This is a genomic window from Novosphingobium piscinae (genome assembly GCF_014230355.1).
In the GTDB taxonomy this organism is placed as follows: domain Bacteria; phylum Pseudomonadota; class Alphaproteobacteria; order Sphingomonadales; family Sphingomonadaceae; genus Novosphingobium; species Novosphingobium piscinae.
This window is the reverse complement of the sequence record NZ_JACLAX010000002.1, coordinates 1-115,343: the sequence shown is the minus strand read 5'-3', so window position 1 is coordinate 115,343 and position 115,343 is coordinate 1. Positions and strand designations below refer to the sequence as shown.

Sequence of the window (115,343 nt, the reverse complement as noted above, 5' to 3'; positions counted from 1 at the left end):
GAAAAGATCTGGGACGCCCACGTCGTCGAACGCCGCGATGACGGCACCTGCCTGATCTATATTGACCGCCATCTCGTCCACGAGGTGACCAGCCCGCAGGCCTTCGAGGCGCTTCGTGCCGCCGGTCGACCCGTGCGCCGTCCGGACCTGACCCTGGCCGTCCCCGACCACAACCTGCCGACCACACCGCGCCGCGATGCCGCCGGCAATCGCCTGCCGATCGCCGATCCGGAAAGCGCCCAGCAGCTCGCCATGCTCGAGCGCAATGCCCCCGCCTTCGGCATCCGCTACATCGACGCCACTGCCCCCGAACAGGGCATCGTCCATGTCGTCGGGCCCGAGCAGGGCTTTTCGCTGCCCGGTGCGACGATCGTCTGCGGCGACAGCCACACCGCCTGCCACGGCGGCCTGGGCGCGCTGGCCTTCGGGATCGGCACCAGCGAGGTCGAGCACGTCCTCGCCACCCAGACGCTGCTGCTGTCGCCGAGCAAGACGATGGAAGTCCGCGTCGAAGGCGACCTGCCGCTCGGTGTCTCGCCCAAGGATCTCATTCTCCACATCATCGGCCGGATCGGTACCGCCGGCGGCACCGGCCACGTGATCGAGTATCGCGGCCGTGTGTTCGAGGAGATGAGCATCGAGGGCCGGCTGACGGTCTGCAACATGAGCATCGAGGCCGGGGCCCGCGCCGGGTTGATCGCGCCCGATGCCAAGACCTTCGCCTATCTGGCCGACCGCCCCTATGCGCCCAAGGGCGCCGACTGGGACGCCGCCGTGGCCTGGTGGACCAGCCTGGCAACTGATCCGGGTGCGCGGTTCGACAAGTCGGTGGTGATCCAGGCGGCCGAGGTGCAGCCCAGCGTCACCTGGGGCACCAGCCCTGAAGACGTCGTGCCCATCGGCGGCGTGGTCCCCGCGCCGGAAAGCTTCGCCGATCCCTCGAAGCAGGATGCCGCGCGCAAGAGCCTTGAATACATGGGCCTGGCCCCGGGGCAGCGGCTCGACGCGGTCGAGATCCAGAACGTCTTCATCGGTTCATGCACCAACAGCCGGATCGAGGACCTGCGCGCCGCTGCGGCCGTGCTCAAAGGCCGGACCAAGGCGGCGAACGTCAAGTGGGCGATCGTCGTGCCCGGTTCGGGCCTGGTCAAGGCCCAGGCCGAGGCCGAAGGTCTGGACAAGGTGTTCATCGATGCCGGGCTGGAATGGCGCGAACCGGGCTGCTCGGCCTGCCTCGGCATGAACCCCGACAAGGTTCCGGCCGGCGAGCGCTGCGCCTCGACCAGCAACCGCAACTTCGTCGGCCGGCAAGGCCCGGGCGCGCGCACCCATCTCGTCTCGCCAGCGATGGCGGCCGCGGCCGCGGTCACCGGCAAGCTGACCGACGTGCGCGAGCTGGTCTGACCCCGCGCCGGCAGGCCTTCGCCCCGGTGGTCACGCCGGCGACCCGCCTGTTGATCCTCGGCTCTCTGCCGGGCGAAGCCAGTCTGGCGGCGGGGCGCTACTATGCCCATCCGCGCAACCAGTTCTGGCACCTCGCCGGGGCCGTGATCGGAGACCCCGCGCTGCCCGAGCGCAACTATGCGGATCGGCTGTCCGCGCTGGGCGCCGCAGGGATCGGAATGTGGGACACGATCGCCGCGGCGCGGCGCCGTGGCAGCCTCGACAGTGCCATCCGCGACGCCGAGACCGCACCGCTGCGGGCCCTGACCGACCGCCTGACCATGCTGCGCGGCGTGGCCTTCAACGGCGCCACGGCGGCCCGGATCGGCCGTGCTGCGCTGGCCGGGAGCGGGCTGGCGCTGATCGACCTGCCCTCGTCCAGCCCTGCCCATGCCGCCGTCACCCTGGCCCAGAAGCGTGAGCGCTGGATGATCTGCCAAGATTTCCTGGCGTGAGGCTTGAACCGCCGCCCCTCCCAACCTAGGAACCCGTGCATGAGCAAGAAGTACGAAAAGTCATCGTGGGCCGGTCCGGCCGCCATCGCTGGCGCCGCGATCGGGTCTGCCGCCCTCGCCGCCGCGCTTCTCTACGCCTCGCGCCGCAAGGACAGCGAGAAGCCGACCGCCGGCCCGAGCCACCCCGAAAACGCGCCGGAGACCGACTGATGGAGCCGGTTCGCACGATTGACGGCAAGGCCTATCCGTTCGGCCGCAAGAACGTCGATACCGACGTGATCATTCCGGCGCAGTGGCTGAAGACAATCAGCCGTGAAGGGCTTGGCGTAGGCTGCTTCGAAGCGCTTCGCCAGGACCCGGACAACCTGTTCGACGATCCCGCCTACAAAGGCGCGCCGATCCTGATCGCAGGGGACAACTTCGGCTGCGGATCCAGCCGCGAGCATGCCGCCTGGGCGCTGCTAGACATGGGCATCAAGGCCGTGATCGCCCCGTCCTACTCTGACATCTTTTCCGGCAACGCGTTCAAGAACGGCATATTGGCAGTGGTCCTGCCGCAGGAGGCGGTGGACCGGCTGCTCGAGGTGGCCAAGACCGACCCGATCCATATCGACCTCGAAAGCCAGACCGTCACCACCCCGTTCCAGGACCGCTTCACCTTCGAGATCGATCCGTTCCGCAAGCATTGCCTGCTCAACGGACTGGACGAAGTCGGCCTGACGCTGGCCCGTGACGCGGCGATCGCGAGCTACGAGGACCAGGCGCGCGAAAGCCTGCCGTTCCTGGCCAAGGGCATTGCCCACGCCGCCTGAGGCGGACGGCGATTCCGGGATTGAACGCGGGCCAGCCTCCCCCTATCCCGGGAGTCCAGTCGATTGACCACGCCTTACGGGGAAACGCAGCGAGATGACCACCTTCCAGGACCGCGAACGCGCCGAAGAGGCCAAGTTCGCCCACGATGAAGAGATGCTGTTCCGCATCCACGCGCGGCGTAACCGCCTGCTTGGCCAGTGGGCCGCCGAGCGCATGGGTCTGTCGAGCGTCGAGGCCGAGGCCTACGCCAAGAGCGTGGTCCAGGCCGATTTCGAGGAAGCCGGCGACGAGGACGTGATCCGCAAGCTGCTGGGTGATCTGATCGCGGCGGGCGTGGATGCGAGCGAGGGCGAGGTTCGGGCCGCGCTCGATGCCAAACAGGTCGAGGCGCGCCGCGCCCTCATGGGCGAGGCCTGAGCGCACCGCCATGGCCATGGCTGCTGATCAGATCGAGGCGATGATCCGGACCGCCCTGCCCGATGCGACGGTGACGATCACCGATCTGGCGGGCGACGGCGATCACTATGCCGCCCACGTCGTCTCCGCCGCCTTCGCCGGCAAGAGCCGCGTGGCCCAGCACCAGCTGGTCTACAAGGCGCTGGGCGGGCGCATGGGCGGCGAGCTGCACGCCTTGCAACTCACCACTGCCATTCCCACCTGAGATCGATTCCCGTCAGCTGCAACAAGGTCGCCGCACCGATGTCCGATACCAACGCCCGCATTGCCGAAATCGTCAATGGCAACGACGTTGTCCTGTTCATGAAGGGCACGCCGCTGTTTCCCCAGTGCGGCTTTTCCAGCCGCGCGATTGCGATCCTTGACCACCTTGGGGTGGACTATGCCAGCGTCGACGTGCTGCAGGACATGGAGATCCGCCAGGGCATCAAGGCCTACTCCGACTGGCCGACGATTCCCCAGCTCTACGTCAAGGGCGAGTTCGTGGGTGGCAGCGACATCATGATGGAAATGTACGAGGCCGGCGAGCTCCACCAGCTGATGGCCGATGCCCAGGTCAAGCAGGCCGGCTGAGCGCCTCTCGTCGCCGACAGCAGAAGGCCCGCGAACCTGGGTGGTTCGCGGGCCTTGTTGTGTCCGGTGGGGGGATCGGACACGATCGTCGGGTTGAGGCGGGGCCGCGGAGACCAGGAAGCAGCCCCGCCTCATCGAGACTGCTTGGGGTACTGCTTGATTAGCACATACCGTGCCAAGTCCACAAAATATATGTATTTCATATATTTGATATAACCGCCAGGAGCCGCTGAACCCCGCGATGTAAAGCCTGCCGACACCCCCCACTCCAGCGGTGGTCCCCGGCCCGATGCTGCTCTCGCAGGATTGCGCAAGGGGCTTGCCAGCGGCGCCGGGGGCCGCAATCTGGTGGCATGACGCCCCGTGCTCCCGCCTCGCTCCCCGCGGTTTCGTTCCCTGCCGCCACACTGGTCCTGTTCCGCCGCGGAGCGGCCGGCGGGCCGCCCGAACTGATGATGCTGGAACGCGGCGCACAGATGCGTTTCGCCGCCGGGGCCATCGTTTTCCCGGGCGGGCGAGTCGACCCTTCCGATCACACCCTGGCGCAGCATGTGGCACCCGACCTTGATCCGGCCGATGCCGCTGCACGAGTCGCCGCGGTGCGCGAGACACTGGAAGAAACGGGTCTCCTCGTCGGCGTGAACGAGGCCGTGACCGCGGCGATCGCGCAGGCCGCTCGCGCCGCGCTATCCGAACAGGGCGCATTGGCGCCGGTGCTGGAGCAGTTCGGGCTGACCCTTGATCTTGAGGCGCTGGTGCCCTTCGCCCGGTGGTGCCCCTTCTGGGACGGGGCGTTCGACACGCGGTTCTATTTGGCCGACCTGGGGACCGGCTCGGTCGACATCGCTGCCGACGGGACCGAATCGGCGCGGCTGTGCTGGACCAGTGCGGCCGACATGCTTGCCGCGATCGGCCGGGGCGAGGCTTCGGCGCTGTTCCCGACCGTCTGCAATCTGCAGCGCCTGGCGCAGTTCGCGAGCTTTGCCGAAGCCCGCGCCGAGGCTGCGGTGATAGCTCCGGAGCTGATCGTTCCCTGGGCCGAAAGCGTGGCGGGAACCGAGTATCTCTGCATTCCTGCCGACCGGGGCTATCCCGAAACGCGCCGCCCGCTCGCCGAGGTCCGGCGCGGCCGCGCCTGACCCGAACTGCGCTGTCTGCCGGGACCTAGAGCCTGTCCTGTTTAGGTGGATACGCCGTGACGGAGCCGATTTTGGTTCAGGGCGAGGAGCGAGGAGGGAGCTATGCCGTGGCATAGTGACCGACGAGGGACGCTGCGCTGGGCCAAAATCGCCCCGCCCCAAGGGGTTGGGCGGAGCGGGCCGGTGGCCGCGTTGCGCCGCTTGCAGGGGCAACCAGCCCCTGCGGCGCGCCGCGCCTCCCCACCGACCCGCTCCGCCCAATCCCGGCGCATCCACCTAAACAGGACAGGCTCTAAGCGCTCGCGAACAGTTTTTCGCGGATCGCCGGGAAATCGATGCCGCCCAGCGCATCGGGATTGGCCGCGGCGATGATGCGATCTTCGCCGTAACACCGCGCGAGGAGGATCTCCGTGGTCGGCACGATGCGCCGTTCGGTCAGCGAATAGAAGGTCTTGACCCGCGGCTTGGCCGGATCGGCCTCATCCTGCGAAACCACCAGCGCCAGACGGCCCGAGGCCAGTTCGACCACCGAGCCAATCGGGTAGACCCCGAGCGCGTCGATGAAGCTTGCCAGCAAGTCGCGGTCGAAAGCGCCATCGAGCAAGGTCAGCTGCTGCATCGCCGCCGAGGGATCGAGGCCCATCTGGTCCTGCGCGTCGTTGACCAGCCAGTCGTAGGTGTCACAGATCGCCGCCATCCGTCCGAACAGGCTGATGCGTTCGCCGGTGAGGCCATGGGGATAGCCGGTGCCGTCGATCCGTTCGTGGTGCTCCAGGCAGGCCAGCGCCACGGGCTCGGGCACGCCGCTGGCCAGGAGCTGGTCATGGCCCAGGCGGGCATGTTCGCGGAAAATGCGCTCGTCGATCCGGCGGAAGTCGCCACCGGTGCTCTCGAGGTCGACCGGCAGATAGCTCACGCCCATGTCCAGCATCAGTCCGGCCATGCCGGCCAGGCGCTGGTCAGCCGGGCTGAGCTTCATCTGACGGCCCAGCGAAACCATGAGGGCGCTCACCGCCAGGGCATGGCGATAGACATATTCGAGATCACGCTTGCAGCGCATCAGGCCGTTGAACGCGTGAGGGTTGCGCTGGACCGAGGCAAAGATCTCCTCGACCACCGGCTCGATCGTCTCGGCCCGGATCGTCTTGCCCAGGCGCGCTTCCAGGAACACCTTTGAGATCACCTTGCGCGACCGATCGACCACGCGGTTGGCATGGCCGAATTCACGGGCCTGCGAGAGCGGAACCGTGGAGGTCAGCGCAACGTCCTCGCTCCGCGGGGCAGCTGCGACCCGCTGGGTGCGCAGCCCGCGCCGCAGCGGCGGCTCCTGCACGGCCACCCCACCATTCGCCGCGGCCTGGGTTACCCGTTCGATCCGCGTCGGGCGCAGATCGATGCCGCGCTCCGTGTCGATGATGACCGCCGGCACCTCGCTGGCCTGCAACTCGTCAAGCGTGTCCTGATCGTCCAGCACGAACTTGCTGCGCCAGAACGGATGCTTGAACCAGCTCCCTTCCAGCTTGTGGACAAACATCCCCAGCTCAAGATCGGCTATGTCGATACGCTTCAGCATGATCCCTGTCCGTGATCCCCCATCGGCCCCAATGATGTCGGTTGCAGCGTACTGTGCCCGGTTCAGGCTGTAGGAAGCGGCAAGGCAGCCTTCCGGAAAACTACGGGTTCGTAAGGCTATGCCGCGAAAAACCGGGGACTGCGGGAACCCGGGATTGCTGCGGCGCCGCGCTCTGCATAGGCTGCTGCGCCGACCGCCCCCCGGACCGGTCGCATCAACCATTACGAGGGCCCCGGCGCACCATGACCCCGTGCGAGATCCTGTTCATCCACCAGAACATGCCGGGCCAGTTCCGCTTCCTCGCCGCGGCCTTTGCCCAATTGCCGCAGTTCTCGATCACCTTCCTCACCCGCCGCGAAGGGGTCGAGCTCAAGGGCGTGCGCACCGTGCGCTATCCCTCCCCTGACGAAACCCGCGCGACGAATGAACCGCTGCTGGCCCCGGTGGAGAAAGTGGTACGGTTCGGCCGCGCGGTGCTGGCAGCAGCGCTCGAACTGCGCCGCGACGGCTATGTGCCCGACCTCATCATCGTTCACCCCGGCTGGGGGGAAGGCCTGTTCCTGCGCGACGTCTGGCCACAGACCAAGATCATCACCTATGGCGAGTACTATTACCAGCCCGACGGGGGCGACATCGGCTTCGACCCGCTCTTTCCGGTGACGTTCGAGAACCTCGCCCGCACCCGCATGATGAACACGCATCTGCTGCTGGGCCATGCCCAGGCCGATGCGATCCTGTCGCCGACCGAATGGCAACGATCGCGCCACCCCGATTTCCTTCAGTCCCGCATCACCACGATCTTCGACGGGATCGACACCACCCGGATCGGACCGGCGCCCGAGGCGCGCTACACCCTGCCCGACGGCCGGGTCCTCACCCGCGCGGACGAGGTCATCACGTTTGTCTCGCGCAATCTCGAACCACATCGCGGTTTCCACGTCCTGATCCGCGCCTTGCCCGACCTGTTGGCGCGGCGTCCGGACGCACAGGTGGTGATCGTGGGCGGGACCGACGTCAGCTACAGTCCCAACCCCCCGCCGCCTCACAACAGCTGGAAGGATTGCCTGCTCAGCCTTCACCCGATCGGCGAAGGCGCCGATCGGGTCCATTTCGTCGGCAAGCAGGCCTACGGGGATTACCTAGCCCTGCTCCAGGTCTCGGCCGCGCACTTGTATCTCACCTTCCCCTTCGTGCTCTCATGGAGTTGCCTGGAGGCCATGGCGGCGGGATGCCTTGTGATCGCCTCCGACACGGCGCCGGTGCGCGAAGTGATCGATCATGGCCGCAACGGACTGCTATTCCCCTTCCACGACCACGGCGCGCTGGTCGAGACCGTGAGCGGTGCGCTGGATGACCCAGAGCAGGGCGCCGCGCTGCGCGCAGCGGCACGCGCGACCGTGGTTGAACGCTATGACCTGCGGCTGTGCTTGGCCCATCAGGTCCAGCTGATCCAGCGCGTGCTGTACGGCACCGGCGCTGTGACAGCCCCGGCCTAAGCGGCAGGGGACGCCTCCCAGCTTTCTGCGATCAGTGGTTGACCACGGTCATCTTCGCGATCTGGGTGCTCATGCTGGCATCGCTGTAGAACAGATAATCGCTGCCCTGCACGTCGACGAACGAACCAGCCCCGATGGCGAAGTTATCGTTGCTGTCGATATCGATCGTCAGCGCCGAGGCATTGCCGGCGCCAACCAGCGACTGGATGAAGCTGGCACTGACGGTCAGGTTGGCCGAGGTCGCTCCACTGGTGAAGTCCAGCACTTCGACGTTGGTCAGCACGCCCGTCAACTGGGATTCAACGATCGTTCCGCTGTTGGCGGCGAAGTGTACCGAGTCCGTCCCTGCGCCACCATCGACCGACCAGCCATTGCCCAGCGTCAGGGTAAAGTCGTCCGAGAACGCGGAGCCGAGCACGCGTTCGATCCCCGACAGGCTGTCGCCCGACGCATCCCCCAGCGTTCCAGAACCGCTGCCCGTTCCATCCAGCGTGAGCGCGACGGCCGAACCGGCACCCGCATAGCTGGCCGTATCGCTATCGGCCCCGCCAATCAGCGTATCGGCGCCAGAACCGCCCAGCAGCGTGTCATCACCGGCGCCGCCATTGAGCACGTTGTTGCCGGTATCGCCATGAAGCGCATCGGCAAAGCTCGAACCGGTCAGGTTTTCGATCGCGCTGTAGCTATCGCCAGCGGCGTCACCGGTGTTCAGCCCGGAATTGCCGAGGCTGGCAATCACCGCACTGCCAGCGGTCGCATAGCTCGCCGTGTCGGTGCCGATGCCGCCGATCAGCGTGTCGTTGCCGGCGCCGCCGATCAGCGTGTCGTTGCCGGTGCCGCCGTCGAGCGCGTTCGCGCCGCCATCGCCGTACAGCGTATCGCCGAAGTCCGAGCCGGTCAGGTTCTCGATTCCGCTGTAGCTGTCGCCAGCGGCATCGCCGGTGTTCAAACCGGTGTTGGCCAGGCTGGCAATCACCGCCGCTCCTGCGGTCGCATAGCTTGCCGTGTCGCTGCCCGACCCACCGGTCAGCGTATCGTTGCCGGTGCCGCCGATCAGCGTGTCGTTGCCGGTGCCGCCGTCGAGCACGTTCGCGCTGCCATCGCCATACAGTGTATCGCCGAAGTCCGAGCCGGTCAGGTTCTCGATCCCGCTGTAGCTGTCGCCCACCGCGTCGCCGGTGTTCAGCGCCGCATTGGCCAGGCTGGCAATCACCGCAGCACCTGCGGTCGCATAGCTCGCCGTGTCGGTGCCAACCCCGCCGATGAGCGTATCGGCGCCGCCGCCGCCCACCAGCGTGTCGTTGCCGGTGCCGCCATCGAGCTGGTTGTTGTTGCCGTCGCCGAACAGCGTATCGCCGCTGTTCGAGCCGATCACCGTCTCGATCCCCGAGAGCACGTCGCCCGCTGCGTCGCCGCCGCTGCCGGCAGTCCCGTTGAGGTAGACTGTCACCGCCGCGCCCGAGGCCGAATAGTCGGCCGTGTCGGTGCCGATGCCGCCGGTCAGCGTATCGTTCCCCGCGCCGCCGATCAACGTGTCGTTGCCGGTGCCGCCGTCGAGCTGGTTGGCGCTTCCGTCGCCATAGAGCGTGTCGGCGAAGTCCGAGCCGGTCAGGTTCTCGATGCTGTTGTAGCTGTCACCCACCGCATCGCCGGTGTTCAGCCCGGTGTTGGCCAGGCTCGCCGTGACCCCGGATCCCGCCGTGACATAGGATGCCGTATCGCTGCCGGCACCGCCGAACAGCCCGTCGGGACCACCGGCGCCGATCAGGGTGTCGTTGCCGTTGCCACCCTCGATGGTGTTGCCGTTGCCGTCGCCATGGAGCGTGTCGGCGAAGTCCGAGCCGGTCAGGTTCTCGATCCCGCTGTAGCTGTCGCCCACCGCGTCGCCGGTGTTCAGCGCCGCATTGGCCAGGCTGGCAATCACCGCAGCACCTGCGGTCGCATAGCTCGCCGTGTCGGTGCCAACCCCGCCGATGAGCGTATCGGCGCCGCCGCCGCCCACCAGCGTGTCATTGCCGGTGCCGCCATCGAGCTGGTTGCTGTTGCCGTCGCCGAACAGCGTATCGCCGCTGTTCGAGCCGATCACCGTCTCGATCCCCGAGAGCACGTCGCCCGCTGCGTCGCCGCCGCTGCCGGGAGTCCCGTTGAGGTAGACCGTCACCGCCGCGCCCGAGGCCGAATAGTCGGCCGTGTCGGTACCGATGCCGCCGATCAGCGTGTCGTTGCCCGCGCCGCCGACCAGCGTGTCGTTGCCGGTGCCGCCGTCGAGCTGGTTGGCGCTTCCGTCGCCATAGAGCGTGTCGGCGAAGTCCGAGCCGGTCAGGTTCTCGATGCTGTTGTAGCTGTCACCCACCGCATCGCCGGTGTTCAGCCCGGTGTTGGCCAGGCTCGCCGTGACCCCGGATCCCGCCGTGACATAGGATGCCGTATCGCTGCCGGCACCGCCGAACAGCCCGTCGGGACCACCGGCGCCGATCAGGGTGTCGTTGCCGTTGCCACCCTCGATGGTGTTGCCGTTGCCGTCGCCATAGAGCGTGTCGGCGAAGTCCGAGCCGGTCAGGTTCTCGATGCTGTTGTAGCTGTCACCCACCGCATCGCCGGTGTTCAGCCCGGTGTTGGCGAGGCTGACGGTCACGGCCGAACCCGAATTGGCGTAGCTGGCCGTATCGAACCCGGCTCCGCCGATCAGGGTATCGGCGCCGCCGCCGCCCACCAGCGTGTCATTGCCGGTGCCGCCATCGAGCTGGTTGTTGTTGCCGTCGCCGAACAGCGTATCGCCGCTGTTCGAGCCGATCACCGTCTCGATCCCCGAGAGCACGTCGCCCGCTGCGTCGCCGCCGCTGCCGGCAGTCCCGTTGAGGTAGACCGTCACCGCCGCGCCCGAGGCCGAATAGTCGGCCGTGTCGGTGCCGATGCCGCCGGTCAGCGTATCGTTCCCCGCGCCGCCGATCAACGTGTCGTTGCCGGTGCCGCCGTCGAGCTGGTTGGCGCTTCCGTCGCCATAGAGCGTGTCGGCGAAGTCCGAGCCGGTCAGGTTCTCGATGCTGTTGTAGCTGTCACCCACCGCGTCGCCGGTGTTCAGCCCGGTGTTGGCCAGGCTCGCCGTGACCCCGGATCCCGCCGTGACATAGGATGCCGTATCGCTGCCGGCACCGCCGAACAGCCCGTCGGGACCACCGGCGCCGATCAGGGTGTCGTTGCCGTTGCCACCCTCGATGGTGTTGCCGTTGCCGTCGCCATAGAGCGTGTCGGCGAAGTCCGAGCCGGTCAGGTTCTCGATGCTGTTGTAGCTGTCACCCACCGCATCGCCGGTGTTCAGCCCGGTGTTGGCGAGGCTGACGGTCACGGCCGAACCCGAATTGGCGTAGCTGGCCGTATCGAACCCGGCTCCGCCGATCAGCGTATCGGCGCCGCCGCCGCCCACCAGCGTGTCATTGCCGGTGCCGCCATCGAGCTGGTTGCTGTTGCCGTCGCCGAACAGCGTATCGCCGCTGTTCGAGCCGATCACCGTCTCGATCCCCGAGAGCACGTCGCCCGCTGCGTCGCCGCCGCTGCCGGCAGTCCCGTTGAGGTAGACCGTCACCGCCGCGCCCGAGGCCGAATAGTCGGCCGTGTCGGTACCGATGCCACCAATCAGCGTGTCGTTGCCCGCGCCGCCGACCAGCGTGTCGTTGCCGCTGCCGCCGTCAAGGACGTTCGCGGCGCCATCGCCGTACAGCATGTCGTTGTGGCCCGAACCGGTCAGGTTCTCGATGCTGCTGTAGCTGTCACCCACTGCATCGCCGGTATTGAGCGCGGTGTTGGCCAGGCTGACGGTAAGGCCCGCTGACGCAGCGACATAGGATGCCGTATCGCTGCCCGTTCCGCCGTTTAGGGTGTCCGCCCCAGCGCCACCAGACAGCGTATCGTTGCCGACCCCGCCATCGAGCTGGTTGTTGGCTCCATCGCCGAACAGGGCATCGTTGCCGTTCGAACCGATGAGGTTCTCTACACCCGAGAGCACGTCGCCCGCGGCATCGCCACCCGTGCCGGCGGTGCCATCGAGATAGACCGTCACCGCCGAGCCCGATGCGGCGTAGCTCGCCAGGTCGATGCCCGATCCGCCCACCAGAGTATCGGCTCCGGCGGCGCCGATCAGCGTGTCGTTGCCATTGCCGCCATCGAGGCGGTTGGCATTGCCATCGCCGGTCAACAGGTCGGCATCACCCGACCCGATCACGTTCTCGACCCCGGTCAGGCTGTCACCCGCCGCGTCGCCGCCAACCCCGATCGTCCCGTCGAGATAGACGGTCACCGCCGCGCCCGAGGCCGAGTAGTCGGCCGTGTCCGACCCCGATCCGCCGGTCAGACTGTCGGACCCGAGTCCACCGATCAGCGTGTCGTTGCCGTTGCCGCCATCGATCGCGTTGGCGCTGCCATCGCCATAGAGCGTATCGTTGAAGCCTGAGCCAGTCAGGTTCTCGATGCTGTTGTAGACATCGCCGGCGGCATCGTCGGTATTGAGCGCGGTGTTGGCGAGACTGGCCGTGAGCCCCGAGCCAGCATTGGCATAGCTCGCCGTATCGGCCCCGGCGCCGCCGGTCAGCGTATCGGCTCCAGCTCCGCCGAGCAGGACGTCAGCACCGTTGCCGCCATCGAGCAGATTGGCCCCGCCATCGCCATACAGCACGTCATTGAAGCCGGAACCGGTCAGGTTCTCGACACTGCTGTAGGTGTCGCCGGTCGCATCGCCGCTGTTCAGTGCGGTGTTGCCGAGGCTGGCGGTGAGGCCGCCGGTGGCCGAGGCATAAGCGGCGGTATCGGTGCCGGTCCCGCCAACCAGCGAATCCGCGCCCGATCCGCCATCGAGCGTATCGTTGCCGGCGCCGCCGTCGAGCGTATCGGCGCCCACGCCGCCATCGAGAAGGTCATTGCCGTCGTTGCCGGTCAGGAGGGTCGCCACGCCGCTGAGGTCGATCAGCTGGTCGTCGGCGTTTGAGCCGATCACCGTCTCAAAGCCAACAACGACATCATTCGCCGCATCACCGCCCGAGCTGACGATCGCACCGGTCAAGGCCGCGTTGTTCTGCACGATCACGCCGGTCGCCGATCCGGCATAGGTGAGCGTGTCGGTGCCGGTCCCGCCAACGAGGGTATCGGCACCGGCGCTACCGACGATGGTGTCGTTTCCGGCGCCGCCATCGAAGGATTCCGCCGCCGCACCGCCCGTCATCGAATCGCCCAGACCGGTGCCGATGACGCCTTCGATCAGATTGAACGTATCGCCGGTCGCATCGCCGCCGGTGATGACCAGGGAACCGCTGGCAAAGCTGGCGGTGATCGCCGTCCCCGCCGTGCTGTAGGACACCACGTCGGTTCCGGCGCCCCCATCCAGCGAATCCGCCCCGGCCCCACCAAGCAGGGTGTCGTTGCCATTGCCGCCCTGGAGCGTCTCGTTGCCGGTGTGACCGTTGATGACGTCGTCAAAGTTGGAGCCGATCACCACTTCGATCGCGGTCAGGCGATCACCCTGGGCCTCGCCGCCGACCCCGGCGGTCCCGTTCAGGTGAACCGTGACCGCCTGGGTCGAGCCGGCATAGGTCACCGTGTCGGTGCCGGTGCCACCGTCGAGCGAATCCGCCCCCACCCCGCCGTTGAGCGTATCGTTGCCGATCCCGCCCAGCAGCGTTTCGTCGCTGCCCGTGCCACGGATCGAGTCGTTGAAATCGGACCCGATGACGCCCCTGATCCCGATCAGCACGTCGCCTTCGGACGTGCCGCCCACGCCCGTACTGCCATTGAGGAAGACCGTGACCGCGGCGGCCGAATCCGAGTAGTCGGCAAAGTCGACGTCGCTGGCGCCGCCGCCACCGGTGAGGGTGTCCGCACCCAGCCCGCCGCGCAGTGTGTCATTGCCAACCGAGCCGTTCAGGGAGTTGGCTGCACCATCGCCGATCAGCAGGTCGGCCCCGCTCGAGCCGGTCACGGCCTGGATGTTCGAGTAGACATCACCCTGAGCCAATCCACCGGTGCCGGTGCCAGTCAGCAGGTTGACCGTGACCGCGGTTCCCGAAGCCGCGAAGGTGACTGTGTTGAAGCCGAGGCCGCCGTCGATCGTATCGCCCCCGACATCGCCAAGGAAGATATCGTTGCCGTTGTCGCCAAACAGGTAGTCGTTGCCGGCCCCGCCCCACAGCGTGTCGTTGAAGGTCGTGCCGAACAGCGCCTCGATGTTGGTCAGGCGGTCACCAGCGGCGGTGCCGCCTGTCCCGGCCACGCCATCGAGGCCGATCGAAATCGCGGCTGTGGCACCCCAGTAATAGTTCATGGAGTCCGTGCCGCCGGCACCGTCGATACTGTCAGCCCCCACGCTGCCGCGGAACGTCTCGTTGGCGGCAACGCCGGTGACCCGGTCGGCAAAGCCGGTCATCCAGATATCGGTGAAGTTGGCATAGGTGTCGCCTTGGGCATCGCCGCCCACACCCGTGGTCGTGCCATCCAGCACGATGGTGATGCCTGCCGCCGACGAACTGGTCCAAGGGTTGTTCCAGTCGGTGCCGAAGAACAGGGTGTTGGCGCCGGCGCCACCGTCAAGCGAGTCTGCGCCAGTCCCGCCGGCGATCACGTCGTTGCCGTCGCCGCCCAGGATGGTGTCGTTGCCTGCGCCGCCGAGCAGGATATCGTTGCTGCCCCGGCCATCGAGCAGGTTGGCCCCGCCGTCACCGACGAGCACGTCGTCGGCGTTGGTGGCGATCACGTTCTCGATGTTGACGAAGGTATCGCCCTGAGCGTTGCCGCCGGTGCCAGTGCCGCCAGCCAGGTCGACGGTGATGCCGCTGCCGCCCGCGGAATAGTCGACCGTGTCGACCCCCAGGCCGCCGTCCATCGAATCCGAGCCGGTGCCACCAAGCAACGTGTCGTTTCCGGCACCGCCGTTGATCGAATCGTTGCCGGCCGCGCCATCGATCAGGTCGTCACCATCGAGACCAAACAGTGTGTTCTGGCCACCATTGCCGGTGATCGTGTCATTGAAGTTGGAACCGGTGAGGTGGTTGATGCTGAGGAAGACGTCGCCCGCCGCGTCACCGACCGTGCCCGTGTTGGTGGTCAGGCTGGCCGCGATAGCCGCTGCCGCTGAGGCGTAGGTGACCGTGTTGATGTTGGCGCCGCCGTCGATCGTGTCGGCCCCGGCCCCGCCGTCGAGCGTGTCGTCGCCGGCATCGCCGAGCAGCGAATCGTTGCCCGCACCGCCCGAAAGCATGTCGGCACCGAAGCCGCCCGAGACAGTGTTGGCGCCGGCATCGCCGGTCAGCGTATCGTTGAAGTTCGAGCCGATCAGGTTCTCGATGCCCGTGAAGGTATCGCCGGCGGCGTCGCCCACGGTGCCCGTACCGGTTGCCAGGCTGGCTGCCACGGCCGCAAGCGCGTTGTAGTAGGAGGCTGCATCGTTGCCACCGCTGCCCACCAGCGTGTCGGCTCCGCCACCGCCCACCAGCGTGTCGTCACCCAGCCCACCCTCGATCCGGTTGCCGGTGGACGAGCCCAGGATCAGGTCGCCGAAGTCCGAGCCGATCACGTTCTCGACGCCGACGAGAAGATCGCCCGCGGCATCGCCGCCGCCGCTGCCGACAGTGTTGTCGAGCGCCAGGGTGATTGCCGCGGCACTGGTGCTGTAATCGACCGCGTCAGTGCCTGTGCCACCGACCAGGGTGTCGGCCCCGGCCCCGCCGACGAGCGTATCGTCGCCGGCTCCGCCATCGATCGAATCGCTGCCGGCACCGCCGGTGAGAAGATCGGTGCCGGCACCGCCGAACACGGTGTCATCATTGCCGGTGCCAACGAAAATGTCGTTGAAGCCGGTCAAGTTGAAGACCTCGACGTTGGTCAGCACATCGCCGGCCGCGTCGCCGGTCGAGCTGCTGGGGGTCAGGACATTCAGCGTGATACCGATGGTCGAGGACGAGTAGTCCGCCATGTCGAAGCCGGCCCCGCCGTCGACGGTGTCCGCCCCGGTGCCTGGCGCGATCGTGTCGTTGCCGCCGCCGCCGAGGATCACGTCGGCATTGGCCGAGCCATAGATCACGTCGGCCAGGTTCGAGCCGATCACGCGCTCGATGCTGACCAGGATATCGCCGTTGGCATCGCCTGCCGTACCGGCCGTGCCGTCCATGGTCACGATCACGCCGCCGGAGCCCGAATAGTCGACCGTGTCGAAGCCGACCCCGCCATCGAGCCGGTCCGCGCCGGGGCCACCGACCAGCGTGTCGTCACCGCTGCCACCGATCATCGTTTCGTTGGCACCAGTCCCGGTGATCTGGTCGTTGTAGGCCGAGCCGATCACCACCTCGATGTTGCTCAACACGTCGCCCGCCGCGTCGCCACCGCTGCTGGCCGTGCCGTCGAGCCGTACGGTGACAGCGCTGGTTGACCCGGCGTAGTCGGCCGTATCGACCCCGATCCCGCCGTCCATCGTGTCGGCCGCGCCGAACGAATAGAAGGTGTCATCGCCGCCCCAGCCGTTGAGCACGGTGGTGACGAGGTTCGACTGGCTGCCGCGCAGCGTGTCGTTGTACAGCGCCGAGCCCTCGATCTGCTCGATTCCGGAAAGCGTATCGCCCTGGGCCCAGCCGCCCGAACCGGCCGTGCCATCGTTGGCGATCGCCACCGCGGTGCCAGAGTTGCGATAGTCGACGATGTCGTAGCCAAGGCCGCCGGTCACCGCATCGGCGCCGAGCCCGGTGGTGAACTGGTCATCGCCGGCGCCGCCGTCGAGCGTATCGTTGCCGGTACCGCCCAGCAGGCTATCGTTGCCAGCGCCGGCCTGGATCGTCACGCCCGTGTTGTTGGCCGTGATGCGGTCGTCCTGGTTGGAGCCGATGACCACCTCGACGTTGTACAGCCGATCACCTGCGGCATCGCCGCCGGTGCCGAAGCTGCCATCCATGTAGATCGTCATGCCCGCGCTGGTGCTGAGCGAGTAGTCCGCGACGTCGAGCCCCTGCCCGCCATCGTAGACATCGGCCCCGCCGCTGGCGAAGAACGTATCGTTGCCGCCGCCACCCTCGAAGGTCTCGTCGCCGGCCGCGCCCTCGAAGGTGTCGCCGAAGGTCGAACCGACGATCCGCTCGACCCCCGACAGCACGTCGCCATCGGCATGACCGCCCGCGGAGACCCCGCCGGTGCGGATGGTGATCGCGGCATCGCTGGCCGAATAGTCGGCGCTGTCGAACCCGGTGCCGCCGTCGAGCGTGTCCGCTCCGGCCCCGCCCACCAGCAGATCGTCACCCACGCCGCCGCTCAGCGAATCCGCGGCGGTTCCGCCCTGCAGCGTGTCGTTGCCGTCATGGCCGTCGAAGTCGGCAACCGCCGAGCCTGCGACCAGCAGGTCGGCCCCGCTCGAACCGACGAACCGTTCGATCCCGGTGAAGGTGTCGCCCTGGGCATCGCCGCCCGCGGCCACGCCGGTCGCCAGGTTGAGCACGATCCCGATCGCCGAGTCCGAGTAGGTCGCCGTATCGGTCCCGTTGCCGCCCTCCAGCACGTCGGCGCCGGCGCCGCCACGCAGCACGTCGTTGCCTTCGCCGCCCTGGAGCGTGTCGCTGCCGGCCGCGCCGACCAGACTGTCGTTGCCGAGCCCGCCAGACAGGAGATCGTCAGTGAAGGCGCCGGTCAGCGTGTCGTTGAAGGTCGATCCGACCAGGCTGGTGATGCCGCTGAGGCGATCCCCCGCGGCGATATCGCCCTGCCCGGCCGATCCATCGAGCGCGATGCTGACCGCGGCGCCGGCGCCGGCATAGGTCACCGTGTCGCGCCCACCGCCGCCGATGACGCTGTCGGCCCCGCCGCCGGCGATGATCAGATCATCGCCAAGGCCGCCGTTGAGGGTCGCGGCGCTGGCGCCGCCCTCGAGCGTGTCGTTGTAGTCCGAGCCGATCAGCTGCTCGATGTCGATCAGCGTGTCGCCCAGGGCGTCGCCCAAGGTGCCGGTATTGGTGGTCAGGCTGGCCGCGACCGGCCCGGTCGCATTAGCGTAGGAGGCCGCGTCGATGCCGGCGCCGCCCTCGAGGACGTCTGCCCCGCCCCCGCCGATCAGCGTGTCATTGCCGGTGCCGCCCGAGAGCGTCTCGTCACCCACGGCGCCGACGAGGATATCGGCAAAGCTTGAACCGAGCACGCGCTCGACATTGGCCACCACATCGCCCGAGGCTTCGCCGCCAGCCCCTTCGGTCACGCCGTCGAGATAGACGGTCACAGCCGCGCTGCTGCCCGAATAGTCGACCGTGTCGATCCCCAGGCCGCCGTCGATGCTGTCGGCGCCAGTGCCGCCGACGATTGTGTCGGCTCCGGCTCCGCCCAACAGGGTATCGGTTCCGGCCACGCCGAGCAGCCGGTCGTCGCCGCCGCCGCCCTCGAGCAGGTCAGCCCCGCTCGAGCCGGTCAGGGTGTCGTTGTGGCCCGAGCCGATCACCCGCTCAAGGCCGGTCAGGCTGTCGCCCTCGGCATCGCCGCCGGTGCCGGTTCCGTTCGTCAGGTTGACCGCGACCGCAGCGCCGCTGGCCGCATAGTCCGCCGTGTCGAAGCCGGTTCCGCCCACCAGGGTGTCGGCTCCGGCCCCGCCGGTCAGGGTATCGTCGCCGTCCTGGCCGGAGAGAGCATCGTTGCCGGTCGTGCCGACGAGCAGGTCGTTGAAGGCCGAGCCGCGGAGATCCTCGATCCCGCCCAACACGTCGCCCAGAGCGTCGCCGCCAAGCCCGGCGCGACCGTCGAGATAGACCGTGACGCCCGCGCCGCTGGCCGAGTAGTCGGCGGTATCGCTGCCCGTGCCGCCGTCGAGGGTATCCGCCCCGCCGCCGCCGACCAGCGTATCATTGCCGGCGCCGCCGGTGAGCACGTCGGTGCCACCAAGTCCCGAAAGCTGGTCGTTGCCGGCGGCGCCCTCGATGGTGTCGGCTCCGCTGCTGCCCGAGACCGTATCGTCGAAGCCCGAACCGACCACCCGCTCGATGCCCAGCAGCGTATCGCCCGCGGCTTCGCCGGCCGTGCCGGCCAGACCGTCCATGCGCACGGCCACGGCCGCCCCGGCGGCCGAATAGTCCGCGGTATCGCTGCCGGTCCCGCCATCGATCACATCGGCGCCAGCGCCGCCCACCAGGGTGTCGTTGCCGGTACCGCCGTCGAGCGTGTCGTTGCCCGCCCCGCCCGAAAGCAGATCGTTGCCGGTGCCACCGCCGAGCGATTCGGCGGCCGCCGCGCCATAGAGCGAATCGTTGAAGTTGGTGCCGATCAGGATTTCCACGCCGGCGAGGACATCGCCGGCGGCATCGCCGCCAAGCCCGGCCGTGCCGTCAAGCCAGACCTGAACCCCGCTGGTGCTGCCGGCATAGTCGACCGTGTCGCTGCCGGCGCCGCCCATCAGCGTGTCGGCACCGTCGCTCGAGGTGAAGATATCGTCGCCAGCCCCACCTTCGACGCTGTCCGCGCCGGCGGCTCCGCGGATCGTGTCCGCCTGGCTCGAACCGATGACCCGTTCGATGCCGAACAGCACGTCACCCTCGGCGTCTCCGCCCCGGCTGACCGTGCCGTCCATGTTGACCTCGACCCCGGCCAGCGAGGTGCCATAATCAGCCGTGTCGAAGCCGGTACCGCCATCCAGCGTATCCGCGCCGGTGCCGCCCAGCAGCGTATCGGTGCCGGCCTCGCCGTAGAGCGCATCATCGCCGCCCGAACCGACCAGCGAATCGTTGCCATCGCCCGCGCGCAGCTCTTCCGAGGCGTTCGAACCGAACATGCGATCGTCGAAGGCCGAGCCGACCAGCCGCTCGATGCTGACGAGGACGTCGCCCGCCGCATCGCTGCGGCTGCCGGCAGTCCCGTCGAGGAATACGGTCACACCGCCCGCGGCGGCCGAATAGTCGGCCGTGTCCGTCCCGGCCCCACCCTCGAGCAAGTCGGCTCCGGCTCCGCCGGTCAAGGTATCGTTGCCCGCACCGCCGGTCAGGCTGTCGTTGCCCGCAGCGCCGGTGATCGCATCGTCCCCGGCCCCGCCCAGGATCACGTCATCGCCGGTGCTGCCACCCAGCGTGTCGGCATGGCCCGAGCCGATCAGGCGCTCGACCCCGGTCAGGGAGTCACCCGCGGCCTCGGCACCCACGCCGGCGGTGCCGTCGAGCGCGATGCTGACCGAACTGGTCGCCCCCGAATAATCGGCGGTATCGCTGCCCGCTCCGCCGTCGATCAGGTCGGCGCCTGCACCGGCAAAGATGGTATCGTCGCCGGCCCCACCGAACAGCGAATCCGCTGCCGTACCGGCGCGGATCACGTCGTTGAAGGCCGAACCGATGACCCGCTCAATGCTGGTCAGCAGATCGCCATCGGCATCGCCGCCCGAACTGGCCAGCCCATTGAGATTGATCTGCACCCCGACCACCGAGCCGGAGTAATCGGCGGTATCCAGGCCAAGCCCGCCGTCCAGCGCATCCGCGCCGGCGCCGCCGATCAGGGTATCGTCGCCGGTCCCGCCCAGCAGGCTATCCTGGCCGAGCCCGCCGAGCAGCGAATCCGCGCCGGCGCCGCCATCGAGCACATCGTCAGCCGTACTGCCGCTCAGCGTATCGCCGGAACCGGACCCGATCAGCCGCTCCACGCCACTGATGCGATCGCCATCGGCATCGCCGCCCTGGCCGACCGAGCCATCGAGCCCGGCGCGCACGCCGGCGAGGCTGGCGGAATAGTCCACCGTGTCGAAGCCGGTGCCGCCGACCAGCGAATCCGCCCCAGTGCTGCCGCGCAACTGATCATCGCCGGCGCCGCCGCTCAGCACCTCGGCGCCGCTGCCGCCGCGCAGGGTATCGTCGAAGCTCGAGCCGGTGAGCTGTTCGATTTCGCTCAGCGTGTCGCCCTGGGCATCCCCGCCCGTGTTGGCACCGCCGTCCAGTCCGACAGCGACCGCCCCGGCACTGGCCGAATAGTCAGCCGTGTCGACACCCGTGCCGCCCTGCAGCACGTCGGCCCCGAGCGCACCGATCAGGGTATCGTCACCGCTGCCGCCGATCAGGGTGTCAGTCCCGCCGCCACCGAGCAGCGTATCGTTGCCAGCCCCGCCGTCGAACCGTTCGTCCGCGCCAGAGCCCACGATCATGTCGCCCTGGTCCGAACCGAGCACCCGCTCGATGCTGGTCAGGGTATCGCCCGCGGCCTGGCCACCGAGCGAGATCGAGCCATCGGTATAGACCGTGACGCCGGCCGTGGAGCCGGAATAGTCGGCCGTGTCGAAGCCTGCACCACCGTCGAGCAGATCGGCACCGGCCGAGCCGGCCAGCGTATCGTCACCGCTGCCGCCCGCGAGCGTTTCGGCGCCCGCGGCGCCGACCAGCACGTCGGCGAAACCGCTGCCGAACACCCGCTCGACGTTGCCGAGCACGTCGCCCTGGGCCTCGTCGCCAAGCCCGGCACGGCCATCGAGATAGACCGTGACCCCGGCCCCGGCCCCCGAATAGGACACGCTGTCGAAGCCGCTGCCGCCGTCGATCGTGTCGGCGCCGGCCCCGCCGATGATCGAATCGTCCCCACCGCCGCCGTTCAACGTGTCCGCGCCGGCCGCGCCCTGCAGGGTGTCATCGCCGGCACCGCCGTCGAGGCGGTCGGCTCCAGCGCTGCCCTGGAGAACGTCGTCGCTGGCCGAGCCGATCACCCGCTGGATGTTGCTCAGGCTGTCGCCCTGCGCGTCGCCGCCAAGGCCCTGGCCCGCAGCCAGATCGATCGTGACCGCCGCGCCGGAGGCCGAATAGTCCGCCGTGTTCGTGCCGGCGCCACCGTCGAGCACATCGGCGCCGGCACCGCCTTGCAGGGTGTCGTCACCGAGGCCGCCCAGCAGCGTGTCCGATCCGGCCGCACCGGTGAGCACGTCGTTGCCGCTGCCGCCTTCCAGCCGCTCGGCGCCCGAGCTACCGACAAGGGTATCGTCGAAGGTCGAGCCGATCACCCGTTCGATCCCGAGCAGGACATCGCCCTGGGCGTCGCCGCCCGAGGCCGCCGATCCGTCGAGGATCACCTGGACTGCGGCGGCGCTGGCGGTGTAATCCACCGCATCGCTGCCGCTCGCCCCGTCGAGCAGGTCCGCCCCGGCTCCGCCGATCAGGGTGTCGTCACCCGATCCGCCCAGCAGGGTATCGCTGCCCGCACCGCCGCCAAGCGCATCGTTGCCGAGCCCGCCCTCGAGCCGCTCATCCGCCGCGCTGCCGCTGAGCGTATCGTCATGGTCGCTACCGGTAATCGATTCGACGCTGGTCAGGCGGTCGCCCGCGGCATCGCCGCCGGTCCCCAGACCCGTGGCAAGGTCAACCGCGATGCCGGCTGCTGAGGCGGAATAGTCCGCCCGATCGAAGCCGGCGCCGCCATCCAGGCTGTCCGCCCCGGCTCCGCCGACCAGAAGGTCATCGCCAGCTCCGCCCAGCAGGCTGTCCGCACCCGCGCCGCCGCTGAGGCTGTCCGCGCCGGCACCGCCATCGAGCCGGTCGTCGTTGGCGCTGCCACCCAGACTGTCGGCCTGGGCAGAACCGATGATCGCCTCGATGCCGACCAGCCGGTCGCCACTCGCATCGCCGCTTGATCCGGCGGTGCCGTCAAGACTGATCGTCACGCCGGCGCTGGAGGCGGAGTAGTCTGCCGTGTCGGTACCGGTGCCACCGACCAGCGAGTCCGCGCCGAAGCCGCCGACCAGGGTATCGTCCCCTGCACCACCTTCGAGCACGTCGTCGGTGCCGGCGCCGGTCAGCCGGTCGGCCATGGCCGAACCGATCGCGCGCTGAACATTGACCAGCACGTCACCGGCCGCATCACCGCCCAGACCGGCGGTGCCATCCAGATAGACGGTGACCGCTCCGGCGCTGGCCGAGTAGTCTACGGTGTTGCTGCCCGAGCCACCGTCAAGACGGTCCGCACCGGCGCTGCCCAGCAGAGTATCATCGCCATCGCCGCCGCTCAGCGTGTCGTTGCCGGTGCTGCCGCCCAGCACGTCGGCGAAGGCCGAACCGACCAGCCGCTCGGCTCCGGCGATCACATCGCCCTGGGCCTGCCCGCCGATCCCGGCGACGCCATCGAGCGCGATGCGGACCGCCGAGCCCGAGGCAGAGTAATCGACCGTATCAAGGCCGGTGCCGCCATCGACCGTATCGGCCCCGTCACTGCCGAGGATGGTGTCGTCCCCGCTGTCGCCCTGCAGCACGTCGCTGCCATCGGCGCCATCGAGGCGATCATCGCCCGCGCCGCCCACCAGCGTGTCGTTGCTGCTGCTACCGGTAAGCAGGTCGTTGAAGCCCGAGCCGATCAACCGCTCGGCGTTGAGGATCTGGTCGCCGGCGGCATCGCCGCCGATGCCGAGCCGGCCATCGAGATAGGCGGTGACCCCGCCGCCCGAGGTCGAATAGTCGATCGTGTCGGTGCCCGAGCCGCCGTCGAGCAGGTCCGCCCCGGCGCTGCCGAGCAGACTGTCGTCGCCCGCACCGCCGGAAATCGTCTCCGCAGCTGCGCCGCCGCCAAGCGTGTCGGCGAAGGTCGAACCGGTCAGGATCTCGATGTTGGCCAAACGATCGCCGAGGGCATCGCCAAAGGTCCCGGCATTGCCGCTGAGATCGACCGCCACCCCGCCGCTGGCCGTGGCGTAGGAAGCGGCATCGAAGCCGGTACCGCCATCGATCGAATCGGCCCCGGCTCCGCCGACGAGCGTGTCGTCCCCCGAACCGCCGGTCAGGGTATCGGCGCCGGCCCCGCCCAGGATGCTATCATCGCCGCCCGAGCCGTCGAGCAGGTCGCTACTGGCCGCACCGGTCAGCGTGTCGTCCAGAGCCGAGCCGATCACGCCCTCAACCGCGACCAGGATATCGCCCTGGGCATCGCCACCGGTATTGGGGGTGCCATCGAGGTTGACCGCCACCGCAGCCAGCGAACCGGCGTAGGACACGGTATCGAACCCGGCCCCGCCATCGACCTGATCGCCCCCGGCCCCGCCGATGATCAGATCATCGCCCGCACCGCCGAGCAGCGCATCGGCCCCTGCTCCGCCAAACAGACTGTCGCTGCCGGCACCGCCATCAAGCGTGTCGTTGCCGCTCGAACCCGTCAGCACGTCGTTGAAGCCCGAGCCGGTCAACCGCTCGATCGAGGTGAGCAGGTCGCCCTGGGCATCACCGCCCGCGCCGGTTGATCCGTCAAGGCCGACCACCACGGCGGCGCCGCTGGTGCTGTAGTCCGCAGTATCGAGCCCGGTGCCGCCGTCCAGCTGGTCGGCATCCGCACCGCCGAGCAGGGTGTCGTTGCCGCTGCCGCCTTCCAGCGTGTCGGTGCCCGCCGCGCCGCCGAGGCTGTCGTCGCCGACGCCCCCGCGCAGCAGATCGGCAGCCGTGCCGCCGAACAGCGTGTCATCGAAGTTCGAACCCTGGACGATCTCGATCGCGGCGAACACATCCCCCGCGGCCTCGCCGGCAAAGCCGCCGGTCGCCAGGTTGACCCCCACCGCCGCGGTCGCACCGGAGTAGTCGGCCTGATCCTCACCGGCGCCACCATCGAGCGTGTCCGCTCCGGTGCCGCCAATCAGCGTATCGTCGCCGGCGCCGCCCGACAGCGCTTCCGCCGCCGCCCAGCCAACCAGCGTATCGTTGTAGGATGAGCCGATGACCGCCTCGACACTGCTCAGCATATCGCCCTCGGCCGTGCCCCCGGACGAGGTGCCGCCGTCCAGGCGGGCCTGCACCGCGGTGTTCGAGGCCGAGTAGTCGACCGTATCGAAGCCCGCACCGCCATCGAGCAGGTCGGCACCCGCGCTGCCCACCAGCGTATCGTTGCCGGCGCCACCGCTCATCGTGTCGATCGCCGCTCCGCCGAGCAGCGAGTCGTTGCCGGCCCCGCCGTCGAGCACGGCATCGCCGGCGCCGCCGACGAGGGTATCGTCAAAGGCCGAACCGGCCAGCCGCTCGATGCTGATGAGCACGTCGCCCGCGGCATCACCGGCGGTGCCGCGACCGGTCGCGAGGCTGGCCGCCACGGCCGCCCCGGCATCGGAATAGTCGGCCGTATCGAAGCCGCTGCCGCCGTCGAGCGTGTCAGCCCCGGCACGTCCGCCGAGCACGTCATCTCCGCCGCCGCCGGTCAGGAGGTCGCCGTTGGCCGTGCCGAGCAGGGTATCGTTGTAGTTCGAGCCGATCAGCTGCTCGACATTGAGCAGACGATCGCCCTCGGCTGCGCCACCGGTGCTGACCGAGCCGTCGACCGACACCCGCACCCCGGCAGACGAGGTCGAATAGTCCACCGTGTCAAAGCCGGCGCCACCGTCGAGCAGATCCGGACCGGCCCCGCCCTCGAGCGTATCGTCGCCGCTGCCGCCCAGCAGGCTATCGCTACCGGCACCGCCGAACAGACTGTCGTTGCCGGCACCGCCGTCGAGCAGGTCATCACTGCCTCCGCCGGTCAGGCGATCGTCGTAGGCCGAGCCGATCACCCCTTCGACCGCGATCAGCTGGTCGCCCGCCGCATCGCCACCAAGGCCGAGCGAGCCGTCAAGGCCGACAGTCACACCATTGGCGCTGGCCCCGTAGTCGACCACGTCGAACCCTGCGCCGCCATCGAGCATGTCGGCCCCCGCGCTGCCGCGCAGGCGGTCATCGCCGATCCCGCCCCGCAGGGTCTCGCTGCCCACGCCGCCGCCGAGCGTGTCGGCATCGCCCGACCCGATCAGGATCTCGATGCCGCTCAGCACGTCGCCGAGCGCATCCCCGCCGGTCCCGGCCGTGCCGTCGAGCGCGACGGCCACGCCGGCCGCGGCCGAACTGTAATCGGCCGTGTCGATGCCGCTGCCGCCGGTCAGCGTATCGGCCCCGGCTCCACCGCCCAGAATGTCGTCGCCGCTGCCGCCGACCAGCAGGTCGTTACCGCTGCCACCGGCCAGGGTGTCGTCGCCCGCCCCGCCGCTCAGCCGCGTGGCGCTGGCCCCAGCGGTGATGCGGTCATCGAAGCTCGAGCCGATCACCTGCTCGAGCCCGAACAGCGTATCGCCTTCGGCGTCGCCGCCGCGCCCGACCGAACCGTCGAGCGCGACGGTGATCCCGCCGACCGAGGCCGAATAGTCGACCGTGTCGAAGCCGCTGCCGCCGTCGATCACGTCGGCCCCGGCCCCGCCCACCAGCGAATCGTCACCAGCCTCGCCGAACAGGCGATCGGCCCCGGCCCCGCCGCGCAGCGTATCGTCGCCCGAACCGCCGCGCAGGCTGGCAGCCGCGCTGCCGGCCGTGAGCACGTCGCCCAGCGTCGACCCGGTCAGGTTCTCGATCGCGATCAGGACGTCACCCTGGGCATCGCCGCCGGTGCCGGTCGAGCCATCGAGGCTGACCGAGACCGCCGAGGCCGAGGTCGTGTAGTCGACGGTGTCGATGCCCTCGCCGCCATCAAGGATGTCAGCGCCGGCCCCGCCGTCGAGCGTATCGTCGCCCGCCCCGCCGCGCAGTTCGTCGCCGCCGCCGCGCCCGACCAGCAGGTCCTGGCCAGCGCCGCCGAGCAGGGTGTCGTTGGCCGCCGTACCCGCGAGGGTATCGTTGCCGGTCGAACCGATCAGCAGCTCGATGGCGGTCAGGCGATCGCCATCGGCATCGCCGCCCGAGGCCGTACCGGCCGCGAGGTCGACATTGACCGCCGCGCCCGAGGCCGAATAATCGGCCGTGTCGATCCCGGCGCCGCCGTCGAGCGTGTCGGCCCCGGCACCGCCGATCAGGGTATCATTGCCGCCCGCGCCCTCGAGCCATTCGTCCGACGTGGCGCCGATCAGGCGATCGTCGAAGCCGGTGCCGATGACGTGCTCGATGCCGATCAGGGCATCGCCCGTGGCATCGCCGCCAAGCCCGGCCGAGCCGTTGAGATAGGCGGTGACCCCGGCGCCCGAGGCCGAGTAGTCGACTCTATCGAAGCCTGTACCGCCGTCGAGCGTGTCGGCACCCGAGCCCCCGAGCAGGAGGTCGTCGCCGTTGCCGCCCGCCAGCATGTCGTTGCCCGCCGCGCCGACCAGCGTATCGTCGCCGGCCGCGCCCTCGAGCGTATCGGCCGCCATGCTGCCGACCAGACTGTCGGCAAAGCCCGAACCGAGCAGGCGCTCGATGCCGGACAGAACATCACCCTCGGCATCACCGCCGCTTCCGAGGCTGCCGTCGAGCGCGACCGAGACCGCTCCCTGCGAGCCCGCGTAGTCGGCCGTGTCGACGCCGGAGCTGCCGACCAGCGTATCGGCACCCGCCCCGCCCACCAGGATGTCGTCGCCTTCACCACCGGTCAGGCTGTCCGCGCCGCTACCGCCATCGAGCGAATCATCGCCGGTTCCGCCGGCCAGGGTATCGTCGCCGCCGGCACCCGCCAGCAGGTCGCTGCCGGCCCCGCCCTCGAGCACCTCGCCGGCGCCCACGCCCTGGATCGTGTCGTCGTAAAGCGAGCCGATCACGCGTTCGACCGCGCTCACCCGGTCGCCTTCGGCGTCACCGCCCTGGCCTGCCGTGCCGTCCAGGCTGAGGCGGATGCCCGCGCCGGAGAGCGCGTAGGTGACCGTGTCGGTCCCGGCCCCGCCATCGAGCGTATCGGCGCCGGCCCCGCCCTGAAGCGTGTCGCCGCCCGCCCCGCCGAGCAGGGCGTCGGCAGCGCTGCTGCCGGTGAGTACGTCGTCGAACGCTGAACCGACGACCCTCTCGATGCCGTCGATCTGGTCGCCCTCGGCAAAGCCGCCCGAGCCGCTGCCGGCCTGCAGGTTGACATTCACCGCCGCGGTCGAGCCGGCATAGTCGGCCGTATCGAAGCCCATGCCGCCTTCGAGCGTATCGGCGCTTAGCGAACCGAAAAGGGTGTCGTCCCCGCCCGCGCCACGCAGAATGTCTCCGTTGGCCGAACCATAGATCGAATCAGCGAATTTAGAACCGGCCAGCCCTTCAACATTGAGGAACACGTCACCCTGGGCATCGCCGCCCTGGTTGGTGCGGCCGTCGAGACCGGCGATAATGCCAGCGTTGCTGGCGGAGTAGTCGGCGATATCCAGGCCGCTGCCGCCGTCGAGCACGTCGGCGCCGCCGAGCCCCTGGAGGGTGTCGTCGCCGGCGCCGCCGGTCAGGGTATCATCGCTGGTGCCGCCGGTCAGGCGGTCGGCAAAGCCGGAGCCGACCAGCCGCTCGATCCCGATCAGCGAATCGCCCTGGGCTTCGCCGCCCTGTCCGGGCGCGCCATTGAGCCCGACGATCACGCCGGAGGACGAAGCGGCATAGTCGGCCGTGTCGATCCCGTCGCCGCCGTCCAGCACGTCGGCACCGGCGCCGCCGGTCAGGATGTCGTCGCCGGCGCCGCCGGTCAGGGTGTTGTTGTTGGCATCGCCGGTCAGGGTGTCGGCATAGGCCGAACCGAACAGGCCCTCGATGCCGATCAGGAGGTCGCCTTCGGCATCGCCACCCTGGGCCATGCCGGATTCGAGCGAGACCCGGACCGCCGCCGCGCTGGCCGCATAGTCGGCTACGTCGTTGCCGCCGCCCCCGTCGAGCGTGTCGGCCCCGGCGGCGCCGGCCAGCGTATCGTTGCCGAACCCGCCCGCCAGCAGGTTGTCCCCAGCGTCGCCGCCCAACCGGTCGGCGAAATCCGAGCCGCGCAGGTTCTCGATGCCGGTGTAGCTGTCGTCCTGTGCCGTCCCGCCGCGGCCGGTGTTGGCCGCAAGATCGACCTGCACGCCGCCGGCAGCGTCGCCATAGTCAGCCGTATCACGGCCGTCGCCACCAACCAGACTATCGGCCCCCGCGCCGCCGCGCAGCGTATCGTCGCCGGCAGCGCCCTGCAGCACGTTGGCCGCGGAATCGCCGATCAGCAGGTCCGCGTAAGCGCCGCCAATCACCTGCTCGATGCCGCGCAGCACGTCGCCCTCGGCAACATCGCCGGTCGAGCCGTTGCCGTCGAGGCGCACGGTCACTGCCCCCTGCGCCGCCGAATAGTCGGCCGTATCGAAGCCGGCTCCGCCGGCCAGGGTATCGGCGCCATAGGCACCGACCAGGGTGTCATCGCCCTCGCCGCCGCTCAGGAGGTTGGCATTGTCATCGCCGGCCAGGCGATCGTTGAAGGCGCTGCCCGTGAGGTTCTCGACGCCGAGGATCACATCGCCCTCGGCATCGCCGTCACGGCCGGTGGTTCCGTCGAGCCCAACCGACACCCCGGCAGTGCTGCCGGCATAGGAGGCCGTGTCGGTCCCCAGCCCACCCAGCAAGGTGTCGGCACCGACGCCACCGACCAGCGAATCGTTGCCCGATCCGCCGTCAAGCATGTCGGCGCTGGTGCTGCCGATCATCGTATCGTCGAAGGCCGAGCCAATCACATGCTCGACCGTGGTGATGACGTCGCCCTGGGCGTCGCCGCCGAAGCTGGGACCGCCGTCAAGACGCACACTGATCGCCTGGAAGCTGGCGCTGTAGTCGATCGTGTCGAAGCCGGCCCCACCGTCCAGTGTGTCGGCCCCGCCACCGCCAAGCAGCAGGTCGTCGCCGGCCCCGCCACCCAGCGCGTCGTTGCCGGCCGCACCGATCAGAGTGTCGTCATAGGCCGAGCCCTCTAGCCCCTCGATGCCGATGTAGCTGTCGCCCAGCGCATCACCGGTCTGGATCCTGCCATCGACCGAAACAGTCACCCCGGCGCTGGCCGAGGCATAGGAGGCGATGTCGACGCCATCCCCGCCGTCGAGCACATCTGCCCCGGCGCCGCCTTCCAGCGTATCGTCCCCGAGCCCGCCATTGAGCGTGTCGTCGCCCGCCGCACCGACCAGGCGGTCCGCGAATCTCGAGCCGGTCAGTTGCTCGATGTTGGCATAGACATCGCCCTCGGCATCGCCGCCGCGACTGACCCGGCCGTCGAGATAGACCTCGACCGCGCTGCCCGAATAGGTGAAGTCGATCGCGTCGATCCCGGCACCGCCATCGATGCTGTCGGCCCCTGCGCCGCCCTCGAAGGTATCATCTCCAACCGAGCCGACCAGCGTGTCGGCGAAGGCCGATCCGATCACCATCTCGACGCCGCGCAGCACGTCGCCCTCGGCATCGCCGCCCGCGCCGGGAGTGCCATCCAGCGCGACCCGGATCGCGGCAGCGCTCGCCGAGTAATCGGCCGTGTCGGTACCGGCACCACCATCGAGCGTATCGGCCCCGGCGCTGCCGGTCATCGTATCGTCGCCCGCGCCGGCCTCGAGCCACTCACCCGCCGCGCCGCCGTGCAACACGTCGTTGCGGTCGGTCGCGATCACATGCTCGACGGCGGTCAGCACGTCGCCCGTGGCTTCACCCCCCGTGGACGGGGTGCCATCGAGGAACACCTCGATCCCGGCCTCGCCCTCGGGGGCATCGGCGAGCGCCTGGGAATAGTCGACCGTGTCGGAGCCGGCCCCGCCATCAATCGTATCCGCGCCCTTGCCGCCGACGAAGGTGTTGTCCCCGGCATCGCCGGTGAGCCGGTCGGCGAAGTCCGAACCGATCAGGCCCTCGACGTTCTGGTAGGTGTCGCCCTGGGCAAAGCCCTTGGCGCCCTTGCCGGTGGCGAGGTTCGCCTCGACGCCCTCGCCCGAGCGGCTGTAGTCGAGCACATCGGTGCCGGTGCCGCCGTCGACCTGGTCGGCGCCCGCGCCGGCAAAGATCTGGTCGTTGCCGTCGCCGGCATCGATCTTGGTGCCCGGCGGGTTCGAGAACAGGACGTAGATCGGCTCGCCGCTGACCGGATCGGTCACGGTCATCCCGGCCGCGTCGGTGACCTCCTTGATGCCGAAATGCGCCGCCACCGAGACGGCGAAGGTGCTGGTCGTGCCGTCGGCCGACAGGCCCAGCATGACCGGGAGGAAGAACTCGTCCTGGAAACCGCTGCTGTTCGTGGGCGTGCCGGTGGCCGGCACCGTGTAGGTCAGCAGGATCTCGAAGCTGAAGAACGACTGGCTCTCGGGCAGGGTGACCGTCTGGCCGGTGGTCGCATCGACCTTGGTGGTGAGCTTCTGGATGTTGCCCTGGTCGGCCGCCACCAGCCAGCCCTTGTCGGTCAGGGTGCCATTGGCAATGGTATAGCCCGCCGGCAGCGACGGGATCAGGAACTCCTTGAGCGTCAGGTTCTTGGCCGGGACCATGGCCTCGACCTTGAGCACGCGCATGGTCGAGCCGAGCGGCGCATGGTCCGCGCGGTCGGCATAGATCACATCGTTGCCCGAGGTGCCGGTGACCGTCTCCTGCGCCGACTGCGCGGTATAGCCCGCGTCCTTGGACGAGTTCGGTCCGCCGGTGTCACCCTTGATCACGGTCTGCCCGGCTTCCGCGGTGCGGACCTGGCTTTCCGAGTTGAACAGCGAATAGGTCAGCTTGGGGACGAGCCGACCGATCCCCGCCGGTCCGATCGCATCGTCGGGCGACGGTTCGGCGGCCCGGGCCGAGATGATGCCCGGCGGTGGCGCGCTCGAGGCCTGGGTGTCGCTGATCTTTTCAGTCAGACGGCTGGTGCTCTCGGCCGCCTTGACCTGCTGCTGCTCCTTGGCCTGCTGCTGGGCCTGCTGCTGGCCGGAATCGGCCGGCTGCACGCCCGCCCCGTCCTTGGGATCGGCCACGGTCTTGTCGTCGCCGGCGCTGCTGAGGTGCAGGTTGATCGAAGCGTCGGAGGCGCTGATCTCGCCAACCATGCCGACGGTCTGGTCGGCACTGAACTCCTTGTCGTCGAACACCAGGATCGGCTTGCGCCCGGAGAACGCCGCCAGGGCCATGCCCGGGATGATGATCCTGGTGCCGTCGTTGAAGATCAGGACAACGTCGACGTCGACGATCTCGACCTTGAAGGGCGCGAAGCGCATGCCGAGCTTGGCCTTGTCGTCGCTGTCGAGCTGGACGACCTTGGCCGCACCGTAGTCCTGGTTCTGCTGGCTGACGGCAACCTGATGCGCGGCGTCCTGCGCAGGCTGCGCATGCTTGCCGCCCATCACCTTCTTGCCAAGGCCCGGCTTGCCGCGAGACAGTTTCACCATGCTGAGCGATTACCCCAAGTGCCGTTAACGACCGGTCGCGCGCCTCTGGGCAGGTTACCGGGTGCGGTCTTCATGCTTCGTCAATCTTCCGCGCCGGGGGCCGAAACCACCAACGGCGGCAGGGCCTCGCCCCCGCTGACCAGATCGAACAGGCCGCCCAGCTTCTGCAGCACCCGGTACTCGGCGGCGCGCATGGCAATGGCGTTGTTGACCCGGTTGGCCTGGGCCGCGAACAGCAACTGCTGCGAATCCAGCAGATCGAACACGGTGCGGCGGCCTTCGCGGAACTGCTGCCGGTAAAGCTCTGCCACCCGGGTGGCGGATTCGATCTCGGCGTCGATTGTCGCGATCTTCTCGCGTGCGGCACGCAGGGCTTCGTAGTCGATCCGGATATCCTGCTCGACCTCGCGGCGGCGACGGTCGAGCTCGTAGTCCGCCTCGCGCAGGCGCGCGCCGATGCGGCGACGGACCGCCAGGTCGGCCCCGCCGTTGAACAGCTTGTAGGACAGCGTCACCATCGCCCGGGCATCGTTGCCGCGGCCGGTCAGGCCCATCACGTCCTCGCGGTAGTTGCCCTGGACCATCACGCCGATGCGCGGGAAGAACACCGACCCGGTCTGGCTGTCGTACTGCTTGTCGAGCGAACGGCGATCCTGCACGGCCTGAGCCAGCCGCGGGCTGTGCGTATCCATCAGCGAAACCGCCGCATCGGCGCTTTCCGGCAGGGTCGTCCCGGCCGGCGGCAGATCGACCACGCGGGCCGGCAGGTGGTTGGTCAGCCGCCGATAGGCATTGCGCGCCTGCTCCAGCTGGCTGCGCCGGTCGAGCAACAGCGACTGGACGTTCTCGAGCCGGGTCTGCGCACGACCGACGTCGGCCGGCGTGGTCAGGCCCAGTTCCTTCTGCACCGTGACGATGCGCAGGATCCGCTTGGTCGCGGCGATCTCCTGCTCGGTCAGGGCCATCAGCTGCTGCTGGCCAAGCACGCCGAGATAGGCGGTGGTGATGTCGTAGGAGATGCCCTCGATCCGCTCGCGCGTGGCCCACTGCGCCGAGCGATAGCTGGCGCGCGCGCGCTTGATGTCGTTGATCGTGACGCCGAAGTCCCAGACGTTCTGGCTCAGCGTGACAGTCGCCTCCGTGCGGAAGGCGCCGGTCCGGGCCTGGCTGCCGTTGCGCACCGTCTCGCGTCCCCAGCCGGCCTGCAGGTCGAGGTGCGGCAGGTAGCCCGCGCGGGCTTCATCAACGCCGTATCGCGCATCGTCCTGACGGGCGAGCGCGATCTGGATGTCCGGGTTGTCCTTCAGCGCGGCGACGATCGCGTCGCGGAGCGATTCCGTCGCCCCGACCGGGGGCTCGGGAACTGTCGGGCGATCGACCTCGGCCATCGCCGCGGCCAGCGTGGGATTGGAGACCGGGGGCGGCATCGGCGCCGCCGCCGAGGGCGGATCGGCCGCGGCCATGCCCCCCTGAGGAGCGGATGGCGGGGGAACGGAGGCAGTGGACGACGACGGGATCGACGTGGATTCGGCCGGGACCGGCGTGGGAGCCGACGCCGGCATCGTCGCGGGTGCGACGGCAGGGGCAGCTGCGGGCGAAGCCTTGTCCGCACCGGGCACGACCGGCGGGAGCTCGGCCGCAAGGGCCACGGCCTCGGCCTGGCTCACGATCGGCACGGGCACCGGCTGGGGGGCGGCTTCGACGAGATGCACGCCGCGCGGCGCCGGAGCATAGAGCGAGGCGAGCGATGAGCCATCGGGAAGCGGGCCCATGATCGCGTTCTTCAGCACGGTGGCGATGGCAGGCTCGGGCAGGGTTGCGGTCAGCGCATATTCCAGCCGCAGACTCTCGGCCAGGACCGGGAACCCGGCTGCCGCCGCGCCCATCGCGAGCAAGGCCGCGCTTGATCGCAGTGCGCTGAGGAAACGGTTCACAGTGGCCTCCCGAACGTGGTTAACAGGCGCCACACCATCTGACCCAGCCGCCTTAAATGCGGGCCAAGATCGCTTCAGGTACTTTTGCCTAGCCAGGCGCCCCGCAATGCCGCGCGGCGATCCCACCAAGGCGCAACCACCCGGTCGCCTCGAACTCTTGTTCAGGAGTAAGGGAAATTGGTTAGCAAACCGCTAACACCGCTGGCGGCCGGGTCGGGCGGGCGGTGCACCAGCACGCCCCCCCTTGCGGCAACCGCTTAGGCGGCGCGCCGGGCAGGATCAGCGTGGCGGGCCAGCAAGGCCAGCAGGCTCTGCTCGTCGATCTCATGTTCGAACCGGATGCCGAAGCCGGCCGGCACGGTGGCGACGATCTCGCCAAGCACCGAGAAGCCGTCGAGGCGCAGCTCGACCGGCTCGTTGCGGCGGTTCATCAGGTAGGCCAGGCGCGGCCGGAACATGGCTCCGCCGGTCGAGATGTCGATCAGCCGGCCATCATAGGCCGCCATGCTGTCGGTCAGGACCAGTTCGCAATCGATCTGGCAGGAATGGCGGGTCGCCGAGCGCGAGAATGCCTGCTTGCGACGGAACAGGCCGAAGGGGGAAAGGCTCATCACAGGTCTCCCATGCCGGTGGTGCCGGTGCGGCGTTCGGCCGGCGGCCGGTCGGCGGCCGTGGCGCGCGGCGCATCGCGGCCATCGAAGGCGGCGCCAAGCCGCTGGCGCAGGCTCAGCATGGCCGCGCGGGCACCGGTGTAGGGCCGCGCTCCATCGATCACCGGGACGTCTTGCGGCGCCTCGAGCGTGGCGGCCAGGCTCTCCAGCGCAGCCTGATGGTCGCTGGCCTTGGCCTCGAGCCGCGCGACGATGTCCTGTTCTTCCAGCGTGTTGGCCTCGAGCCGCTCCAGCCGCTGCTCGATCCCCTGCCCCACCTGGCGCAGCACGCGGCGGTTTGCCGCAAGCGAATCGCGCAGTTCGCGCCGCAGCGCCCGAGCCTCGCGCAGCGGCTTGCCGCCGCCCTCGCCCCGCCCGCCGAACCAGCCGAACAGTCCGTTCCGCGGTGCCGCGGCAGCCTGCGCGGGAGCCGCTTGGAGCGCTTCCAGCGCGGCAGGGGTGGTTTCGACCAGTTCGCCCTGGAGCACGATCATGCGATCGAGCTGGCGGTGGAGTTCTGCCCCGTCGAGCATCGACGTGCGCTCGACCAGCGAGCCCAGCGCGTTGAGCGTGCTGCGGATCTGCGCCCGGTCGGTCGCCGCCTCGGTGTAGAGCGCACGGAACTGGCTCAGCATGTCCATCTGGTTGCGGGCCAGGTCGGCCACGGCCAGCGAGATCGGCTGGAGCATCGGCGACGGATCGGACAGCTGCTGCACCGCGCGGGTCAGGCCGCTGACCGCTTCAGTCAGGCGATCGAGGTCAGCCCGGGTTTGCGCCGCCCCGCGGGCATTGTCGATCACCGCGCCGCGCAACTCGGTCAGCTCGGCCGCGCCGGCTTCCAGCACCTTGCGCACCGCCGCGAACTCCGCCGAGGGACGGGCCTGCCCGGCGGTCTCGCTCTGCGTGCTCTCCAGCGCCGCCATGTTCGACAGCCAGTGCTCGAACTCGTTGCGCAGAGCCTTCATCGCCGAGGTCGAGCAGCGCTCGAGCGCGCCCAGCACCATCGAGGTCATCAGGCCGAACAGCGACGAGCTGAAGCCCACCGACATGCCGTTCAGCGGGGCCTTCATGCCTTCGATCATCTTGCCGAAGCTGTCGGTGCCGCCCTTGCCCGAGACGTCCATGGCGCCGATCAGATCGGACACCGAGTGGACCGTCTTCATCAGGCCCATGAAGGCCCCGAGCAGGCCGAGGAACACCATCAGGCCGGAGAAGTAGAGCGTGGTCGATTTGCGGTCGTTGATGCGCTGGTCAACATCGTGAAGCAGCGTCTGGACCGTGCTGTTGCTGATCTGCAGGTCGTCCTGCTTGCCCAGTTCCTCGGTGATCAGCCGGTAGCCCTGACCCAGCAGTTCGGGTTCGTGGAACACCACGGCCGGCTTGGCGAAAGGATCCTTGGGCCGCTTCGAGCGGGCGCCATAGTCCACCTGCAGCGCGTTCAGCGCGACGACCTCGTTGCGCAGCGACAGGACATGGCGGAAGGCGATCGTCGCAGCCACGCCAAACAGGGCGAAGATCGACAGGTTGAGCGCCATCTTGGCCATGACGCCGGCAATGACGAACTCGTGCGCATAGATGCCCAGACCGAACAGCACCACCATGATGCCGCTCATCTTGTAGAGCTCTGTCCTGATCTTCTTTTCCATGGCCTTTTCCCGTCAGGGCTCCAATGCGGTCAGGGTTTGATCACGACGCGGACCATGTGTCCGTCTGCCGCCTTGGGATCGGTCACGCGGACCTGGGTCAGAATGTCGGCGGGCGCGATCCCTGCCTTGATCAGCAGGTTGCGGGTCATCGCCGCGCGGTAGAAGCCCAGCCGCTGCGCCTCGGTGACCGAGCGCGTCTGCGGCGTGAAGGCCCAGATCTCGTACTTGGTTCCGGGGGTCACCTTGCCGCGCAGGAAGCCGATGACCTTGCCCGAGTTCTCGTCGTCATAGGTCGTCGCCGTCGGGGCGAAGCCGATCTTGAGCAGGGTGTCGGCAGTCTTGACCTCGACCCCCTTGCTCGCGTCCGGCTGCTCCACCGCCTTGATCTGCAGGGCCAGCGTGTCTTTCGTGTCGCGGGTGCGAATGGTCAGCCGATCGACCCCGTTGGTCACGGTTTCTGATTTGAGAATCGCTCCCAATTCGGACACCGAAGTTCCTGATTCTGCTTCAGCAGGTGATTGAAGCCGATTGTTCTGCTGGCCCTCCGACGCGCCCGCGGTGATCTTGCCGCCGCTCGCACCCTGCGCCTTGCGCTGTTGCTCGGCGATGATCTGCTGCTTGAAGTTCTGGATCACCCGCTGCGACAGCTGCATGACGGCCGCGCTCATGATGACGAGCAGGAAGGTCACCACCATGATGACGGTGGTGAGCACGTCCACGAAGGCCGGCCAGTGGTTGACTTCGCCGTCGGCGCTAGCCCCTGCCACGTGCATCTCCCAGGCAAATGGCGCGGGCAGCAAGCCGGCGCCGGATCAGGATGGCGAGCCGCGCGGTCATGCGGCGGCCCGCGGGTTGGACTGCGCCGCGGCGCTCTGGCCGGCCAGCTTGGCCAGGACCTCGGCCTTGGGCCGGTCGGCGATGATCCGTCCCTCGTCGAGCCAGATGACCCGGTCGACCAGGTCGAGCAGGGCCAGCCGGTGCGTCGCGACCACCAGCGTGCAGTCGCGGCTGGCTTCGCGCAGCCCCTTGATCACGTTGAGCTCGCTGGACACGTCAAGCGAGGCGGTCGGCTCGTCGAGCAGCAGCACCGCCGGATTGCGGATCAGCGCCCGGGCCAGCAGCAGCGACTGGCGCTGCCCGCCCGAGAGCGCGGCGCCGCGTGGCCCGGCCTTGCGCATGTAGCCCTCCACCGTGCGGGCGACGAAGCTGTCGAGCCCCGAGCAGCGGATCGCGCGGTCGACCACGGCCTCGTCCGGCTCGGCCATGCCGAGCAGGATGTTGTGCCACAGCGATCCGTCAAAAATGGTCGCGTCCTGCGCGCTGAACACGATGTTCTGGCGCAGGTGGGGCACGGCGAAGCGTTCGATGGCATGGCCGTCCACGGTCAGCGTGCCGTCCTTGTCGGGCAGGAGCCCGGCGATCGCCCGCAGCAGGGTGGACTTGCCCGAACCGGACTTGCCGATCAGGGCGATCTTCTCGCCCGGCTCGATGCGGAACGCGATGTCGCGCAGGCTCGGCTCGGCCGCCCCCTTGAAAGTATAGCTCAGGCCGGCGGCGCGGATCTCGCCGCGGATGCGGCCCTGGCTGATCGCCGGATCGCTGGTGTCGCGCTCGGGTTCGGCCTGGAGGATCGCCGCGAGCGAGGCGAACTGCGGTCCGCTCTGGTAGAGCCGGGCAACGATCGACACCGTCGCGGCGATCGGCACCATCGCCCGGCTGGTCAGCATGACCACCGCAATGAGCGCCCCGGTGGTCATCACGCCGGCCTTGATCTGAAACACGCTGATGATCACGACCATCACCGTAACCAGCTGCATCAGCAGCCCGGAAATGGACGCCGGCAGTTCGTTCCAGTGGCGGACCTGTCGGTTGCCCTGCGCGAGATGGTCCGAGATCACGTCCCAGCGACCCTCGAACAGGCCCTCGGCGCCGTTGGCCTTGATCGTGCTCCAGCCCTCGGTCATCTCGCCGATCAGGTCGCTGCGCGCCTGGACGAGCTTGCTGGTGCGGCGGCTGGCGAGGCGCAGGGCGAAGTTGGCGACCGCGCCGAACCCGAGCAGACCGATCGCGCCGACCACCGGCCCCAGCACGGTGAGCCCGCCGATCGCGCCGATCAGGCAGAAGAACAGGACGGTGAAAGGCAGGTCGATCAGGAAAGTGGCAATGCCCTGGGGGATCAGCAGGGTCAGCGCCTCGATATCGCGCAGCGCGGTGAGCATGGCGCCGAAACCCTGGTGGCTCGACTGTTCTCGCGCGCGCAGCACCGAGGTGACCGCGCGATGCTGGACCGCCTGCCCGACCTGGGCCCCAACGCCGTCGACGAAGGCGTTCTTGAGCTTCTTGAGCAGGAGTTCGAACACCAGCACCACCACGGCCCCGGCCGACAGGGCCCAGAGGCTCTCGATGGCCAGGTTGGGGATCACCCGGTCGTAGATCGCGCGCATGTAGAGGGGAATGGTCAGCGCGCAGAGGTTGAGCAGTGCGGCCGCCAGCAGCATGCGGCTCATCACGCGGCGCTCGCCGAAATAGGCGGCCAGCAGCCAGAGCCGGGGGTTGCGGCGGATCAGCTCGCGCTGCTGGCCCTGGGTCGCGCCGTTGACCGGATCGAGCGGCCCGGTGTGAAGAGCCTCGCCGGCAAGCAGCGGTTGCAGCAATGACCACGACAGCACCCGGTCGCCGTCAGCGTCGCGGACGGTCACGGCGCCGTCCGCGGCGACCCGCTGGATCAGGACCGCCCCGCCGGTCGCCAGCGGCGCCAGCAGCGGCAGATCGGCGGTTTCGGGTTGCTTGCGGCCCAGCGGGCGCCATTGCGCCTCCAGGCCGACGCGCGCGAGCGCGAGGGGGGCGAAACGGGGAGACAGGTTGCCCTCGGTGGCCGGCAGGGCCACCGCCAGCTGGCCGGCGCTGGTCGCAATTCCCCGTGCGCCGCTCAGCAGCACCAGGGCGTCGAGCATCGGCAACGGCGCGCACAGGGCCGGAACGCTGTCGTCCGGCCGGGCTGCGGCGCCGCGCGAGCGCGCCTTGTCGAGGAGATGGCCGAGCAGACTTTGACGTCCGGCCTCGGCCAATTGCATGCGTACCATCCATTACCCCCGGTGTTCGGGACGTTTAATGGCACCATCATGGGAAACGTGCCGTAAACCCTGTCTAGGCAGATCCTCTTAAGAACCTGCTAACGATGATCATGGATAACGGCGGGTAAATCAGGCCCAGACAATTGGATTTCGCACATGGATTTCCCGCGCCTACGTGACGCCATCATCCGCAAGTTCGGCGGTGCCAGCCTGCTCGAGGACCTGCACCCCGGTGAAGCGAGCGCCGCGCTGGCCGGGGCCATGCCGCTGCCGAGCAACCCGATCGGGGCGATGACGCCGTGGAGCGGCCGCCCGGCGCTGGAGCATCCGGCCCGGCTGACCCGGCTGCTGGCGATCGTCTTCGCCCTGCTGATCGCCTGGGCGGCGATCTTCACGGTCGACAAGGTCACCCGCGGTACCGGCAAGGTCATCCCGTCCACCCAGAACCAGCTGGTCCAGCACCTTGAAGGCGGGATCGTGAAGGAGATCCTCGTCCAGGAAGGCCAGCGCGTGTTCAAGGGCCAGGTAATGCTGCGGATCGCCAACGCCTACACCGGCGCGGCGATGGAGAACGCGCGGACCGACGTGGTCGCCAAGCGCATCATGCTGGCCCGGCTCGAAGCCGAGATCGCCGGCTCGCTGACCTTCATGCCGCCCGAGGAGCTCGCGCGGCAGGCCCCGGACATCGCCGCCAGCGAGGTGGCGCTGTTCAACTCCCGCCGCGCCCAGCGCATGCAGCAGACCGGGATCATCAACGAACAGGCCCGTGCCCGCGTGGCCGAGGTGAGCCTGCTGCGCGCACGGCTCGGCAACCTGCGCAGCGAGGAACGCCTCGCCATGGATCAGCTCGGCAAGCTCGAGCGTGCCTATGCCGAGGAGGCGATCTCCGAACGCGAAGTGCTCGACAAGCGCGCCGCGCTGCTGTCGCTGCGCACCCGCATTGCCGATGTCGAGAACCAGATTCCCCAGTCCTCCGCCGGGGTCAGCGAAAGCGCCGCGCGACGGGGCGAGATCTGGACCCGGATGATGGAGCAGGCCAAGGCCCAGGCCGCCGCGTTGCGGCTCGATCTGGCCAAGGCCGACGAACAGTATACCGCCGTGGCCGACCGGGTGACCCGCGAGGAGATCCGCGCCCCGGTCGACGGGATCATAAACCGGCTCAACGTCCAGACCCTGGGCGGGGTGATCCGGGGCGGCGAGCCGGTGGCGGAAATCGTCCCGATTGCCAACACCGTCACGATCGAGGCCCGCGTCGCCCCCAAGGACCGCGGCGACATCTGGCCGGGATTGCCAGCCAAGGTCAAGATTTCTGCCTATGATTCAACTGTATATGGTGCACTTGATGCGAAAGTGGTTGAGATTTCGCCGGACGCGATCCAGGACCCGCGCGGCGGGCTCTACTACCGCGTGCGGCTGAAGGCGGCGACTACCAGCTTCGGCCCGGGCAAGCCCGTCGTGCCGGGCATGACCGGCGAGGTGGCGATCCGCTCGGGCGATCAGACCATCCTCAACTACATCCTCGGGCCGCTGATCCGGATCAAGGACGAGGCCTTCCGCGAATAGCCCCGGGGTGGGGCCTGAACGACCGGCCAGCCCGATCGTGGCTGGCGGTCGGACACCAAGCTTCAGTTCCTTGTTGTCATGTCCGTATAAATATATGTTTTAAATAACTTTATGGCCGCCGCCGGTGGCGCGGCGGGCCCAGGGCGACGGCGTCGTCCCGACGCTCCGGCCGGCTAGCGGGTCGGCGCCAGCCGGATCGCCACGCCGCCCCCGGGAGCCAGTGCCACCGCGATGCGGTCGCCCTTACGCACCGTGCGCGTCTCATAGGCGATGCGATGCCGCGCATCGGTGAGATAGGTTGCCCCTTCCCCGTCCTTGTAGATCGTCGCGGTGTAGGTCTTGCCGGCCTCGAGGACATCGAGCGCCAGGTCCACCGTTCGCGCCGTGGCATCGTTGACCCCGCCGACGTACCAGTCGGCGCTGCGGCGATCCTTGCGGGCGAAGATCGCATAGTCGCCAACCTCGCCGGCGATCAGGTGGCTTTCCGCCCAGTCGGCCGGGACCTGGCGGATGAAGGCCAGCTCGCGCGGATGGGCGGCGAGGTTCTCGATGAAGTCGGCCGCCATCTGGATCGGCGAGTAGAGCGCCAGATAGAGCCCGAGCTGCTTGGCCAGCGTCGAGGCGAGCGGCGCGTGGTCGTGCCCTTCGAGGCTGAGCACGCCGGGCGTGAAGTCCATCGGGCCAGACAGCATCCGGGTATAGACCAGGGTCGGCTCATGGTCCGGCCCGTTGGCGAACTGTCCCCAGGCGTTGTACTCCATCCCGCGTGCGCCTTCGCGCGCCACCCAGTTGGGCCAGGTGCGGCGCAGCCCGGTATCCTTGACCGGTTCGTGCGGATTGACCGCGATGCGGTAGCGCGCCGCGGTTTCCACCACCTTGAGGTGGTGCTGCACCATCCGCTGGCCCTCGTGATACTCCATCCGCGTCTCGCCGGGCCGCTCTCCCGGGGCGACGATCCCGCCGATATGGGCGACGTAGCCGGTCTTGACCGCCGGGACCCCGCGCGCCTGATACAGCGCCATCGCCGCCTCGAGCTGGGCTTCGTAGTTGGCGATGTCGCCGCCGGTCTCATGATGTCCGATCAGCTGCACGCCCTTCTGGCGGGCATAGTCGGTCACCGCCTTGAGGTCGAAGTCCGGCGTCGCCTCGAAGAAACGGAATGCATCGCCGTGGCCGAGCCAGTCGCCGTTCCAGCCCTTGTTCCACCCCTCGATCAGCAGGCCGCCGAAGCCGTTGCGGGCGGCAAAGTCGATGTAGGCCTTGGCCCGCTCGGTGGTGGCACCGTGCCGGGGGCCTTCCGCCCAGGTCCAGTCACCGCGGATCATGCCCCACCAGATGCCGATGTACTTCATCGGCTTGAACCAGCTGACATCGCCGATGCGGTTGGGTTCGTTGAGGTTCAGCTCCAGATCGCTCTCCACCAGTCCAGCCGCATTCCCGGCGATCCGCACGGTGCGCCAGGGCGTGGCAAAGGGCAGCTCGCGCACCACCCGCGCCCCCTGCGAGGACGGCGCCAGGGTGCTGCGGAAGGTCTGCCCCTCGATCCGCTTGAGGTACATCCCGGCATAATCGACCAGCGCAGCCTCATGGAAAGCCAGATGGGTGCCGTCGTCCAGACGCATGGTCAGCGGCGTTTGTGCCGTGGCCACAGCGTCGATCGGGCTGCGCTGATAGACCTGCTCCTCGCGGTTCCACTCCAGCCCGGTGACCCACCACGCCGTGCCCCTGGGCACAATGGCGAACTCGCTCAGTTCGTCCGCAATGCGGGCGGTCTGCAGCCCCGGTTGCAGCGGCAGTTCGTAGCGGAAGCCGATGCCGTCATCGAACAGCCGGAACCGCACGTTCATCAGCCGGCCGCCCTGGTTGTCGGCCTGGCGGAAACGGACCAGCAGTTCACGGTGGTGGTCGCGCACGAAACGCCGCTCGCCCCAAGGCTGCTCCCAGGTCTGGTCGACAGCTGCGGTTTCGCTGCCCAGCAGGGTCCACCCGCGCACCATGTTGAGGCCGTCGGTGAGGATGAAGCCCAGCCCCGACGTACCGATCAGCGGCTTGCCCTGCCGGGTCAGCGACCAGACTGCCCGCGCGTCCTGATCGGTGGTCACGGTCAGCACCAGCGCCCCATCGGGCGAGGTCGCGGTGACGACAGGGGCCTGTGCCACCGCAGCCGCAGGCGGCAACAGCAGCAGGCAGAGAAAGGCCAGCAGCGACCTGAACAGGCGAAGCGTCACGATGCGGTCTCCCTGAGCAGCAGGGCGCCAAAGGGTGGCAGGTGCCCCGGTACCGCCCCGTTGGCGGCGAACACTATCTCTCCCGTGCCAAGCTCCCGGCCGGGCCAGTCGACCGTTACCGCAGAAAGGTTGAACACGGCAACAATCGATTGTGCTTCCGCCTGGCGGCGGAGCACCAGGCGCTGCGCATCGGCCAGGACCACCTCGCAGCGGCCATGGCGCAGGGCGGGATGGGCCCGGCGCAGGGCCAGCGCCTTCCGGGTGAAGGCGAGCAATGAGGCGGGATCCGCCGTTTGCCGGTCGATCGCCCGCGCGAGATTCTCGGCGCCCAATGGCAGCCACGGCGTTCCCTCGGTAAAGCCCCCGTGCTCGGCCTGGGCGATCCACGGCAGCGGGGTCCGCACGCCATCGCGCGACAGGGTCAGCGGCCAGTTGGCGATTGCCTCGGGGTCCTGCAGCAGATCGAACGGAATCTCGTCCTGCACCAGCCCGAGTTCCTCGCCCTGGTAGAGGATGATGTTGCCGCGCAGGGCGATCAGGACCAGCGCCTTCAGCCGGGCGAAGGCCTCACGCTCGGCCGGGGCGCACCACCGCGACAGAGCGCGGGGTGCGTCATGGTTCTCGAAGGCCCAGCTGGGCCAGCCGGTCCCGGCGTCGTCGGGCCACGCCTCGAGCGCGGCGGAAATGAGTGCCGGGGTCAACCGCTCGGCATAGAGAAAATCGAAACCATAGGCGCTGTCCAGCCGACGCGGGCCGGCGGTGAACAGCTTCATCTCGCGCTCGGCGTCCTCGCCCCCGACCTCCGCCACCGAGAAGGTGCCCGGATAGCGATCGTGCAAGGCGCGCAACCGTTCGATGAAGCCGACGATGTCGGGATGCGACTGGTTGTAGAGCCGCCGCTGGAAGTCGAACGGGCGGGTCCGCACCTGCCCGCTGGCCGGCGCAGGCGGGTTGTCGCGCAGCGCCGGGTCGTGCATCGCGAAGTTGAGGGCATCGATGCGGAAACCATCGACCCCGCGCTCGAGCCAGAACCGCGCGACCTCGAGCAGGGCCTGCTGGACCGCCGGATTGTGGCCATTGAGCTGGGGTTGCTGCGCCAGGAAGTTGTGCAGGTAATACTGGCCGCGCCGCGCATCCCAGGTCCAGGCCGGACCGCCGAACACCGACTGCCAGTTGCACGGCGGGGTACCATCGGGCTTCGGATCGGCCCAGACGTACCAGTCGGCCCGCGGATTGGTCCGGTCGGCCCGGCTCTCGCTGAACCAGGGGTGGCGATCCGACGTATGGGCATAGACCTGATCGACGATCACCCGCAGTCCGAGCGCATGGGCGCGGGCGACCAGCGCGTCGAAATCGGCCAGGGTGCCGAAGATCGGGTCGACATCGCAGTAATCGGCCACGTCGTAGCCGAAATCCCTCATCGGCGAGGTGAAGAACGGCGAGATCCAGATCGCATCGACGCCGAGTGCGGCGATGTGGTCGAGCCCGGCGGTGATGCCTGGCAAGTCGCCAATGCCGTCCCCGTTCGAATCCCGGAAGGAACGCGGATAGATCTGATAGATCGCCGCACCACGCCACCAGGCGGTGGTGCCGGATGGCGTGGGCGCGGGGCTGAGAGGGGAGAATTCGTTCATGGTTTCGCGCACAACGCTCTGTTGAATAGGGACTATTGGCCTGCGGCCCGGCAGATCGCATAGCCCAGCGCGGGCAGCGTCAGGGTGAGCGTGCCGGGCGCGGTGGGCGCCGTCGGGCAGGTGCCGGCCAGGCTGGCGAAGCCGGTGCTGGCGACGGCCACCTCGATCGGCGCGGAGACCGCGGCGGTCGCCGTGTTGAAGGCGAGCACCACCTCGCGGCCGGTGCCGGGGTCGAACCGCGACACCGCGAACAGCCCGGGGCGGTCACCGCCCGCCCGCACCACGGTGCGCCCGGCCTGCAGCGCCGGCGTGCGCCGCCGCAACCGGGCCAGCTCTGCCCATTCGCGGTAGAGCGGGTGAGCCGGGTCGAAGCTGGCCGTGGCCGTGGTCCTGCGCGTGCCCAGCAGCGGATCGGCATTGTAGAGCGCCACCCGCGAGGCGAACATGTCCTGCCGGGACAGCTGATCGCCGCCCCGCCCGACCATGCCCTGTTCGTCGCCGGCATAGATCACCGGCACACCGCGCAGCGTCAGCAGCATGGCATGGCCCAGCCGCTGCCGCGCCAGCAGATCATCGTCGCCCAGACCCGGCGCGGCCTGTCGCAGCAGCGCGGGCAGGCGCCCGCCATCGTGGTTGCTGACGAAGGTCGGCAGGCGCAAGGCGGCCGCCGCGCCGCCGGCATAGAGCGCGTCGTCGTCGTACAGCCGGGCCAGCTCACCGTTGCCCTTGCCCGACAGGGCGGCCACGATCGCATGCTGGAAGGCGAAATCGAGCACCGCGGGCAGGCCGGCGTTGCGCGTCCAGCCGGCCAGGAGGGCGGGATCGTACTCGCCTGTCGCCACCTCACCGAAGATGTGGAAGTTGGGCAGGCCGCGTGCCCGTGCCCGGGCCTGCATGGCCGGCACGAAGGCCCGCCAGAAGGCCGGATCGACGTGCTTGGCCGTATCGATGCGGAAGCCGTCGACCGCGAACTCGTCGATCCACCGGCCGAAGATGGCGATGAACCCGGCCACGACCCGCGGATCCTCGGTGGCCAGATCGTCCAGCCCCGAGAAGTCGCCGTACTGCGCGCTCTCGCCCTGCCAGGTGCTGTCGCCGCGATTGTGATAGAAGCGCGGCTCGTTGAGCCAGGCCGGCACCTTGATCCGCGCCTCGGCTGGATCGACCACGGGGGTATAGGCGAAGGAGGGATCGGTCAGCTTGGCCCAGTTGGCCGGGGCCGGATCGGCGTCGCCGGCAAAGCCGGGATTGATCGCCGGACCGGCGAGCCCGCCGCGGCGCGAGAAGGGAAAGGCCGCCTTGTCGCGATAGGGCGGACTGCCGGCCGGCACCTCGGCATAGTGGATCACGTCGGCGGTGTGGTTCACCACGATGTCCATGTAGACCTTCATGCCGCGGGCATGGGCCGCCTCGACCAGGGCGCGAAACTCGGCATTGCTGCCGAAATGCGGATCGACCTGGGTGAAATCGGTGATCCAGTAGCCATGGTAACCGGCCGATTCCTGGCCCGGAGGCCCCTGCACCGGCTTGTTCTTGAAGATCGGCCCGACCCACAGCGCGGTGGCGCCCAGGCCCTGGATGTAGTCGAGCCGCGCGGTCAGGCCCTTGAGATCGCCGCCATGGTAGAAGGCCTTGTCGGTCGGATCGAACCCGGTGCTCAGCCGATCGCCCGAGAGCCCGCCGCGATCGTTGGCGGGATCGCCGTTCTCGAACCGGTCGGGGAGCACGAAGTAGATCACCTCGGACTCGGGTGGACGGGCGCGGAAATCCGCCGGTGCAGGAGCGGTCTGTGCCGCTGCGGGTCGCCCCATGGGCGTGGGCAGCACCAGCGCAACGGCGGCGGAAAGAAGCAGACGTAGCATTGAACCGGTTCCCTGAAACACAAACGCGCGCCCGATAGAGGCCGCGCAACCCTAGGCGGCGCGGCCCAGCACGGCAGCGCACTGATGCGCGATGAATTCCTCGTGGGTCGGCAGCCGGCTCACGGGGGCGGACACGATCGTCCGGATATCCTTGAGGAAGCCCGCCAGCTCATCGCGGGTCAGCGCATCGGCGAGCGGATGGTAGGTCTCGGGGACGATGTTCTGCCCGATCAGGACCTGGAACCAGCCGACCTCGGTGAACAGTTCCTCCTGCTCGCGGAAGACGCGCCCGGTCGCCCGGAACAGGTCGATCTTGTCCAGTAGGCTGCCCGGCACGGCCATCTCGCGCACGGATTGCCAGAACGGCTCGTCGCGCTGGTTGGCATGATAGTGGAGAATGATGAAATCGCGGATCCGCTCGTAATCGTAGGCGATCCGGCGGTTGTAAGCGTCGATGTTAGCCGGGGCAAAGTTGCGGTCGGGGAAGTGCGAGAGCAATCGGGCGATGCCGTTCTGGACCAGGTGGATCGAGGTCGATTCCAGTGGCTCCAGAAAGCCCGAGGAAAGCCCCAGCGCGATCACGTTGCGGTTCCAGGCCTTGCGCCGCATGCCGGCGCGGAAGTGGATCGTGCGCGGTTCGGCCAGCGGCTCGCCCTCGACTGTGTCGAGCAGCACCCGCCGCGCCTCGGCCTCGTCCATGAATGCGCTGCAGAAGACATGGCCGTTGCCGGTGCGGTGCTGCAGGGGGATGCGCCACTGCCAGCCCGCGGCATGGGCGATCGACTGGGTATAGGGCCGCAGCGGCCCGACATTGGCCGTTGGCACGGCGATCGCCCGGTCGCAGGGCAGCCAGTGGGTCCAGTCGACATAGCCGGTCTCCAGGGCCTGCTCGATCAGCAGCCCGCGGAAGCCCGAACAGTCGATGAACAGTTCACCGGACACGCTCTCGCCGCTCTCCAGCTCGACCGCGGCGACGTGCCCGATCTGCGAATCGAGCCGGACATGGCGAATGCGCCCCTCGGTCCGCACCACGCCGTTGCGCTCGGCCAGGCCGCGCAGGAAGGCGGCGTAGAGCGAGGCATCGAAGTGGAAGGCATAGCTGATGCCGTCCAGCTCGGTGTTGGGAATACGGCCGATCCGGGCGAAGCGCCCTGCCCGCCCCACCGTCTCGTTGAAGGAATAATGCCCCAGCGGAGCGGCCACCCCTTCCTGGCGCCCGCGCAGCCAGTATTGCCAGAACTCGATCAGATCCAGGCTCTGCCCGATCTGACCGAAGGCGTGCATGTAACTGTCGCCCACCCGGCCCCAGTTCTGGAACTCGATTCCCAGCTTGAAGCTGCCCTGGGTGGCCTTGACGAAGGCATCCTCGTCGATCCCGCACAGGCCGTTGAACAGGCGGATGGCGGGAATAGTCGCCTCGCCGACGCCGACTGTACCGATGTCCTCGCTTTCGACCAGCCGGATGCGCAGCTGATCGCCCATCGTTGCCGACAGCGCCGCCGCAGCCATCCAGCCCGCGGTTCCGCCACCGACCACCACGACATCGCGGATGCGCCGATCATCCACTGTGACTCTCCCGAAACAGGACCGGCCGCTGTGATCGACCATGGTCCGAAGTTCTGCGACAGGCCCGGTCGAAACCGGGCCCGTCGGCTAAGTCAGAACTTGTAGGTCACGCCAAGCATCAGGTTGCGACCATAGCGCTGATAGTCGCGGACCTGGCGCTCGTCGTTGTTGAGGTAGGTCTTGAACGGCGCATTGGTCAGGTTCGTGCCCTGGAGCAGGATGCCCAGGCCTTCAAGGCTGCCGCTTTGGAACGTGTAGCCGATCTGCGCATCGACGATCGTTTCGCCAGCGGCCATCTGCAGTTCACGCGCCAGGCTGAGCCCGGAGACCTCGGCCAGGAACTTCGACCGGTAGCGGGCCGAGGCACGCAGCTGGAAGCCGTTCTTTTCATAGTAGGCCGTGCCGTTGATGACCCATGACGACAGACCGGGGATCGAGATCGGCGGGCTGTTGCCCTCGCGGACCTCGCTCTCGCTGTACGATGCGCTGCCCAGGATGCCGAACCCGTCGAGCGCCTCGGAGAAGGTCGCGAACGGGAACGAGGCGGACGCTTCGAATCCGAACAGCTTGCCCTTGCTGGTGCCGTTGAGCCATTGCGAGACAATGCCCTGGTTGAAGGTCGGCGTGACATTGCCGGGGGTCGGGGTGCCGGTGAAATCGAACAGGTTGTCCTGGCGGTAGACCCAGCCGTCCAGCTGCTTGTAGAACGCCCCGGCGCTGACGTAGCCGCCCTTGCCGAAGTAGCGCTCGATCGCCAAATCGGCCGTGTTGGCCAGCAGCGGACGTAGCTTCGCATTGCCGACCGTTCCCGACCACGGCGAACGGTTGATGTTCGCGCCAGGCACGTTGTTGGCCAGGTTGAAGCTGGCGCTCACACCGGGGTTGAGCCGGTCCATGCGAGCCCGGGCGAGCATCCGCGACGCGGCGAAGCGGACGATAGTGTCAGGAGCGAGTTCGTAGCTCAGGTTCAGGCTGGGCAGGGCGTTGGTGTAAGTGGCCCCATCGGTGATCGGGCTGGAGATTGTGCCGCTGCCCGGGTTGTATGCCCGGAAACCATCCGCCGACTGGTTGGTGTGAACGATCTGCAGGCCGACATTGCCCTTCAGGCCGCCGCTGACGATGTTGCCCTGAACATAGCCGGTCAGCACCTTTTCGCGGACCACGTAGCTGTTGGTCAGACGGCTCGGCGTCCACAGCGCCTCGCTGGTCAAATTGTAGTTGCCGTCATTGTAGTACCGCCAGGAGTCGAACGAGACCATGCCCGGGATACCGATGAAGCCGAGCGAGACCGGGGAGAACAGGTAGCTCGACGGGACCGGCGGGCTGCCCGGATAGCTCTTGTTGGTAAGGACGAAGCCCTCGTCGACCAGTTGCTTGCGCCGATCGGAGTAGTTTGCACCGACCGTGACGGTGTCGAAGAACCCGCCGAGCGACTTGATCGCCTGGAGGCGGATCGCCTTAAGCCGATCCTTGACGCGCGGTCGGTTGATGAAGCCGTCCTAGCAGTTCGGCACGGTCCCGCCGCAGCTGTTCCAACCCTGTGGATCGGTGATGGTGAACAGGTTGGGATCGGCGTAGTTGATCGTCGGCGCAAAGGTGATCACCCCACCCGAGGCCGGCATGGTGAAGCCCAGGCTGTCCGTCGCCCCCACCCCGCCACCGCGACCGGTGCCAAGGTAGATTTCCAGGTTCTGCTCGACGCGGGTGACCTTTGAGTAGCTCAGGTCCAGCTCGAAGGTCAGCGTGTCGGTGGCCTTGAACCTGGTGTTGTTGCCGAAGGCGAAGATTTCGGCATCGCGGTTCACGACATCGTTGCGCATCACGGCTTCGACGCCGGTGAAGCGGCCCGAGGTGACCAGCCCGTTCTGGGTGGTGTAGCCCGGCTGCAGCTGGGCAGCCGACCACTGCAGCGGCAGCTCGATGCCCCGGAGGCGCTGCTTGTCGTTGAACTTGGACCAGTACCCGTCGAAGGTAGTGTGGAACCGGTCGTTCGGTTCGAACTCGAGTACGCCCATCAGACCGTCGCGCTTCAGCTCGTTCGACTTCACGTAGGGCTTGGCGCCGCCGATCACCCTGGTGGTCGCATTGAGGTCCGGGTAGCCCCAGGCGTTCCAGCGCTGCTCCTGGATCGGCGATTGCATGCGGGCATAGCCGAAGGCCCAGCCGATGGTCTTGTCGGCGTTCTGGCCAACGTGGAACAGGTTGACGCGGTAGCCCTTGCGCGAAATGTCGGGGTTGAGCTGCTTCAGGCTGTTGATTTCGCCGCGCGCCGTGATCACGGTCTGGGTCTTGCCGTAAGCCAGCGGACGGATCGTCTTCATGTCGACCGTGCCGCCCAGCGCCTGGCCGATCAGCATGGCGTCAGGGGTCTTGTAGACCGTCGCGCCGTTCAGCAGTTCGGCGGGGTACTGGTCCAGCTCGACCCCGCGGTTGTTGTTGATGCTGACCTGTTCACGCCCATTGAGCAGGGTCGTCGTGAAGTCCGGGCCCAGACCGCGGATCGAGGCCACGTTGGCGCGACCGTCCAGGCGCTGGGTGGTGAACCCAGGCAGGCGCGACAGCGATTCCGCGATCGACATGTCGGGCAGCTTGCCCAGGTCTTCCGCGCTGATCACTTCGACAATCGAGGTGTTCAGGCGCTTCTGCGTGGTCGAGCTGTTGATCGCGGCGCGGATGCCGGTGACGATGATGCCTTCTTCGGCAGCCGCCTCGCCAACGCCCTCGCCAGCGCCTTCCCTGGCCGGAGCCGACTGGGCCCGGGCCGCGCCGGGCAGCGCCGTGGCGGCCACGGCGAGAGCCATCACCGAAACGCCGAATGCGGCTGAAAGCTGAGTACGAAGTGCCACGTTTATCCTCCCCCTGATCCACGCCATGCTCCCGGGACGGGGTGGCGCTCAGTGCTGCGAAGCGGCCGTCCACTGGGTGGATCGAACCGTCGTGGCCTTGCGAATAATCACCACGGGGTTGGCGGCGGAAGAAGGCATACGTATACCGAGTTTATGCAACCGGGCTCCACAAAGCTGCAGAAGAGCTCCAGAACAAAGCAAGACGTAGCGTCATCGGGATCAGTCGGGGTGGGAGAAAACGGGCATGGGTCGGACGCGATCGACCAAGCCGACAAGCTTTGACATCGCCTATCTTGCGGGTGTTTCGCAACCGACGGTCAGCCGCGCGCTGCGCGGATCCAAGTCGGTGAGTCTCGCCACCCGCCAGCGCATCGAGGCGATTGCGCGGGACCTGCACTATTCGGTCGACAAGAACGCCTCGTCGCTGCGCTCGCAGCGTTCGAACACGATCGCCCTGCTGTTCTTCGAGGAGCAGACCCCCGACGATACCAAGATCAATCCGTTCTATCTCGCGATGCTCGCCTCGATCACCGCGCGCTGCGCCGCGCAGGGTTACGATCTGCTGATCTCGTTCCAGCGGATGGAGGACGACTGGCACGTCCGCTACCAGGACAGCCACCGCGCCGATGGCCTGATCCTGCTCGGCTATGGCGATTACACCCTGTACGAGAGCCGGCTCGACCAGCTGGTGCGGCAGGGCACCCAGTTCGTCCGGTGGGGCTCGGTCCAGGATGACGGAATCGGTGGCACGGTCGGCTCGGACAACGCCGGCGGCGGCCGCCTGGCCGGCGAACACCTGCTGGCGCTGGGCCGGCGACGGATTGCCTTCATCGGCCAGCCGGACGAACATTATCCAGAATTTGCAATGCGTTACCATGGACTCTTGGCGGCACTCGCCGAGGCCGGCGTGGCCCATGATGCGGCCCTCACCCGCAATGCGGTGAGCTTCGAGGAATCGGGCTATGCGGCAGCCCGCTCGCTGCTCGACGCCGGCGCGGCCTTCGACGGGCTGTTCGCCGCGAGCGATCTGATCGCGATCGGCGCGATGCGCGCGCTCACCGAGGCGGGCCTGACCGTGCCCGGCGACGTGGCCGTGGTGGGCTTCGACGATATCCTCGCCGCGCGGCACACCAACCCGCCGCTGACCACCCTGGTCCAGGACATGCAGGCCGCCGGCAACCTGCTGGTCGATACCGTGGTGGCCCGCATCGAAGGACGCGAACCGCCACCGACGGTGATCCCCGCGCGGCTGGTCGTGCGCGGCAGCACCGCGGGCTGAACCCGGTTCGGCAGCGGGCCGCCCAGCTGTCCGGCGCGCCAAGGGTATTCGTATGCATGTTGCCGCGCGCCGCGCCGCATGCCAGCGAGGTGGCCGGCAGCGGCGCCGGAACGCGCACCGCACCCGGTTGAGAGGAGTCGCATGGACAAGCCCACCCAGAGCCTGCGCGGGCTGTGCAACATCAGCTTCGGCTTCTTCGGGATCCAGATCGGCTTCGCCCTGCAGAACGCCAACATGAGCCGGATCTTCCAGTCGCTGGGCTCGCGCATCGATGATCTGCCGGCACTGTGGATCGCCGCCCCGCTGACCGGGCTGCTGGTCCAGCCGCTGATCGGCCACCTCTCGGACCGCACCTGGCTTGGCCGGCTCGGACGGCGCCGGCCCTACTTTCTGGCCGGGGCCGTGCTGGCCGCGCTGTCCCTGGTGCTGATGCCCTACAGCAGCGGCCTGCTGATGGCCGCGCTGCTGTTGTGGATGCTCGACGCCAGCCTCAACACCGCGATGGAGCCGTTCCGCGCCTTCGTCGGCGATATGCTGCCCGCACACCAGCATACCGCCGGTTATGCCATCCAGACCGGTCTGATCGGTGCTGGCGCGGTGGTCGGCTCGCTGTTTCCCTGGCTGCTCGACCTTGTCGGGGTGTCGAACACGGCGCCGGTGGGGACCATTCCCGAAACGGTCCGGATCAGCTTCTGGTTCGGCGGCACCGCCCTGCTCGCCTCGGTCCTGTGGACCCTGTTCACCACCCGCGAATACACGCCCGCGGAGATGGCACGGTTCGCCGCGGCGACGGCCGCGGCCGCCCCGCCCACCGCCGAGCACCTCGCCCGGCGCGGCCTGGGCCAGCCGCTGGGCTGGATCACCGGTGGGCTCGCGCTCGCCGGACTGACCTGGGGAGTCGGGCTCGAACAGGAGCTCTATCTCCTCGCTGGCCTGCTCGCCGGCTACGGGGTGCTGACCGCAGCAGCAATCCGCAGGGTCAAGGCGGGCCATCCGGCCGGCGCCCTGACCAGCATCGTCGGCGACCTCACCGGGATGCCGCCACTGATGAAGCGGCTTGCGCTGGTGCAGTTCCTCAGCTGGTCGGCCATGTTCATCATGTGGATCAACACCACCCCGGTCGTCGCGCAATACCAGTTCGGCGCGGCCACCGCCGACAGCCCCGCCTACCAAACCGCCGCCAACTGGGTCGATGTGCTCTTCGCGGTCTACAACGGCGTGGCCGCGCTTGCCGCGCTCACCGTGGTGCCGCTGCTGGCGAGCCGGCTCGGCAAGGCCCGGGCCCACGGGCTCGCCCTGCTCTGCGGCGCGGCCGGGTTCGCCGGCTATCTGGTGGTGCGCGATCCGCGCTGGCTTGTCGCCTGCGAGCTGGGCATCGGCATCGCCTGGGCCGCGCTGCTCGCCCTGCCCTACGCGATCCTGGCCGGCGCGCTGCCGCAACAGAAGCTGGGCGTGTTCATGGGGCTGTTCAACGTGTTCATCGTGATCCCCCAGCTGCTGGTCGCGACGGTGATGGGCACGATCATGCGGCTGTTCTTTCCCACCGAACCGATCTGGACCTTCGCCTTCGCGGCGGCAACCATGGCCGCCGCCGCTCTGACAGCCTGGCGACTGGAGCAGCCGGGATCGGTCCGGCAGCAGGCTTCAGCACCCGCAACGGGATCTCGGCCTCAGGCTCGTTCCTGATCCACCAACCGGTCGAGCAAAGCCGATAGACGGCGTCCGGCGGCTTCATCGGACAACTCGGCTTCGGCATAAGCGCGGGCCCGCTGGGCTACACCCTCTCGCAGCTCGTCATCGTCCCATAGACGGCGCATCGCTTCAGCCAACACAGCCGGGTCACCGGGGGGGACGAGGAACCCGGTTGCACCGTCGCGCACATAATCCACCGTCCCGATGGTCGAGGTTGCGATGGTCGGGCAGCCCAGTCGCATGGCCTCGACCAGGGTAATCTGTCCCGACGAGGCTTCGCCATCCGTCAGCGGAATGACGCTGAAGCGTGCGCCTGCCACCAACGACCGGCAATCTTCCATCGACAAGCCATGCAGAAACTCGACGTTATCCGGTTGGTTGAGCCCCTCAAGGATACGCGGCGCCGCCACGATAATGGTACGGATTCCGGTGCGGGCCGCAGCCTCAATCAGCACAGGATAGTCGCGATTGGCAGAGCCCATTGCCACGACGTAGGGCTCGCCCTGTTCCGAGGGCCGCGGCTTCAGGACGCCGCATTGCAACGGCAGAAAGTGGATGCGTGCCGGGTCAACCGCGAACCACTTGTTGACCAGCGTGATTTCAGCACTGGAGTGGACCACGATCGCGTCGCAAGCCCGAAATGCGATCCGTCCGATCACGCGCCGCAAAACCCCGGGCGCAGCCCCGACGTTGAAGCAGTAGGCGACAAGGGGATTCCTGCGGCGATACAACAGTTTGCGAACCGCGGCGACCAAGGCCAGCGGGGGAAAGACTGTAATGATCCCATCCTGCCGACCGAGTTGCGCGAAGATCCGTTTGCCATGTTCCCAGTGACTGGCCCACTGGGACAAGCCGGAGTACCGGGTCTTGCGATTATGCCAGTTGAGTTCGGCAGACTGACTGGGAATCTTCGAAAAGCGATGCCGGCGCGGTGCCGGCACGAAATCATCAATCCACTGATTTTGTGGAGCTGTGAAGAAAGCGGCAGCGATCAGCCACGTCCGGGTCGAGGCGGCATCATCTTGTTCCATCGTCGACCCCACAACAAAGTCCCGGCCGCGTCAGCACTGCAGCCTGCAGATCGCCACCAACACAGCAGTCGCGATGGTGCGGACTAAACAGAAACTGCTTGATCTATCAAGGCAAGGCAGAGGGTCGAGGCCAACGAAGGGCACCGGGCGGACCAGGTTTCACCCCAGCGCAGCGAGGTGGGCCAGGGCCTGGGCTTCACCGATCACTTCGGCATATTTGGCCTGCAGGTCGAACAGGTTGGCCTCGTGCGGGGCGGGGTGGCGATCGCCGCAGGCGTCGCGCACCACGAAGGGCAGGAATCCGTGCTGACAGGCATCGAGCGCGCTGGCGCGCACGCAGCCGCTGGTCGAGACGCCGGCCAGCAGCACCGTGTCGATCCCCTGAGCGGTCAGCAGCGCGGCGAGCGGGGTGGCGAAGAAGGCCGAGGCGTAGCGCTTGGTGATCACCACCTCTCCGTCGCGCGGCGCGAGCGTGGGGGGAAAGGCCCCCAGCGGCGCACCGCGCTCGAACAGCCGCAGCGCCGGTACCTTGCGGTAGAACACGCCGCCATCGGCGCCGCCGGGGGTATACTCCACATTGGTGAAGATCACCGGAACGCCGGCGGCGCGGGCCGCGCCCACCAGCCGCTCGGTGCAGGCCATCACGTCCGCGATCCCCGGTCCGGCATAGAGCGGCGAGCCGGGGGTGGTGTAGGCCAGCACCAGGTCGATCACCAGCAGCGCCGGCCTGCGGCCGAACGGCAGGTGGCCATCGAAGGCGCCCGCGTAGTTCTGGGTCAGCTCGTCGCTCATCGCCCCGCTGCTCACACCACCCCGGCCGCGGCCATCGCCGCCAGCTCGTCAGGCCCGATGCCGAGCAGTTCGCCATAGATCTCGGCATTGTGCTGCCCGACCTGGGCCGGCGCCGGACGCCGGACCCCGCCCGGAGTCGCCGAGAACTTGGGGAAGGCTCCCTGCATCTTGAGCGGACCGAACCGCTCGGTCTCGACCTCGATGATCGCCTCGCGCGCCTGGAAGTGCGGATCGGCGATCATGTCGGGAGCGCGGTAGACCCGGCCTGCGGGGATCGAGTGGGCGATCATCAGCGCGTCCACCTCCTCGACCGTCAGGGTACGGGTCCAGGCGTTGATCAGCGCATCGAGCTCGAGCTGGTTCTCGCCCCGCGCGACGTGCGTGGCATAGCGCGGATCGTCGCCCAGCTCGGGCCGGCCCATGGCGGCGGCGAGCCGCTTCCACAGCGAATCCTTGTTCGCCCCGATCATGTATTCGCCGTCCTTGCAGGCATAGACATTGGAGGGCGCGATCCCGGTCAGGATCGACCCCGAGCGCTCGCGGATCAGCCCCATGCGGTCGTACTCGGGCACGAGCCCTTCCATCACCTGCAGCACGCTTTCATACAGCGCGGCGTCGATCACCTGGCCCTCGCCGGTCATGGTCTTGTGGTGCAGGGCAGCCAGCACGCCCAGACAGCCGTAGGTCGCGGTCAGGGTGTCGCCGATCGACACACCCATGCGGCTCGGCGGCCGGTCGGGTTCGCCGACGATGTAGCGCCACCCGCCCATCGCCTCGCCGATCCCGCCGAAGCCGGCACGGTCCGAATAGGGGCCGGTCTGGCCATAGCCTGACATGCGCGCGATGATCAGGCCGGGATGCGCGGCCAGCAGCGTGACCGGGGCCATGCCCCACTTCTCCAGCGTGCCCGGCTTGAAGTTCTCGATCACGATATCGGCATGGGCGATCAGCCGGCGCACCAGCGCCTGGCCTTCGGGCACGCGCAGGTTGGCCGAAACCGAGCGCTTGTTGCGCGCGATGACCTCCCACTGCACCTTCTCGCTGCCCTGGCCCCATTGGCGCATCGGATCGCCCGCGCCCGGCGGTTCGACCTTGATCACATCGGCGCCCATGTCGCCCAGCAGCTGGCCGCAGAACGGTCCCGCCAGCAGCTGGCCCATCTCGATCACGCGCAGTCCGCGCAGTGCCCCGCTCACCGCTTGCCGCTCCTATTCCGCCGCCACGGCCAACGGCCAGACCGGCTGGACCGGCGCGGGCAATCCGGTCTCGGCCAGGCAGCCGGCGCGCAGCGCATCGATGCCGGGGCCGAAGTTGAACAGCGGCAACGCCCCGCGTCCGGCGCGCAGCTCGGCCCGCAGCGCAGCGGTCGCGGCGAGGTCGACCGTGCCGCCGGCATTGGCGACCACACCGTACTCGCGCGCACCTTCGGCGGTGATCAGGCCCTGGACGATCTCCTTGCCGACCAGCGCCGGGTCGCGCTCGAGCGGATCACCCCAGCCGCCACCGCCCCAGGTGATGAAGTGCAGCTGATCGCCCGCCGAGACGGCCAGTTCCTCGACCTTGTTGCCGACGATGACCTGGCTGCCGTCGGGCTTCTCGATGATCTTGCGCGCACGCTTGCCCGGCTCGCCGCCGTTGACCCCCCAGGGCGGGACGAACCAGCGATCGTCGTGGATCGAGATCGTCCCGTCCGCCAGGAAGCGGTAGGTCATGCGGATCCCGTTCCCGCCGCGATGCAGCCCGGCGCCGCCGCTGTCGGGCTCGCATTCATAGCGCTCGATGATCATCGGGAAGTAGCGCTCGAGGAACTCGTTGGGCACGTTGGTGAAGCCCGGCCAGAGCGAGTGCCCGTCAGGCCCGTCGCCCATCGGCCGGCCGGGAATCCCGCCGAAGCCGATCTGGAACAGCTGGAACCATTCGCCACCCTTGCCCGGGCGGGTATCGTTGCCCGAATAGAACAGGTGCGGGCTCGACGAGAAGCCGGCGGCGTTGAGGAATTCGGGGGTCTTCTGCCCCAGCAGCCCGCCAAGGATGTCGAAGATCCGCCCCAGCGCGTGGGTCCGCCCCGACAGGGCCGCGGGGAACTTCGGCTTGAGCAGCGAGCCTTCGGGAATGCGCACGTCGATCAGGTCATAGAACCCGTCGTTGAACAGGATCTGCGGATCGAAGACCATGATCATGTAGATGCCGAAGAACATCTTGAACATGTTTTCATTGAGATAGAAATTGATCGAGGCGCTGCTCTGCGGATCGGTACCGGCGAAATCGAGCACCACGCGGCCGTTCTCGCGCCACATCGTGCACTTGATCCGGTAGGGTCCCTGCCCCACGCCATCATCGCAGATATAGTCCTCGAAGCTGACCGGCTCCTCGGCGATCGCCATGCCGATCAGGGCCTGCATCGCGCGGTGGTTGCGCGCCAGCAGCTCCTGCGTGGCCGAGACATAGACATCGTCGCCGAAGCGGTCGGCCATCTCGATCACGCGGCGCGCGGCGACCCGGCACGAGGCGATGATCGCGTTGAGATCGGCCTGGCACCAGTCGGGCTTGCGCACCTGGTGCATGATCACGCGGATCACCTCGTCGTTGTACTCGCCCTTCTTCCAGATCTTCACCGGCGGGATGCGCACCCCTTCCTCGAAGATCGAGCGCGCCTTGATCGGCATCGAGCCGACCACGCTGCCGCCGATGTCGCTCATGTGGCCGAACATCGCGGTGTAGGCGAGCAACCGGCCGTCCTTGAACACCGGGTAGAGCACCAGCCAGTCGTTGGCATGGCTCACCGCGCCCTCGCACGAATAGGGATCGGACAGGAAGATCATGTCCCCGTCCTCGAGCGTGCCGCTGTAGCCGCGGAGGAAGCCGTCGATGAAGCTGCCGAACTGGCCGACGATCATCTTGCCGGAGTGGTCGGCGATCAGCGGGAAGGCGTCGCCCTGCTCGCGGATGCCGGGCGACATCGCGGTGCGCACCAGGGTGGCGTCCATCTCGATGCGAGCATTGCGCAGCGCGTTCTCGATGATGTCGAGCGTGACCGGGTCGATCGCGATCTTCGCGAAGGGGGTGTGGTTGGTTTCGACGATGGTAGCAGGCATCAACGCGTTCCTTGCCAGATAGCCCTCACCCCGTTCGTCTCGAGCGAAGTCGAGAGACGCCGCGCGACGTGTCTCGACTTCGCTCGACACGAACGGAGGAGGAAGGAATGGGTCACTTGAGATTGATCAGGATGTTGCCGACCGCATCGACCGTGGCGACGCAGCCGCTTTCGATCAGGGTGGTCGAATCCATCTCGCAGACGATCGCCGGCCCGGGGATCACATCGCCCTGGCGCAGCTTGGCACGGTCGTAGATCACTGCGGCCTGTTCGCGCCCGTCCATCCACAGGACATGGTCGCGCATCTTCGCCGCCACCGGATTGCCGTCGCCCTTGGGCAGCTCGGCCGCTGGCAGGTCGAGCGCGCGGCCCATGGCCACGGCGCGCAGGTTCACGATCTCGTGCGGGGTATCCATGTTGAAGGTGAACAGGCGGTGGTGCTCGGCGTCGAACCGGGCGAGGATCCCGGCAATCCCGTCGGCCCGCAGCACGTCGGCGGTGATCGTCAGCGGCACCTCGAAGGCCTGCCCGGCATAGCGCACGTCGATCTCGAAGGTGGTCGCGATCTCGGCCTCGGGCACACCATCGGCGATCAGGTCGGCGCGGGTCTGCGCGGCCATTTCGTCGAGAATGCCGATCAACTCCTCGGCCGTGGCGCTGCCGGCCAGCCGCGAGAAGCTGCGCGCGGTTTCGGTGCGCATGCGGGTGGTGGCATCGCCCAGCGCGCAGAGCACGCCCGGCGAAACCGGCGAGACCGCGGGCCACGAGCCCATCAGCCGCGCCACGGCATTGACGTGGAGCGGCCCCGCCCCGCCGAAGCCCATCAGCGCGAAGTCGCGCGGATCGTAGCCCTGCTGGACCGAGATCATCCGCAGCGCGCCGAACATGTTCTCGTTGACGATGTCGATGATCCCGCGCGCCGCGGCCATCAGGTCGATGCCCAGGGCATCGGCGATGGTCTGCACCGCCCGCTTCGCCCCCTCGCGGTCGAGCTGGAAGGTGCCGCCCAGCAGGTTCTCGGGCAGGTAGCCCAGCACCACGTTGGCGTCGGTCACGGTCGGCAGGGTGCCGCCCTTGCCATAGGCCACCGGCCCCGGCACCGCACCGGCCGACTGCGGCCCGACGCGCAGCGCCTTGGTCAGTTCCGGCACATAGGCGATTGAGCCACCGCCGGCGCCCACGGTCTTCACGTCGAGCGCCGAGGCGCGGACCTTGAGGTGGCCCACCTCGGTCTCGCGCTGGCGGCGCGGCTCGAGGTTCTCGATCAGCGCGACGTCGGTGGAGGTCCCGCCGACGTCGAGCGTGAGGATGTTCTTGAGCCCGGCATTGCGCGCCACCCATAGCGCCCCGGTCACGCCGCCCGCTGGCCCGGACATGAGAATGTTGACCGGCTGCTCCTCGGCCTTGTGGGCCGACATCAGCCCGCCGTCGGAGCGCAGCAGCGAGAGATTGCCGGCCATGCCCGCCGCGGCCAGCCGGCTGCGCAGGTTGGAGACATACTTGCCCACCACCGGGCGGACCGCGGCATTGGCCACCGTGGTCAGCGTGCGTTCGTACTCCTGCATCTCGGGCAGGACCTCGTGGCTGAGCGAGACCGGCACCCCGGGGAGGATCTCGGCCGCCAGCGCGCCCACGCGCTGCTCGTGCGCGCCATTGGCATAGGCATTGATCAGCGAGACGGTCACGGCCTCGACGCCCTGCCCCTTGAGGCAGCCGAGCGCGGTGCGGATGTCATCATCGTCGATCGGGCGGATCTCGGCGCCCTCCGCGCTCATCCGGCCCTTGATCGTGACCGTGTCCTCGAGCGCGGCGAGCGGGGTCGGCTTGGGCCAGATGATCCAGCCAGCGAGGCCGCCCGGCACGAAGCTGCGGGCGATCTGCATGATGTGACGATAGCCCTCGGTGGTGACCAGCCCGACCCGCGCGCCCTTGCCCTCGAGCACGGCGTTGGTCGCCACGGTCGTGCCGTGGAGGAAGAACTCGATGTCCTTGGCCTCGACCCCGGCCTTGTCGCAGATCGCGGTCACCCCGTTGAGGATGCCCTCGGACGAATCGTGCGGGGTGGACGGCGTCTTGTGCCGCCAGAATGCCCCGCTTGCCGTGTCGAACAGCAGCAGGTCGGTAAACGTCCCGCCCACATCGACGCCCAGACGATAGCCCATCCGCTCAAGCTCCTTCGATAGTCTGCGGGAACAGCGGCGCCTGCGCCGCCATGCCCGGCAAGGTTCGGCCCATGATGCCGCTGAGCCACTGGCTGGCGGCGATGATCTCCGCGAGGTCGATGCCGGTCGCCACTCCGGCGCGCTCGAGCATGTAGACCACGTCCTCGCTGGCCACGTTGCCCGCCGCGCCCGGGGCGAAGGGGCACCCGCCCAGGCCGCCGATCGAAGCGTCGACCACGCTCGCCCCGGCCTGGACCGCGGCCCAGACGTTGGCGAGGCCGGTGCCGCGGGTGTTGTGGAAATGGACCCGCACCGGCACGCCGGGCGCGGCCGCGCGCACCCCGGCGACCAGCCGCGCGACCTGGGCCGGATTGCCGCAGCCGATCGTGTCGGCCAGCGCGATCTCGGCCGGTCGGGCCGCCGCCAGCTGCTGCGCCAGGGCGATCACGCCGGCTTCGGCGACCTCGCCCGAGAACGGGCAGCCAAAGGCCGCACCGATCGTGATCTGGCCGCTGCGCCCGGCGGCCTGGGCCATGGCGACGATCTCCATGGCCGCCGCCGCCGATTCCGCGCTGGTCTGGCCCTGGTTGGCCATGGCGAAGGCATCGGTCGAGACACAGACCGCACCGAGCTGGTCGACCCGTCCGGTGGCCAGGGCGCGTTCGGCGCCGCGCGCGTTCATGACGAGGCCGATATAGGTCACGTCGGGCCGCTCGGGCAGGCCGGCGCAGACGGCCTCGGCATCGGCCATCTGCGGCACCCGGCGCGGATTGACGAAGCTCGTCACCTCGATCCGCCGGGCTCCCGCCGCGATCGCCCGCGCCACCAGGGCCAGCTTGCTCTCGGTGGAAATCAGCACCTTCTCGTTCTGCAGACCGTCACGCGGCCCGACCTCGACGAACTCGATCCGCTCCGGGACCGGGGGGTCGCCAGCCATCACTATGCCTCCGCTGCCATCGCCGCCTGCGGGCGGCCATCGGCCGGCGGGGAACCACTCCCCGCGACCTCACCATTCTGGATACAATTTTCCGACACGTCACCGGCACCGTCAGGCGCCTGCCGCTTGTGCGCATCGGCATAGGCATGAAACGCGCGACGGATGTGCCCCAGCATCACGGCCTGGGCCCAGACGCCGTCGCGGCGCTCGAACGCAGCAATCAGCTCGTCGTGCTCGCGCCATGACTGGCTGAGCTGCGCCGTGCTGTACTGTTCCGCCGTGCGGCGCACCACCGGCTGCTCCACCAACGTGCCCAAAAGGGCAGTCAGCCGCCGCGAGCGGGCCTGCTCGAGGATCACGCCGTGAAACTCCCGGTTGGCATTCATGAACCCGGACACGTCCGGAACGGCCCGCTCGATAGCCCGGCGAATCCGCGCATTGCAGCGGCGCAGGCGGGCCAGCGCCTCGTCGTCCATGCGCTGGCAGGCGCGCAGTGCGGCATGGGCCTCGAGCATGCCGCGCAGCTCGAAGGCATCCTCCACGTCGGCCAGCGACCAGTCGGCCACGAAGCTGCGCTGGGTGCCGGTGCGGCGGATCAGGAGGTCCGCCTCAAGGCGGCGCAAGGCGTCGCGGATCGGCGTGCGCGAGACATCGCACAACTCGGCCAGGGCCTCTTCCCCGAGCTGCGCCCCGGGGGCGAGCTCGCCCGACAGGATCAGCCCGCGGATCATGGTGTAGGCGCGGTCGGAGGCGCGGGACATGCTACCCTCAAAATGCTTGACGCGGCCTCTTTGTATACAATACCCCTCATGTTGCAAGACGCCGCATGGGGGATGCGGCCGTGGGGAAGCGTTGGGCAGCACCGGAATCGCGGCGCCTGCGTGCAACAGGGAGTGACATCATGAGCAAGATTGGTCTTGACCAAGTCCGCCGTCCGGCTGCCCGGTGGCTGCTATCCGCCTCGATCCTGGCCGGCGCGCTTGCCGCCACCCCCGCCCTGGCGCAGGATGCCGCCGGCGGGGAAGGCGAGGAGATCATCGTCACGGCCCGCCGCCAGACCGAGCGGCTGCAGGACGTGCCGGCCTCGGTGGCGGTGCTGACCGCCACCGCGCTGACCCGGACCGGCTCGACCAAGGCCGAGGACTTCACCAAGCTGACCCCTGGCGTGACGATCGTCACCGGCACGGCCGAGGCCGGCGACACCCAGATCAACATTCGCGGCATGAACGGGGCCCGCGACGCGGAAAGCTCGGTCGCGCTGGTCGTCGACGGCATCCTCAAGACCAACACCGCCCAGCTCAACCAGGCCCAGGGCACGCTCAGCCAGGTGGAAATCCTCAAGGGACCGCAGGGCGCGATCTACGGCCGCAACGCTGCCGCGGGCGCGATCGCGGTGCAGACCCTCAAGCCGACCGAGCAGCTCTCCGGCAGCGCGGCGCTGGCCTATGCCAACAACAACACCTGGATCGGCCGGGCGAACCTCGCCGGCCCGCTCGGCGAAACCGCCGGCTTCGTCGTCTCGGGCATGTACGACCGGTCCGACGGGTTCTTCCGCAACAAGTTCCTGAACAATGCCGCCGTGGTCGACGATCACCGCAGCTGGGCGGTCGACGGGCGGATCATGGCCGATGTCGGCCCCAACACGAAGATCGACTTCAAGGCCCGCTACGCCGAGTTCCACGGTGCCTCGCTGCCGTTCAATGCGGCCTTTGCCCTGCCCAACTTCGCCGCCGTGAACCCGGCCTTCTACGAGGACGTCAACAAGCACCCGTTCAACTTCTACAACAACATCCGCCCGACCAACGACCAGACGAGTTTCGACATCTCGCTCAAGGTCGAGCACGATCTCGGCAAGGCCAAGCTGATCGGCTGGGTGCTCTACTCGAACATCAACCAGGATCTTGTCGCGGACGGCACCTCGGCTGATTTCGCGCGCTACATCTCGGCCAGCAATCCGGCCGGCCAGGCGGCGGTCAACCAGTGCTTCGCCTCGACCGCAGCGCTCACCGGCTATGCGGTCAACCAGCCGGGCTTCATCGGCGCCCTGCCCGTGCCGTTCCTGTTCGCGCCGACCAACGGCTCGACCTTCGGCCCCTACAGCCCGACCACCTGCGACGGCATCCAGTACCAGTTGCGCAAACAGAAGGACGTCAGCGGCGAGCTGCGCCTGGTGTCCAACGGTACCGGCCCGGTCAGCTGGCAGCTCGGCGGCTATTTCCTGCACATCGACCGCACCACCGGGGTCAGCCTCGGCGCCGACCTCGGCCAGGGCGTGATCAAGCAGCTCTACAACGCCCCCACCTCGACCAACCCCACCTCGCTGCTGCTGGCCGACAAGTTCAACACGAACGTCTTCGCCGGCTTCGGCTCGGTCGAGTACAAGCCGAACGACCAGCTCAACGCCGGGTTCGCGCTGCGCTACGATTCGGAGGATCGCAAGACCAGCTCGCTGGTTCCCACCGCGACCGATCCGTTCACCGGCGGCCCGATCAACCCCGGTCAGGCGTTCGGGCCGCTGCGCCCGCAGCAGAAGACCTTCTCGCTGCTTGAGCCCAAGGTCACCCTGGCGTGGAAGCCGACCGAGGGCCTCAATCTCTATGCGAACTGGGGGATCGGCTTCAAGTCGGGCGGGTTCAACAACCAGGGCTCCTCGGCCGTGGTCAACGCCAGCTTCAACAACGGCGTCACCCCCGGCACGATCAACGCCGGGGTCAGCATCACCGACCAGTACCGCCGCGAGAAGTCGAGCGCCTTCGAAGTGGGCTTCAAGGGCAGCCTGCTCGACGACCGTGTCACCTTCGACCTCGCCGGCTACTACACCCGCGTCACCGACATGCAGTTCTTCGAGTTCTTCGTCGGCAGCTTCGGCCTGCTGCGCGTGGTCTCGAACATCGACCGGGTCGACATCACCGGCGCCGAGCTGAGCGTCAACGTCAAGATCGTGCCCGGCTGGCGGGTGTTCGGTTCGGGCAACGTGACCGAGAGCGAGATCAAGAAGAACGGCTCGCGCCCCTACACCGTCGGCAACAAGTCGCCCTACACCGCGGACTACACCATCAACTTCGGCACCGAGGTCACGCACGATTTCGATGGCCTCGGCAAGTTCGTGCTGCGCGGCGATTACCGGATCACTGGCCCCACCTGGTTCAGCACCGTGCAGAACCAGATCCGCCCGACGATCTTCTCCGGGCTGCTGCCGATCTCGCAGCTGTCGGCCTTCCCGCCAGCCACCGGCAACGCCAACTACGCGCTGTCGCGGCGCGATGCCTTCGCCGTGGCCGACCTGCGGGCCAGCCTCGAAATGGGCAACGTGACGGTGACCGGCTTCGCGCGGAACCTGTTCAACCGCAAGTTCCTCGCCGAGGTGATCCCGGCGATCGAGTTCGGCGGATCGTTCATTTCCCCCGGCGCCCGCCGCACCGTCGGCGCGGAGCTGGCCTACAAGTTCTGAGCCGCCCGGTCCGCACAAGCGGCGGCGCAGAGCCCGACGGGTCGCACTGTCGGACGCTTCCCGAGCGAAGCACACCAGCGATGCGGGGCGCTCCCGACCGGCCAAGCCGGCGGAGTGCCCCGCTTCCCTTCCGGGCACGGGAACAAGCCGGTCGATGGACCGCCTTCGTCGCATGAGGCAGCGTGTGGCGCGCCCAGCAGGAGTCGAACCTGCGGCCTCAAGATTAGAAGTCTCGCGCTCTATCCAGCTGAGCTATGGGCGCGCGCCGGGGTGCTCTTAAGCACGCTTTGCGCCTCGTGCAAACCACGATAGGGTTCCACCATGGACGCTCCCGCACCGCACGATCTTGCCCGTATCAGCGGCAGCGCCGGGGGGCGCCGCCACTTCCGCTACTTCGATTACATGATCGCCGCCTTCGTCGCGATCCTGTTGCTGTCGAACCTGATCGGGGCGGCCAAGTCGTCGACCGTGGCGGGCTATACCTTCGGCGCCGGGATCCTGTTCTTCCCGGTGTCCTACGTGCTGGGCGACGTGCTGACCGAGGTCTACGGCTATGCCAATGCCCGGCGCTGTGTGTGGACCGGCTTCGTCGCGCTGGCCTTCATGGCCTTCATGTCGACGGTCGTGGTGGCGATGCCGCCCTCGCCCGGCTGGGGTTGCGCCGCCAGCGCCGATCCGCGCTTCGCCGAGGTGCTGGCCAAGAGCGATCCCGGCACGATCTGCCAGGCCACCTACGTCTCGGTATTCGGCAGCACCTGGCGCATCGCCGCGGCCTCGCTGATCGCGTTCTGGTGCGGCGAGTTCGTCAACTCGTTCGTGCTCGCCAAGATGAAGGTCTGGACCGGCGGCACCAAGCTGTGGACCCGCACGATCGGCTCGACCGTGTTCGGCCAGGCGGTCGACAGCGTGATCTTCTATCCGCTGGCGTTCCTGGGCGTGTGGCCCCCCGAGCTGGTGGTCCAGGTGATGATCACCAACTGGGCGCTCAAGGTGGCCTGGGAAGTGGCCCTGACCCCGGTGACCTATGCCGTGGTCGGCTATCTCAAGGCGCGCGAGGGGGTGGACGTGTTCGACACCGACATCGATTTCTCGCCCTTCGCCAAGACCGGGTGAGCGCCCTCTGCCGCGGCCGGTCCGGATCGTGATCCGGCGGGCCTTTCCCATGGCGCCGCGCGGCCCGGCGCGGTAGGGCGTGAGCCGTCCCATGGCGCTCGACCGCATCCTCCTCGGCCAGTTCCGCAACCACCGCGAGACCGCGCTTGACGGCACGGCGCAGTTCAACCTGCTGGTCGGGGAAAACGGCGCCGGCAAGACCAACGTGCTCGAGGCGCTCTCGCTGCTGGCGCCCGGGCGCGGGCTGCGCCGCGCCGCGCTGGCCGACATTGCCGCGCAGGGCGGCCCGGGCGGCTTTGCGGTCAGCGCCGAGCTGGCCACACGCGCGGGGCCGGTGCGGCTGGGCACCGGTACCCAGCCCGAACGGCCGGGGCGGCGCCTCGTGCAGGTCAACCAGGCCGAAGTGCCCGCGGTGCGGCTGGGCGAATGGCTCGCACTGGGCTGGCTGACCCCGGCGATGGACCGCCTGTTTATGGAGGGCGCGGGGGCGCGGCGGCGCTTCCTTGACCGGCTGGTGCTGGCCCTTGAGCCCGATCACGCCCGTCAGGCCGCCCGCCTCGAGACCGCGCTGCGCGAACGCAACCGCCTGCTGGCCGAGCCGGGCGAGCCCGATCCGGCGTGGCTTGACGCGATCGAGGGGCAACTGGCGGAAGCCGGCGGAGCCGTGGCCGCGGCGCGGGTGCGGCTGGTCACGGCGCTGCAGGCCGCGCTGGCCACCCTGCCCGAGGCCCCGTTCGCCCGCCCCGAGCTGGTCCTGGCTGCCGGCGGACCGGGTACCCCCGCCGCGCTGGCCGCCGCGCTGCGCGAGGGCCGCCGCCGCGACCGGGCCGCCCAGCGCACCCTGATCGGCCCGCACCGCGACGATCTGATGGTGACCATGGCCGGCAAGGGCCAGGCCGCCGCCGAGTGCTCGACCGGCGAACAGAAGGCCATGCTGATCGCGATCACCCTGGCCCACGCCGGGCTGCTCGATCCCGACCGCCCTGCCCTGCTGCTGCTGGACGAGGTGGCGGCGCATCTCGATCCGCTGCGCCGCGAAGCCCTGTTCGACCGGCTGCGTCAAGGCCGGGCGCAGGTCTGGCTGACCGGAACCGAACTGCCGCCGTTCAGCGCGATCCGCGCCGAAGCGGCGGTGTGGCGGGTCAGCGGAGGCGCGGTGGCCCGCGCATAAACCACGTCACGACCGCGGCAGGGCTCCCGCCACCTGCTCCACGCTGGCCGCCACGATCTCATCCACGCCGCGGGCATTGGGATGGATATGGTCGTCCTGGATCAGGTCGGGCTTGCCGATCACCGGGGCGAGAAAGAACGGCACCAACCGGGCGCCGTACTGCTTGGCCAGCGCCGGATAGATCGGCTCGAACCGGGCCTTGTAGTCGGGCCCGAGGTTCGGCGGGGCGAGCAGGCCCATCAGCACCACCGGCACGCCCTGCGCGCGCGCCTCGGCCAGCATGCGGTCGAGGTTGGCACGGGTCTGTTCGGGCGGGAGCGCGCGCAGCACGTCATTGCCGCCGAATTCGAGCAGGATCAGGTCGGGCTTGCGCGGCTGGCTTTTCAGCACGAAAGCGAAGCGTTCGGCACCGGCCCCGCTGGTGTCGCCCGAAACCCCGGCATTGGCGATCCGCGCGTTGATGCCGCGGGCGCGCAGCGCGGCCTCGAGCCGGGCCGGATAGCTCTCGGCCGGGCTGGCCAGGCCGTATCCGGCAAACAGGCTGTCGCCCACGGCCAGGATGCGCCGCTCGGGGCCCATCACCGGCGGCAGGGCGGGCGCCTCGACGGCAGCAGGGCTGCTCGCGCCCGGCTCGGGCACCGGCGGGGCCCCGCGCGAGCAGGCGGCCAGGGCGGCCAGCGCCAGCAGTGATACAAGCCTGTACATTTTCCCTCCTTGCCGCACCTGCGAAAGCTATGTCATCTCCGCGGGGTGACAACCCCTTCCCCCGAAAATACCGTGCCGGTCATCGCCGCCCGCGGTCTCACGCTGACGATCGGTGCCACCACCATCCTCAAGGGCATCGACCTGACCGTGGCGCCGGGAGAGACCCTGGCCCTGCTCGGCCACTCGGGCTCGGGCAAGAGCTCGCTGATGGCGGTCCTTTCGGGGCTGGAGCGGGCGAGCGGCGGCAGCCTGGCGGTGGCCGGTGCCGATTTCGCCGCGCTCGATGAGGATGCCCTGGCGCTGGCCCGGCGCGGGCGGATCGGGATCGTGCTCCAGGCCTTCCATCTGCTGCCGACCATGACCGCGCTGGAGAACGTCGCCACCCCGCTCGAACTGGCCGGGCAGGCCGACGCCTGGACGGTGGCGGCGCGCGAACTGGAGGCGGTTGGCCTCGGCCACCGGCTTGACCATTACCCGGCCCAGCTGTCGGGCGGCGAGCAGCAGCGCGTGGCGATCGCCCGTGCACTGGCGCCGCGCCCCGCGCTGCTCTTCGCCGACGAGCCGACCGGCAACCTCGACGGCGCCACCGGCGCGGCGATCGTCGATCTGCTGTTCACCCGCCGCGCCGAGGCCGGCGCCACGCTGGTGCTGATCACCCACGATGCCGAGCTGGCCGCGCGGGCCGACCGGGTGATTACCCTGGCCGACGGCCACATCGTCGCCGACCGCCGCGCCGGATGACCATTCCCACGCCGCCGCCGCTCCCCTGGTCGCGCGCCTGGCGGATCGCCCGGCGTGACCTGTCGACCCGGTTCAAGGGCTTGCGGCTGCTGCTGACCTGCCTGTTCCTGGGCGTGGCGGCGCTGGCGGCGATCGGATCGCTGACCGGATCGATCGAGCGCGAGCTGGCGACCCGCGGCCGCGCCATCCTCGGCGGCGATATCGGGCTCGAGGTGTGGCAGCGCGCGCTGACCCCGGACGAGCGCGCCGCGCTGGCCGCACTGGGCCGGGTGAGCCTGGGCGTGCGGATGCAAGCCATGGCCAGCGCCGGCGACCTGACCGCGCCGGTCCAGCTCAAGGCGGTTGACCGCAACTGGCCACTGGTCGGCCGGCTGCGGCTGAGCGACGGCCGGCTGGTGGGCGCGCCGCCGCCGGGGCAGGCCTGGCTGGCCGAGGGCGCGGCCGAGCGGCTCGGGCTGGCGCCGGGCCAGCGCTTCACCATTGCCGGTCGCCCGCTGACCGTGGGCGGGATCATCGCCGACGAGCCCGACCGGCTCGGCGAAGGCTTCGCCTGGGGCCCGCCGGTCATCGTTGCCGACAGCTTCCCGGCTGCCGCCGGCCTGACCGCGCCGGGCGCGCAGTTCCGCACGCGGGCGCGGGTGGCCTTTGCCCGGCCCTACGATCCGGCCGAAGCCGCCGACAGCCTGAAGCGCCGTTTCCCGCAGAGCGGGCTGGCGCTGCGGACCCGCGACAACGCCGCCCCGGGCACCGAGCGGTTCGTCGAACGCATGGGCGAGTTCCTGGTGCTGGTCGGTCTGGCCGCGCTGGTGATCGCCGGAATCGGGATCGGGCTGGGCGTGTCCTCCTATCTCGAGGGCCGCCGCACCAGCATCGCCACGCTCAAGGTCCTTGGCGCGACCGGAGCGGACATTGCCCGCATCACCCTGCTGCAGGTCGGCGCCGCGGCGCTGGCTGCCACGCTGGCGGGACTGGTGGTGGGCGTGCTGGTCACCCCGCTGCTCGGCGCGGCGCTGGGCGATCTCCTGCCGCTCACCCCCGGGGTGGTGATCGATCCCGCCGCACTGGCGCGCGCTGCCGCCTATGGTCTGCTGGTCGCCCTGGTGTTCACCGCCGGGCCGCTGGCGGCGGCACGCGCCTTTCCCGCGATGGCACTGATGCGCGCGCGGGTCGATCCGCTGCGACAGGCCTGGCGCGGTGCGGCCTGGCCGATCGGCCTGGGCCTGGCCGCGCTGGTGGCCCTCGCCCTCGCCACCGCCGCGCAGCCGCTGGTGACGCTGGGCTTCCTCGGCGGCGCAGCGGCCACGCTGGCCCTGCTCGCCAGCCTCGGCGTGCTGCTGCGCCGGGTGGTTGCGGTAATGCCGCGCCCGCGCCAGCCGCTGCTGCGCACCGCCCTTGCCAATCTGCACCGGCCGGGGGCGCAGACCGTGGCGCTGGTCACCGCGCTCGGCTTCGGGCTGTCGGCCTTCGTCCTGCTCGCCGCGGTGCAGTCGAGCCTCGACGCCAATATCGCCGCGCGGGTACCCCAGCGCGCGCCCGACTTCTTCGTGCTCGACGTCCCGCGCGACCGCGCCGCGGCGTTCCGCGCCGCAGTGGACCGCACCGCGCCGGGGGCGCAGGTGCGCATGGTGCCCAACCTGCGCGGCGCGATCCTCGCCTATGGCCCCGCCGGACGCATGGTGCGGGTGGCCGATCTCAAGGCGATCCCGGAAGACGCCTGGGCCCTGCGCGGCGAACGCGGCCTGACCTATGCCGCGGCCGTGCCCGAGGGCAACGTGCTGACCGCGGGCGAGTGGTGGCCGGCCGACTATGCCGGGCCGCCGCTGGTCTCGGTCGACGAGAAACTGGGCGCCTCGCTCGGACTCAGGCTGGGTGATCGCATCGCGGTCAGCGTGCTCGGGGTGGAGCGCGAGGCGAGGATCGCTTCGTTCCGGCGGATCGACTGGGATTCGCTGGGCTTCAACTATGTGCTGGTGTTCAGCCCGAACATGCTGGCCGATGCCCCGCACAACCTCGCGGCCACGATCGACCTGCCCGCGGGAGCGCCCCGCGGCGGACTGCTGCGCGCGCTGGTGCGCGCCTTCCCGGCCGCCTCGGTGGTCGAGACCGGCGCCGTGCTGAAGGACGCCCGCGCGCTGCTCGACCGGATGAGCGTGGCGATCCTCGCCGCCGCCGGGGTGGCGGTGCTGGCGGGGCTGGCGGTGCTGCTCGGCGCGATTGCCGCCTCGCGGCGCACGCGCACCTACGACACCGCCGTGCTGCGCGTGCTGGGCGCCAGCCGGGGCCAGGTGCTGGCCGTGCTGCTGGGGGAATATGCCGTGCTCGGCCTGCTGCTCGCGGTCGTGGCCCTGCCGCTCGGCACCGGAGTGGCCTGGGGCATCGTGGTCCAGCTGTTCGACTTCGAATGGCTGCCGAGCTGGCCGGCGATCGCCGCCGTGCTGGCGGCCGGGCTGGCCCTCGTGCTGGGCTTCGCCGTGGCGGCGACGCTGCCCGTGCTGCGCGAGCGGCCCTCGCGGGTGCTGCGCGAGCTGTGATCCGCCGGGGCCGGTTCCCCGCTGCGGGAATGGCGGGGCCGGGTGGGGAGGAGACGTGGCTTGCTAGGTAGACGGGGCTGCCGCTCATGGCCTGCCCAAAGCCAAACCCAGCGTCATGCCAGCGCAGGCTGGCATCTTCCGCGGCGAGGCGGGAGATCCCAGCTTTCGCTGGGATGACGGGTATGGGGTACAAGCCGCCGAGCCCATGTCGGCCCTCCCCTCCATCCCGTCATGCCAGCGCAGGCTGGCATCTTCTGCGGCGGGGTGAGAGATCCCGGCCTGCGCCGGGATGACGGGTATCGGCCGCCAACGGTCGGTTCGGCGTTCACGCCCACCAGCGTCTCCACGAAAAAGGGGGGGCAAAGCCGCCCCCCCTTCCCGCTGCGATCGGCGCCCGGCTCAGAACCGGTAGCGCACGGCTCCGCCCCAGGTGCGCGGCTCGCTGGGATAGCCCGAGATCGAGCCGATCTGCACCGGGCTGTCGAAGATCTGCAGGATCGTCCGCTGGTTGGTCAGGTTGCGGCCCCAGATGGTAAGCTCCAGCCCGCTGGCCAGCGCATAGGTGAACGAGCCGTTGAGCAGCTTGATCTCCTGCTTGCGGTTCTGCGCCGCGGCCACGGCGGCGGCCGAGCTGACGATCGCGCCGGCGCTGTTGCGCACCACCAGGTTGGGCAGACCCTCGACCAGGGCGAAGGGCGCCTCGTAGCGGTAGTCGCCCGACAGGATCAGACGGTCGCCATTGTTCAGCTCGTGGTTCCACACCGCGCCGAACGAGGCGGTCAGCGGCGAGACCCCGCCCGGACGGGTGCCGCTGATGTCACCCACGCCCGACAGCACGAAGCTGTCGTACTTGGGATCGAGGTAGGTCATGCCGAGGCTGAGGGTCAGCTCGCGGTGCGGGTGGACCATGCCCTCGAACTCGACGCCGAACGATGACTGCTTGCCCGCGTTGGCGAGGCGGAAGCCGGTGCCGGCGAAGATGTTCGACTGGAAGCCCTTGATCGACTGCTTGAACACCGCGATGTTGGCGCTGGCGATGCCCCAGTTGCCCTTGAGCCCGGCCTCGTAGACCGTGGCGATCTCGGGATCGGCGATGCGGCTGCCCGAGCTCAGGTTGGCCAGGCGCAGCGCGGCCAGGGCCGGGTTCGACTGGATCGTGGCGAGGTCGGCCGGGGTCGGGCGGCTGTCGCGCGAGAGGTTGACCGAGGCCGCCTTGTAGCCGGTGGCATAGGAGGCATAGACGTTGATGTGATCGTTCACGTCATAGGCCAGCCGCGCGGTGACCGACCACTGACCATCCGAGACCCTGCCGGTCTCAAGGGCGTTGGGCACGTTGAGGAAGGGCGGCAGGAACTGCAGGGCGGCGAGCGAGGGCAGCTGCCCGGCCGCGGCGGTCGATCCGGCGACGATCTGCTGGAACACGGCCGGGTTGGCCTGGGCGAAGCCCTGGACCACGGCCGCCGAGGGCGCCTGGCCGGTGATCTGGCCGATGCGCTGCGCGGTCAGCACCTGGGCCGCGCCGGCCAGCAGGGTCGGGTTGCTCAGCGGGATCGCCGAGAACACCTCGTTCGAGACGTTGTTGGTCGAGAAGGCCTTCGTGTCGTGCGTGTAGTTCAGGCCGCCGGTCAGGGTCAGCCGGTCGGTGACCTCGAAGTCGATCTGCCCGAAGATCGAGAAGCTTTCGTTCTTCAGCCGGTAGCGCTCGGTGAAGCCCGTACCGTTGCCGAACGAGCGGCCGATGTAGTTGGTGCCGCTGGCGGCGGTGAGCAGCTGCTCGACCGAGCCCAGCGTGAAGGCATTGGCCGACTGGCCGCGGATCAGGAAATCGGCATAGTTGCGGAAGTCGCTGCCCAGCAGCAGCTGGTTGTCCTGGTTGATCGCCTCGTTGAAGTAGAAGCCGCCGAGCAGGCCGTTGATCGGGCCCTCCCAGTCGGTGGCGAGGCGCAGTTCCTGGGTGAAGGTGTCGATCCGCAGATCCTGATAGTTGCGTCCGATCAGGTCCGAGCTGGTGAAGTCGGAGTCCTGGTTGGTGATCGCCTTGGTCTTGCGATACGAGGTGATCGAGGTCAGCTTGAGCACGCCCACGCTGTAATCGGCCTGGCCCGAGAGGCCCCAGTTGTCGATCTTGTTGGTCGACGGCAGGTTGGCATAGGTGATGTCGGCGAAGGGGTTGGCCGGATCGCTGATCCTGCCGCCCAGGACATTGGTGATGATCTGCGACGGGCCGACGCCGGGCGAACGCTGGATGTTGACCACCGCGCAGCAGTTCTCGTCGATCCGGCCGTAGTCGCCGATCAGGCGGACCTTGAAGTCGCTCGACGGCTCGAACAGCAGCTGGCCGCGGGCGAACCAGCGGTTGCGCTCGTTGGCCTTGGTGTTGGTGCCGAGATCGGTGATGAAGCCGTCGCGCCGGTTGTAGCCGCCGGCGATGCTGGCGGCGACGTTCTCGCCCAGCGGACCGGTGATGTAGCCCTTGGTGACGAAGGCGTTGTAGTTGCCGTAGCTGGCCTCGACGTTGCCGCCGAGCTTGAACTGCGGCTCCTTGGTGACGAACGAGATCACGCCGGCCGAGGCGTTCTTGCCGAACAGCGTCGACTGCGGCCCGCGCAGCACCTCAACCCGCTGGATATCGGGCAGGTCGGCGATCATCGAGGCCGAGCGCGAGCGGTAGACGCCGTCGATGAACAGGCCGACCGAGGGCTCGATGCCCGCGTTGTTGGCGCCGTTGCCGAAGCCGCGGATGTAGAAGTTGGTGTTGGCCGAGCTCTGCAGCGTGTTGACGCGCAGCGAGGGGACCACGGTGGACAGGTCGCGGATGTCGCGGATCTGGGCGCGCTCGATCGTCTCGGCCGAGGTCACCGTGACGGCCACCGGCACGTCCTGCAGCGTCTGCTCGCGCTTGGTCGCGGTGACGACGATCTCGTTGCCGGACAGGTCGGCGTCAGCGGGGGCTTCCGGGGCCGGCTGGGCCTCCTCGCGCGGGGCCGGCGCGGTCTGCGCCTGGACGACGGCGGGCAGGACCAGGGCCAGCATGGCAACACCTCCGGCCAGAGCCACGCGCCCACAACCGGTAACACCTGCAACGATACGCTTCATGCAAAAATCCTCTCTACCCCGGGGTACCCCCGTGGGACCTGCCCCCACCGTCCCGGGGGCGACCCTGCTTGTTTACTGCCGAAATCATAGGATTCCTGCGGGCTCAAGGCAATCTCCCCGCGCAAGATTTTAGCCAAGCGGGCCCCCGCTGTGGCAGGTTTGCCGCAGGTGTTGCACGTTGCAATGCGGCAGCCGGGCCACGCGCCGCTTGCTCGAATCCGCCTCTTACGCTACGGGCGCGGCCAATGTTGCGCCGCAGCGAATTGGCGCCGTTTTTTGTCTCACGAAAGATCCCATTTCATGTCCGCCCCGCTTCCGCTGCGCAATATTGCGATCATCGCCCACGTCGACCACGGCAAGACCACCCTGGTCGATCAGCTGTTCCGCCAGTCCGGCACCTTCCGCGACAACCAGCGAGTCGAGGAACGGGCGATGGATTCGAACGATCTCGAGAAGGAACGCGGGATCACCATCCTCGCCAAGCCGACCTCGGTCGAATGGACCCCGGAGGGTTCGGACCAGGCGGTGCGCATCAACATCGTCGACACCCCCGGCCACGCCGACTTCGGCGGCGAGGTGGAGCGCATCCTCTCGATGGTCGACGGCGTGATCCTGCTGGTCGACAGCTCGGAAGGCGCGATGCCGCAGACCAAGTTCGTCACCGGCAAGGCGCTGGCGCTGGGGCTGCGCCCGATCGTGGTGGTCAACAAGGTCGACCGCCCCGACCAGCGCATCCAGGAGGTGCTCGACGAGGTGTTCGACCTGTTCGTCACGCTCGACGCCAATGACGACCAGCTCGATTTCCCGGTGCTCTACGCCTCGGGCCGCAACGGCTATGCCAGCGAGGACCCGGACCGCCGCGAGGGCACGCTGGTGCCGCTGTTCCAGAAGATCGTCGACTACGTCCCGCCGCCGGCGCTCGACGTCGATGCGCCCTTCACCTTCCTCGCCACGCTGCTGGATCGCGACAACTTCCTCGGCCGCGTGCTGACCGGCCGCGTCCAGTCGGGCACGATCCGCGTCAACGATCCGATCCGCGCGCTCGACATGGACGGCAATGTCATCGAGACCGGCCGCGCCTCCAAGCTGATGACCTTCCGCGGGCTGGAACGCGTGCCGGTGGAAGAGGCCCGCGCCGGCGACATCATCTCGCTCGCCGGTCTGGCCGTCGCCACGGTGGCCAACACCGTCGCCGCGCCGGAGGTGGCCGTGCCGATCAAGGCCCAGCCGATCGATCCGCCGACCCTGTCGATGCGCTTCTCGGTCAACGACAGCCCGATGGCCGGGCGCGAGGGCTCCAAGGTCACCAGCCGCATGATCCGCGACCGGCTCGAGCGCGAGGGCGAGAGCAACGTCGCGATCAAGATCACCGAAAGCGCCGACAAGGACAGCTTCGAGGTGGCCGGCCGCGGCGAACTGCAGCTGGGCGTGCTGATCGAGACCATGCGCCGCGAGGGCTTCGAGCTGGGCATCAGCCGTCCGCGCGTGCTCTATGGCCAGGACGAGAACGGCAACCGCACCGAGCCCTACGAGACCGTGGTGATCGACGTGGACGACGAGCACGCCGGCACGGTCGTCGAGAAGATGGCGATCCGCAAGGCCGAGATGACCGACATGCGCCCCAGCGGCGGCGGCAAGACCCGCATCACCTTCTCGGCCCCGTCGCGCGGGCTGATCGGCTATCACGGCGAGTTCCTCTCGGACACCCGCGGCACCGGCATCATGAACCGCCTGTTCGACAAGTACGGCCCCTACAAGGGCAAGATCGAGGGCCGCAAGAACGGCGTCCTCATCTCGAACGGCAATGGCGAGGCCGTGGCCTATGCCCTCGGCCCGCTGGAAGAGCGCGGCGTCCTGTTCGTCGGCGTGGGCGAGCCGCTCTATGAAGGCATGATCATCGGCGAGAACGCGAAGCCGGAAGACCTCGAGGTCAACCCGATGAAGTCGAAGCAGCTCACCAACTTCCGCTCGACCGGCAAGGACGACGCGATCCGCCTCACCCCGCCGCGGGTGATGACGCTGGAACAGGCGATCGCCTATATCGACGACGACGAGATGGTCGAGGTGACCCCCAAGTCGATCCGCCTGCGCAAGGCGATCCTCGATCCGAACGAGCGCAAGAAGGCCAGCCGCAAGAAGGAAGCCGCCTGAACGGCGGTGGCTGCGGTGTAGCGGTTTTGGGAAGGCCCGGGGTGGAAGCTCCGGGCCTTTTTGTTTTTTTGGAGGGGCTGCGGTGGGGCAAACCCGCCGGTTCCAGTCGACATGCTGAATGACTGGTTTCGCCAATACCGGTCAGTCAGCTTCGACCGGGGTTCTGCCAGAAGCCGACATCCCGCAACCGATCCCGAAGCGGACGTTCGGCGACGATCATCCGTTGCTCTTAAGCAGCCATAACCAGATGTGACTCGATCTCGGCGGGATAGCGGAACGGCACAGGATTGGGCTGGAGAAGGGCTACGCTATTTGAGCTGATCAAGTTCCACGCAGGCTTCGACGCTACCGCTCCCGCCATCGCACTTTGCTTCGAGGTCGGCGCGACGGGAGTCGCGTGTGCTGGTATCGGTGAAGGAGATTGCGGCAAGTTGGAAAGTGCCTTTAGTCGAGGTGCCGCGTCGCGGATATTGTGTAGCCGTCCCGCTGAACCCGGAGGCGTCACATTTGCCTTTGTAAACGACTGAGTCGCCGTTGAGGGTAGCAGATATGTCGCAAATGCCATTTCTGCGCGTGCCGGTGATCGGCACATTGTTGGTCCAGACCCCGCCGGTAATGGTTCCGGTAACAACCTCCCCTTCGATGCGCATGGTTATTGACGCGAGAATTTCCTCCCTGCGGGTGTTGGATGCAGCTGCGCTTACGAGGGCATCAATGATGCCCGTATTTCGGCGCCGGCGCTCTTCGATGGGATAGACGTAAACAACCGACCCACGATAGCGGGCGTCGGCGTAAAGTAGCTGCTGTGCGGCGCTCGTAGGCAGGGCTGCGGGCGCGACGGCGACCTTGCCTTGCTGCTGCTGCCAGTTGCCCTTCTTGTCCTTGCAGAACAGCGCCGGGGTCCCGTCGGGGAGCGCCGCGGTGCGGCATTCTGGACCAGCTTGCGCTTGAACTGCATGGCCGTAAGCAGCCAAGCACAATACAATATAAGTAAAAATGCGCACGCCTAGCTCCGGAATAAAATAACTCTCGTTTAATTACTTTAGATATATATTTTTAAAATTTTTTATAATCGAAATAATATTCGTTATTTGCAATCTCTTACATTGGCATACTGAAGAGAGCACATGGAATTTGGAGGATATTGCGCACCTCCATCTTGAGAAGACCATCTCGCAGAAATAAATTTATAATCAGAATAGGCCAAATATGACGAATTTTTAGCAGGGACAGTTATAAAGTGATTCTTCTTTGGCACGTAAGCGTTAGGACCATACCACCTTTTCGCAGTCTCAGCACTATTTACAATATCGTAAAATACATGAACCTCAACTGATCTTGAGCAAGAGTTTTTTATTTCTGTCGAAACAATCATTGTCCTTCTAACCGGCGACCAAGATTCATACCTTTTGCACTCTCCATCACTGCATTGCGTGTAAGTGTCTGGCTGAACATCGACAACTTTATTTTTTGGCAATTCTATGCAGTCAACCGGCCTCTTACTTGCCTCTGCAATCCTCGCTTTTTCCGCCGATTTTTTCTCCATTAATGCGTATTGCCGATTTTGCTCAGCAATCAACGCAAACTTCTCTTTTTGCGATGCCAGAAGCGCAACTTTATCGCATCCACGCGTGTCACCTTTGTCACAGGCCATCTGATACCACCGCGTCGCTTTGGAACTGCTTTCGTCGGTGTATGGGCCAGAAAAGTAAAGTGCCCCCAAGTTGTAGCAACCGAGTGCAATATCAGCATCGCAGGTTTTCTTATAGAGCGCTTCAGCTTGACCTAAATTAGGCTCCACTCCAGTACCGTCACCACTTTCGTAAATATTACCAAGATCGTTACAAAAAGAAATCTCTGAATTGTTGCATGCGACCATGTAGAACTTTAACGCTAGCGCTTTGTTTTTCGTCACACCGCTTCCGCGTTCATACAAGCGCCCCAAGTTTCCGCATGATCTGACGATCCCGGCATCGCATGCCCTCGCCAACAGAGGAGCTGCCCGGGTCATGTTGGCGGTGACGCCTTCACCGCTGAGGTACATTGCCCCCAATATGCCGCATGCTTCGGCCGAGCCTGCATCGCAAGCCTTGGCAAACTGCGCGGCGGCAGCGACATGATCCTTGCGCGCATAGGCCGCATTACCTGCGCTGAACGCAATGACAGCAGGTGCCACCGAAGGGCTTGCCGCCGCTACCGGAGTCGGTCGCTGGTGCTGAGGAGCATCGAGCGCGGCCCGAACTCTGGCCGGGTCGAAGTCGTTATCTGCGTCCTTCGTCACCAACGTTCGAATCCACGCTGCCGTTCCTCCTCGCTCGTCAAAGCAATGGCGGACGCTTGCCGTCCCTGCTTTCTCGATCGGCCCACAAGCAGGCTCGCCTGTCACCTTAGCGAGGGCTGGGCATGCCAGGCGAGCTGCCTCGTCGGGCTTCTTTGTATAATCGACCTTTTGGTGGCAGGCGTCGGACAGGAGATCTTTGGCCTTGGCAAGATCCTGCGGATAGCCCTCGACCCCTTCGGCATAGGCCACACCGAGAATCGCGCAGCCGAATGGACTGTTGAGCGTACAAGATCGGTCGGCATAGAGCGCAGCTTTGGCCTCGTTGCGTTCAACGCCACTGCCGCCCAGATAGCTGAGCGCCAGTTCCGAACAACCCTTCTTCTCGCGCCCGTCGCACGCGCGCAGATAGAAGGCTGCCGCCTTGGCTGGATCCTTAAGCACACCGTCGCCGAACTGGTAGCTTTCACCAAGGTTGAAGCAGCCGCGCGCATCACCCCTGTCACAGGCGCGCTGGAAATAGGTAGCGGCTTTCTTGGGATCCTTGGCTGTGCCGTCGCCGGTCAGGTAGAGCATGCCGAGCACGTCGCAGTCGGCTGCATTGCCGCCTGAACAGGTCTGCTCCAATCCGGCGACGGTCCTGATTTCGTATGAGCCCCCAGCTTGGGCGTTGACAGATGCCGATCCCATCGCAAACCATAGGGCGATCGCGACCAACAAGACTTTCAGTCGAAGCATCCATCCCCCACATGCCGCCAACGCCTGGCAACCAAACGCTATGGCCGCCTGCATCGCGCCTTACCGCAGCGCTTCGGTAGGTTACCGCTGGAGAAACGACGTCGCAACAGATGAACAACGTCCGTCGGCGATGGCTGCGGCGGTCCCGCAAAGAAGACTTTCGCCTATCCACCAGGACTCGGCCGTGAGCGGGGTCGGGGCTCGATCCCAAAAACCGCCTGGCAGCTTCAGGTGGAAGCCGACGTTCATTCCTCTGATCTTGCACGACCAACTCTAGCCGCACCCCACGCCCCACCCACTCCGCAACCAGCCAACCAGCCCGCCTGTCCTACATCCCCCACCCCGCGCTACACTCGCGGGCATGTCGCCCACCTGCTCGCCCCTTCGCCCGCCCGCAGCGGCGCGTGCGTCAGCCGCTGGCGGGGGCGGCTGCCCGCGCCGCGGTTTGGTCGCTCTGGACCCTGTCAACCGTGTCAACACCCGCGCGGGGGCGGGCCGCGCGCGCCGCGCTGGCCGGGCCCTTGGCGCGGCGGGCCGTCTGCGCCTCGCGCTTTGCGCTCAGGACCGTGTCAACCGTGTCAACCGCACCCGGCCGGCCGCCGCGCGCAGGTCGGGGCCGCTGCGGCGTGGTGGGGGACCGGGCCGGTGGACAGGCCCATGGCGCCGGAGCGTCCGGCTGCGGGCCGGGGCCGGGCCGGGGCCGCCCTGGGGTCTGTCCTGGGGTCTGCCCTGGGGAGGTTCACGCCCCCCTCGTCCGTTTGCCGCGCGCGCCGCCGCGAGGCATCGCCCGGCGTGTCCCGCCTGCGGCCTGAGGGGCCGAGGTGGATCCCGAGCCTGGCGAAGGGCGCGACCCGGAGGTCGGACGGGGGCTGGTGGGGTTCGGCCTGAGCCGGACCGGCCCTAGCCCTTCACCGCGCCCAGCACCTGCGCCACCGTGTCGGTGATCTGCTGCACGGTGAAGGGCTTGGGCATGAAGTGCATGTTGTCGAAGTCGATCTCCTTGCGGAGCTGTTCCTCGGCATAGCCCGACATGAACAGGAATGGCACGCTGGGCACGATCTTGCGGATCTCGCGGGCCATGGCCGGGCCGTCCATCACCGGCATGACCACGTCGCTCACCACCAGATCGTAGCGGCGGCCGAGCGCGACGAACTGGAGCCCCTCCTCGCCGTCGGCGGCGACGGTCACCTCGTAGCCCTGGCGGGTGAGCGCGCGCTCGGCCACGGCGCGGACGGTGTCCTCGTCCTCGACCAGCAGGATCTTGCCGCCGCCGGCCCACTTGCGCGGCTCCTCGGTGCGGGCGGCGAGCTGGGCGCCGCCGCTGCTGGCCGCCGGGCCGTGGTGGACCGGGAAGTAGATCGAGAAGCAGGTGCCCTTGCCCACCTCGCTGTCGGCGAAGATGTAGCCGCCCGACTGCTTGACGATGCCATAGACGGTGGAGAGCCCCAGCCCGGTGCCGCGGCCCTGCTCCTTGGTGGTGAAGAACGGCTCGAAGATCTTGGACAGGTGCTCGGGGGCGATGCCGCTGCCGGTGTCCTCGACGATCAGCGCGGTATAGTCGCCCTGCGGCAGGATCTCGCCCCCGCGCGAGCGCACGTCGGAGGCCTTCATCCGCCGGGTGGTGATGGTCAGCCGGGCGCTGCCGTCGGCCTTGTCGGCCAGCGCGTCGCGGGCATTGACCACGAGGTTGACGATGACCTGCTCGAGCTGGGTCGGATCGGCCCGCACCGCCCCGAGATCGCGGTCGTGCCGCACCTCGAAGCGGATCTTCTCGCCGATCAGGCGCTTGAGCATCTGGGTGATGTCCGAGACGATGTCGGGCAGCTGCAGCACCTCGGGGCGCAGGGTCTGCTGGCGCGAGAAGGCGAGCAGTTGCCGGGTCAGGCTGGCCGCGCGGTTCGAGCTGGCGCGGATCTGCTGGATGTCGTCATAGTCGCTGTCGCCGGGGGTATGGCGCAGCAGCATCAGGTCGCAGGTGCCGAGGATCGCGGTGAGCACGTTGTTGAAATCATGCGCCACCCCGCCCGCCAGCTGGCCCACCGCCTGCATCTTGCTGGCCTGGGCGACCTGGCGCTTGAGCCGCGTCTCCTCGGTGCTGTCGGACAGGCCCAGCAGCACGGCCGCCTCGCCCAGCCCGCGCACCCCGGCAAGGCTGAGCGAGACCGGCTCGTCGGGCTGGAACTTGAGCCGCACCGCGATGTCGCCCGCGCTGGCCGGCCCCTGCGCATGGCGCCGCACCGCGTCGGACAGGGCGCCCTTGTCCTCGCGCACCACCAGGTCGGAGGGGAACGGCGGCGGCTCCTCGCCGGCGCGTCCGGCCGCGCGCAGGAAGGCGGCATTGGCGAACAGCAGCCGCCCGTCGCGGTCGGCCATGGCGAGGCCCAGCGGCAACTGGGCGAGCAGCGCCTCGAGGTGCGGCACCGCGGCCTGGCCATCGCCCTGCGCGCTGGCGGCACCGATGCCGATCCCGGCGTCGGCCAGCAGCATCAGCGAGGGGGTATGATCGGGATCGGGCGCCACACCGCTGTCGGGATCGGCAACCGGCACGTAGTAGAGCACCAGCGGCTGCCCCTCGCGCCCCTCGCGCGCCCAGGTGATGCGGTCGGCATCGTCCTGACGCAGCAGCGCGACGAAGGACTGGCCGCGCAGATCGGCGCCGGCATCCCCGGTGGCGCGCAGGGCCAGACCTTCGCTGGCGGCGCGGATCTCGCCCTCGGGGGTGACGATCGCGGCGCTGATCCCGGCCACGGCGAGCGCCCGCCCCAGCTTGCCCTCGATCGCGCGGCCCAGTTCGGCGACCGGATCGGGCCGGGTCACCTCGGCGAGATGCCAGACCAGGAAATCCTCGCCGCGCCCGGCGCGGTGGACCTCGGCCCGCCAGACCCGCTCGCCCGCCGCCACGGTCTCGGCCGCGGCCCGGCCATCGCGCCAGGCTGCCCGCGCGGTCCGTGCCAGCACCTCGGTCGCGGCCGGATCGACCGGCAGCCGCGGTGGCGGATTGGCGATGCCGAACCAGCGCTCGTAAGTGGCATTGGCGCAGACCAGCCGACCGGCGCGGTCGATGATCGCCACGGCACGCTCGTCGTTGTCGATCGCGGCGACGGTCACGGTCCAGTCAGGCAGGGCCCATTCGGGCTCGGGCTCCGCCGGACGCCGCCGTGCCAGCACCCAGCCGAGCCCGCCCAGCGCCGCCGCCCCGCCGCCGAAGCCCGCGGTCACCAGCGGCTCGCCGCTGACCAGCCACAGCGCCGCCAGCGAGGCGACGAAGCCGCCCGCCACCAGCACGCCATCGCGCAGCACACCGGTCCGGGCAGGAGCGGCTGCGGCGGAGGCTGGTGCGGGGGTGGCAAATCGGGCGGCGCGGTCCGTCATGCCAGCGGCATAGCTGCGGCAGGCGGCGCTGTCACGAACCGCCGGGCCATCCAGGCCTGCGACGGTGCGATCAATCGGTGGACGGACGGCCCGGTTCGTCGCGCGCGGCCAGCACGCGGCGGCGCTTGGCGCGGATCCAGGCGCTCCATGCCACGCTGGTCGCCAGATAGGACACCGCAGCCGAGACCACCGCCACCACCACCAGGCCCAGCGCCAGCACCTTGCCCTCGGCGGTCAGCCAGATCAGCAGATGCCAGGCATCGGTCACCTGCAGCAGGCTGTCGATCGGGTTCGCATGGAGCATCGAATCGAAATAGAGCAGCCGTTCGCCGACCTTGTACGACGCGGCCCAGATCAGCGGGGTGGTGAACGGGTTGGTGATGAAGGTGGTCAGCGCCGCGACCGGGACATTGGCCCGGACCGACAGGCTGAGGAAGGCCGCGAAGACGATCTGGGCAAACGGAATGATGATCCCCACCAGCATGCCCAGCGCCACGCCCCGCGGCACCGAGCGGCGGGTGAAGCGCCACAGCTCGCTGGCCAGCACGCGATGCGCGAAGGGCTGGACAAAGCGGTTGCTGCCGAGCTGTTCGCGCGTCGGCATCGAGCGTTGGGCCCAGGCTGAAAACTTCGCGATCATCGTCCCGTCTACCTTCGCGGCGACCATAGCCGAACGGCACCGCCCGCGATATCCGCGATTACCCCGCCAGTCCTTTCCGGCCGATGAAGAGCCACGCCCGGATCGTCAACAGCGCCCGGCGGGTCAGCATGCCCGCAACACCCTGCCCTTCGGGGCAGGCCGCCGCGCGGACTCAGCCGTGGTCGCGCAGCAGCCGCGACTGCTCGCGCTTCCAGTCGCGTTCCTTGATCGTCTGGCGCTTGTCGGCGGCGTTCTTGCCCTTGGCGAGGGCGAGCTCGACCTTCGCCCGGCCGCGCCCGTTGAAATAGATCGACAGGGGAACCAGGGTCATCCCCTTGCGCTCGACCGCACCGGTCAGCTTGCCGATCTCGCGTTCGTGCAACAGCAGCTTGCGCGGCCGCTTGGGCTCGTGGTTGAAGCGGTTGCCATGGCTGAACTCGGGCACGTTCGAGTTGACCAGCCAGACCTGCCCGTCGCGCACCTCGGCATAGGATTCGGCAATCGAGCCTTCTCCGAAGCGCAGCGACTTCACCTCGGTCCCGGTCAGCGCGATACCGGCCTCGAAGACCTCGTCGATGTAATAGTCAAACCGCGCCCGCCGGTTTTCGGCGACGGTCTTCTTTTTGTCGAAGGTGGCTGGTGTCGGTCGGGCCATGGTGGGCTGCCATGTAGGTGGCATCGCCCGGCTTGCCTAGGCCCTTCGCCCGCGCCAGACCGAACTCGGCCGGGATCACCAGTCCGGCCGGCAGGCGCTGGCGCGCGCGGGACAGCATCGTGCCCGATCGCACTGCCGCCTCGGCGGTCAGGACCAGACGGTGCCCGTCCGGCAGGAACAGGGTTACGGTGCCGTCGCGCCCGGACATCACGTGGATCGGGGCGTCGAAGACGGGGCGAGCGGTGGGTTTGCGAGCCATGCCTGTTGAAGCCCGCTGGAACACGGGCGTTCCCGCCACCGCCGACAGTTCATCGCATTTTGCGAACGGAATGCGCCCAACCGAGCCCGCTGGCCGGCCTAGGCGACGGTCTACAGCACTCCGGCGTGAACCAGGGCGGCGTCCACCGCCTGCCGCGCCGTCTGGTTGCAGGCGACCAGCGGCAGCCGCAGCTCGTCGGTCATCCCTTCGAGCACGCGGCTCAACGCATACTTGACCGGTCCCGGCGAGGCGTCCTCGAACATCGCGTAGTGCAGCGGGTAGAGCCGGTCGTTGAGCTCGCGCGCCTTCTGCAGATCGTTGGCCGCACAGGCCGCCTGGAACTCGGCGCAGAGCTGCGGGGCGACATTGGCGGTCACCGAGATGCAGCCCACCCCGCCGGCCGCGTTGAACGGCAGCGCCAGCTCGTCGTCGCCCGAGAGCTGGCAGAAATCGGCGCCGATCCCCATCCGATGATCGGTCACGCGCGACAGGTCGCCGCTGGCGTCCTTGATCCCGATGATCTTGCCGGGAAAGCGGCGCGCCAGTTCGATCACGGTCTCCGGCTGGATGTCGGTCACCGTGCGCGCCGGGACGTTGTAGAGCACGATCGGCAGGTCGACGTGTTCCGCCAGATAGGAGAAGTGCGCCAGCAGGCCCGCCTGGCTCGGCCGGTTATAATAGGGCGCGACCAGCAGCGCGGCGGCAGCGCCGCACTTCTTCGAGAAGGTCATGTGCAGCATCGCGTTCATCGTGTCGTTGCTGCCGCATCCGGCGATCACCGGCACCCGCCCGGCGGCCTGCTCGATGCACACCTCGATCACGCGGTGATGCTCGGCGTTCGACAGGGTCGAGTTCTCGCCGGTGGTCCCACAGGGCACCAGCGCGGCCGAGCCGTTGGCGATCTGCCAGTCAACCAGACGTCGAAACGCCCTCTCATCGAACACTCCGTCGCGAAACGGAGTCACCAGAGCCGGAATCGAACCGGAAAACATGGACATTTTCCCTGCTTTTGCCCCAATCTCCGGCTAGCTTCCCTTACGGGGGCCAGAACGCCTACCGGGGTCTGCCACTTTTGCGCCTGATAAGGAGCCATCGACGAATGTCCAGCACGGTCCGACAGTCCCTCGCAACCTCGGCACTGGTGGTGCTGGTGCTGGGCGGACCGGTCTCGTCGCAGAGCGTGTCGGTCCCGGTGGTGCAGCCGCTCCCCGCAGCCACGCGCGACAGCGCGTCGACCAGCACCCGCGGCGCGGGCAGCGAATGGGACCAGGCCCGCGCGCAGTTGCGGATGAGCGGGGCGACGGCGATGGCCCAGGCGGTCGAGCGCTGGCAGGGCCTGACCCGCTACGACAGCTTCGCCTTCAACGACTATGCCGGGTTCCTGCTCGCCTATCGCGGCTTCCCCGAGGAAGACCGTCTGCGGCGCAACGCCGAACGTGCGCTTGAGCGCGGCGGGGCCGAGCCGGGCCAGGTGGTCGCCTACTTCGACCGGATCGCCCCGCTGACCAATGCGGCGCGGGCGCAGTACGCGCTCGCGCTCGCCCGCCAGGGTCGCCCCGAGGCCCACAGCCAGGCGCTGGCCGCCTGGCGCGGCGGCGCGATGAGCGAAGCGGCCGAGACCGCGCTGGCCCCGCTGCTGGCCGGCCGCGTCACCGCCGACGATCAAGACGCGCGGATGGATGCGCTGCTCTGGGCGGGCAGCCTCGCTCCGGCGCAGCGCCAGCTGGCACTGGTCTCCCCGACGCGGCGCGACCTGTTCCAGGTCCGCCTCGCGGCGCTGCAGGGCAACGATCCGGTCGCCCTCGGGCTGGCCATTCCCGCTTCGGCCGCCGCCGATCCCGGCTTTCTCTACAACCGCGCCCGCCAGTTGATCGGCGCCGGCCGCGGGGCCGAGGCCGCCGCCCTGCTGGCCGCCCGCCCCCGGCTCGACAGCCTGCCCACCGATCCCGAGAAGTGGGTGGCCCTGACGCTGTCAGCCGCGCGCAACAGCGATCCCGCCACTGCGGTGCGCCTCGCCACGCTGATCGACGATTCCTTCGCGCAGGGCGCCGATCTGAGCCGGATGAGCTTCCGGCTGCGCGATGACTACACCTCGTTGATGTGGCTGGGCGGAACCAAGGCGCTGTGGACGCTGGCCGCACCGCGCAGCGCTGCGCCCCTGTTCTGGCGCTACGGCATGGCCGCGCGCACCCCGCAGACCCGAGCCAAGGGTCTGTACTGGGCGGGACGGGCCCTCGCCTCGGGCGGGGACACCGCCGGCGCGGCGCCCTACTTCACCCGGGCGGCGATCTACGCCGACCAGTTCTACGGCCAGCTCGCGCTCGAACGGCTGGGTCGGACGATCCCGGCCTTCGCCACCTCACCCTCGGTGGTCCCCTCGCCCTCCGAGCGGCAGGCTTTCCTCGCCCGGCCGATCGTGGCCGCGGTGCGCGAGGTGGCGCGCGAGAGCGACTGGCCAACCGCGGTGCGCTTCTTCAAGGAGATCGCGGCCCAGGCCGAAACCCCGGCGGAGCACCAGATCGTCGCCGACCTGGCGCGCGAGCTTGGCCGGCGTGATCTGGGGGTGATCCTCGGCCAGGCCGCCGGTGCCGACGGCATCGCCGATTTCCAGCATGTGGCCTTTCCGCTGATCCCGATTCCCGAGGGCGCGGACTGGACGATGGTCCACGCGATCAGCCGGCAGGAAAGCCAGTTCGCCCAGAACGCCGTCAGCCACGCCGGCGCCCGCGGGCTGATGCAGCTGATGCCGGGGACCGCGCGCGAACAGGCCGGCAAGGTCGGCCTCGCTTTCGACGCTTCCGCCCTGATGAACGATCCGGGCTACAACCTGCGGCTCGGCGATGGCTACTTCGGGCGGATGATGGACTACTTTGGCGGATCCTATCCGCTGGCGGTTGCGGCCTACAACGCCGGTCCGGGCAATGTGAACAAGTGGCTGCGCGCCAATGGCGATCCGCGCACCGGCACGGTCGACTGGATCGACTGGATCGAGCGCATCCCGGTTTCCGAAACGCGCAACTATGTGCAGCGGGTGCTCGAGAACGCGGTGGTCTACGAGGCGATGAACCCGGACAAGGCGCGTGTCCGCGGGCCGGCCCCGCTCAGCCATTTCCTCGGCCGCAGCGGGGTGACCGGCTGACCCCCCCTTGTCCTGCCCGGCCGGCGCGGCCTAGGGCAGGTGTGATGAAACCCGATGGCCCCCCGATCACTCCCGCCGGCCTCGCCGCACTGCGGGCCCGCTACGACCATCTGCTTGGCACCGAGCGCCCGGCGATCGTCGAAGTGGTGAGCTGGGCCGCGGGCAACGGCGACCGCTCCGAGAATGGCGACTATCTCTATGGCCGCAAGCGCATGCGCGAGATCGACCGCGAACTGGGTTACCTCGCCCGCCGGATGAAGCTGCTCAGGGTGGTCGACCCGGCTGGGCAGGCCGACCGCAGCCGGGTCTGGTTCGGCGCCACGGTGACGATCGCCGACGAGGACGATGTCCACAAGACCGTAACCCTGGTCGGCGACGACGAACAGGATGCCGGCGCCGGGCGGATCGGTTGGAGCGCGCCGCTCGCCCGCGCCCTGCGCGGCGCTGCGGTGGGCGACCTGCGCCGGGTGACGCTTCCCGCCGGCGAACGGGAATGGGAGATAATATCAATTACATACCCGAGTCCCTAAAACCATTCTGAAGGCATTTCCGCAAAAGTGCACGAAATCCGCATGAATGCGCTGGATCGCCCGCCGGGATCGCCATGACCAACGTCCTAAGGGCAAGTGCTTATCCGGATCACAAATCCGCTGCAGGGGAAGCGGGGTTATGAAGCGCTTGGCTCGGGTCGCACCAGCCAAGGAAGTTTCTGAGATGTTGAAGTTTTTCTCGAGAAATCATGATTCGCCGGCGGCTGCTTCAGCCCCGCCGGAGGAATCATCCACCGGGTCGGACTCGGCCGGCAAGGCGGGCCGTCGCGCCCTTCTCGAGCAGATCAGCGAATTCTTGCTGACGCATGATCTCGATATCTCCACCACCAACCTCGATCTCGCCCGGCGCGCCTTCTCTGGCGAGGACCTCGAATTGGCCGAGAAGATCACCGAGCGGCAGATGTCGGGTCAGAAGATCGACCAGGCCTGGCTGATCGAACTCGGCGGCGCGGCTGATGGCGGCGAAGATCGCGAAAAGGAGCAGCGGGCCGAGCTGGAAAGCCTGATGGGGCGGCTCGATACCTCGATCGCCAGCTTCTCGGCGGTGACCACGCGCGCGCAAGGCACCACGGCCGCCTATGGCGAGAGCCTGGAGGAGCACGTCGGGGCGATGACCTCGCTTGATGCTACCGGTGAGATGATCACCAGCCTGGCCGGGCTCGCCAAGGCGATGCTTGAGCGCACCCGCGAGGTCGAGCAGGAAATGAAGAAGAGCACCGACGAGGCCGATCGGCTGCGCAAGCGGCTGGAGCGCGCCCGCCGCGATGCCGAGGTCGATCACCTGACCGGCCTGCCCAATCGCCGCGCCTTCGAGGCGGTCTACGACACCAACTACCGGGCTGCCCAGGCCGAGATCGACAATCTGTCGGTCGCCTTCATCGATATCGACCGGTTCAAGTCGGTCAACGATACCCACGGCCACGAAACGGGCGACCGCGTGCTCCAGGCGGTCAGCGAGGTTCTGTCGCGCATCTCGAATGACCGCTGCCACGTCGCCCGCCATGGCGGCGAGGAGTTCGTCGTCCTGTTCCGCGGCAAGAACGTGGACGAATCCCGGGCGATTCTGGATCAGGCGCGCGAGCAGCTCGCCGCCCGCAACTTCATCAACCGGACCACCGACGAGCCGATCGGGCGGATCACCTTCTCCGGCGGCGTCGCCGACGTGTTCGCCTATTCCGAGCCGCGGCTGGCGCTCAAGGCCGCCGACCAGGCGCTCTATCGCGCCAAGGCCGAAGGCCGCAACCGGATCTGCACGGCCTGACGCCGCACCTTGCATGAGCGTAACGGGGCGGCGCAGGGCGCCTCCCCGTTACGTTCGGCCAGACCTGCCCGGCTCAGAAGCGCAGGCCGACCCCGGCCACCACCTGGTGGCGATCGGTGTCGATGCTGAAGCGGCTGCTGTCCGGGGTCCGCCCGTCGAAGTCGAACTCGCCGCGCGAATAGTTCGAATAGCGGTACTCCAGCTTGGCGAAGGCGTTGCTGTCGAGCGCATACTCCAGGCCCGCACCGAGACGGTAGCCATCGGTGTCGAGCCGCTGGTCGAGCACGGTGCTGCCGTTGGTGCCGAGCAGGCCGTAGCGGGCATTGGTGTAGCCCGCCTTCGCATAGAGCATCGTCCGGGGACTGGTGACGACACCAATGCGCGCGCCGACGTAGAAGTCGCGGTCGGCCTTCACCCGGCCGAGGTTGAAGGTGTTGGGCACGCCGTTGTTGTTGTCCCACTTGGCGGAGCTGTCCGTAAGCTCCGCCTCGGCCCCGACGCGCAGGGTTTCGCCCGTGGCGAAGTCGAAGCCCGCGCCGACACCATAGGTCAGGCCCTCGATCGACTGCTTCAGGTTGCGTGCGGCATCGATGTCGACCGTGCTGCCCGAGCGGTTGTGATCATAACCGACGATGGCCTCGATCCGCGGGCCGGTAAAGGGCAGGCGCCCGTCCTGTGCCTGCGCGGCCCCGGGAACCAGGACGGCAGCGCCAGCGAGGCCAGCGCCTGCGGCCAGGAGGAAAAGCTTGGTCATGTTGCACTCCATTCTCTGTTGACGGCCGGACACGCCGGCTGCGGCAACAGGAATGAGCGAGGGGTCCCGCTGTTTCATGAACCTGGGACAACGAGCGGAAGTGTGGCCCTGCAGCAACAGTTACCCCGGGGCAGAGCGCTGAAACCGGCGCGCCGGGCGCGCAGGGCCAGACGGCCGTGGCGCTCGCCACCGACCGGTCGCTGCGTTTTGAGATAAGGAGTCCGGCCCGAGAGTTCGGCCGGTCATGGCCTGGGCGCATCGCGCCGGTCCTGGCTGCGAATGGCATGGGCCAGTCGCACCGGGCCCGCGGTGTGGTCGGCGCTCGCGGCCCGGTCCGCCAGGCGGCGATGCCAACCGAGCGGGCGGTCGGGCCCGTCCGGGTGCCTCCCCGCGCTGCGGCGCAGCGGGGGCGACACCCGGAGCCGAGCTCAAATGATCAGGCGTTCGCGGCCTGCAGCCGCGAGGACGTCTTCTGGAAGGTGGTGTTGAGCTGGCTGCCCAGACCCGAAACGGTGGTCATCACCGCCACGGCGATCAACGCGGCAATCAGTCCATACTCGATGGCGGTGGCGCCGTCTTCATTGCGCAGCAAGGCGCGCATCATGTTCATGTCCAGTCTCCTTCGTGCCTGTGGCGCTTGCGCGCCGTCGCACTTCCCCAAGCGCGAATCGCCATTCCTGCTTCCCCGGCAGGCCTGGCAGACCGGGTTTTCTAGGCATCCCCCCCTTAACAAAGTCATAAGGTTCGGCCTCTGCACAGGCTCTTCCGCGCGGGCCGCCGAGCGGGCATTGGGGGCAGGACATGCGAACGATTCGCCTCTCCCGGTCACCTGTTCGCGCCCCGCGCGGTACTCTCCGGCGCACCCTGGCGCTGGGCCTGGTGCTGGCCGCCGTGGCCGGTCCGGCCGTCGCGCGCGACAGTCTGGGCCTGTTCGGTGGCTGGGGGGCGTTCCGCGATGCCGGGGTGCCGCGCTGTTATGCCATCGCGCTCGCCGATCCTTCGGCCATGTCGCGCGAACGGCAGCCCTATGCCGCGATCGGAACCTGGCCCCGGCGCGGTGAGCGCAACCAGGTCCATTTCCGGCTGTCCCGGCAGATCGGTAGCGGGGCAAAGCCAGTGCTGGCGATCAACGGCCAGCGCCTGACACTGGCGGGCAGTGGCGGCGACGCCTGGAGCGCCGACCGCCGGATGGACGCCGCCATCGTCGCGGCCATGCGCTCGGCCGGCTCGATGCGGGTCAGCGCACGCGATGGTCGCGGCCGCCCCTTCGTCGATGTCTACACCCTGGCCGGGGCGGCCACGGCGATGGACGCCGCGACACTCGGCTGCGCCCGCGACTGAGCCCGGCGGGGCTGGGCGCTGGCATTTGCCGGCCACTCCGCCTATATCGCGGCGCTCCATGGCCGATACTTCTCTCATGTCGATCCCCGGACACGTCGATCCGGTTCCGGTCCCCCGCGACGTTACGCCGCGCGCCGATGGGCGTGTCGATCTGGTCGGGCTGCCGCGCGGGCGCATCGCCGAGCTGTTCGCCGCGGCCGGGCTTGACGCCAAGGCGGCCAAGCTGCGCGCCAAGCAGGTGTTCCACTGGCTCTACCATCGCGGGGTGACCGAGTTCGAGGCGATGACCGACATCGCCAAGACCATGCGCCCCTGGCTGGCCGAGCGCTTCGTCATCGGCCGGCCCGAGATCGTGCTTGCCCAGCATTCCAGCGACGGCACCCGCAAATGGCTGCTGCGCACGGCCGACGGGCACGAATTCGAGATGGTGTTCATCCCCGATGCCGACCGCGGCACGCTGTGCGTGTCGAGCCAGGTCGGCTGCACGTTGAACTGCCGCTTCTGCCACACCGGCACGATGCGGCTGGTGCGCAACCTCACCCCGGGCGAGATCGTCGGCCAGGTCATGCTGGCCCGTGACGCGCTGGGCGAGTGGCCGAGAGGCGCCGGCGACAGCCGCCCGGCGACGATGGCCGGGCTCGACTTCGACGAGGACGAGAGTGACGAGGGCCACTATTCGGCCGATGGCCGCCTGCTCACCAACATCGTGATGATGGGCATGGGCGAGCCGTTGTACAACTTCGACAACGTCCGTGACGCGCTGAAGATCGTGATGGACGGCGACGGGCTGGCCCTGTCCAAGCGCCGCATCACGCTGTCGACCAGCGGCGTGGTCCCGCAGATGGCCCGCTGCGGCGAGGAGATCGGGGTCAACCTCGCGGTCTCGCTCCACGCCGTCAGCAAGGAGGTCCGCGACGAGATCGTTCCGATCAACCGCAAGTACGGGCTGGACGAGCTGCTCCAGGCCTGCGCCGACTATCCCGGCGCCAGCAACGCCCGCCGCATCACGTTCGAATACGTGATGCTCAAGGACAAGAACGACAGCGACGCGGACGCCCGCGAGCTGGTCCGCCTGCTCAAGCACTACAAGCTGCCCGCCAAGGTCAACCTGATCCCGTTCAATCCCTGGCCTGGCGCGATCTACGAATGCTCCACCCCGGAACGGATCCGGCGCTTTTCCGAGATCGTGTTCGAGGCCGGGATCAGCGCCCCGGTCCGCACCCCGCGCGGGCGCGACATCGATGCCGCTTGCGGCCAGCTCAAGACCGCCGCGCAGAAGCTCAGCCGGGCCGAGCTGGACCGGCTGGCCGACGAGAAGCAGGCCGCGCTGGGGTAAAGGTGCGGCCCGCCGCTGGCTAGCCGCGTGGCGGGCGGAACGCTCCGTTCGCCCCGCACGTCAGCCGAGCGCCAGCGCCGCGCCCGCCGCGACCATGCGCACGGCCCCGCCGACCCACACTTCGCCCGCCGCGTCCTGCGAAACGAACACGCGGCCATCAGCCCCCGCACATTGCCCTTGTGCGGCAACATAGCTGTCGCGAGCCAGGCCGGCCCCGAACAGGTACTGGGCGACGGCGGCGTTGAGGCTGCCGGTGACCGGATCCTCCTTCAGCGCCAGCGATGGCGCGGTGAACAGGGCCCGCACCTCCCAGCCGACTGCACTGCCGGCCGGATGGGGCCCGACCATGCCGACATCGGTGATGACCGGCACGCGCGCCACCGGCCTCGCCGCCAGCACGGCCTCGGCGCTGGCGAGGTGCAGCAGCACCCAGCCGGGGCCGTTGTCGGCATGGACCGCGGCGACCACCGCGGCCGGATCGACCCCCGCGACCCGGATCGCCTCGGCCCGCTCCGCCGCGCCGAGCGGGCCGGATTTGCGCAGCGGCGGGGCGCGGAAGGCAAGGTGATCCGCCGTGATCTGCACCGGGACCAGCCCCACGCCGCATTCCTGCACCACCGTGCCGGGCGTACGCGGCACGCCCCCGGCGGCCAGCCAGGCCGCGGCCGTGCCCAGCGTGGGATGGCCGGCGAAGGGCAGTTCGCCCGACGGGTAGAAGATCCGCACCCGGTAGTCGGCAGCCGGATCATCCGGGGGCAGCAGGAAGGTTGTCTCGGAAAAGCCCAGCCAGCGGGTCAGGCCCAGCATCGCCTCGGCCGTCAGCCCCGCCCCGCCCCGCACCACGGCCAGGGGATTGCCGCTGAGCGGGCCATTGGCGAACACGTCGAGAAGATCGATCTGCATGGCCCGACTGTGCCAGCGCGCAGCGCCGGGGGAAAGCCCCGGGACCGGCTAGAGACCGCGAAACATGACCAGGGCATCGACATAGCCCAGCGCCGGATGGCGGAAGGCGCCCGGCAACCGGCCGACCGTGGCAAAGCCGAGCTGCTCCCACAGCCGCACCGCGCGGTGGTTGCTGCTCACCACGAAGTTGAACTGCAGGGCGCGAAAACCCCGCGCGGCGGCCTCGGCGAAAGAATGCGTGGCCATGGCCCGGGCCACTCCGCGCCCGCTCGCCCGGGCCGCGGTCATGTAGCCGCAGTTGCCGACGTGGCTGCCGCCCCCTGGCTGGTTCGCGCGCAGATAGTAGGTGCCCAGGATCGTCCCCTTGTCCTCGGCGACGAAGGTGGCGCGGTCGGGCCCCAGCCAGTAGGCCAGGGCCGCCTCCTCGCTCATCCCCGGGTCGAGCGCATAGGTTTCGCCGGCCCGGATCACCGGCAGGATGATGCCGGCGATCGCCGGGGCGTCGGCCGGCTCGGCTGGACGGATCTGCATGGCCGCAGCATAGGCCGGGACGCCCCGGCGAGCCAGCCTTGCCCTTGCGGGAGCCTTGCCCTTGCGGGAGCCTTGCCCTTGCGGGAGCTTTGCCCTGGCCGCCGCGCTGTGCTTGATGGGGTGATGCCTGTTTCCGCTGCCGAGTCCCCGCAACCCCCGCCGCCGCCCGCGGAGCGTCCCGCCGTGCTCGTCACCGGCGGCGCCCAGCGCATCGGCGCGCTGGTGGTGCGGCGGTTCGCCGCGGCGGGCTGGCACGTGGTGATCCACTGCGGCCGCTCGCTCGAGGCCGCGCACGCCCTGGCCGCCAGCCTCCTGTCCGCCGAGGTGGTCTCCTGTGATCTGGCCGATCGCGCCGCGGCGCTCGCCATGGTCGAAGCGCTGGCTGCGCGGCTGCCGGACTGGCGCGTGCTGGTGAACTGCGCGGCGGTGTTCCGCTACGATTCCGACGAGGCCCCCGAGGCCGGGGTGCTGGCCGAGGCGATCGCGGTCAATGCCGCCACGCCGGCCGCGATGACCAGCGCCTTCCTGCGCCACGCCCGGTCGGGCGGAGGCCGGCGGGTGATCGATTTCCTCGACCAGAAACTGCGCAACATCAATCCGGATTTCTTCTCCTACACCATGGCCAAGGCGGCGTTCGAGGCGGCGATGCGGATGCAGGCGATGCACTGCCCGCAACCCGCCGACCGGGTCTATGGCCTGGCCCCGGGAGCCATGATGGCCAGCTTCGACCAGGCGCCCGAGGAGCATGAGCTCAGCGGTCGGATGAACCTGCTGGGCCGGCTCAACGATCCGCAGGAGCTCGCCGAGGCGGCCCTGTTCCTCAGCGAGGGCTGGCTGGAGAGCGGGACGACGCTCTACATCGACTCCGGCCAGCACCTGATGCGCCAGCCCCGCGACGTGTTGTTTCTGGCCCGCACCTGACCATAATCCGGAACCCGAGGTCGATTCGACCGTTAGGCGACGCTGGTCCGAAGACGGGGTACAACCAATGTGGCTGCTTGACCGCCTGCTGCGAGCCGTGGTCCATGAGGGCCCGCTGATTGTGGTCGATCACGATGGGTCACTCCACCACTACGGAACCGGCGGCGATCCGCTCACCATCCGCCTGACCGCACCGCGCACCGCCTGGCGGATCGCCAGCGATCCCGGACTGGGCGCCGGCGAGGCCTATATGGATGGCGAACTGGTGGTTGATCCGCCGCACGACATCCGCGACCTGGTGCTGCTGTTCAAGCGCAACGCCAACCGCCGCCGCTTCGGCTCGGCCCCGCCCAATCCGCTGCGCCGGCTGGTCGACTGGGTCGCGTGGCGGCTTGACCAGATCAACACCCGCGCGCGGATCGGCGCCAAGGTGCGCCATCACTATGACCTGACCCGCCAGTTCTACGAGCTGTTCCTCGACGAGGACCGCCAGTACACCATGGCCTACTGGGCCGACCCGGACGGCACGCTGGAACAGGCCCAGCGCGACAAGAAGGCGCTGATCGCGGCCAAGCTCAGGCTCGATCCGGCGCGCTCGCATGGCCTGCGGGTGCTCGACATCGGCTGCGGCTGGGGCGGGCTCGGCCTGTTCCTCCACCGCCATTACGGCTGCGAGGTGCTGGGGGTCAGCCTCGCCCCGGACCAGGTGCGCTTCGCCAACGAGCGCGCCGCCGCCGCCGGCGTCGCCGACAAGGTGCGGTTCGAGCTGATCGACTACCGCGACGTCACCGGAACGTTCGACCGGATCACCAGCGTCGGCATGATCGAGCATGTCGGGGCCGGCAACTTCACCGGCTATTTCGCCAAGACCTTCGACCTGCTGGCTGACGACGGGATCATGCTGACCCATACGATCGGCCGCACCTCGGGCCCGGGCCGGACCGATGCCTGGACGCGCAAGCACGTCTTTCCCGGCGGCTATATCCCGGCGCTGAGCGAGCTGGTCACGGCCTGCGAGCAGACCGGCTGGCAGACCGGCGACTGCGAGGTGCTGCGCTTCCACTACGCGCTGACCCTGCAGGAATGGTATCGGCGGACCTGCGCGCACCGCGCGGAGATCGTCGCGCTCTACGACGAGCGGCTGTTCCGGATGTGGCAGTTCTATCTGGCCGGGGCCGAGCAGGCGTTCCGTTCGGGCGGGATGGTCAACCTCCATCTCCAGACGGTCAAGCGCCAGGGCGTGCTGCCGATGACCCGCGACTACATCGCCGCCGAGGCCGCCCGCCTGATCGCGGCGGAACCGGTGCCCGACTGGCACCTGTCGGTCGCCGCGGAGTAGCGTCGGGGCCGGGACCACGCCTTCGGCCCGCCCGTCATGGCTGGCCTGTCTCGCGCCGATCCACCCGCGGCACCTGACATCGGAAGCCGCCCCCCTCGTCCGCCACAAAGGCCCGCCAGCACCGGCCCGACGCGCCAGCGTTGTGTGCAGCATCCCCACCAACCCTTGCCCCTGCCCCCGCGCTGCGGGACAAGCACGGGATCGAATCCAGGGGACCCTTCATGCGCACTCTCTCTGTCGCCGCCGCCGCTGTGCTGCTTGCCGGCCCGGTCGTGGCCGCACCGCCCGCCAAGGTCACCATCCAGCGGGACGAATGGGGCATTCCCCATATCCACGGCCGCACCGATGCCGACGCGGTCTACGGCATGATCTACGCGCAGGCCGAGGATGATTTTGCCAGGATCGAACAGAACTACCTGGTCAACCTGGGCCGCCTCGCCGAGGCCGAGGGCGAGAGCGCGGTGTGGCAGGACCTGCGCCAGCGGCTGTGGGTCGATCCGGCCGAGCTGAAGGCCGATTATGCCCGCAGTCCGGCCTGGCTGCGCCGCCTGATGGACGCCTGGGCTGCCGGGCTCAACGCCTACCTGGCCGACCATCCGGCGGTGAAGCCCCGGGTGATCGCCCACTGGGAACCGTGGATGGCGCTGAGCTTCACCGAAGGTTCGATCGGCGGCGACATCGAGCGCGTGCCGCTGAGCCAGCTCGAGGCGTTCTACACCCGGCGCCGGCTGGCCCTGACCGCGCTCGAGCGGGGCATCGACTTTCGCGATCCGAGCGGCTCCAACGGCTTCGCCATCGCCCCCGCGCGCAGCGCCAGCGGCAAGGCGCTGCTGCTGATCAACCCCCACACCTCGTTCTACTTCCGCGCCGAGCAGCAGGTGACCAGCGACGAGGGGCTCAACGCCTATGGCGCGGCGACCTGGGGCCAGTTCTTCATCTACCAGGGCTTCAACGCCAAGGCCGGTTGGATGCATACCTCGAGCACGATCGACAATGTCGACGAGTTCGCCGAGACGGTCGAGACGCGGCCCGACGGGACGCTGGTCTACCGGTATGGCGACCAGCTCCGGCCGGTGACGGTCAGGCCGGTGACGCTGAAGGTGCGCCAGTCCGACGGGTCGCTGGCCGAGCGCAGCTTCACCACCTATGCCACCCATCACGGCCCGATCGTCCGCCAGGAAAACGGCAAATGGATCGCCTGGGCCATGATGTACCGCCCGCTCGCCGCGCTCCAGCAGAGCTACCTGCGGACCAAGGCGGTCGACCGCGCGGGGTTCCTCAAGGTCGCCGCGCTCCAGGCGAACAGCTCGAACAACACCCTGTTCGCCGACAGCAAGGGCGCGATCGCCTATCTCCACCCCCAGTTCGTGCCCGTCCGCGACCAGCGCTTCGACTACCGCAAGCCGGTCGACGGCAGCGATCCGCGGACCGACTGGCAGGGCCTGCATCCGCTGGCCGAACTGCCGCAGGTGCTACAGGCCCGGGTCGGCTGGGCGTTCAACGTCAACAACTGGCCGTGGACCGCAGCCGGGCCCGACAGCCCGCGGCGCGGCGCCTTCCCGGTCTACATGGACCAGGTCGGCGAGACCGCACGCGGCCCCCATGCCGAGCGGGTGCTGGCCGAGGGCGGGCGCTTCTCCCTCGAGAGCCTGGTCCAGGCGGCCTACGACCCCTGGCTCCCGGCGTTCGAGCGGACCCTGCCCGCGCTGGTCGCGGCGCACCAGCGTCAGCCCGAGGCCCGGCGCGATGGCCCGGTGGCGCTGCTGCGCGACTGGGACCGCAAGTGGGCGCTCGACAGCACGGCGACCAGCCTCGCCGTGTTCTGGGGCGAGGCGCTGTGGGCCGCCGGGGCCGAGCAGGCCAAGGCCGAGGGGCTGAACCAGTGGGACTGGCTGACCACCCGGCCGACCGACGCCCAGCGCCTGGCCGCGCTGGATGCCGCGGTGGCCCGGCTCACCGCCGATTTCGGCAGCTGGCAGGTGCCGTGGGGCCAGATCAACCGGTTCCAGCGGCTGAGCGGGGCGATCGAGCTGAGCTACGACGACAGCAAGCCCAGCACGCCGGTGCCCTTCACCGCCTCGACCTGGGGCTCGCTCGCCGCCTTCGGGGCGCGGCCGCATCCGGGGGTCAAGCGGTTCTACGGCGACAAGGGCAACTCCTTCGTCGCCGCGGTCGAGTTCGGGCCGCGGGTGCGGGCCCTGGCGATCATGGCCGGCGGGCAGAGCGGCGACCCCGCCTCGCCCCACTTCGTCGACCAGGTGCCGCGCTACGTGGCCGCTGAGCTGCGCCCGGTGTGGTTCTACCCGGACGAGCTGAAGCCCCACGTCCGCTCGACCAGGGTGCTGGTCCGCCGCTAGGGCGGCACATGGTTGCACACCCGGCGCCAGCCTGTTAGGCGCCCGCCCCAACCGTTCCCCCCCGTTCGCGGAGCCCAAGCCCGATGTCCGATATCAAGCGCGTTGTCCTCGCCTATTCCGGCGGGCTCGACACCTCGGTGATCCTCAAGTGGCTGCAGGTGACCTACGGCTGCGAGGTGGTGACCTTCACCGCCGACCTCGGCCAGGGCGAGGAGCTGGAACCGGCCCGCGCCAAGGCCAAGCTGATGGGCGTGCCCGACGAGCACATCTACATCGACGACCTGCGGGAAGAGTTCGTCCGCGACTTCGTCTTCCCGATGATGCGCGCCAATGCCCGGTATGAGGGCGACTACCTGCTCGGCACCTCGATCGCCCGCCCGCTGATCTCCAAGCGCCTGATCGAGATCGCCCACGCCACCGGCGCCGATGCCGTGGCCCACGGCGCCACCGGCAAGGGCAACGACCAGGTGCGCTTCGAGCTCTCGGCCTATGCGCTCGATCCCAGCATCAAGGTCATCGCCCCCTGGCGCGAATGGGACCTGACCAGCCGCACCGCCCTGATCGCCTGGGCCGAGCAGCACCAGATCCCGGTGCCCAAGGACAAGCGCGGCGAAAGCCCGTTCAGCACCGATGCCAACCTGCTGCACACCTCCAGCGAGGGCAAGGTGCTGGAGGACCCGTGGCAGGAGGTACCGGACTACGTGTTCAGCCGGACGGTCAATCCCGAGGACGCGCCGGACCAGCCCGAATATGTCACCATCGACTTCGAGCGCGGCGACGGCGTCGCCCTGAACGGCCAGGCCATGAGCCCCGCCACCCTGCTCGCCGCGCTCAACGAGCTGGGCCGCAAGCACGGGATCGGCCGGCTCGACCTGGTCGAGAACCGCTTCGTCGGCATGAAGAGCCGCGGCATGTACGAGACCCCGGGCGGGACGATCTATGCCATCGCCCATCGCGGGATCGAATCGATCACGCTGGATCGCGGCGCCGCGCATCTCAAGGACGAGCTGATGCCGCGCTATGCCGAGCTGATCTACAACGGCTTCTGGTTCGCCCCCGAGCGCGAGATGCTGCAGGCCGCGATCGACCACAGCCAGGCCAAGGTCAGCGGCACGGTGCGGCTCAAGCTGTACAAGGGCGGCGCCTATGTGGTCGGCCGGCAGAGCCCCAACAGCCTCTATTCCGAACGCCACGTCACCTTCGAGGACGATGCCGGCGCCTACGACCAGAAGGACGCGGCGGGCTTCATCAAGCTCAACGCGCTGCGCTTGCGGCTGCTGGCACAGCGGGATCGGTAAGCGCTTGCCCCTGCCGGCCCCCTGTCGGCCCCCTGTCGGTCCCCCTGCCGGCGCAGCGGGACCGACAGGCGCTGGCGCCGGCTAGCGCAGCGGCACCGCCGAGCGCGGGCAGCTTCGGGTTCGATCGTCCCCTCGCGATCTCCTGCCCCCGTTCGCCTCGAGCGCAGTCGAGAGGCCCGGCGCGGCGTGTCTCGACGGCGCTCGACACGAACGGCTGAAGAGTGATCGGGGAGGCGCGGGGCGTCCCGAATCGTGCCTCGCACTGCGGCATCGCGGCGCAGCACGACTTGTCCACCGCGACCCCCGACTTATCCACCGCTTGCATCGGCGCCTGTGGATAAGTTGGCCCCTGCGCGCTTGCCCGACTCAGGGATGAGGCGCAGCTTTGGGTCATCAGAAGCGCGGAACAGACCGGCGGAAAGACAGAGGAAACTCTGAAATTCCAATGAGATGGCCAAGCGGACGAGACGGTGGCGCAGTCCCCGGCAGGATCGGAAAACACGCGAACGAAGCCCCTGGCAGGCTGGCCTAACCGCCGCTTGCAAGGCCGCGAGGACGCGAACCGCAGATGCTGGCGAGCGATACGACACCGGATGATCGAAGGGGCGTGGCACCGGACGGGGCAACGCCGGGACCGCACGGATCGCAAGGCTTCGGCCCGGCGCATCGGGTGGGCCAGGCGCCGAACCGGACCCGCGACAGCGATCAGGAACCGCCGGGCGGCGGGCGACGGAGCGGAAAGCCCTTTCACCGGGGCCGATCCACCCCCCGAGCCCCCGCCTGACGGGACCACCCCCGCCGCCGGGCCAGGGTGCCAGGAACCGGGATCGGGCGCGTCCCCCGTGACGCAAGCGATCCTGCCGGGCCACCCGCCAGAACGGAAGGAGGGCCGCCGACCGCAGGGTTCCGCCTGGAACCATGCCGGACCGGCAGCCGACCGGACGGAATGGGTCGGAAGGCAGGCGAGAATGGGGCTGGCGGCAACGCCGGCCCCATTTGCGTTGGGCGCCCATCGCGCCACTGCGACCTCCGCAGGATCTTCAGGCGCATCATCCATTGGCCCCGCTGGATGAGCCGCGGTGGTCTGCCTCCGCCTCCTCCTGCGCCGCGCCTCCCGAACAACCAAGGCCCGTTCGTCACGCCGCGCCCGTACGGTCGACACCAGGCTCCGGCCTGCCGCCGGGTGACCGTGACGATGCGCCACCGTCCGCGCCGTCCCGGAAAGGAACATCGAGGATTGAGGCGCGGTCACGACCTTTCCCGTGCTGCCGCCACCGGATAGGGTGCATCCCGGACGCCGAACATGCAGCCCGGGTGGGCAGGCGACAAAGCGAGGAGTGCAAGATGAAGACACTGACCAAGGCCCTATTGGCGGCGACCTCGCTGTTGGCCACCCAGGCCCATGCGGCGACGATCGTCGGATCGGCCACCGGGATCGCCGCGCCGGCGACCACGATCACCTTCAGCGAGCTCGCGCTGGCTCCGGACGCTGCCGTGACCAACCAGTTTGCCGGGCTGGGCCTGACCGTTTCGCCCAACCTGTTCTTTTCCCCGCAAACCAACTTCCCCAACATCACGGGGGGGACGCTCGGGAATTTCACCTTTAATGGCGCCTTCCAGCCCGGTGCGGTCACGTTCTCGTTCGGCGCGCTGCGGACTGCGGCTGCCTTTGCCATGGCGTCGAACAGCTCGAACTACACGTTCGAGTCGCTGCTGGGCGGCAGCGTGGTCGAAAGCTTCACGGCAAATGTCGGCTCTACCTCAGCGAACAACTTTTACGGTTTCACGAACTCCGCTTTCGACAGCATCCGGATCACCAACACCGCATCAGACTTTTTCCTGGTGGACAACCTGCAGCTCTCGGCGGCCGGGACCGGCGCGGTGCCCGAGCCGTCGACCTGGGCCATGATGCTGATCGGCTTCGGCTGCGTGGGCGCCATGCTGCGCCGCAAGCCGCGCCAGACGGTGCGCCTCATCGTCGCCTGATCCGGCTGGCTGACCGGCGTGGCCCCAGCGGGGCTTCGCCGGTCAGCCACCGTTGCCCGCTATCGCGAGACCTGCGCCGCCGCAGCGGTGGGCACTCTGGCGCGGCCGCCCCGGTCCGCGCCGGAGCGTCTTCGCGGATGGCAGAGCACTACCCTGCATCGCTCCCGACCCGCTGCGGGCTCGCAACCAGCCCCGCGCCGAGCGCGCCGGTTGACACGGTTGACAGGGTCCTGAGGCGAGACTCCGGCGCCGGTCCGGCCAGCCGGTCGGCCGCCGCGCGCGCGGTGCTGCGCCAGGTGCGCCATTCCGCCTCGGCGGCGGCCAGGCAGCGCTGGCGGGCGCGCGGGCCGGCGCGCAGCGGGAGGGCCTCGAGCGCGGCATCGACCGCCACCGCGCGGTCGGGGGGCAGCTGGGGATCGGCCGGGCGCACCCCCGGGTAGGTAGGCTGCGGCTGGGCAGACCGGGCCGGCGGGGTCAGCGCGGCGGGCGGGGCCGCACCGCCGACCAGCGCCAGCAGCTCGTCGAAGCGCTCGGCGCGCTGCGCGCCATAGGCCGAACGCTCGGCATGGGCATCGAGCCGGGCGAGATGGGCCAGCAGCAGCCGCGCATCGAAGCGCACCCGCGTGCCGACCTGCTCGCCGCGGAAGAACACCGGCTCCTCCACCCCGTCGAGCGCGCGCGCCGCCAGCACGTCCTCGGCCACGCGCCGCGCCAGCACCAGCGCCCCGTCCCACCCGGCGGCGAACAGCCCGTCGCGCCGCCGCAGCCGGTAGACGCATTCGGGCGAGACCCCGACCCGCGCGCAGGCCTGGCGCACCGCCCCGGTCTCGGCCAGCGCGGCAAGGAACCGCGCCTGCCGCTCGGCGGTGAACAGATCGGGGCGCGGCGGCACCGCCGCTTGCGCAGCCGCGGAGATGTCGGGAGGCTGCGGCGCCGCCGGATCCTCCCCCTCTGGGGCAGGGGAACCGCCCGCGCAGCGGGGGGTGGAGGGCGCACCGCCCCACCCCGCCCCGCCCCCTCCGCCGGCCGTCCCGGCCGCCACCTCCCCCGACGGGGGAGGCTCGGGCCAGGTCCATCCCTCTCCCGGCCACCCGGGATCGCCCCCCAGCAGCCGCACCCTGCCCCCAAGGGGCGCGGGCAGCGCGGGATCAGGGCCGGCGGAGCCGGAGGGGGCGCCAGAAAGGGCGGCAGAGCGGTCGGCGGGCGCGGAGACGAACGGATCGGTGGGTGTGGACATGGCGGACGGCTCCCGATGGGCAGGGGGGAACCGGCGAGGCTATGTCAGGGGGCGGGGTGTAGGACAGGGGGCGTGCCGGACGGCGCCGTCAGTAATGGAACCGGCACTGGGCGATTTCGAGTGGCTGGTGCGGCGGGCTGCCGGTGACGCAATAGACCAGCCGGTCCTCCAGCGTGATCCGGCGCGACCACCAGCCCTTCAGATCGCCGCGCAGCGGCTCGGGCTTGCCGGTGCCGGTGAACGGCGTGCGCTGGCATTCCCGGATCAGATCATTCACGCGCTGCAGCACGTTGGGTGCGGTGGCCTGCCAGTGGCAATAGTCTTCCCAGGCGCCCGGCGCGAAGACCAGCCTCACGGCGCGATCAGATCGCGCGCTTCGCCCTCGCCCCCGTCGAGCTGCTGGACCGCCGTGGTCAGGCGGGCGCGGTTGGCCGGCGTGGAGAGCAGATGCAGCGTCTCCTCCATCGCGTTCCAGTCCGCCAGCGAGACCATGACGACCGACTCCGCCTTCTGCCGCGAGATCACCACCGGCGCCCGATCCGCGACGACGCGGTCCATCACGTCCTTGAGATGGGCGCGGGTGTCGGAATAGCTGATGACGTCCATGGGGGGGGCTCCTTGGAATAGATGTGTACAGATTATTGTACAAAAAGGCAAGGGTTAGGGGAGGCGCGGCAATCGCGCTATCGGACTGGAGGGGATGACGGAGCGGCGCAAGTGGCTAGTGCAGCAACGCTGAGCGCAGTCGTACGCAAGACAGGCGGAGCACTATTGCATATCAGCTCGAATTGACCGATACCTAACCCAGCGAACAACCGAGATTAGAAAATGACGACGGCTAAAGAACTACTCACGAAAATGCGCTTAGGAACTTCAGTCGCTGAGTTCGACGAGGATCTAGAGAACTACTTTGTTCGAACTAATGTTTTTCATGAGTTCATAAATGGTCGCAAGGATATCATTGCTGGGGATAAAGGTACCGGCAAGACAGCGATATTCCGATATCTTAATAAAAATTTCAGCCTTATTGAAGAGTTGGACGGTAAGCTTCTAATCGCTGCCTTCAACCCCTCGGGCAGCCCAATTTTTTCACAACTTAGCGATCAAAATATCATTAATGAATCACAATACTCATCTCTTTGGAAGCTCTATATATTCGCCCTTGTTGGAAACACTATCATACAGGGTGATACTAGACTCGAGGGATCTCAACTCGATCTGCTCCTCAAGGCACTTGGAGTAAGAATAGCGATACCAAGTCCAAAAAATGTATTCGGGACAGTACTGTCTCGTTTGCCAAACTTTTTCCATTGGAAGTCTGCGGAACTGTCGATGACGATATCCGAATCGGGGATACCGATTATCGTGCCGAAGATCGAGTTTGCTGACCGCGACGAAAAGGGTTCAAGTTCTGACTTCGTCTCGCCAGAGGATGCGCTCGCCATTCTTGACCGAACAGTAAGTGAGAGCGGTCAAGAGATTTGGGTGAGTTTCGACAGGCTCGACGAGGCATTTCACGGGCAGCCAGATACAGAAGTGAAAGCACTTCGGGCCCTTTTGAGGACCTACCTAGATCTGTCTGACCTGGAAGCGATCAAATTGAAGCTTTTCTTAAGAAAAGATCTTTTTCGCCGCGTCACATCTGGCGGCTTTGTAAACCTCACCCACATCAATGCTAAAAAGATCGAGATAATTTGGGATGAAGAGGATCTTCTGAATTTGCTCGCAAGACGCATCAGAGAGAATAGTGATTTCTCGACGACTCTTGGGATTGATAACGCTGACGACCAAGCCATATTCGATAGAATATTTCCTGACCAAGTAGATCTTGGGTCTCGAAAGCCCAAGACCTGGATTTGGATGATGAGAAGAATACGAGACGGAAATGACTCCAAGCCGCCTAGAAATCTCATCGACTTGATTAGTCACGCTCGTGAGGCTCAGATTCGGAAGGAAGATCGCCAGACTAGAGATTTTACCTCTTCGCCGTTGATTGAGCCAGATGCTCTACGCAAAGGACTAACTCAGCTGAGCCAAAGTCGGGTTAATGACACACTTATCGCTGAATCTGGCATTCTTTCCCTAGAAATCGAAAAATTTCGAGGGGGTAAAGCTGAACATAATGCTACATCACTCTCCTATATCCTAGGAACTTCAGAAGATAATGTTATGGCTGCGATAAAGCCACTGAGAGACATCGGATTCCTCGAGGAAACTGGAGGTACGTTCAAAATTCCTGCGCTTTATAGAGAAGGCTTGGAAGTTACACAGGGCAAAGCTTTTCAGGATGATGGAAATCCAGAAGATGATGACTAAATCACTTGCATCTAAAGTTATCGCATATTCAGCAGGCAGGGATTAACTAGGGCTACTAAATGGCGGGTTAAGGGCGCGCAGTCCCACCCCTCCATGTCATGTCACGCCACAAAGAGGTCTGTTTACCCCCGCGCAGACGAGCCCTCTTGCCGGCCCGTGCGGCATCTTCGCTAACCCCTCACCGCCCCAACAACGGCGCCAGATACCGCCCCGTATAGCTCCCCTTGACCTTGACCACCTGCTCCGGCCCTTCGACTACGCCCGCAAGCGGGCTTCGCTCAGGACAGGCTCGTTCCCGGTCACACGTTCAGCAGCGGCTTCAGATATCGGCCAGTGTAGCTCTTCTCATGGCGAACGACGTCCTCGGGAACGCCCTCGGCCACCACCTCGCCGCCGCGCACCCCGCCTTCCGGACCCAGGTCCAGAATCCAGTCGGCGGTCTTGATCACGTCGAGGTTGTGCTCGATCACCACCACGCTGTTGCCCTGGTCGACCAGGCGGTGCAGCACTTCCAGCAGCTTGCGCACGTCCTCGAAGTGGAGGCCGGTGGTCGGCTCATCGAGGATATAGAGCGTCTGCCCGGTGGAGCGGCGGGCGAGTTCCTTGGCCAGTTTGACGCGCTGGGCCTCGCCGCCGGACAGGGTGGTGGCCTGCTGGCCGACCTTGACGTAACCAAGCCCGACCTCGTTGAGCATGTGCATGCGTTCGCGGATCGGGGGGACGGCCTTGAAGAACTCTTCCGCGTCCTCGATCGTCATGTCGAGCACGTCGGCGATCGAGTGGCCCTTGAACTTCACCTCCAGCGTCTCGCGGTTGTAGCGCTTGCCGCCGCATTCCTCGCAGGTGACGTAGACGTCGGGGAGGAAGTGCATCTCGATCTTGATCAGCCCGTCGCCCTGGCAGGCCTCGCAGCGGCCGCCCTTGACGTTGAAGCTGAACCGCCCCGGCTTGTAGCCGCGCGCCTCGCTTTCGGGCAGGCCGGCGAACCAGTCGCGGATCAGGGTGAAGGCGCCGGTGTAGGTGGCGGGGTTGGAGCGCGGGGTGCGGCCGATCGGTGACTGGTCGATCTCGATCACCTTGTCGCAGAACTCCAGCCCGGTGATCTTGTCATGCGGGCCGGCGATCACCCGCGCGCCGTTGAGCACGCGCGCCGCGCCGGCGTGGAGCGTGTCGAGCGTGAAGCTGGACTTGCCCGAGCCCGAGACGCCGGTGATGCAGGTGAAGGTGCCGAGCGGCAGGCTGGCCGTGACGCCCTTGAGGTTGTTGGCCCGCGCGTTGTGGACGGTGAGCTTGTGCCCGTTGCCCTTGCGCCGCGTGGTCGGCACCTCGATCCGGCGGGTGCCGGACAGGTACTGCCCGGTCAGGCTGGCCTCGCTGTCCAGGATGTCCTTGAGCGTGCCCTCCGCGACGATCTCGCCGCCGTGGACGCCCGCGCCGGGGCCGAGATCGACGATATGGTCGGCGGTGCGGATCGCGTCCTCGTCGTGTTCGACCACGATCACCGTGTTGCCCAGATCGCGCAGCCGCTTGAGCGTGGCGAGCAGCATGTCGTTGTCGCGCTGGTGCAGGCCGATGCTGGGCTCGTCCAGCACGTAGAGCACGCCCGACAGGCCCGAGCCGATCTGGCTGGCGAGGCGGATGCGCTGGCTTTCCCCGCCGCTGAGCGTGCCCGAGGTGCGGTTGAGGTTGAGATAGTCGAGCCCGACGTTGTTGAGGAAGCCCAGCCGCTCGTCGATCTCCTTGAGGATGGCGCGGGCGATCTGGCGCTGCTGGTCGGTCAGCCGCTGCGGCAGGGCCTGGTACCAGGCCAGCGCATCGGCCACCGACAGGCGGGTGACCGCGGCGATGTCCTCGCCCGCCACCTTGACGCTGAGCGCCTCGGGCTTCAATCGCTTGCCCTCGCACACCTCGCAGGGCTGCGCGGTCTGGAACTTGCCCAGCTCCTCGCGCATCCACGCGCTTTCGGTCTGGAGCAGGCGGCGGTTGAGGTTGCCGATCACCCCTTCGAACGGCTTCTTGACCGAGTAGGACTTCTTGCCGTCGATGAAGGTGAGCGTCACCGGCTTGCCCGCGGTGCCATAGAGGATCACCAGCCGCACCTCGCCGGGCAGCTCGTCCCACGGCGTGTCGAGGCTGAAGCCGAACTCGGCGGCCAGGCTGGCCAGCACCTGCATGTAATAGGGCGACGGCGGGTTGGACTTGGCCCAGGGCACCACCGCCCCCTGCTTGAGGCTGAGCGCCTCGTTCGGGACCACCAGCTGCGGATCGAACAGCAGCTTCTCGCCCAGCCCGTCGCAGGCCGGGCAGGCCCCCTGCGGCGCGTTGAAGCTGAACAGCCGCGGCTCGACGCTCTCGATGGTGAAGCCGGACACCGGGCAGGCGAACTTTTCGGAGAACACGATGCGGTTGGGCGGCAGGCCGGTGTTCTTCATGCCGGACTTGGGCTGGGCTTTCTGGGCCGGCGCTGGCGCGTGGCCTTCGACAGGCTCAGGCTGAGCGGATGTTGTTTTCGCATCATCACCAAGACCCGCTCGTGCTGAGCCTGTCGAAGCACGCGCGCCGCCCTCACCCCCGCTCAGCTCCGCCAGCGTCCCATCCGCCAGGTCGATATAGGCCAGCCCGTCCGCCAGCTTGAGCGCCTGCTCGAAGCTGTCGGCCAGCCGCGTCTGGATGCCGTCTTTCACCGCGATGCGATCGACCACCACCTCGATGTCGTGCTTGAGCTTCTTGTCGAGCGCGGGGGCGTCCTCGATGGCATAGAAGGTGCCGTCGATCCGCACGCGGGTGTAGCCGGCCTTCTGCCACTCGGCCAGCTCCTTGCGGTATTCGCCCTTGCGGCCGCGGATCACCGGGGCGAGCAGGTAGGCGCGCGTGCCCTCGGGCAGGGCCATCACCCGGTCGACCATCTGGCTGACCGTCTGCGCCGCGATCGGCAGGCCGGTGGCGGGCGAATAGGGCACGCCGATCCGCGCCCACAGCAGGCGCATGTAATCGTAGATCTCGGTGACGGTCGCCACGGTCGAGCGCGGGTTGCGACTGGTGGTCTTCTGCTCGATCGAGATCGCGGGGCTCAGCCCGTCGATATGCTCGACATCGGGCTTCTGCATCATTTCCAGGAACTGGCGCGCATAGGCCGAGAGGCTCTCGACATAGCGGCGCTGGCCCTCGGCATAGATCGTGTCGAAGGCCAGGCTCGACTTGCCCGAGCCGGACAGGCCGGTGATGACGATCAGGCTGTCACGCGGGAGCGTGACGTCGATGCCCTTGAGGTTGTGCTCGCGCGCGCCGCGCACGGTGATGTGGGTAAGAGACATGAGGGCGGATGTTCCACATCTGTTCAGGGGAGACAAGAGGGCGCTAGGCGCTGGCGGCGGCGCGGATGTGGGAAAGCCGGCCGTGCGGCGCAAGGTGGCGGAGGGGGCAGGAGGCAGGGTGGGTCGTCCCTCCGGTCAACTAACAGTATGGGGTAGATCATGACCGAACAGGATTAGGCGAGCTTCGTTTCTGGCAATTGTCGCCAGGACGAACACCGGGCAATTCCCTAGCTCCTGCCGCCCGGTCCGTTCCACCGCGGCGGCAGGACACCCGTCCCGCATGGCGGCGGCCGCGTCTCCTGGCTGGCCGCCGCCATGGTCCTCGCAGTTTCGATCGGCGCGGCCACTGGGGGCGGTGTCAGATCCCCCTCGATCAGCCATCCCGCCGCTCCGTCATGCCAGCGCAGGCTGGCATCTCGGGCCGCCAGAGCCCGCGCACCCTGCGCGGCGGATTTCCCGACCTGCGCGCGGACACCGATCGGGCGATGGCCGGGCAGCCCCGGCGAAGCCCTTAACTGAATGGGGTAAGCGCCTGCCATCATGGTTAGGGCGACACCGCCTGCTCCGCGCCATTCTCCTGACCAGGAGAGCAGGCTTGACGGTCGACGGGTTCATCGAACGCTAGCGCAGCAATGAAGGCGGCGCGGAACGGGCCAACTTTCCGCTGTTCCTGACCGAACTGGCGCAGGTTCTGGGCCTGCCCCAACCCGATCCGGCCAGCGCCAACCACGCCCACAACGATTACGTGTTCGAACGCGCCGTGGTGGAAGTGGACGAGGCCGGCCGCCGCAGCCATCGCCGGATCGATCTGTACAAGCGCGGGTGCTTCGTTCTGGAGGCCAAGCAGAGCCGCGAGCGGGGCGGAAGCAAGGAGATGCCGCGGCCCGCCGAGCAGACCGCCCTGCCCGGCTTCCCCGCCGCTGGCAGCGAGGGCACCGGCCCGCGCGGGCGACGCAGCGCGCATCGCGGCTGGGACGGACTGATGCGCAACGCCCGCGAACAGGCCGAACTCTATGCCCGCGCCCTGCCCACCGAGCATGGCTGGCCGCCGTTCATCCTGGTCTGCGACGTGGGCCATGCGATCGAGGTGTTCGCCGACTTTTCCGGACAGGGAAAGACCTACCGGCAGTTCCCCGACCGCGGCACCTTCCGCATCTATCTGGACGACCTGCGCGATCCGGCGGTGCAGGCCCGGCTGCGCGCGATCTGGACCGATCCGCACAGTCTTGATCCGGCGAAGCGCGCGGCCGCCGTCACCCGCGACATCGCGCGGCGGCTGGCCAGCGTGAGCAAGCTGCTGGAGGATCGCGGCTACCGCCCCGAACCGGTGGCGCATTTCCTGATGCGCTGCCTGTTCACCATGTTCGCCGAGGACACCGGCCTGCTCGAACGCGGCAGTTTTGCCGATGTTCTGGCCGGCGCGCGCGCTGATCCGGACAGTTTCGCGCCGATGCTGGAGGAGCTGTGGCGCACGATGGACCGCGGGGGGTTCAGCACCACGCTGCGGCGCAAGGTGCGCCATTTCAACGGCGGACTGTTTGCCCACAGCCCCGCGATCCCGCTGCGGCGCGAGGAGATCGGCGAGCTTTACGAGGCGGCCCGGCACGACTGGACCGAGGTTGAACCGGCGATCTTCGGCACCCTGCTGGAACAGGCGCTGGACCCCGAGGAACGCCGGCGGCTGGGCGCGCACTACACCCCGCGCGCCTATGTGGAGCGGCTGGTCAATGCCACCGTGATCGAACCGCTGCAGGCCGAATGGCAAACCATCGTGCTGGGCACGGTCGAGCGCGAGCACGACAGCGACCGCCACGCCGCCATCAAGCTGGTCCACGATTTCCACGCGAAGCTGGCCGCCACCCGCGTGCTCGATCCCGCCTGCGGCACCGGCAATTTCCTCTATGTCGCGCTTGAGCTGATGAAGCGGCTGGAGGGCGACGTGCTGGAGGTGCTGGCCGATCTGGGCGGGCAGGAGGCGCTGGCGCTGGAAACCAGCACCGTCCATCCGCGCAATTTCCTGGGGCTGGAGCTGAACCCGCGCGCCGCCGCGATTGCCGAACTGGTGCTGTGGCTGGGCTATCTGCAATGGCAGCTGCGCAATGGCACCAGCATCGCCGATCCGGTGCTGGAAAAGCTGAGCAACATCACCACGATGGACGCCGTGGTGAAGCACGATGGCGAACGCCCCAACGCCGATGGCAGCGGCACCGAGCTGGCCAACCCGCGCCGCCCGGACTGGCCCGAGGCGGACTATATCGTGGGCAACCCGCCGTTCATTGGCGGCAAGGATATCCGCAGCCGGCTGGGCGATGCCTATGCCGCCGCGCTGTGGAAGGCCAACCCGAAGATGAACAAGAGCGCCGATTTCGTGATGGTCTGGTGGGATCGCGCGGCCGACCTGCTGACCCGCAAGGGTACGCGGCTGAAGCGCTTCGGCTTCGTCACCACCAATTCGATCACGCAGGAGTTCAGCCGCCGGGTGATCGCCAGGCATCTGGACGGGCGCGTGCCGATCAGCCTGCTGCTGGCGATCCCGGATCATCCATGGACCAAGGCCAGCAAGGACACGGCAGCGGTGCGGATCGCGATGACCGTGGCAGCGGCGGGCCGGCACGAGGGCCGGGTGCTGGGCGTGGTGGGCGAGGCCGGGCTGGACAGCGATGCGCCCGACATTGCGTTCAGCGAGGCCAGCGGCGAGGTCCATGCGGACCTGACCGTGGGGGCGGACGTTACAGCCGCCCGGCCGCTGCGTGCCAACGATGGGATCTGCTCGCCGGGCGTTAAGCTGCATGGTGCCGGCTTCATCGTTTCCCCGGCCGAGGCGAAGGCGCTGGGGCTTGGCACCCGCGCCGGACTGGATCGGCACATCCGTCCCTATCGCCATGGCCGCGACCTGACCGCGCGGGCGCGCGGGGCCATGGTGATCGACCTGTTCGGGCTGGACGAGGCCGAGGTGCGGCGGCGCTTTCCCGAAGTGTTTCAGCACCTGCTTGTTGCGGTGAAGCCGGAGCGTGACGCGCAGGCTGTGAAGTCCGGCACAAAAGACGCTGCCGCATATGCCGAGAAATGGTGGATTTTTGGCAAGCCACGCACGGAACTACGCCCAGCGCTGGCGGGTCTGCCCCGCTACATCGCCACGGTGGAAACCGCCAAGCACCGGGTGTTCCAGTTTCTGGACGCCAGCATCCTGCCGGATAACAAGCTGATCGTGCTGGCAACCGCTTCAGCCGAACATCTGGCTGTCGTACACTCGCGCATCCATGAGATTTGGTATCTGGCCAACGCTGGCATGATTGGGATGTACGGCGCGCCGGCCGTGTATGTGAAATCTCTCAGCTTCGACCCCTTCCCCTTCCCCGACGCCATCCCCGACCAGCGCCAGCGCATCGGCGCGCTCGCCGAGGAGTTGGACGCGGTGCGCAAGGACGTGCTCGCGCGCCATGCCGACCTGACCCTGACCGGGCTGTACAACCTGCGCGACAAGCTGCGGCAGGGCGCGCCGCTCGACCTGGTCGAGCAGGACCAGCGCCAGCGCGGGCTGATCGATCTGATCACCGAACTGCACGACCGGATCGATGCCGGGGTGGCCGAAGCCTATGGCTGGCCGGCGGACCTGTCCGACGCGGAGATCGTCGCCCGGCTGGTCGCGCTCAACGCGCAGCGCCATGCCGAGGAGCAGCGCGGGATCGTGCGCTGGCTGCGGCCGGAGTACCAGATCGCCAAGGCCGGCGCGGTGGAACTGCGCCCGTCCACAGCCGGCGATCAGCTGGAAGCGGCCCTGCCCGAAGCCGCCGCGCGCAAGCCGCTGTTCCCGCGCGATGCCATCGGCCAGACCGTTGCGGTCATCGCCGGGCTGCGCGGCGGGGTGACCGACGCCGCAACCATTGCCCGCGCCTATGCGCAGGGGCTGAAGGTGGTCGCCCGCGTGCAGAAGACGCTGGATGCGCTGGAGCGGCTTGGCCACGTCAGCCGCGGCGCCGATGGCTACGCCTTGCGCCGCGCGGCGTAAGGCGCGATCGGCGCGGTGGCTGTCTCTGCCGCTGTCCGTCCGGTCGGCCTATCCCGCGTCTCCCGCTCTCCCCCGGCTCGCCTTCTCGCCTGTATCGCCTTCTCCCCCGTCTCGCCGTCTCCCCCGCTCGTCATGCCAGCGCAGGCTGGCATCTCTTGCCGCCGGATGGGCCGGCCGCGCCATCCGGCGGGAGCTGCCAGCCTGCGCTGGCAGGACGATTGGATCGGGAGCTGCCAGCCTGCGCTGGCAGGACGATGGGGCGGGAGCTGCCAGCCTGCGCCGGCGGGGCGGTACCGGGGCGAACATGCTTGACCCGTGGTTACCGGCCACCCCGCCGCTTTCCCCGAGGGTGGCGCAACCGGGCAGCGACACCTGCGGGCTAGGGTGAACGATCGACCGACCCTGTCCGCAAGGAACCCACGCGATGTTGGCCCTGACCCAGTGCTGGTTCACGCGCACCCATGTGCCGGCCTATGCCGGGCGCAAGAACGGCGAGGGCGTGTTCCGCAGCGACTGCCGGCACTGCGACCGGCCGATCATCTCGTGGGACAAGAAGGCCTGGCACCTGGCCGAGGGCTTCAACCTGATGAGCGTCTACCAGGGGATGGACAAGCCGTTCCTCTACCTGATCGACACCCGCAACGACTTCGTCGTGGCGCGCTTTCCGATCGACCATCTCGAGACCGAGCCCGAGGTGGAAGCCTTTGCCGAGCAGATCAAGCTCGACAACGGGGTGAACGATCCGGACAGCTCGCTGGCCTTGCGGGATTCGCGCAAGCGCAAGTTCCGCCGCACCGCGCTGAAGCCCCGCGAGCCCGAGATCGAGGCCCTGATCGTACCGCCCCCTGCCCCCGCCTCGGGCCCGGGCGCGGACGAGATCGCGGGCGAGCCGGTGCGTGATGCCGACAAGCTGACCGGGCTGCCCGGGCGCGGCACCTTCGAGGCGGTATTCGAGGCCGCATGCCGCGCGGCCCGCACCGACGGCACCGGACTGGTCATCGCCTTCGTCGATCCCGACCGGCTCGACCGGCTCAACCGCGCGCTGGGGCTCGATGCCGGCGACGGGCTGATCCGGCTGATCGCCGATCAGCTGGCCACCCTGCCCGGCTGCCACCGCCACCTGTCACGCAACCGCGGGCTGGAATTCGTGCTGCTGCTGCGGGCGGCCGAGGCCGACACGGTCGCCGCCGGGCTTGACCGGATCACCCGCGCCATCGCCGCCCTGCCCGATCTGGCGGTGGACGGCCTGCCCCCCGGAATCGCCTGCGGGCTGGCCCAGGTGCCGTTGGACGGCGATCCGCGGCTGGCGCTGCGCGCCGCCGACGTGGCGCTGCACCGCGCCAAGGCCGAGGGCGGCGGGCGCGTGGTCAAGGGCGTGATCGAGGAGCCGCACTGAGCCCGCGCGGTCGCGCGGGCTGGTGACAGGAGCGAGGCCGGGGGACGCTGAAACCTCAGCCCAGCGCCAGCGCGCGCTGGCCCGGTTCGCCCAGCCAGCGCGCCTCGACCTGCCAGACCTGCGCGACCAGCGCGGCGGCCAGCGCCGCTTCGGGCGGGCCATCGGCCACGACCCGGCCGCGGTCGAGCACAACCACGCGGTCGGCCCGGTTCATCGCCGTGGCCAGATCGTGCAGCACCAGCACCACCCCGCGCCCGGCCCCGGCCTGCGCACGCAGCAGGCGCACCAGCGCGGCGGCATGGGCCAGATCGAGATTGGCGAGCGGCTCGTCGGCCAGGATCCAGCGCGGTTCGCCGGCCAGCACCCGCGCGGCCAGCGCCCGCGCGCGCTCGCCGCCCGACAGCTGCGAGACCGGCCGGTGGCGCAGCGCGACCAGGTCCATCGCCGCCAGCGCCGCGGCGATCGCGGCGGCATCCTGCGCCGGGCTGGCCGCGGCCCGGCG

70 protein-coding genes, 1 tRNA gene and 1 pseudogene (1 of these 72 running past the window's edge) are annotated in these 115,343 nt (G+C 68.4%); 33 read left to right on the top strand and 39 right to left on the bottom strand.

What is annotated here, in order from left to right:
- From leuC to H7F53_RS02380, 8 genes are all read left to right on the top strand, one after another.
- A protein-coding gene (gene leuC, locus H7F53_RS02415) for a 3-isopropylmalate dehydratase large subunit (protein ID WP_185677893.1) crosses the window boundary here: on the top strand, positions 1-1,404 show its 3' portion. It extends 27 nt beyond the left edge of the window; 1,404 of the gene's 1,431 nt are visible here — the last part of the coding sequence; its start codon lies off the left edge, out of view; the stop codon is at positions 1,402-1,404.
- A 26-nt stretch (positions 1,405-1,430) separates the two neighbouring features.
- Positions 1,431-1,898, top strand: coding sequence for a DNA-deoxyinosine glycosylase (locus H7F53_RS02410; protein ID WP_343061866.1), 468 nt, complete (start codon positions 1,431-1,433; stop codon positions 1,896-1,898).
- Positions 1,899-1,937: 39 nt separating this feature from the next.
- Positions 1,938-2,108 (top strand): hypothetical protein, encoded by a 171-nt coding sequence (locus H7F53_RS02405; RefSeq protein ID WP_185677892.1) that lies wholly within the window; start codon positions 1,938-1,940, stop codon positions 2,106-2,108.
- A complete protein-coding gene (gene leuD, locus H7F53_RS02400; RefSeq protein ID WP_185677891.1) occupies positions 2,108-2,710 on the top strand; it encodes a 3-isopropylmalate dehydratase small subunit in 603 nt (200 codons plus the stop codon). Before H7F53_RS02405 ends, leuD begins: the two co-directional genes overlap by 1 nt.
- A gap of 94 nt (positions 2,711-2,804) precedes the next feature.
- Entirely contained in the window at positions 2,805-3,128 is a 324-nt protein-coding gene (locus tag H7F53_RS02395; RefSeq protein WP_185677890.1) for a DUF1476 domain-containing protein, read from the top strand.
- A gap of 10 nt (positions 3,129-3,138) precedes the next feature.
- A complete protein-coding gene (locus H7F53_RS02390; RefSeq protein WP_185677889.1) occupies positions 3,139-3,372 on the top strand; it encodes a BolA family protein in 234 nt (77 codons plus the stop codon).
- 38 nt (positions 3,373-3,410) lie between these two features.
- Entirely contained in the window at positions 3,411-3,740 is a 330-nt protein-coding gene (grxD, locus tag H7F53_RS02385; RefSeq protein WP_185677888.1) for a Grx4 family monothiol glutaredoxin, read from the top strand.
- Positions 3,741-4,093: 353 nt separating this feature from the next.
- Complete coding sequence (locus H7F53_RS02380; protein WP_185677887.1) at positions 4,094-4,879, top strand: NUDIX hydrolase; 786 nt, start codon at positions 4,094-4,096, stop codon at positions 4,877-4,879.
- 292 nt (positions 4,880-5,171) lie between these two features.
- Here H7F53_RS02380 and H7F53_RS02375 read toward each other — a convergent pair whose 3' ends face one another.
- Positions 5,172-6,452: an HD-GYP domain-containing protein gene (locus tag H7F53_RS02375; RefSeq protein ID WP_185677886.1), complete on the bottom strand. Its 1,281-nt coding sequence runs from the start codon at positions 6,450-6,452 to the stop codon at positions 5,172-5,174.
- Positions 6,453-6,694: 242 nt separating this feature from the next.
- Here H7F53_RS02375 and H7F53_RS02370 point away from each other — a divergent pair, with 242 nt between their 5' ends.
- The gene (locus H7F53_RS02370; protein WP_185677885.1) at positions 6,695-7,948 is read left to right on the top strand and encodes a glycosyltransferase; all 1,254 of its coding nucleotides are present in this window, start codon (positions 6,695-6,697) and stop codon (positions 7,946-7,948) included.
- A gap of 31 nt (positions 7,949-7,979) precedes the next feature.
- Here the strand turns inward: H7F53_RS02370 and H7F53_RS02365 are convergent, their stop codons facing one another.
- From H7F53_RS02365 to H7F53_RS02340, 6 genes are all read right to left on the bottom strand, one after another.
- Positions 7,980-31,961 carry a hypothetical protein gene (locus H7F53_RS02365; protein WP_185677884.1) on the bottom strand — a complete coding sequence of 7,994 codons (23,982 nt, stop codon included), beginning with the start codon at positions 31,959-31,961 and terminating at the stop codon, positions 7,980-7,982.
- Between the two features lie 80 nt (positions 31,962-32,041).
- The gene (locus tag H7F53_RS02360) at positions 32,042-33,895 is read right to left on the bottom strand and encodes a TolC family outer membrane protein (RefSeq protein WP_185677883.1); all 1,854 of its coding nucleotides are present in this window, start codon (positions 33,893-33,895) and stop codon (positions 32,042-32,044) included.
- Between the two features lie 257 nt (positions 33,896-34,152).
- A complete protein-coding gene (locus H7F53_RS02355) occupies positions 34,153-34,506 on the bottom strand; it encodes a PilZ domain-containing protein (RefSeq protein ID WP_185677882.1) in 354 nt (117 codons plus the stop codon).
- Positions 34,506-36,191, bottom strand: a complete 1,686-nt coding sequence (locus H7F53_RS02350) for a coiled-coil domain-containing protein (RefSeq protein WP_185677881.1) — start codon at positions 36,189-36,191, stop codon at positions 34,506-34,508. The genes H7F53_RS02355 and H7F53_RS02350 overlap by 1 nt, the downstream gene beginning before the upstream one ends.
- Positions 36,192-36,220: 29 nt before the next feature.
- A complete protein-coding gene (locus tag H7F53_RS02345) occupies positions 36,221-36,991 on the bottom strand; it encodes a hypothetical protein (RefSeq protein WP_185677880.1) in 771 nt (256 codons plus the stop codon).
- A gap of 33 nt (positions 36,992-37,024) precedes the next feature.
- Positions 37,025-39,265 (bottom strand): ATP-binding cassette domain-containing protein, encoded by a 2,241-nt coding sequence (locus H7F53_RS02340; protein WP_185677879.1) that lies wholly within the window; start codon positions 39,263-39,265, stop codon positions 37,025-37,027.
- 156 nt (positions 39,266-39,421) lie between these two features.
- Here H7F53_RS02340 and H7F53_RS02335 point away from each other — a divergent pair, with 156 nt between their 5' ends.
- Entirely contained in the window at positions 39,422-40,828 is a 1,407-nt protein-coding gene (locus tag H7F53_RS02335; protein ID WP_185677878.1) for an HlyD family type I secretion periplasmic adaptor subunit, read from the top strand.
- Between the two features lie 173 nt (positions 40,829-41,001).
- Here the strand turns inward: H7F53_RS02335 and H7F53_RS02330 are convergent, their stop codons facing one another.
- From H7F53_RS02330 to H7F53_RS02305, 6 genes are all read right to left on the bottom strand, one after another.
- Positions 41,002-43,014, bottom strand: a complete 2,013-nt coding sequence (locus H7F53_RS02330) for a glycoside hydrolase family 97 protein (protein ID WP_246438463.1) — start codon at positions 43,012-43,014, stop codon at positions 41,002-41,004.
- A 38-nt stretch (positions 43,015-43,052) separates the two neighbouring features.
- Positions 43,053-44,690: an alpha-amylase family glycosyl hydrolase gene (locus tag H7F53_RS02325; protein WP_185677877.1), complete on the bottom strand. Its 1,638-nt coding sequence runs from the start codon at positions 44,688-44,690 to the stop codon at positions 43,053-43,055.
- 32 nt (positions 44,691-44,722) lie between these two features.
- Positions 44,723-46,552 carry an alpha-amylase family glycosyl hydrolase gene (locus H7F53_RS02320; protein ID WP_185677876.1) on the bottom strand — a complete coding sequence of 610 codons (1,830 nt, stop codon included), beginning with the start codon at positions 46,550-46,552 and terminating at the stop codon, positions 44,723-44,725.
- A 51-nt stretch (positions 46,553-46,603) separates the two neighbouring features.
- Complete coding sequence (locus H7F53_RS02315) at positions 46,604-48,118, bottom strand: tryptophan 7-halogenase (RefSeq protein ID WP_185677875.1); 1,515 nt, start codon at positions 48,116-48,118, stop codon at positions 46,604-46,606.
- 92 nt (positions 48,119-48,210) lie between these two features.
- Positions 48,211-49,377, bottom strand: coding sequence for an outer membrane beta-barrel protein (locus H7F53_RS02310; protein WP_185677874.1), 1,167 nt, complete (start codon positions 49,375-49,377; stop codon positions 48,211-48,213).
- A 240-nt stretch (positions 49,378-49,617) separates the two neighbouring features.
- A complete protein-coding gene (locus H7F53_RS02305; protein WP_185677873.1) occupies positions 49,618-50,964 on the bottom strand; it encodes a TonB-dependent receptor plug domain-containing protein in 1,347 nt (448 codons plus the stop codon).
- Positions 50,965-51,208: 244 nt separating this feature from the next.
- On the opposite strand from H7F53_RS02305, the gene H7F53_RS02300 reads away from it, so the two are divergent.
- Together H7F53_RS02300 and H7F53_RS02295 are read left to right on the top strand one after the other, a co-directional pair.
- Positions 51,209-52,243: a LacI family DNA-binding transcriptional regulator gene (locus tag H7F53_RS02300; protein ID WP_185677872.1), complete on the top strand. Its 1,035-nt coding sequence runs from the start codon at positions 51,209-51,211 to the stop codon at positions 52,241-52,243.
- A 141-nt stretch (positions 52,244-52,384) separates the two neighbouring features.
- Positions 52,385-53,929, top strand: coding sequence for an MFS transporter (locus tag H7F53_RS02295; RefSeq protein ID WP_246438438.1), 1,545 nt, complete (start codon positions 52,385-52,387; stop codon positions 53,927-53,929).
- On the opposite strand, the gene H7F53_RS02290 is transcribed toward H7F53_RS02295, so the two are convergent.
- From H7F53_RS02290 to H7F53_RS02260, 7 genes are all read right to left on the bottom strand, one after another.
- Entirely contained in the window at positions 53,914-54,966 is a 1,053-nt protein-coding gene (locus tag H7F53_RS02290) for a glycosyltransferase family 4 protein (RefSeq protein WP_185677871.1), read from the bottom strand. The two genes, H7F53_RS02295 and H7F53_RS02290, sit on opposite strands and share 16 nt — an antisense overlap.
- A 159-nt stretch (positions 54,967-55,125) precedes the next feature.
- Positions 55,126-55,758: an N-carbamoylsarcosine amidohydrolase gene (locus tag H7F53_RS02285; protein WP_185677870.1), complete on the bottom strand. Its 633-nt coding sequence runs from the start codon at positions 55,756-55,758 to the stop codon at positions 55,126-55,128.
- A gap of 11 nt (positions 55,759-55,769) precedes the next feature.
- Entirely contained in the window at positions 55,770-56,954 is a 1,185-nt protein-coding gene (locus H7F53_RS02280) for a CoA transferase (protein WP_185677869.1), read from the bottom strand.
- 12 nt (positions 56,955-56,966) lie between these two features.
- Complete coding sequence (locus H7F53_RS02275) at positions 56,967-58,853, bottom strand: hydantoinase B/oxoprolinase family protein (RefSeq protein ID WP_185677868.1); 1,887 nt, start codon at positions 58,851-58,853, stop codon at positions 56,967-56,969.
- Positions 58,854-58,965: 112 nt separating this feature from the next.
- Complete coding sequence (locus H7F53_RS02270; protein ID WP_185677867.1) at positions 58,966-61,014, bottom strand: hydantoinase/oxoprolinase family protein; 2,049 nt, start codon at positions 61,012-61,014, stop codon at positions 58,966-58,968.
- Positions 61,015-61,018: 4 nt separating this feature from the next.
- On the bottom strand, positions 61,019-61,951 hold the full coding sequence (locus tag H7F53_RS02265; RefSeq protein ID WP_185677866.1) for a hydroxymethylglutaryl-CoA lyase: 933 nt from the start codon (positions 61,949-61,951) through the stop codon (positions 61,019-61,021).
- 2 nt (positions 61,952-61,953) lie between these two features.
- Positions 61,954-62,712: a GntR family transcriptional regulator gene (locus H7F53_RS02260; RefSeq protein WP_185677865.1), complete on the bottom strand. Its 759-nt coding sequence runs from the start codon at positions 62,710-62,712 to the stop codon at positions 61,954-61,956.
- Between the two features lie 140 nt (positions 62,713-62,852).
- Between H7F53_RS02260 and H7F53_RS02255 the strand changes: the two genes are divergently transcribed.
- Positions 62,853-65,402, top strand: a complete 2,550-nt coding sequence (locus tag H7F53_RS02255; protein WP_185677864.1) for a TonB-dependent receptor — start codon at positions 62,853-62,855, stop codon at positions 65,400-65,402.
- A 185-nt stretch (positions 65,403-65,587) separates the two neighbouring features.
- On the opposite strand, the gene H7F53_RS02250 is transcribed toward H7F53_RS02255, so the two are convergent.
- Positions 65,588-65,664 (bottom strand) — tRNA-Arg (locus H7F53_RS02250).
- A 59-nt stretch (positions 65,665-65,723) separates the two neighbouring features.
- Here H7F53_RS02250 and H7F53_RS02245 point away from each other — a divergent pair.
- A complete protein-coding gene (locus tag H7F53_RS02245; RefSeq protein ID WP_185677863.1) occupies positions 65,724-66,515 on the top strand; it encodes a queuosine precursor transporter in 792 nt (263 codons plus the stop codon).
- A 91-nt stretch (positions 66,516-66,606) separates the two neighbouring features.
- Positions 66,607-67,686 (top strand): DNA replication/repair protein RecF, encoded by a 1,080-nt coding sequence (gene recF, locus H7F53_RS02240; protein WP_185678114.1) that lies wholly within the window; start codon positions 66,607-66,609, stop codon positions 67,684-67,686.
- A gap of 6 nt (positions 67,687-67,692) precedes the next feature.
- Here the strand turns inward: recF and H7F53_RS02235 are convergent, their stop codons facing one another.
- Positions 67,693-68,391 carry an arylesterase gene (locus H7F53_RS02235; protein ID WP_185677862.1) on the bottom strand — a complete coding sequence of 233 codons (699 nt, stop codon included), beginning with the start codon at positions 68,389-68,391 and terminating at the stop codon, positions 67,693-67,695.
- 45 nt (positions 68,392-68,436) lie between these two features.
- On the opposite strand from H7F53_RS02235, the gene H7F53_RS02230 reads away from it, so the two are divergent.
- Both H7F53_RS02230 and H7F53_RS02225 read left to right on the top strand, forming a co-directional pair.
- The gene (locus H7F53_RS02230) at positions 68,437-69,132 is read left to right on the top strand and encodes an ABC transporter ATP-binding protein (RefSeq protein ID WP_379542839.1); all 696 of its coding nucleotides are present in this window, start codon (positions 68,437-68,439) and stop codon (positions 69,130-69,132) included.
- Positions 69,129-71,663 (top strand): ABC transporter permease, encoded by a 2,535-nt coding sequence (locus H7F53_RS02225; RefSeq protein ID WP_185677861.1) that lies wholly within the window; start codon positions 69,129-69,131, stop codon positions 71,661-71,663. The genes H7F53_RS02230 and H7F53_RS02225 overlap by 4 nt, the downstream gene beginning before the upstream one ends.
- Before the next feature lie 399 nt (positions 71,664-72,062).
- Here the strand turns inward: H7F53_RS02225 and H7F53_RS02220 are convergent, their stop codons facing one another.
- Positions 72,063-74,759, bottom strand: a complete 2,697-nt coding sequence (locus H7F53_RS02220) for a TonB-dependent receptor (RefSeq protein WP_185677860.1) — start codon at positions 74,757-74,759, stop codon at positions 72,063-72,065.
- Positions 74,760-75,059: 300 nt separating this feature from the next.
- Between H7F53_RS02220 and typA the strand changes: the two genes are divergently transcribed.
- Positions 75,060-76,910, top strand: a complete 1,851-nt coding sequence (typA, locus tag H7F53_RS02215) for a translational GTPase TypA (protein WP_185677859.1) — start codon at positions 75,060-75,062, stop codon at positions 76,908-76,910.
- 118 nt (positions 76,911-77,028) lie between these two features.
- Positions 77,029-77,163, top strand: a complete 135-nt coding sequence (locus tag H7F53_RS17790; protein WP_281384726.1) for a hypothetical protein — start codon at positions 77,029-77,031, stop codon at positions 77,161-77,163.
- Between the two features lie 55 nt (positions 77,164-77,218).
- Here the strand turns inward: H7F53_RS17790 and H7F53_RS02210 are convergent, their stop codons facing one another.
- The 7 genes from H7F53_RS02210 to dapA form a co-directional block, all read right to left on the bottom strand.
- Positions 77,219-77,914: a hypothetical protein gene (locus tag H7F53_RS02210; RefSeq protein WP_185677858.1), complete on the bottom strand. Its 696-nt coding sequence runs from the start codon at positions 77,912-77,914 to the stop codon at positions 77,219-77,221.
- A gap of 83 nt (positions 77,915-77,997) precedes the next feature.
- On the bottom strand, positions 77,998-79,926 hold the full coding sequence (locus tag H7F53_RS02205) for a tetratricopeptide repeat protein (RefSeq protein ID WP_185677857.1): 1,929 nt from the start codon (positions 79,924-79,926) through the stop codon (positions 77,998-78,000).
- 900 nt (positions 79,927-80,826) lie between these two features.
- A complete protein-coding gene (locus tag H7F53_RS02200; protein ID WP_185677856.1) occupies positions 80,827-83,298 on the bottom strand; it encodes a hybrid sensor histidine kinase/response regulator in 2,472 nt (823 codons plus the stop codon).
- Positions 83,299-83,368: 70 nt separating this feature from the next.
- Positions 83,369-83,938, bottom strand: a complete 570-nt coding sequence (locus H7F53_RS02195) for a DUF2062 domain-containing protein (protein WP_185677855.1) — start codon at positions 83,936-83,938, stop codon at positions 83,369-83,371.
- Between the two features lie 172 nt (positions 83,939-84,110).
- A complete protein-coding gene (gene smpB, locus H7F53_RS02190) occupies positions 84,111-84,593 on the bottom strand; it encodes an SsrA-binding protein SmpB (RefSeq protein ID WP_185677854.1) in 483 nt (160 codons plus the stop codon).
- Positions 84,523-84,852: a hypothetical protein gene (locus tag H7F53_RS02185; RefSeq protein ID WP_185677853.1), complete on the bottom strand. Its 330-nt coding sequence runs from the start codon at positions 84,850-84,852 to the stop codon at positions 84,523-84,525. Before H7F53_RS02185 ends, smpB begins: the two co-directional genes overlap by 71 nt.
- 110 nt (positions 84,853-84,962) lie before the next feature.
- Positions 84,963-85,844, bottom strand: a complete 882-nt coding sequence (gene dapA, locus H7F53_RS02180) for a 4-hydroxy-tetrahydrodipicolinate synthase (protein ID WP_185678112.1) — start codon at positions 85,842-85,844, stop codon at positions 84,963-84,965.
- Positions 85,845-85,951: 107 nt separating this feature from the next.
- Between dapA and H7F53_RS02175 the strand changes: the two genes are divergently transcribed.
- From H7F53_RS02175 to H7F53_RS02165, 3 genes are all read left to right on the top strand, one after another.
- A complete protein-coding gene (locus H7F53_RS02175; protein WP_185677852.1) occupies positions 85,952-87,991 on the top strand; it encodes a lytic transglycosylase domain-containing protein in 2,040 nt (679 codons plus the stop codon).
- A gap of 44 nt (positions 87,992-88,035) precedes the next feature.
- Positions 88,036-88,521: a GreA/GreB family elongation factor gene (locus tag H7F53_RS02170; protein WP_185677851.1), complete on the top strand. Its 486-nt coding sequence runs from the start codon at positions 88,036-88,038 to the stop codon at positions 88,519-88,521.
- 316 nt (positions 88,522-88,837) lie between these two features.
- Positions 88,838-89,803: a GGDEF domain-containing protein gene (locus tag H7F53_RS02165; RefSeq protein ID WP_246438436.1), complete on the top strand. Its 966-nt coding sequence runs from the start codon at positions 88,838-88,840 to the stop codon at positions 89,801-89,803.
- Between the two features lie 73 nt (positions 89,804-89,876).
- Here H7F53_RS02165 and H7F53_RS02160 read toward each other — a convergent pair whose 3' ends face one another.
- Complete coding sequence (locus H7F53_RS02160; protein WP_185677849.1) at positions 89,877-90,557, bottom strand: outer membrane protein; 681 nt, start codon at positions 90,555-90,557, stop codon at positions 89,877-89,879.
- A 436-nt stretch (positions 90,558-90,993) separates the two neighbouring features.
- Positions 90,994-91,167, bottom strand: coding sequence for a Flp family type IVb pilin (locus H7F53_RS02155; protein WP_185677848.1), 174 nt, complete (start codon positions 91,165-91,167; stop codon positions 90,994-90,996).
- A gap of 191 nt (positions 91,168-91,358) precedes the next feature.
- On the opposite strand from H7F53_RS02155, the gene H7F53_RS02150 reads away from it, so the two are divergent.
- The gene (locus H7F53_RS02150) at positions 91,359-91,898 is read left to right on the top strand and encodes a hypothetical protein (protein ID WP_246438435.1); all 540 of its coding nucleotides are present in this window, start codon (positions 91,359-91,361) and stop codon (positions 91,896-91,898) included.
- A 58-nt stretch (positions 91,899-91,956) separates the two neighbouring features.
- The gene (gene rlmN / locus H7F53_RS02145) at positions 91,957-93,234 is read left to right on the top strand and encodes a 23S rRNA (adenine(2503)-C(2))-methyltransferase RlmN (protein ID WP_185677847.1); all 1,278 of its coding nucleotides are present in this window, start codon (positions 91,957-91,959) and stop codon (positions 93,232-93,234) included.
- Positions 93,235-93,294: 60 nt separating this feature from the next.
- Here rlmN and H7F53_RS02140 read toward each other — a convergent pair whose 3' ends face one another.
- The gene (locus H7F53_RS02140) at positions 93,295-94,137 is read right to left on the bottom strand and encodes a PhzF family phenazine biosynthesis protein (RefSeq protein ID WP_185677846.1); all 843 of its coding nucleotides are present in this window, start codon (positions 94,135-94,137) and stop codon (positions 93,295-93,297) included.
- A gap of 48 nt (positions 94,138-94,185) precedes the next feature.
- Positions 94,186-94,668 (bottom strand): GNAT family N-acetyltransferase, encoded by a 483-nt coding sequence (locus H7F53_RS02135; RefSeq protein WP_185677845.1) that lies wholly within the window; start codon positions 94,666-94,668, stop codon positions 94,186-94,188.
- A 123-nt stretch (positions 94,669-94,791) separates the two neighbouring features.
- Between H7F53_RS02135 and H7F53_RS02130 the strand changes: the two genes are divergently transcribed.
- The 5 genes from H7F53_RS02130 (at position 94,792) to H7F53_RS02110 (ending at position 102,569) form a co-directional block, all read left to right on the top strand.
- A complete protein-coding gene (locus tag H7F53_RS02130) occupies positions 94,792-95,589 on the top strand; it encodes an SDR family oxidoreductase (RefSeq protein WP_185677844.1) in 798 nt (265 codons plus the stop codon).
- A gap of 67 nt (positions 95,590-95,656) precedes the next feature.
- Positions 95,657-96,928 (top strand): SAM-dependent methyltransferase, encoded by a 1,272-nt coding sequence (locus tag H7F53_RS02125; RefSeq protein WP_185677843.1) that lies wholly within the window; start codon positions 95,657-95,659, stop codon positions 96,926-96,928.
- A 221-nt stretch (positions 96,929-97,149) separates the two neighbouring features.
- Complete coding sequence (locus H7F53_RS02120) at positions 97,150-99,285, top strand: penicillin acylase family protein (RefSeq protein ID WP_185677842.1); 2,136 nt, start codon at positions 97,150-97,152, stop codon at positions 99,283-99,285.
- An 83-nt stretch (positions 99,286-99,368) separates the two neighbouring features.
- On the top strand, positions 99,369-100,583 hold the full coding sequence (locus H7F53_RS02115; protein WP_185677841.1) for an argininosuccinate synthase: 1,215 nt from the start codon (positions 99,369-99,371) through the stop codon (positions 100,581-100,583).
- 1,344 nt (positions 100,584-101,927) lie between these two features.
- Positions 101,928-102,569 carry a PEPxxWA-CTERM sorting domain-containing protein gene (locus tag H7F53_RS02110; protein WP_185677840.1) on the top strand — a complete coding sequence of 214 codons (642 nt, stop codon included), beginning with the start codon at positions 101,928-101,930 and terminating at the stop codon, positions 102,567-102,569.
- A gap of 148 nt (positions 102,570-102,717) precedes the next feature.
- Here H7F53_RS02110 and H7F53_RS02105 read toward each other — a convergent pair whose 3' ends face one another.
- The 3 genes from H7F53_RS02105 to H7F53_RS02095 all read right to left on the bottom strand — a co-directional run bounded on the left by H7F53_RS02105 (position 102,718) and on the right by H7F53_RS02095 (position 104,412).
- Positions 102,718-103,461 carry a hypothetical protein gene (locus H7F53_RS02105; protein ID WP_185677839.1) on the bottom strand — a complete coding sequence of 248 codons (744 nt, stop codon included), beginning with the start codon at positions 103,459-103,461 and terminating at the stop codon, positions 102,718-102,720.
- Positions 103,462-103,894: 433 nt separating this feature from the next.
- Positions 103,895-104,161: a Txe/YoeB family addiction module toxin gene (locus tag H7F53_RS02100; protein ID WP_185677838.1), complete on the bottom strand. Its 267-nt coding sequence runs from the start codon at positions 104,159-104,161 to the stop codon at positions 103,895-103,897.
- Complete coding sequence (locus H7F53_RS02095) at positions 104,158-104,412, bottom strand: type II toxin-antitoxin system Phd/YefM family antitoxin (protein WP_185677837.1); 255 nt, start codon at positions 104,410-104,412, stop codon at positions 104,158-104,160. Before H7F53_RS02095 ends, H7F53_RS02100 begins: the two co-directional genes overlap by 4 nt.
- Positions 104,413-104,634: 222 nt before the next feature.
- Between H7F53_RS02095 and H7F53_RS02090 the strand changes: the two genes are divergently transcribed.
- Positions 104,635-106,122, top strand: a complete 1,488-nt coding sequence (locus H7F53_RS02090; RefSeq protein WP_185677836.1) for a P-loop ATPase, Sll1717 family — start codon at positions 104,635-104,637, stop codon at positions 106,120-106,122.
- Positions 106,123-106,421: 299 nt separating this feature from the next.
- Here H7F53_RS02090 and uvrA read toward each other — a convergent pair whose 3' ends face one another.
- The gene (gene uvrA / locus H7F53_RS02085) at positions 106,422-109,436 is read right to left on the bottom strand and encodes an excinuclease ABC subunit UvrA (protein WP_185677835.1); all 3,015 of its coding nucleotides are present in this window, start codon (positions 109,434-109,436) and stop codon (positions 106,422-106,424) included.
- 646 nt (positions 109,437-110,082) lie between these two features.
- Here uvrA and H7F53_RS17890 point away from each other — a divergent pair.
- The 3 genes and pseudogenes from H7F53_RS17890 to H7F53_RS02075 all read left to right on the top strand — a co-directional run.
- Positions 110,083-110,730 (top strand): annotated as a pseudogene (locus tag H7F53_RS17890) (type IIL restriction-modification enzyme MmeI); the annotation flags it as partial.
- Complete coding sequence (locus tag H7F53_RS02080; RefSeq protein ID WP_343061888.1) at positions 110,722-113,445, top strand: class I SAM-dependent DNA methyltransferase; 2,724 nt, start codon at positions 110,722-110,724, stop codon at positions 113,443-113,445. The pseudogene H7F53_RS17890 and the gene H7F53_RS02080, both read left to right, overlap by 9 nt.
- 424 nt (positions 113,446-113,869) lie before the next feature.
- The gene (locus H7F53_RS02075) at positions 113,870-114,841 is read left to right on the top strand and encodes a GGDEF domain-containing protein (RefSeq protein ID WP_185677834.1); all 972 of its coding nucleotides are present in this window, start codon (positions 113,870-113,872) and stop codon (positions 114,839-114,841) included.
- Between the two features lie 55 nt (positions 114,842-114,896).
- Here H7F53_RS02075 and H7F53_RS02070 read toward each other — a convergent pair.
- A partial coding sequence (locus H7F53_RS02070) for an ATP-binding cassette domain-containing protein (protein WP_185677833.1) occupies positions 114,897-115,343 on the bottom strand: 447 nt, incomplete at its 5' end.

Excerpts from the sequence above, each read along its gene's own strand:
- H7F53_RS02405 (WP_185677892.1), top strand. The coding sequence starts at position 1,938 with ATGAGCAAGAAGTACGAAAAGTCATCGTGGGCCGGTCCGGCCGCCATC.
- leuD (WP_185677891.1), top strand. The coding sequence starts at position 2,108 with ATGGAGCCGGTTCGCACGATTGACGGCAAGGCCTATCCGTTCGGCCGC.
- H7F53_RS02395 (WP_185677890.1), top strand. The coding sequence starts at position 2,805 with ATGACCACCTTCCAGGACCGCGAACGCGCCGAAGAGGCCAAGTTCGCC.
- H7F53_RS02390 (WP_185677889.1), top strand. The coding sequence starts at position 3,139 with ATGGCCATGGCTGCTGATCAGATCGAGGCGATGATCCGGACCGCCCTG.
- grxD (WP_185677888.1), top strand. The coding sequence starts at position 3,411 with ATGTCCGATACCAACGCCCGCATTGCCGAAATCGTCAATGGCAACGAC.
- H7F53_RS02380 (WP_185677887.1), top strand. The coding sequence starts at position 4,094 with ATGACGCCCCGTGCTCCCGCCTCGCTCCCCGCGGTTTCGTTCCCTGCC.
- H7F53_RS02375 (WP_185677886.1), bottom strand. The coding sequence starts at position 6,452 with ATGCTGAAGCGTATCGACATAGCCGATCTTGAGCTGGGGATGTTTGTC.
- H7F53_RS02370 (WP_185677885.1), top strand. The coding sequence starts at position 6,695 with ATGACCCCGTGCGAGATCCTGTTCATCCACCAGAACATGCCGGGCCAG.
- H7F53_RS02365 (WP_185677884.1), bottom strand. The coding sequence starts at position 31,961 with ATGGTGAAACTGTCTCGCGGCAAGCCGGGCCTTGGCAAGAAGGTGATG.
- H7F53_RS02355 (WP_185677882.1), bottom strand. The coding sequence starts at position 34,506 with ATGAGCCTTTCCCCCTTCGGCCTGTTCCGTCGCAAGCAGGCATTCTCG.
- H7F53_RS02350 (WP_185677881.1), bottom strand. The coding sequence starts at position 36,191 with ATGGAAAAGAAGATCAGGACAGAGCTCTACAAGATGAGCGGCATCATG.
- H7F53_RS02340 (WP_185677879.1), bottom strand. The coding sequence starts at position 39,265 with ATGCAATTGGCCGAGGCCGGACGTCAAAGTCTGCTCGGCCATCTCCTC.
- H7F53_RS02335 (WP_185677878.1), top strand. The coding sequence starts at position 39,422 with ATGGATTTCCCGCGCCTACGTGACGCCATCATCCGCAAGTTCGGCGGT.
- H7F53_RS02325 (WP_185677877.1), bottom strand. The coding sequence starts at position 44,690 with ATGAACGAATTCTCCCCTCTCAGCCCCGCGCCCACGCCATCCGGCACC.
- H7F53_RS02320 (WP_185677876.1), bottom strand. The coding sequence starts at position 46,552 with ATGCTACGTCTGCTTCTTTCCGCCGCCGTTGCGCTGGTGCTGCCCACG.
- H7F53_RS02310 (WP_185677874.1), bottom strand. The coding sequence starts at position 49,377 with ATGGTCTCGTTCGACTCCTGGCGGTACTACAATGACGGCAACTACAAT.
- H7F53_RS02300 (WP_185677872.1), top strand. The coding sequence starts at position 51,209 with ATGGGTCGGACGCGATCGACCAAGCCGACAAGCTTTGACATCGCCTAT.
- H7F53_RS02295 (WP_246438438.1), top strand. The coding sequence starts at position 52,385 with ATGGACAAGCCCACCCAGAGCCTGCGCGGGCTGTGCAACATCAGCTTC.
- H7F53_RS02290 (WP_185677871.1), bottom strand. The coding sequence starts at position 54,966 with ATGGAACAAGATGATGCCGCCTCGACCCGGACGTGGCTGATCGCTGCC.
- H7F53_RS02285 (WP_185677870.1), bottom strand. The coding sequence starts at position 55,758 with ATGAGCGACGAGCTGACCCAGAACTACGCGGGCGCCTTCGATGGCCAC.
- H7F53_RS02275 (WP_185677868.1), bottom strand. The coding sequence starts at position 58,853 with ATGCCTGCTACCATCGTCGAAACCAACCACACCCCCTTCGCGAAGATC.
- H7F53_RS02270 (WP_185677867.1), bottom strand. The coding sequence starts at position 61,014 with ATGGGCTATCGTCTGGGCGTCGATGTGGGCGGGACGTTTACCGACCTG.
- H7F53_RS02265 (WP_185677866.1), bottom strand. The coding sequence starts at position 61,951 with ATGGCTGGCGACCCCCCGGTCCCGGAGCGGATCGAGTTCGTCGAGGTC.
- H7F53_RS02260 (WP_185677865.1), bottom strand. The coding sequence starts at position 62,712 with ATGTCCCGCGCCTCCGACCGCGCCTACACCATGATCCGCGGGCTGATC.
- H7F53_RS02255 (WP_185677864.1), top strand. The coding sequence starts at position 62,853 with ATGAGCAAGATTGGTCTTGACCAAGTCCGCCGTCCGGCTGCCCGGTGG.
- H7F53_RS02245 (WP_185677863.1), top strand. The coding sequence starts at position 65,724 with ATGGACGCTCCCGCACCGCACGATCTTGCCCGTATCAGCGGCAGCGCC.
- recF (WP_185678114.1), top strand. The coding sequence starts at position 66,607 with ATGGCGCTCGACCGCATCCTCCTCGGCCAGTTCCGCAACCACCGCGAG.
- H7F53_RS02235 (WP_185677862.1), bottom strand. The coding sequence starts at position 68,391 with ATGTACAGGCTTGTATCACTGCTGGCGCTGGCCGCCCTGGCCGCCTGC.
- H7F53_RS02225 (WP_185677861.1), top strand. The coding sequence starts at position 69,129 with ATGACCATTCCCACGCCGCCGCCGCTCCCCTGGTCGCGCGCCTGGCGG.
- H7F53_RS02220 (WP_185677860.1), bottom strand. The coding sequence starts at position 74,759 with ATGAAGCGTATCGTTGCAGGTGTTACCGGTTGTGGGCGCGTGGCTCTG.
- typA (WP_185677859.1), top strand. The coding sequence starts at position 75,060 with ATGTCCGCCCCGCTTCCGCTGCGCAATATTGCGATCATCGCCCACGTC.
- H7F53_RS17790 (WP_281384726.1), top strand. The coding sequence starts at position 77,029 with ATGACTGGTTTCGCCAATACCGGTCAGTCAGCTTCGACCGGGGTTCTG.
- H7F53_RS02205 (WP_185677857.1), bottom strand. The coding sequence starts at position 79,926 with ATGCTTCGACTGAAAGTCTTGTTGGTCGCGATCGCCCTATGGTTTGCG.
- H7F53_RS02200 (WP_185677856.1), bottom strand. The coding sequence starts at position 83,298 with ATGACGGACCGCGCCGCCCGATTTGCCACCCCCGCACCAGCCTCCGCC.
- H7F53_RS02195 (WP_185677855.1), bottom strand. The coding sequence starts at position 83,938 with ATGATCGCGAAGTTTTCAGCCTGGGCCCAACGCTCGATGCCGACGCGC.
- smpB (WP_185677854.1), bottom strand. The coding sequence starts at position 84,593 with ATGGCCCGACCGACACCAGCCACCTTCGACAAAAAGAAGACCGTCGCC.
- H7F53_RS02185 (WP_185677853.1), bottom strand. The coding sequence starts at position 84,852 with ATGGCTCGCAAACCCACCGCTCGCCCCGTCTTCGACGCCCCGATCCAC.
- dapA (WP_185678112.1), bottom strand. The coding sequence starts at position 85,844 with ATGTTTTCCGGTTCGATTCCGGCTCTGGTGACTCCGTTTCGCGACGGA.
- H7F53_RS02175 (WP_185677852.1), top strand. The coding sequence starts at position 85,952 with ATGTCCAGCACGGTCCGACAGTCCCTCGCAACCTCGGCACTGGTGGTG.
- H7F53_RS02170 (WP_185677851.1), top strand. The coding sequence starts at position 88,036 with ATGAAACCCGATGGCCCCCCGATCACTCCCGCCGGCCTCGCCGCACTG.
- H7F53_RS02160 (WP_185677849.1), bottom strand. The coding sequence starts at position 90,557 with ATGACCAAGCTTTTCCTCCTGGCCGCAGGCGCTGGCCTCGCTGGCGCT.
- H7F53_RS02155 (WP_185677848.1), bottom strand. The coding sequence starts at position 91,167 with ATGAACATGATGCGCGCCTTGCTGCGCAATGAAGACGGCGCCACCGCC.
- H7F53_RS02150 (WP_246438435.1), top strand. The coding sequence starts at position 91,359 with ATGCGAACGATTCGCCTCTCCCGGTCACCTGTTCGCGCCCCGCGCGGT.
- rlmN (WP_185677847.1), top strand. The coding sequence starts at position 91,957 with ATGGCCGATACTTCTCTCATGTCGATCCCCGGACACGTCGATCCGGTT.
- H7F53_RS02140 (WP_185677846.1), bottom strand. The coding sequence starts at position 94,137 with ATGCAGATCGATCTTCTCGACGTGTTCGCCAATGGCCCGCTCAGCGGC.
- H7F53_RS02135 (WP_185677845.1), bottom strand. The coding sequence starts at position 94,668 with ATGCAGATCCGTCCAGCCGAGCCGGCCGACGCCCCGGCGATCGCCGGC.
- H7F53_RS02130 (WP_185677844.1), top strand. The coding sequence starts at position 94,792 with ATGCCTGTTTCCGCTGCCGAGTCCCCGCAACCCCCGCCGCCGCCCGCG.
- H7F53_RS02125 (WP_185677843.1), top strand. The coding sequence starts at position 95,657 with ATGTGGCTGCTTGACCGCCTGCTGCGAGCCGTGGTCCATGAGGGCCCG.
- H7F53_RS02120 (WP_185677842.1), top strand. The coding sequence starts at position 97,150 with ATGCGCACTCTCTCTGTCGCCGCCGCCGCTGTGCTGCTTGCCGGCCCG.
- H7F53_RS02115 (WP_185677841.1), top strand. The coding sequence starts at position 99,369 with ATGTCCGATATCAAGCGCGTTGTCCTCGCCTATTCCGGCGGGCTCGAC.
- H7F53_RS02110 (WP_185677840.1), top strand. The coding sequence starts at position 101,928 with ATGAAGACACTGACCAAGGCCCTATTGGCGGCGACCTCGCTGTTGGCC.
- H7F53_RS02095 (WP_185677837.1), bottom strand. The coding sequence starts at position 104,412 with ATGGACGTCATCAGCTATTCCGACACCCGCGCCCATCTCAAGGACGTG.
- H7F53_RS02090 (WP_185677836.1), top strand. The coding sequence starts at position 104,635 with ATGACGACGGCTAAAGAACTACTCACGAAAATGCGCTTAGGAACTTCA.
- uvrA (WP_185677835.1), bottom strand. The coding sequence starts at position 109,436 with ATGTCTCTTACCCACATCACCGTGCGCGGCGCGCGCGAGCACAACCTC.
- H7F53_RS02075 (WP_185677834.1), top strand. The coding sequence starts at position 113,870 with ATGTTGGCCCTGACCCAGTGCTGGTTCACGCGCACCCATGTGCCGGCC.